This is a genomic window from Streptomyces sp. NPDC087844, from assembly GCF_044742785.1.
Classification (GTDB): domain Bacteria; phylum Actinomycetota; class Actinomycetes; order Streptomycetales; family Streptomycetaceae; genus Streptomyces.
The window spans coordinates 1-115,343 of sequence record NZ_JBIUVD010000004.1 but is presented as its reverse complement, the minus strand read 5'-3'; the positions used below and the strand labels follow the sequence as shown (position 1 = coordinate 115,343).

At 70.6% G+C, this 115,343-nt stretch carries 98 protein-coding genes, 2 tRNA genes, 2 pseudogenes and 1 riboswitch (1 of these 103 running past the window's edge); of the genes and pseudogenes, 84 read left to right on the top strand and 18 right to left on the bottom strand.

The window, feature by feature from the left end:
• Nucleotides 1-195, bottom strand: the 5' end (the start) of a protein-coding gene (locus tag ACIOKD_RS10365) for an SsgA family sporulation/cell division regulator (RefSeq protein ID WP_003959770.1). 219 nt of this gene lie to the left of the window's left edge; 195 of the gene's 414 nt are visible here — the first part of the coding sequence; the start codon lies at nt 193-195; its stop codon lies off the left edge, out of view.
• Nucleotides 196-386: 191 nt separating this feature from the next.
• On the opposite strand from ACIOKD_RS10365, the gene ACIOKD_RS10360 reads away from it, so the two are divergent.
• From ACIOKD_RS10360 to ACIOKD_RS10330, 7 genes are all read left to right on the top strand, one after another.
• Nucleotides 387-821 (top strand): TIGR02611 family protein, encoded by a 435-nt coding sequence (locus tag ACIOKD_RS10360; RefSeq protein WP_402080944.1) that lies wholly within the window; start codon nt 387-389, stop codon nt 819-821.
• A gap of 69 nt (nt 822-890) precedes the next feature.
• A tRNA-Val gene (locus tag ACIOKD_RS10355) sits at nt 891-962 on the top strand.
• Nucleotides 963-1,982: 1,020 nt separating this feature from the next.
• Nucleotides 1,983-3,272, top strand: a complete 1,290-nt coding sequence (locus ACIOKD_RS10350) for an extracellular solute-binding protein (protein ID WP_402080941.1) — start codon at nt 1,983-1,985, stop codon at nt 3,270-3,272.
• Nucleotides 3,272-4,243 carry a carbohydrate ABC transporter permease gene (locus ACIOKD_RS10345; RefSeq protein WP_402080938.1) on the top strand — a complete coding sequence of 324 codons (972 nt, stop codon included), beginning with the start codon at nt 3,272-3,274 and terminating at the stop codon, nt 4,241-4,243. Before ACIOKD_RS10350 ends, ACIOKD_RS10345 begins: the two co-directional genes overlap by 1 nt.
• Complete coding sequence (locus ACIOKD_RS10340; protein WP_402080936.1) at nt 4,240-5,169, top strand: carbohydrate ABC transporter permease; 930 nt, start codon at nt 4,240-4,242, stop codon at nt 5,167-5,169. Before ACIOKD_RS10345 ends, ACIOKD_RS10340 begins: the two co-directional genes overlap by 4 nt.
• A 7-nt stretch (nt 5,170-5,176) precedes the next feature.
• Nucleotides 5,177-5,797 (top strand): hypothetical protein, encoded by a 621-nt coding sequence (locus ACIOKD_RS10335; RefSeq protein ID WP_402080933.1) that lies wholly within the window; start codon nt 5,177-5,179, stop codon nt 5,795-5,797.
• A 147-nt stretch (nt 5,798-5,944) separates the two neighbouring features.
• A complete protein-coding gene (locus ACIOKD_RS10330; protein ID WP_402080930.1) occupies nt 5,945-8,701 on the top strand; it encodes a Tat pathway signal sequence domain protein in 2,757 nt (918 codons plus the stop codon).
• Nucleotides 8,702-8,888: 187 nt separating this feature from the next.
• On the opposite strand, the gene ACIOKD_RS10325 is transcribed toward ACIOKD_RS10330, so the two are convergent.
• Nucleotides 8,889-11,384, bottom strand: coding sequence for an SCO7613 C-terminal domain-containing membrane protein (locus tag ACIOKD_RS10325; protein WP_402080927.1), 2,496 nt, complete (start codon nt 11,382-11,384; stop codon nt 8,889-8,891).
• A gap of 152 nt (nt 11,385-11,536) precedes the next feature.
• On the opposite strand from ACIOKD_RS10325, the gene ACIOKD_RS10320 reads away from it, so the two are divergent.
• Both ACIOKD_RS10320 and ACIOKD_RS10315 read left to right on the top strand, forming a co-directional pair.
• Nucleotides 11,537-11,995 (top strand): SRPBCC family protein, encoded by a 459-nt coding sequence (locus tag ACIOKD_RS10320; RefSeq protein WP_402080925.1) that lies wholly within the window; start codon nt 11,537-11,539, stop codon nt 11,993-11,995.
• A 39-nt stretch (nt 11,996-12,034) separates the two neighbouring features.
• A tRNA-Val gene (locus ACIOKD_RS10315) sits at nt 12,035-12,106 on the top strand.
• A gap of 97 nt (nt 12,107-12,203) precedes the next feature.
• Here the strand turns inward: ACIOKD_RS10315 and ACIOKD_RS10310 are convergent.
• Complete coding sequence (locus ACIOKD_RS10310; RefSeq protein WP_402080922.1) at nt 12,204-12,932, bottom strand: 3'-5' exonuclease; 729 nt, start codon at nt 12,930-12,932, stop codon at nt 12,204-12,206.
• Between the two features lie 168 nt (nt 12,933-13,100).
• Between ACIOKD_RS10310 and ACIOKD_RS10305 the strand changes: the two genes are divergently transcribed.
• From ACIOKD_RS10305 to thrS, 3 genes are all read left to right on the top strand, one after another.
• Nucleotides 13,101-13,664 (top strand): DUF4365 domain-containing protein, encoded by a 564-nt coding sequence (locus ACIOKD_RS10305; protein WP_402080919.1) that lies wholly within the window; start codon nt 13,101-13,103, stop codon nt 13,662-13,664.
• Nucleotides 13,661-14,884, top strand: coding sequence for a hypothetical protein (locus ACIOKD_RS10300; RefSeq protein WP_402080916.1), 1,224 nt, complete (start codon nt 13,661-13,663; stop codon nt 14,882-14,884). The genes ACIOKD_RS10305 and ACIOKD_RS10300 overlap by 4 nt, the downstream gene beginning before the upstream one ends.
• Before the next feature lie 267 nt (nt 14,885-15,151).
• Entirely contained in the window at nt 15,152-17,128 is a 1,977-nt protein-coding gene (thrS, locus tag ACIOKD_RS10295) for a threonine--tRNA ligase (RefSeq protein ID WP_402080914.1), read from the top strand.
• A gap of 43 nt (nt 17,129-17,171) precedes the next feature.
• Here thrS and ACIOKD_RS10290 read toward each other — a convergent pair whose 3' ends face one another.
• Nucleotides 17,172-17,828 carry a potassium channel family protein gene (locus tag ACIOKD_RS10290; RefSeq protein WP_402080911.1) on the bottom strand — a complete coding sequence of 219 codons (657 nt, stop codon included), beginning with the start codon at nt 17,826-17,828 and terminating at the stop codon, nt 17,172-17,174.
• Between the two features lie 67 nt (nt 17,829-17,895).
• On the opposite strand from ACIOKD_RS10290, the gene ACIOKD_RS10285 reads away from it, so the two are divergent.
• The gene (locus ACIOKD_RS10285) at nt 17,896-18,456 is read left to right on the top strand and encodes an HIT family protein (RefSeq protein ID WP_402080908.1); all 561 of its coding nucleotides are present in this window, start codon (nt 17,896-17,898) and stop codon (nt 18,454-18,456) included.
• Between the two features lie 36 nt (nt 18,457-18,492).
• On the opposite strand, the gene ACIOKD_RS10280 is transcribed toward ACIOKD_RS10285, so the two are convergent.
• Both ACIOKD_RS10280 and ACIOKD_RS10275 read right to left on the bottom strand, forming a co-directional pair.
• On the bottom strand, nt 18,493-20,154 hold the full coding sequence (locus ACIOKD_RS10280; protein WP_402080905.1) for a hypothetical protein: 1,662 nt from the start codon (nt 20,152-20,154) through the stop codon (nt 18,493-18,495).
• A gap of 167 nt (nt 20,155-20,321) precedes the next feature.
• Nucleotides 20,322-22,529 carry an elongation factor G-like protein EF-G2 gene (locus ACIOKD_RS10275; RefSeq protein WP_402080902.1) on the bottom strand — a complete coding sequence of 736 codons (2,208 nt, stop codon included), beginning with the start codon at nt 22,527-22,529 and terminating at the stop codon, nt 20,322-20,324.
• 223 nt (nt 22,530-22,752) lie between these two features.
• On the opposite strand from ACIOKD_RS10275, the gene pgsA reads away from it, so the two are divergent.
• The 15 genes from pgsA to ACIOKD_RS10200 all read left to right on the top strand — a co-directional run bounded on the left by pgsA (nt 22,753) and on the right by ACIOKD_RS10200 (nt 38,951).
• Entirely contained in the window at nt 22,753-23,508 is a 756-nt protein-coding gene (gene pgsA / locus ACIOKD_RS10270; protein ID WP_402081700.1) for a phosphatidylinositol phosphate synthase, read from the top strand.
• Entirely contained in the window at nt 23,505-24,560 is a 1,056-nt protein-coding gene (locus ACIOKD_RS10265; RefSeq protein WP_402080899.1) for a phosphatidylinositol mannoside acyltransferase, read from the top strand. Before pgsA ends, ACIOKD_RS10265 begins: the two co-directional genes overlap by 4 nt.
• The gene (locus ACIOKD_RS10260; RefSeq protein ID WP_402080896.1) at nt 24,557-25,729 is read left to right on the top strand and encodes a glycosyltransferase family 4 protein; all 1,173 of its coding nucleotides are present in this window, start codon (nt 24,557-24,559) and stop codon (nt 25,727-25,729) included. The genes ACIOKD_RS10265 and ACIOKD_RS10260 overlap by 4 nt, the downstream gene beginning before the upstream one ends.
• A 340-nt stretch (nt 25,730-26,069) precedes the next feature.
• Nucleotides 26,070-26,615, top strand: a complete 546-nt coding sequence (locus ACIOKD_RS10255; protein ID WP_402080893.1) for a hypothetical protein — start codon at nt 26,070-26,072, stop codon at nt 26,613-26,615.
• A 175-nt stretch (nt 26,616-26,790) separates the two neighbouring features.
• Nucleotides 26,791-27,714 (top strand): pyridoxal 5'-phosphate synthase lyase subunit PdxS, encoded by a 924-nt coding sequence (gene pdxS / locus ACIOKD_RS10250; RefSeq protein ID WP_398288846.1) that lies wholly within the window; start codon nt 26,791-26,793, stop codon nt 27,712-27,714.
• Between the two features lie 100 nt (nt 27,715-27,814).
• Nucleotides 27,815-28,420: a pyridoxal 5'-phosphate synthase glutaminase subunit PdxT gene (gene pdxT / locus ACIOKD_RS10245; protein ID WP_402080890.1), complete on the top strand. Its 606-nt coding sequence runs from the start codon at nt 27,815-27,817 to the stop codon at nt 28,418-28,420.
• A gap of 76 nt (nt 28,421-28,496) precedes the next feature.
• Nucleotides 28,497-29,249 (top strand): YebC/PmpR family DNA-binding transcriptional regulator, encoded by a 753-nt coding sequence (locus ACIOKD_RS10240; protein WP_402080887.1) that lies wholly within the window; start codon nt 28,497-28,499, stop codon nt 29,247-29,249.
• A gap of 219 nt (nt 29,250-29,468) precedes the next feature.
• Nucleotides 29,469-30,014, top strand: a complete 546-nt coding sequence (gene ruvC, locus ACIOKD_RS10235; protein WP_402080885.1) for a crossover junction endodeoxyribonuclease RuvC — start codon at nt 29,469-29,471, stop codon at nt 30,012-30,014.
• Nucleotides 30,011-30,622 (top strand): Holliday junction branch migration protein RuvA, encoded by a 612-nt coding sequence (gene ruvA / locus ACIOKD_RS10230; RefSeq protein WP_402080882.1) that lies wholly within the window; start codon nt 30,011-30,013, stop codon nt 30,620-30,622. Before ruvC ends, ruvA begins: the two co-directional genes overlap by 4 nt.
• A 186-nt stretch (nt 30,623-30,808) precedes the next feature.
• A complete protein-coding gene (ruvB, locus tag ACIOKD_RS10225; RefSeq protein WP_402080880.1) occupies nt 30,809-31,879 on the top strand; it encodes a Holliday junction branch migration DNA helicase RuvB in 1,071 nt (356 codons plus the stop codon).
• Between the two features lie 164 nt (nt 31,880-32,043).
• Nucleotides 32,044-32,589: a preprotein translocase subunit YajC gene (gene yajC, locus ACIOKD_RS10220; protein WP_402080878.1), complete on the top strand. Its 546-nt coding sequence runs from the start codon at nt 32,044-32,046 to the stop codon at nt 32,587-32,589.
• Nucleotides 32,590-32,729: 140 nt separating this feature from the next.
• Nucleotides 32,730-34,481 (top strand): protein translocase subunit SecD, encoded by a 1,752-nt coding sequence (secD, locus tag ACIOKD_RS10215; RefSeq protein WP_402080875.1) that lies wholly within the window; start codon nt 32,730-32,732, stop codon nt 34,479-34,481.
• A gap of 1 nt (nt 34,482) precedes the next feature.
• Complete coding sequence (gene secF / locus ACIOKD_RS10210; protein ID WP_402080873.1) at nt 34,483-35,616, top strand: protein translocase subunit SecF; 1,134 nt, start codon at nt 34,483-34,485, stop codon at nt 35,614-35,616.
• A complete protein-coding gene (locus ACIOKD_RS10205) occupies nt 35,613-36,161 on the top strand; it encodes an adenine phosphoribosyltransferase (protein ID WP_402080871.1) in 549 nt (182 codons plus the stop codon). The genes secF and ACIOKD_RS10205 overlap by 4 nt, the downstream gene beginning before the upstream one ends.
• Before the next feature lie 228 nt (nt 36,162-36,389).
• Nucleotides 36,390-38,951 (top strand): RelA/SpoT family protein, encoded by a 2,562-nt coding sequence (locus ACIOKD_RS10200; RefSeq protein WP_402080869.1) that lies wholly within the window; start codon nt 36,390-36,392, stop codon nt 38,949-38,951.
• A gap of 148 nt (nt 38,952-39,099) precedes the next feature.
• On the opposite strand, the gene ACIOKD_RS10195 is transcribed toward ACIOKD_RS10200, so the two are convergent.
• Both ACIOKD_RS10195 and ACIOKD_RS10190 read right to left on the bottom strand, forming a co-directional pair.
• On the bottom strand, nt 39,100-40,329 hold the full coding sequence (locus tag ACIOKD_RS10195) for a DUF349 domain-containing protein (RefSeq protein WP_402080867.1): 1,230 nt from the start codon (nt 40,327-40,329) through the stop codon (nt 39,100-39,102).
• Nucleotides 40,330-40,464: 135 nt separating this feature from the next.
• Nucleotides 40,465-41,301 carry a peptidylprolyl isomerase gene (locus ACIOKD_RS10190; RefSeq protein WP_402080866.1) on the bottom strand — a complete coding sequence of 279 codons (837 nt, stop codon included), beginning with the start codon at nt 41,299-41,301 and terminating at the stop codon, nt 40,465-40,467.
• A 193-nt stretch (nt 41,302-41,494) separates the two neighbouring features.
• Between ACIOKD_RS10190 and ACIOKD_RS10185 the strand changes: the two genes are divergently transcribed.
• From ACIOKD_RS10185 to rpsD, 5 genes are all read left to right on the top strand, one after another.
• Nucleotides 41,495-42,211 carry an MBL fold metallo-hydrolase gene (locus ACIOKD_RS10185; protein WP_402080865.1) on the top strand — a complete coding sequence of 239 codons (717 nt, stop codon included), beginning with the start codon at nt 41,495-41,497 and terminating at the stop codon, nt 42,209-42,211.
• A 13-nt stretch (nt 42,212-42,224) separates the two neighbouring features.
• Nucleotides 42,225-43,487, top strand: coding sequence for a histidine--tRNA ligase (hisS, locus tag ACIOKD_RS10180; RefSeq protein ID WP_402080862.1), 1,263 nt, complete (start codon nt 42,225-42,227; stop codon nt 43,485-43,487).
• Between the two features lie 376 nt (nt 43,488-43,863).
• A complete protein-coding gene (locus ACIOKD_RS10175) occupies nt 43,864-44,502 on the top strand; it encodes a vitamin K epoxide reductase family protein (RefSeq protein WP_402080859.1) in 639 nt (212 codons plus the stop codon).
• Nucleotides 44,503-44,604: 102 nt separating this feature from the next.
• Nucleotides 44,605-45,960 carry a replication-associated recombination protein A gene (locus tag ACIOKD_RS10170; protein ID WP_402080856.1) on the top strand — a complete coding sequence of 452 codons (1,356 nt, stop codon included), beginning with the start codon at nt 44,605-44,607 and terminating at the stop codon, nt 45,958-45,960.
• 330 nt (nt 45,961-46,290) lie between these two features.
• Nucleotides 46,291-46,905, top strand: coding sequence for a 30S ribosomal protein S4 (rpsD, locus tag ACIOKD_RS10165; protein ID WP_307134464.1), 615 nt, complete (start codon nt 46,291-46,293; stop codon nt 46,903-46,905).
• Nucleotides 46,906-47,089: 184 nt separating this feature from the next.
• Here the strand turns inward: rpsD and ACIOKD_RS10160 are convergent.
• Nucleotides 47,090-47,618, bottom strand: a pseudogene (locus ACIOKD_RS10160) (regulator); the annotation flags it as partial.
• A 159-nt stretch (nt 47,619-47,777) separates the two neighbouring features.
• Here ACIOKD_RS10160 and ACIOKD_RS10155 point away from each other — a divergent pair.
• From ACIOKD_RS10155 to nusB, 14 genes are all read left to right on the top strand, one after another.
• Nucleotides 47,778-48,212 (top strand): DUF948 domain-containing protein, encoded by a 435-nt coding sequence (locus ACIOKD_RS10155; protein WP_107019681.1) that lies wholly within the window; start codon nt 47,778-47,780, stop codon nt 48,210-48,212.
• 7 nt (nt 48,213-48,219) lie between these two features.
• A complete protein-coding gene (locus ACIOKD_RS10150) occupies nt 48,220-48,588 on the top strand; it encodes a DUF6167 family protein (RefSeq protein WP_402080852.1) in 369 nt (122 codons plus the stop codon).
• Nucleotides 48,588-51,260, top strand: a complete 2,673-nt coding sequence (gene alaS / locus ACIOKD_RS10145) for an alanine--tRNA ligase (RefSeq protein WP_402080849.1) — start codon at nt 48,588-48,590, stop codon at nt 51,258-51,260. The genes ACIOKD_RS10150 and alaS overlap by 1 nt, the downstream gene beginning before the upstream one ends.
• 17 nt (nt 51,261-51,277) lie before the next feature.
• Complete coding sequence (ruvX, locus tag ACIOKD_RS10140) at nt 51,278-51,742, top strand: Holliday junction resolvase RuvX (RefSeq protein ID WP_398289213.1); 465 nt, start codon at nt 51,278-51,280, stop codon at nt 51,740-51,742.
• 116 nt (nt 51,743-51,858) lie between these two features.
• The gene (gene mltG / locus ACIOKD_RS10135; RefSeq protein ID WP_402080847.1) at nt 51,859-53,694 is read left to right on the top strand and encodes an endolytic transglycosylase MltG; all 1,836 of its coding nucleotides are present in this window, start codon (nt 51,859-51,861) and stop codon (nt 53,692-53,694) included.
• Nucleotides 53,672-54,535 (top strand): shikimate dehydrogenase, encoded by an 864-nt coding sequence (locus tag ACIOKD_RS10130; RefSeq protein WP_402080844.1) that lies wholly within the window; start codon nt 53,672-53,674, stop codon nt 54,533-54,535. Before mltG ends, ACIOKD_RS10130 begins: the two co-directional genes overlap by 23 nt.
• A 69-nt stretch (nt 54,536-54,604) precedes the next feature.
• Nucleotides 54,605-54,874: a hypothetical protein gene (locus ACIOKD_RS10125; RefSeq protein ID WP_402080841.1), complete on the top strand. Its 270-nt coding sequence runs from the start codon at nt 54,605-54,607 to the stop codon at nt 54,872-54,874.
• Between the two features lie 190 nt (nt 54,875-55,064).
• Nucleotides 55,065-56,249, top strand: coding sequence for a chorismate synthase (aroC, locus tag ACIOKD_RS10120; RefSeq protein WP_402080838.1), 1,185 nt, complete (start codon nt 55,065-55,067; stop codon nt 56,247-56,249).
• Between the two features lie 29 nt (nt 56,250-56,278).
• The gene (locus ACIOKD_RS10115) at nt 56,279-56,815 is read left to right on the top strand and encodes a shikimate kinase (protein WP_402081696.1); all 537 of its coding nucleotides are present in this window, start codon (nt 56,279-56,281) and stop codon (nt 56,813-56,815) included.
• Nucleotides 56,800-57,891, top strand: coding sequence for a 3-dehydroquinate synthase (gene aroB, locus ACIOKD_RS10110; RefSeq protein WP_402080836.1), 1,092 nt, complete (start codon nt 56,800-56,802; stop codon nt 57,889-57,891). Before ACIOKD_RS10115 ends, aroB begins: the two co-directional genes overlap by 16 nt.
• Before the next feature lie 405 nt (nt 57,892-58,296).
• A complete protein-coding gene (locus ACIOKD_RS10105; RefSeq protein ID WP_402080833.1) occupies nt 58,297-59,223 on the top strand; it encodes a Pro-rich N-terminal domain-containing protein in 927 nt (308 codons plus the stop codon).
• 515 nt (nt 59,224-59,738) lie between these two features.
• A complete protein-coding gene (locus ACIOKD_RS10100) occupies nt 59,739-60,860 on the top strand; it encodes an aminopeptidase P family protein (RefSeq protein WP_402080831.1) in 1,122 nt (373 codons plus the stop codon).
• Between the two features lie 105 nt (nt 60,861-60,965).
• Nucleotides 60,966-61,532, top strand: coding sequence for an elongation factor P (efp, locus tag ACIOKD_RS10095; RefSeq protein WP_402080827.1), 567 nt, complete (start codon nt 60,966-60,968; stop codon nt 61,530-61,532).
• A 2-nt stretch (nt 61,533-61,534) separates the two neighbouring features.
• Nucleotides 61,535-61,969 (top strand): transcription antitermination factor NusB, encoded by a 435-nt coding sequence (nusB, locus tag ACIOKD_RS10090; RefSeq protein ID WP_402080825.1) that lies wholly within the window; start codon nt 61,535-61,537, stop codon nt 61,967-61,969.
• A gap of 274 nt (nt 61,970-62,243) precedes the next feature.
• Here the strand turns inward: nusB and bldD are convergent, their stop codons facing one another.
• Nucleotides 62,244-62,744 (bottom strand): transcriptional regulator BldD, encoded by a 501-nt coding sequence (gene bldD / locus ACIOKD_RS10085; RefSeq protein ID WP_067366005.1) that lies wholly within the window; start codon nt 62,742-62,744, stop codon nt 62,244-62,246.
• Between the two features lie 244 nt (nt 62,745-62,988).
• Here bldD and pyrR point away from each other — a divergent pair, with 244 nt between their 5' ends.
• From pyrR to ACIOKD_RS10015, 14 genes are all read left to right on the top strand, one after another.
• Nucleotides 62,989-63,579: a bifunctional pyr operon transcriptional regulator/uracil phosphoribosyltransferase PyrR gene (gene pyrR, locus ACIOKD_RS10080; RefSeq protein ID WP_402080823.1), complete on the top strand. Its 591-nt coding sequence runs from the start codon at nt 62,989-62,991 to the stop codon at nt 63,577-63,579.
• 144 nt (nt 63,580-63,723) lie between these two features.
• Nucleotides 63,724-64,701 carry an aspartate carbamoyltransferase catalytic subunit gene (locus ACIOKD_RS10075; protein WP_402080820.1) on the top strand — a complete coding sequence of 326 codons (978 nt, stop codon included), beginning with the start codon at nt 63,724-63,726 and terminating at the stop codon, nt 64,699-64,701.
• Between the two features lie 5 nt (nt 64,702-64,706).
• Nucleotides 64,707-65,993 (top strand): dihydroorotase, encoded by a 1,287-nt coding sequence (locus ACIOKD_RS10070; protein ID WP_402080818.1) that lies wholly within the window; start codon nt 64,707-64,709, stop codon nt 65,991-65,993.
• Nucleotides 65,990-66,613, top strand: coding sequence for a hypothetical protein (locus ACIOKD_RS10065; RefSeq protein ID WP_402080816.1), 624 nt, complete (start codon nt 65,990-65,992; stop codon nt 66,611-66,613). The genes ACIOKD_RS10070 and ACIOKD_RS10065 overlap by 4 nt, the downstream gene beginning before the upstream one ends.
• On the top strand, nt 66,610-67,782 hold the full coding sequence (gene carA / locus ACIOKD_RS10060) for a glutamine-hydrolyzing carbamoyl-phosphate synthase small subunit (RefSeq protein WP_402080814.1): 1,173 nt from the start codon (nt 66,610-66,612) through the stop codon (nt 67,780-67,782). Before ACIOKD_RS10065 ends, carA begins: the two co-directional genes overlap by 4 nt.
• Nucleotides 67,775-71,083, top strand: coding sequence for a carbamoyl-phosphate synthase large subunit (gene carB, locus ACIOKD_RS10055; RefSeq protein ID WP_402080811.1), 3,309 nt, complete (start codon nt 67,775-67,777; stop codon nt 71,081-71,083). Before carA ends, carB begins: the two co-directional genes overlap by 8 nt.
• A 71-nt stretch (nt 71,084-71,154) precedes the next feature.
• On the top strand, nt 71,155-72,270 hold the full coding sequence (locus ACIOKD_RS10050; RefSeq protein WP_402080808.1) for a quinone-dependent dihydroorotate dehydrogenase: 1,116 nt from the start codon (nt 71,155-71,157) through the stop codon (nt 72,268-72,270).
• The gene (gene pyrF / locus ACIOKD_RS10045) at nt 72,267-73,124 is read left to right on the top strand and encodes an orotidine-5'-phosphate decarboxylase (protein ID WP_402080806.1); all 858 of its coding nucleotides are present in this window, start codon (nt 72,267-72,269) and stop codon (nt 73,122-73,124) included. Before ACIOKD_RS10050 ends, pyrF begins: the two co-directional genes overlap by 4 nt.
• 255 nt (nt 73,125-73,379) lie before the next feature.
• On the top strand, nt 73,380-73,703 hold the full coding sequence (locus tag ACIOKD_RS10040; protein ID WP_005319887.1) for an integration host factor: 324 nt from the start codon (nt 73,380-73,382) through the stop codon (nt 73,701-73,703).
• Nucleotides 73,704-73,741: 38 nt separating this feature from the next.
• On the top strand, nt 73,742-74,335 hold the full coding sequence (gene gmk / locus ACIOKD_RS10035; RefSeq protein ID WP_402080803.1) for a guanylate kinase: 594 nt from the start codon (nt 73,742-73,744) through the stop codon (nt 74,333-74,335).
• Between the two features lie 50 nt (nt 74,336-74,385).
• Nucleotides 74,386-74,658 (top strand): DNA-directed RNA polymerase subunit omega, encoded by a 273-nt coding sequence (gene rpoZ, locus ACIOKD_RS10030; protein WP_005319902.1) that lies wholly within the window; start codon nt 74,386-74,388, stop codon nt 74,656-74,658.
• A 106-nt stretch (nt 74,659-74,764) separates the two neighbouring features.
• Entirely contained in the window at nt 74,765-75,967 is a 1,203-nt protein-coding gene (gene coaBC, locus ACIOKD_RS10025) for a bifunctional phosphopantothenoylcysteine decarboxylase/phosphopantothenate--cysteine ligase CoaBC (protein WP_402080801.1), read from the top strand.
• Between the two features lie 259 nt (nt 75,968-76,226).
• Nucleotides 76,227-77,450 carry a methionine adenosyltransferase gene (gene metK / locus ACIOKD_RS10020; protein ID WP_402080799.1) on the top strand — a complete coding sequence of 408 codons (1,224 nt, stop codon included), beginning with the start codon at nt 76,227-76,229 and terminating at the stop codon, nt 77,448-77,450.
• Nucleotides 77,451-77,772: 322 nt separating this feature from the next.
• Nucleotides 77,773-79,965, top strand: a complete 2,193-nt coding sequence (locus ACIOKD_RS10015) for a primosomal protein N' (RefSeq protein ID WP_402080797.1) — start codon at nt 77,773-77,775, stop codon at nt 79,963-79,965.
• A 134-nt stretch (nt 79,966-80,099) separates the two neighbouring features.
• Here ACIOKD_RS10015 and ACIOKD_RS10010 read toward each other — a convergent pair whose 3' ends face one another.
• The gene (locus tag ACIOKD_RS10010) at nt 80,100-80,663 is read right to left on the bottom strand and encodes a hypothetical protein (protein ID WP_402080795.1); all 564 of its coding nucleotides are present in this window, start codon (nt 80,661-80,663) and stop codon (nt 80,100-80,102) included.
• Nucleotides 80,664-81,050: 387 nt separating this feature from the next.
• Between ACIOKD_RS10010 and fmt the strand changes: the two genes are divergently transcribed.
• Nucleotides 81,051-81,983: a methionyl-tRNA formyltransferase gene (fmt, locus tag ACIOKD_RS10005; protein ID WP_402080793.1), complete on the top strand. Its 933-nt coding sequence runs from the start codon at nt 81,051-81,053 to the stop codon at nt 81,981-81,983.
• Between the two features lie 230 nt (nt 81,984-82,213).
• Nucleotides 82,214-83,638 carry an RsmB/NOP family class I SAM-dependent RNA methyltransferase gene (locus tag ACIOKD_RS10000; protein ID WP_402080791.1) on the top strand — a complete coding sequence of 475 codons (1,425 nt, stop codon included), beginning with the start codon at nt 82,214-82,216 and terminating at the stop codon, nt 83,636-83,638.
• A 119-nt stretch (nt 83,639-83,757) separates the two neighbouring features.
• Here ACIOKD_RS10000 and ACIOKD_RS09995 read toward each other — a convergent pair whose 3' ends face one another.
• Entirely contained in the window at nt 83,758-85,797 is a 2,040-nt protein-coding gene (locus ACIOKD_RS09995; protein WP_402080789.1) for an MMPL family transporter, read from the bottom strand.
• Between the two features lie 320 nt (nt 85,798-86,117).
• Between ACIOKD_RS09995 and rpe the strand changes: the two genes are divergently transcribed.
• The 7 genes from rpe (at nt 86,118) to ACIOKD_RS09960 (ending at nt 92,513) form a co-directional block, all read left to right on the top strand.
• Complete coding sequence (gene rpe / locus ACIOKD_RS09990; protein WP_402080786.1) at nt 86,118-86,804, top strand: ribulose-phosphate 3-epimerase; 687 nt, start codon at nt 86,118-86,120, stop codon at nt 86,802-86,804.
• A 78-nt stretch (nt 86,805-86,882) separates the two neighbouring features.
• The gene (locus tag ACIOKD_RS09985; protein ID WP_402080784.1) at nt 86,883-87,926 is read left to right on the top strand and encodes a sugar-binding transcriptional regulator; all 1,044 of its coding nucleotides are present in this window, start codon (nt 86,883-86,885) and stop codon (nt 87,924-87,926) included.
• Between the two features lie 56 nt (nt 87,927-87,982).
• Nucleotides 87,983-88,108: a hypothetical protein gene (locus ACIOKD_RS09980; RefSeq protein ID WP_402080782.1), complete on the top strand. Its 126-nt coding sequence runs from the start codon at nt 87,983-87,985 to the stop codon at nt 88,106-88,108.
• Complete coding sequence (locus ACIOKD_RS09975; protein ID WP_402080780.1) at nt 88,105-88,443, top strand: barstar family protein; 339 nt, start codon at nt 88,105-88,107, stop codon at nt 88,441-88,443. The genes ACIOKD_RS09980 and ACIOKD_RS09975 overlap by 4 nt, the downstream gene beginning before the upstream one ends.
• A gap of 168 nt (nt 88,444-88,611) precedes the next feature.
• Complete coding sequence (locus tag ACIOKD_RS09970) at nt 88,612-90,054, top strand: GuaB1 family IMP dehydrogenase-related protein (protein WP_402081693.1); 1,443 nt, start codon at nt 88,612-88,614, stop codon at nt 90,052-90,054.
• A 472-nt stretch (nt 90,055-90,526) separates the two neighbouring features.
• The gene (locus tag ACIOKD_RS09965) at nt 90,527-90,979 is read left to right on the top strand and encodes an Lrp/AsnC family transcriptional regulator (RefSeq protein ID WP_402081690.1); all 453 of its coding nucleotides are present in this window, start codon (nt 90,527-90,529) and stop codon (nt 90,977-90,979) included.
• A 334-nt stretch (nt 90,980-91,313) separates the two neighbouring features.
• Nucleotides 91,314-92,513, top strand: coding sequence for an MFS transporter (locus ACIOKD_RS09960; RefSeq protein ID WP_402080778.1), 1,200 nt, complete (start codon nt 91,314-91,316; stop codon nt 92,511-92,513).
• Here the strand turns inward: ACIOKD_RS09960 and ACIOKD_RS09955 are convergent.
• Nucleotides 92,446-93,071, bottom strand: a pseudogene (locus ACIOKD_RS09955) (Repetin). The gene ACIOKD_RS09960 and the pseudogene ACIOKD_RS09955 overlap by 68 nt on opposite strands.
• Before the next feature lie 178 nt (nt 93,072-93,249).
• On the opposite strand from ACIOKD_RS09955, the gene ACIOKD_RS09950 reads away from it, so the two are divergent.
• Together ACIOKD_RS09950 and ACIOKD_RS09945 are read left to right on the top strand one after the other, a co-directional pair.
• Nucleotides 93,250-94,038 (top strand): carbon-nitrogen hydrolase family protein, encoded by a 789-nt coding sequence (locus ACIOKD_RS09950; protein ID WP_402080773.1) that lies wholly within the window; start codon nt 93,250-93,252, stop codon nt 94,036-94,038.
• An 82-nt stretch (nt 94,039-94,120) separates the two neighbouring features.
• Nucleotides 94,121-95,827 (top strand): flavin monoamine oxidase family protein, encoded by a 1,707-nt coding sequence (locus ACIOKD_RS09945; RefSeq protein ID WP_402080771.1) that lies wholly within the window; start codon nt 94,121-94,123, stop codon nt 95,825-95,827.
• Between the two features lie 52 nt (nt 95,828-95,879).
• On the opposite strand, the gene ACIOKD_RS09940 is transcribed toward ACIOKD_RS09945, so the two are convergent.
• Nucleotides 95,880-96,611, bottom strand: a complete 732-nt coding sequence (locus ACIOKD_RS09940) for a DUF5995 family protein (RefSeq protein ID WP_402080768.1) — start codon at nt 96,609-96,611, stop codon at nt 95,880-95,882.
• Between the two features lie 172 nt (nt 96,612-96,783).
• Between ACIOKD_RS09940 and ACIOKD_RS09935 the strand changes: the two genes are divergently transcribed.
• Nucleotides 96,784-97,911, top strand: coding sequence for a glycoside hydrolase family 6 protein (locus tag ACIOKD_RS09935; protein WP_402081688.1), 1,128 nt, complete (start codon nt 96,784-96,786; stop codon nt 97,909-97,911).
• On the opposite strand, the gene ACIOKD_RS09930 is transcribed toward ACIOKD_RS09935, so the two are convergent.
• Both ACIOKD_RS09930 and ACIOKD_RS09925 read right to left on the bottom strand, forming a co-directional pair.
• On the bottom strand, nt 97,893-99,335 hold the full coding sequence (locus ACIOKD_RS09930; RefSeq protein WP_402081685.1) for a uracil-xanthine permease family protein: 1,443 nt from the start codon (nt 99,333-99,335) through the stop codon (nt 97,893-97,895). The genes ACIOKD_RS09935 and ACIOKD_RS09930 overlap by 19 nt on opposite strands.
• 97 nt (nt 99,336-99,432) lie before the next feature.
• Entirely contained in the window at nt 99,433-100,662 is a 1,230-nt protein-coding gene (locus ACIOKD_RS09925) for an MFS transporter (protein WP_402080766.1), read from the bottom strand.
• A 145-nt stretch (nt 100,663-100,807) separates the two neighbouring features.
• On the opposite strand from ACIOKD_RS09925, the gene ACIOKD_RS09920 reads away from it, so the two are divergent.
• The 10 genes from ACIOKD_RS09920 (at nt 100,808) to ACIOKD_RS09875 (ending at nt 110,490) form a co-directional block, all read left to right on the top strand.
• Nucleotides 100,808-102,304: an ROK family transcriptional regulator gene (locus ACIOKD_RS09920; RefSeq protein WP_402080763.1), complete on the top strand. Its 1,497-nt coding sequence runs from the start codon at nt 100,808-100,810 to the stop codon at nt 102,302-102,304.
• 311 nt (nt 102,305-102,615) lie between these two features.
• A riboswitch (FMN riboswitch) is annotated at nt 102,616-102,746 on the top strand.
• A 163-nt stretch (nt 102,747-102,909) separates the two neighbouring features.
• The gene (locus ACIOKD_RS09915) at nt 102,910-103,518 is read left to right on the top strand and encodes a riboflavin synthase (RefSeq protein WP_402080761.1); all 609 of its coding nucleotides are present in this window, start codon (nt 102,910-102,912) and stop codon (nt 103,516-103,518) included.
• Entirely contained in the window at nt 103,515-104,159 is a 645-nt protein-coding gene (locus ACIOKD_RS09910; RefSeq protein ID WP_402080759.1) for a nicotinamide riboside transporter PnuC, read from the top strand. Before ACIOKD_RS09915 ends, ACIOKD_RS09910 begins: the two co-directional genes overlap by 4 nt.
• On the top strand, nt 104,156-105,454 hold the full coding sequence (locus ACIOKD_RS09905; RefSeq protein WP_402080756.1) for a bifunctional 3,4-dihydroxy-2-butanone-4-phosphate synthase/GTP cyclohydrolase II: 1,299 nt from the start codon (nt 104,156-104,158) through the stop codon (nt 105,452-105,454). The genes ACIOKD_RS09910 and ACIOKD_RS09905 overlap by 4 nt, the downstream gene beginning before the upstream one ends.
• 99 nt (nt 105,455-105,553) lie before the next feature.
• Entirely contained in the window at nt 105,554-106,039 is a 486-nt protein-coding gene (gene ribH / locus ACIOKD_RS09900) for a 6,7-dimethyl-8-ribityllumazine synthase (protein ID WP_107019638.1), read from the top strand.
• A 34-nt stretch (nt 106,040-106,073) separates the two neighbouring features.
• Nucleotides 106,074-106,346 (top strand): phosphoribosyl-ATP diphosphatase, encoded by a 273-nt coding sequence (locus ACIOKD_RS09895; protein ID WP_107019637.1) that lies wholly within the window; start codon nt 106,074-106,076, stop codon nt 106,344-106,346.
• A gap of 59 nt (nt 106,347-106,405) precedes the next feature.
• Nucleotides 106,406-107,263, top strand: coding sequence for an ATP phosphoribosyltransferase (gene hisG / locus ACIOKD_RS09890; protein WP_402080751.1), 858 nt, complete (start codon nt 106,406-106,408; stop codon nt 107,261-107,263).
• A gap of 66 nt (nt 107,264-107,329) precedes the next feature.
• Nucleotides 107,330-107,818, top strand: a complete 489-nt coding sequence (locus tag ACIOKD_RS09885) for a PH domain-containing protein (protein ID WP_402080748.1) — start codon at nt 107,330-107,332, stop codon at nt 107,816-107,818.
• 198 nt (nt 107,819-108,016) lie between these two features.
• Nucleotides 108,017-109,393, top strand: a complete 1,377-nt coding sequence (locus ACIOKD_RS09880; protein WP_402080745.1) for a hemolysin family protein — start codon at nt 108,017-108,019, stop codon at nt 109,391-109,393.
• Entirely contained in the window at nt 109,390-110,490 is a 1,101-nt protein-coding gene (locus ACIOKD_RS09875) for a hemolysin family protein (protein ID WP_402080743.1), read from the top strand. The genes ACIOKD_RS09880 and ACIOKD_RS09875 overlap by 4 nt, the downstream gene beginning before the upstream one ends.
• 100 nt (nt 110,491-110,590) lie before the next feature.
• Here the strand turns inward: ACIOKD_RS09875 and ACIOKD_RS09870 are convergent, their stop codons facing one another.
• Nucleotides 110,591-112,450: an AAA family ATPase gene (locus ACIOKD_RS09870; RefSeq protein ID WP_402080740.1), complete on the bottom strand. Its 1,860-nt coding sequence runs from the start codon at nt 112,448-112,450 to the stop codon at nt 110,591-110,593.
• A 433-nt stretch (nt 112,451-112,883) separates the two neighbouring features.
• Nucleotides 112,884-113,510 (bottom strand): uridine kinase, encoded by a 627-nt coding sequence (locus ACIOKD_RS09865; protein WP_402081683.1) that lies wholly within the window; start codon nt 113,508-113,510, stop codon nt 112,884-112,886.
• Nucleotides 113,511-113,822: 312 nt separating this feature from the next.
• Between ACIOKD_RS09865 and ACIOKD_RS09860 the strand changes: the two genes are divergently transcribed.
• Nucleotides 113,823-115,202, top strand: a complete 1,380-nt coding sequence (locus ACIOKD_RS09860) for a peptidase C39 family protein (protein WP_402080737.1) — start codon at nt 113,823-113,825, stop codon at nt 115,200-115,202.
• Nucleotides 115,203-115,343: the final 141 nt, after the last annotated feature.

The window sequence follows — 115,343 nt, the reverse complement described above, 5'->3', positions numbered from 1 at the left end:
GGGCCGGTGCAGGCCCTCGGCGAGAAGGTCGCGGGCGAACACCCACTCGACAGTCTCCTCCGCTCCGGTGTGGAAGGTGGCGTGCACGGCGTAGGGATCGGCCGTGTCGTACCGCAGGCCTGCGGGGACAGGCAGAGAGGACTCGCTCGACACAACGAGGCGCAGGTGCAGCTCGCAGCTGACCGTGGTGTTCATAAGCGCCAGGGCCTTTCGCTCAGTGTGCGCTCGGGGATTCGCACGTCGGCGAAATCGACATGCCACCTACGGTGTCGTTGTAAACCCCTCTGAGTGTTTTGCGTGTCTTTAGGTACCTCATCCGGCCGAGTCCTCGTTCGCGTACTACGGCCATTCCGGTGACTGGTTTCCGTCCGGTAGGGTTTGGCCGTATGAATACGGGGAGTGACCGAACGGGGGAGGCCGTCATGGCGGCCGACGAAACCAAGAGCGAGCCGGCGCTCGGATCCCGTGCGCCGCAATTCATCAAGGCGCGCCGCATGCTGCACCTGAGCTGGCAGGTGGGCGTGTTCGTAGTAGGTCTCGCGGTCGTCGTGGCCGGCGTGATCATGCTGCCCCTGCCCGGCCCGGGCTGGCTGGTGATCTTCGGCGGCATGGCGATCTGGGCGACCGAGTTCGTCTGGGCACAGCTGGTTCTCCGCTGGACGAAACGGAAAGTCACCGAGGCCACACAGAGGGCTCTCGACCCGAAGGTCCGACGCCGCAACATCATCCTGACGACCATCGGGCTGGTGATCATCGCGGTACTGGTCGGGGTGTACGTGTGGAAGTTCGGCATCGAGATGCCGTGGAACATCAAGGAGTAGCGGCGGTTCGCGCGCTCACGGGCCGGTCGGATGCACGCCCTGACATGGGGTAATCTACTTCCTGCGCCCGGGCGATTAGCTCAGCGGGAGAGCGCTTCGTTCACACCGAAGAGGTCACTGGTTCGATCCCAGTATCGCCCACACTGCCGATAGGCGGCTCGGGTCCACCAGTTCCGTGGACCCGAGCCGCCTATCGGCGTTACCGACGACATGACCTCCGACTTCGACCACCGGAAGTTCTCCGCAGCCGCAGCCGCAGCCGCAGCCGCAGCCGCAGCCGATCTCGCGGCGGCTCGCGACCTTGAACGACTCACGACTCACGACTCACGACTCACGACTCGCGACTCGCGACTAACCCCGGCCCCAGCCCTGCCCCCGGCTCTCGGGTGCGTGCGCGGAGAGTGCGTCCCGGGTCGCCCCAAGAGGCCTCCAGTCCCCTGGTCAGCCACTTCGCGTCACAAGGCACGGCGTCGAAGCGTGACCGCGTACCAGCCGCCCGAGATCCGCCGAGGTGGCGGTCCCCGGGAAAGGCGCCCTTTCGGAACCCCCGGAACCCCCGGAACCCCCTCGGCGAGTTGTGCCCGCCGCGGGAGCCGTTTGCACGGAAGTCGCCCCAGAGGTGGGCCCGCCCCGAGGAACGGCGCCTCGTGGAAAGCCGGCCCCGGAGAGCGGTCGAGCGGAGAGGCGCCCCGGTGAGGGCGCCCCCGGTGACGGGGATGCCCGATCACCGCACCCCAGCCGAGGACGCCCGATCAAGGAACCCCGGCCCGACTCACCCCCCACCCCGACCCCCACCCTCGACCCCGCCTCGCCCCACCCCAACCCCCAACCTCACCCCAGCCCCACCCTCCACCGCCAACCTCAAACCCCCCGCCCCCAGCCGCAACCCACCCCCAACCGCCTCCCTTTCAGCCTTCCTCCCCAGAACCGCCCTCCTTCACATTCCCGTTCGACCACCCGACCCACCCCGCCCTACCTGCGAAATCACCCAACTCCGCAGTCAATTCGCCCCAGTTCACGCCGGCGCGTGCGCGATCCGCTTCACATCAATTCCTGTCCGAATCATTGACGCCCGCTGAGGGCCTCCGTACCTTGTGCCAGCAAGCGCTTACTTGAAACGATTCATGGCAGCGGACAACGACGTCGCGAGGAGGCCCGACTGTGGGGGTAAACGGGAGTGTTGAGAGGCGGACGGTCCTCAAGGCGGCCGGGGCGTCGCTTGCGGCGGCGGGGCTGGCCGCGACCACGGGCTGTGGCGGTGACGGCGGCGGGTCGGGTGACGGCACGGTCGAGATCCGCTTCGCCTGGTGGGGTGCCGAGGAACGGGCCAAGCGCATCAACCAGTCCATCAAGCTCTTCGAGAAGAAGTACCCGAAGATCAAGGTGAAGACGGACTTCCAGGATTACGTGGCCTTTTGGGAGAAGTTCCAGACCCAGGCCGCGGGCGGGAATCCGCCGGACGTATTCCAGAACGCGGTCGCATTCCTGCGGAAGTACGACAAGAGAAGTGTTCTGCTCGACCTCAAGTCGCAAGTGGACGCGGGAAATCTGGACCTGACGAACTTCCGCGCCGGAGTGGAGAAGGTCGGCGAGGTCGACGGAAAGCTGCTCGGCGTACCCGTCGGCTCCAACACCATGTCACTCGTCATTGACGAGAAAGTCTTCAAAGCCGCCGGGGTGAAGGCCGAGCAGGGCTGGACCTGGGACGAGTACTTCGCCACGCTCAAGAAGATCCATGACACCCAGAAGGTGGCGGGCGACACCGGCTACTTCGGGATCATGTATCTCTACGACCTCTATCTGCGCCAGAACGGCAAGGCGTTCTTCACCGAGGACGGACTCGGTTTCGAGGAGAGCGACCTGACGGAGTGGTGGCAGGACGGTTACAACCGCGTCAAGGCCGGCATCGTCACCGACCCGAAGAAGGTCGAGCAGCTCAAGCCCAAGTCGGCGCTGGCCTCCGGCGACGCGGCGTCCGAGTTCACCTGGGACAACTTCACCGTGCGCTATGCCACGGAGGGCGACAGCAGCTACGGCCTGGCGCCGATCCCCACGACCGACGGCAAGGAGACCGGTCAGTACCTCGGCTCGCTCATGCTGAGCGGTTTCGCGCGGACCAAGCACCCCAAGGAAGTCGCCCAGTTCATCTCCTTCATGGTGCACGACCCCGAGGTCGGCAAGATCATGGGCTACGACCGCGGTCTCCTCGCCACCACCGAGCAGTTCGACGCGTACAAGCCGACCGACGCACCCAACCAGGCGATCGCGAAGTACGAGGCGGACGTCGCCGAGGCCGGGCTGCTCGGGACCATCACGCCGCACCCGGCGGGCGCCGACACCGTGGAAGCCGCGTTCCTGCGGGTCGCCAGTGACATGTCGACGGGCAAGACCAAGGTCTCCGACGCGGTCAAGCAGTTCTTCTCCGAGGCGAAGACCGCCCTCGCCACCTGATGGGAACAGCAGTGACGACGCTCATCAAGGACTCTCCGCCGGATGCCCCGGAGGAGCGTCCCGGTCGCCCCGTCGCCGTGCGGCGACGGGGCCGCCGGGAGAACCTGGCCGGCTACCTCTTCATGTCCCCCTGGATCGCCGGCTTCCTGCTGCTGACCGCGGGGCCCATGGCCGCATCGCTCTACTTCGCTTTCACCGACTACAACCTCTTCGACTCCCCGAAGTGGATCGGCTTCGACAACTTCACCAGGATGCTCGACGACCCCCGGTGGCAGAAGTCGGTCGAGGTGACGGCGGAGTACGTCGTCATCGGTACCCCGCTGAAACTGCTGCTCGCGCTCGGGGTGGCCCTGCTGCTCGCCCAGAGCCGGCGCGGACAGGCCTTCTACCGGGCCGCGTTCTACGCCCCCTCGCTGATCGGCGCGAGTGTGTCCATCGGCTTCGTGTGGCGCGCGCTGTTCTCCGACGACGCCGCCGTGGACCGTACGCAGTCGTTCTTCGGGTTCGACGTGGGCGGCTGGGTCGGAAACCCGGACTGGGTGCTCTACAGCCTGGTGGCACTCACCGTCTGGCAGTTCGGCGCCCCCATGGTCATCTTCCTCGCCGGCCTGAAGCAGGTGCCGAAGGAGCTGTACGAGGCGGCCGAGGTCGACGGCGCGGGACCGTTCAAACGGTTCTGGAGCATCACCCTGCCGATGATTTCCCCGGTGCTGTTCTTCAACGTGCTGCTGGAGACCATCCACTCGTTCCAGATCTTCGGTTCCGCGTACGTCGTCTCGAACACCACCTGCGGACCGGCCGACTCCACGCTCGTCTACACCTGTTACCTGTACCAGAAGGGCTTCAAGGAGGCCCAGATGGGCTTCGCCTCCGCGATGGCCTGGATGCTGCTGCTCGCCGTGGCGCTCGTGACGGCGGTCCTCTTCTGGTCCCAGAAGCGATGGGTGCACTACGAGGAGGCCTCCCGATGAGCACCACCACCACGACCACCGGCGTATCCACGAGTACGAGCACGGGTACGGGTACGGATGCCACCCCGCCGCGCAGGGCCCTGGCGCTCGGGAGGAGGAGCACCGGTTCGCTCGTCTGGCACATCGGCGCCCTGCTCGTGCTGGCGGTCGTCCTCTACCCCGTCGTCTGGGTCCTCGGCGCCTCGTTCAAGCCCAGCCGGGAGATCATCGGCAGCCTGCAGCTCTTCCCGACCAGCCCCATCCTCCAGAACTTCAAAGGGCTCGCCGACGGCATCGCGGACATCTCGATCGCCACGTTCTTCCAGAACTCGCTCTTCTACGCGCTCGGCTCCGTCGTCGGCATCCTGATCTCGTGCTCGCTGACGGCGTACGCCTTCGCCCGCATCCGGTTCGCCGGGCGCAACCTGATGTTCTCGCTGATGATCGGCACCCTGCTGCTGCCGTACCACGTGCTGCTCATCCCGCAGTACGTGATGTTCCAGAAGATGGAACTGATCAACACGTACGTGCCGCTGCTGGTCGGCAAGTTCCTCGCCACCGAGGCGTTCTTCGTCTTCCTCATGGTGCAGTTCATGCGGAACCTGCCCAAGGAGCTGGACGAGGCGGCGCGGCTCGACGGCTGCGGGCATCTGCGGATCTACTGGTCGATCGTGCTGCCGCTGTGCCGGCCGGCGCTCATCACCAGTGCGATCTTCACCTTCATCAACGCCTGGAACGACTTCATGGGCCCGCTGATCTACCTCAACGAGCCCGCCAAGTACACCGTCTCCCTCGGCATGATGATGTTCCGCGACCAGGAGGGCGTCGCCAACTACGGCGGCATGATCGCCATGTCGCTGGTGGCGCTGCTGCCCGTGCTGGCCTTCTTCCTCGCCTTCCAGCGCTACCTGATCGACGGTATGGCGACCTCAGGTCTGAAGGGCTGAACCGGTCATGACCCAGACGCGCACCAAAGCCCGGGTGAAAGCCCGTACGGCCGCCGGTACCCGGCAGGAGTCCGCCTTCGCCGAGCGGTTCGCGCTCTTCGCCGAGTGTCTGCTCACCGGGGTGTGGATCGCGGTGGCCTCGCTGCCCGTGGTCACCTACCCCGCCGCGTTCGCCGCCGGGTCCCGGCATCTGCGACGGCGTACGGCACACGAGGCGGGCGGCTGGCGGGAGTTCGCCGTGGACTTCCGCACGGCCGTGCGCGGCGGGTGGATCGCCGGGCTCGCAGGATGGGCCGCCGCGCTCGTGGTGTGGGTGGATGTGCAGGCCGTGCGCGCGGGGATCCCCGGCGGCCCGTTCGTCGGGGCCGTGGGGCTGCTCGCGCTGATCGGGCTGGCCGTCGCCGGGTTGCGCGCGGCGGCCGTCTGGGAGCCCGGCGCACGGTGGCGGGAACTGCTCGGCGCCGCCGGACGCCGTACGGTCCTGGACCCCGCCGGGTCCTTCCTGCTCGTCGGCGGACTGGCTGTCGTGGCCCTCTCCGGCTGGTTCGTGCCGCCGCTGGCGATTCCCGTCCTGGGGGCCGTCGCGGCGGCGGCCCTCGCCGTGGAGGAACGCGGCCGGCGCCGCTGACCGCCCGTTCCGGTGGCTTCGACTGCCCTGACCTCGACAGTCCGCACCGCTCCGCACCGCTCCGCACCGCTCCGCACGAGGTCGGCGCCTCGGTGCCGTACCTCTCTCTGTCATGCACCTGACCTCCTTGCAAGGAAAGGAAAGGCCATGTCCCCCATCCCCCGCAGGTCCCTCCTCAAGGCGGCCACCGTCGCCGGAGCCGCCGCCCAGTTCAGCTGGGCCCTGGGCGCGCAGGATGCGCAGGCCGCGCAGACCGCCCCGAGAGCCGAGGCCGCCGACGCGGATCCGGTGACCCTGGACTGGCTGGAGGACGGCGGCCTCGGCGAGGCGCCCGGTTCGACCGTGGGCGTGCCCTGGCCGAAGGGCGCGTACGACAAGGACCAGGCGTTCGCGCTGACCGCCGCCGACGGCAAGGCCGTGCCCGTCCAGTCCTGGCCGATCGGCTACTGGCCCGACGGCTCCCTGAAGTGGACCGCGCACGCGGTCGGACCGGGGGCGGGCAGCGGAGAACTCACCCTCGACGCGGGGTCGCCCGCCGCCCCGGAGAAGAAGGTCACGGTCGACAGGAGCGGCGGCGCCCTCACCGTCTCGACCGGGGTCATCACCGCGAGGATCGGCAGGAGCGGCTCCACCCTCGTCAAGTCCGTCACCCGCGGCTCGACGGAGATCGCCAAGGACGGCCGCCTCGTGGTGCTGCGCCAGCCGGAGATCGAGGACGGCGACCAGGGCGCCGAGAAGTACGAGCGGTTCGAGAGCGTCATCTCACGGACCGAGGTCGAGCAGGACGGCCCGGTCCGCGCCGTGGTCCGTATCGACGGCAAGCACCGCAAGGGCAGCCGGAGCTGGCTGCCCTTCTCGGTCCGGCTCTACTTCTACGCGGGCGGCGAGTCGTTCCGCATGGTGCACACGATCACCTTCGACGGCACCCAGGAGCCCGGGAAGGCGAGCGGCGACTTCATCCGCGGCATCGGCGTGCGCTTCAAGGTGCCGATGCGCGACGCCGCGTACGACCGGCACATCCGTATCGGCGGTGAGGGGACCGGGCTGCTGCGCGAGGCGGTCAAGGGCATCACCGGGCTGCGCCGGGACCCGGGAGCGGCTGTGCGGACGGCCCAGTTCGAGGGGCAGAGACTGCCCGATCCGTCGACCTGGGACCAGCGGGTGACCACCCGGCTGCAGTACATCCCCGAGTGGGGCGACTACACCCTCTCGCAGCTGTCGGCGGACGGTTTCGGCGTGCGCAAGCGCACCAAGAAGGGGCATGGCTGGATCTCCGCGGGCGGTGGCCGGCGGGCCAGCGGCTTCGGGTACGTGGGTGGTGCGAGCGGTGGACTCTCCTTCGGGCTGCGGGACTTCTGGGAGAAGTTCCCCGCCCAGCTCGACATCCGCGACGCCCAGACCGACGAGGCCGAGGTCACCCTGTGGCTCTGGTCGCCCGAGTCACAACCCATGGACCTGCGCTTCTACCACGACGGCATGGGCCAGGACACCTATCCCGAACAGCTCGAAGGCCTCAACATCACCTACGAGGACTACGAGCCCGGCTTCGGCACCCCCTACGGCATCGCGCGCACCAGCGAACTCCTCTTCTGGGCCCACGAGTCGACACCGAGCGCCGAGGCGATGGCGAAGCAGGTGGCCGCCGTACGCACGCCGGCGCAGCTCGCCGCCCCGCCCGAGCAGCTGATCAAGGCCGGTGTCTTCGGCAGGCTGTTCGCCGAGCCGGACCGCTCCACCGCCGCCAAGGCGAAGATCGAGGACCATCTCGACTTCCTCTTCACCTATTACCAGGACCAGGTGGAGATGCGCAGGTGGTACGGGTTCTGGGACTACGGCGACATCATGCACACGTACGACCCGAGCCGTCACCAGTGGTGCTACGACGTCGGCGGCTACGCCTGGGACAACTCCGAGCTCTCGCCCGACCTGTGGCTCTGGTTCGCCTACATGCGCTCCGGGCGCGCCGACATCTTCCGGTTCGCGGAGGCCATGACCCGGCACACCGGCGAGGTCGACGTGTACCACCTGGGCAAGTGGGCCGGTCTCGGCACCCGGCACGGCGTCCAGCACTACGCCGACAGCGCCAAGCAGCAGCGCATCGCCAACACCACCTACCGGCGCTACTACTACTTCCTCACCGGCGACGAACGCGTCGGCGACCTCATGCACGCCAACGTCGACTCCGACGAGACGTTCCTCGTCCTCGACCCGATCCGCAAGATCCGCACCGAGCCCTACGAGCCGGACCGCAACGCCCTCTCGATCGGCTTCGGCACCGACTGGAGCGGGCTCGTGTCGGCCTGGCTCACCGAGTGGGAGCGGCGCGGGCCGAAGTGGGAGAAGGCGAAGGCGCGGGTGCTGTCCACGATGGAGACCATCGCCGCGCAGCCGAACGGGTTCGTCCAGGGCAGCGCGCTGTACGACCTGGACACCGGGAAGTTCGCTGTCGCGGACTCGGCTGTGGTGGGGGTCTCGCACCTGTCCGCGATGTTCGGGCTCGTCGAGTTGAACGCCGAGCTGATCGACCAGATCGACATGCCGGAGTTCAAGGAGGCGTGGCTCGACTACTGCCGGTACTTCAACGCGACCAAGGCCGAGCAGGCCGCTCGTTACGGGTCCAACTTCGGGTCGTTGCTGCTGTTCCAGGGGCACTCGCGGCAGGACGCCTACGCCGCTGTCGAGCTGGGGGACGACGCGCTGGCCGCGCGGGCCTGGCGGCAGTTCTACAACAGTGCCGACACATGGGACTACAAGGAGTCGACCGACTGGTCCACGAAGAAGGTGGCGGGGCCGGTGGGGCTGGTCGGAGGTAGTGAGGCGCCGTGGGTGTCCACGAACACGACGGCGTTGTACGGGTTGGCGGCTATCCAGAACTCGGCGTTGATCGGCGACAAGATGCCGTGACGCTCGCCGCTGCCGCTGCCGCTGCCGCTGCTGCTGCCGTTGGGGGTGTGGGGTACGTGCGGGTGCGCTGTGGCTGGGCGCGCAGTTCCCCGCGCCCCTCGGGAGCGCCCCTGGCGGGGCGACTCCTCGGGGGGCGGCTCCCCGTGGGGCGGCCCGTCATCGGGCGGGCCGCCGCCGTGGGTCCGTGTCAGCGCATCCTGCCCAGCACATCCCTGACCCGGCGGGCGTCCCGCAGGCGTTGTTCGTAGGTGGCGCCCACGGTCAGGAGCAGGAGGCCGGCCAGGGCGGGGGGTGCCCAGCGGGGGACCGCGCCCATGGCTTGCGCCAGGTACGGGGCCAGTTCGTGGAGTGCGACCAGGACCAGGGTGCCGCCGCCGAGGACGAGCGGTGCCCGGAGGCGGTGCCGGACGCCGATGAGGGTGACGGCGAGCGCCGCGGCGCCCAGCAGGAGGGGGCGCAGCCAGTTCGCGTCGCCCCATACGGCCAGGAGGCTCGGCAGCAGCGTCACCGAGAGGCCGGGTCCGTACGCCGTCCAGGACGAGGCCTCCGCGTCACGGCTCCTGCGGGCGTACCCGAGAAGCAGCGCGGGCACGGTCACCGGCAGTGTGTACGCCTCCGGGGAACCGACCTCCCAAGCGGCCAGCCGGACCCAGGCGGCCAGCACGAACAGCGCGGCCGCCGCATGGCCCACCCGCCTGCGGTCCGCGCGTACGGCCGTGCCCGCGGTGATCACGCCGCACAGGGCCAGGACCAGGGCGAGGGTGGGCGGTTCGGCGGTCGACAGGCCGATCGCCAGCAGTCCCGCGACGGCTCCCGTGATCTCGACGGACACCGTCGTCGTGCGATCGCCGAGCCGGGGCGCCAGCACCGCGGCAACGGCCGGCACCACCAGGACGAGCAGCGCGATGTGCTGCGGCCGCCAGTCGAGGGACGCGCCGGTGGCACAGGCGAGCGCCGTGGCGTACGCGAGGGAGGCGGTGGTCGTGACGGCCCTGAGGCGCGTGTGCCTCCGCAGGACGGCGGCCGACGCGAACACCGCGGTCAGGCCTGCGAGCACGGCGAGCGTGGCGGTCTCGGAGGCCAGGGAGAGGGCCACGAGGTGCAGTGAGCCGAGAAGTGCGAGGCAGAGCGCGGTGGTCGGGAGCGGAGATGCGCGTCGGCCTTCGGGCGGAGGGCGGTCGCCGGTGGCGGACGTGTACGCCGCTGCCGTCAGCACGGCCACCGTGGTCGCGCCGTGCGCCGACAGGGCTGCCGGGTAGGGGAGTTCCGCGATGGCGGGTAGGGCGAGGGCGGCGCACCAGGCCAGGAGCAGTGCCCCGCTCAGGGCGAGGGGGCGCAGCCGGCTGCTGCGGAACGACAGGGCCAGCACCGCCGCCACCGCCGCCAGCACGAGCGGAGCGCTCTCCGTGCCGGACGTCCACGGCGCGGAGACCGTCACCGCGTCGCGGGCGTCCGAGGGCGTACCGGACCACACGTGTACGGCCCAGCCGGCCGGCCCGAGAAGGGCCAGGGTGACGAGGGGCAGGGTCCAGACCAAGGCGAGTGCCTGCACCGTCGTGGAGGACCGGAACAGACCACGGCGTACGGCCCCGGGCAGCCAGGAGCCGCGTACCGACAGCAGTGCGATCGCGCAGGCCAGGCAGGCCGGGACCGTCCACACACCGGGCAGGACCGAGCGCAGCACGCCGCCCGCCGCGGCGACGGCGAGCAGACCGCCGACCGACGCCGGACCGAGAGCGGCCCGCATGTCGGGGGCACGCCACGCGGCCCCGAGCGCGATCGCCGCGGCGAGGGCGAGGAGCGCCGCCGCACGGGCGGCGGCGCTCGGACCGTGGGCGTCCCACGTGAGGAGGCCGGCCGCCAGGACACCGAAGGCGCCCGTCCCGTACGCGCCGACGGTGGCGACCACTCGTACGGACCGGAGGGAGGAGCGCACCGGGAGGGAGCGCACCGGGGTGGAAAGAGCCAGTGCCGTGTCCGACGCGGCCGTCACCAGGAGTGCCGCCGTGATCGTGTGGTCACCCGCGCCGGCCGCCACCGCCCAGAGCAGCAGGGGGAGTTGGGCCGCTGCCACGGCTGCCGGGAGCGGCAGCCGCAGGTCGCCGAGAATACGGCCGTACACCGTCCACAGCGCGGCCAGGAGCGCCGCCGCCGCTGCCGCGTAGCCGGTGCCGTCCACCGCGGAGAGGGCGACCTCGTGCAGGGCGTAGGCGTCGAGCACCGTCAGCGCCAGGCCCAGGCCCGCCACCGATTCCGCCGTCGAGCGGAGCCCGCGCTTCAGCAGCGGCACCGGTGCGGCGATCGCGGCCGTGGTGACCGCGCCGAGGACCGCCGCCCGCCCGACGATGCCCATGTCGCCCCAGCTCACCAGCGTGAACGCGATGGCCGCGATGGTCAGCAGGACACCGCCGAGCACGAGCAGCACGTTCTGCACACCGGGGGCCGTGGCCTCCGGGCGGCGGGGCCGGGGCCCGCGCGGCGGCCAGGTGGCCGGGACATGGGCCGGGGCCGCCTGGGGCCCGGCCGACCGGAGCACGTCGAGCAGCCAGATCCGGCGGGCCAGCAACTGGGCCCTGCGGGCGTCCAGTCGCCACAGCTCGTGGTCGAGGATCCGCAACTCCTCGGCCGGCGGCGGAATGTTCGTCATGCCTGGGAGTGTGGTCCGGGTCACGCCCCACGGCATGAGCGCACATACTCAGGGCGTACTCAGTTCCGTCATGGGCAGTCCATGGGCAGTCCATCGCCGGTGTGCTGGGCAGTCCTTGGGCGGTGTCATGTTCAGTCCCTGGGCGTCATGGGCTTGTCGTGGGCGGGCAGACCCGGATCATGAGACCCATGGACTGGACGCACTACCGTTTCCGCAGCCTCTGGACCCTCGCCGCCCCGCCCGACGACGTCTACGGCGCGCTGGCCGACGCCGAGCACTATCCGCGATGGTGGCCGCAGGTGCGCGAGGTGACGCCCGTCGACGAGGTCAGCGGTGTCATCCGGATCCGCTCGGTACTGCCGTACGACCTGGTGTTCACCGCCGGCGAAGTCCGGCGGGACCGGGCGGCCGGAATCCTGGAGATCGCGATGACGGGTGACGTGGACGGCTGGGCACGGTGGACCGTCGCCGCCGACGGGCCGGACACCCGCGCCCGCTACGACCAGGAGGTGCATGTGACCAAGCCGCTGCTGCGACGGTTCGCGGTGCCGGGGCGGCCCGTCTTCCGCGCCAATCACGCGCTGATGATGCGGGCGGGGCGGCGGGGGCTGGCCGCACACCTTCGGGGGAACCGCGAAGCGGTTTGAAGGAAACGCACGGAGACCTGTATTGTTCGGTGCGTTCCCGGGCGATTAGCTCAGTGGGAGAGCGCTTCGTTCACACCGAAGAGGTCACTGGTTCGAACCCAGTATCGCCCACCGGGAAAGGCCGGTCCGTCACAGACGGACCGGCTTTCTGCATGCCTGGCGTCCGGGCCCCGCGCACGGCGTGGTTCCGCCCCGCACCTGGCGTCGCTCAGGCGGCCTCCGCCGGCAGTTCGGGACGCAGGGGCCAGGCCGGATCGACCAGCTCCTCCGAGCCGCTGCCGGCGAACCACGCCTGCAGGCCACGGGCCTGCGCCGCGTGCCAGCCGCCCTGCAGCGTGTGCAGTTCGGCCGGCGAGAGCCGCTCCAAACGGGTCGCGAAACGCCGCCCGATCGCCCGTACGACCTCCAGGGAGGCCAGCGCGTCGGCCGCCGCCTCGTGGGCGCCCTGCAGCTCCACCTCGTAGTGCGCGCACAGGTCCGTGAGCGTGCGACGGCCTTTGCGGTAGCGGTCCAGATACTTGTCGAGGACCCGCGGATCGAGGACGCGCAGCGGCACGGACTCGAACCAGTGGTCCAGCGAGGATGCCCGGTGCCTGCGCAACTCCCGGTCCAGGAGCGTCAGATCGAAGGGCGCGTTCATCACCACGAGCGGGCGTCCCGCCGCGCTCTGTTCGGCCAGCTCCCTGGCTATCTCGTACATGACGGGCGACGGCCAGCGGCCGTTGCGCCGCAGGTGTTCGTCCGTCAGCCCGTGCACCGCCGTGGCGCCCTCGGGCACCGGCACCCCCGGATTCACCAGCCAGCGACGCACGCGCGGGCGGCTGCCGGGAGCGTCCTGCACGACGATGGCCGCCGACACGATCCGGTCGGTTTCCACGTCGACACCGGTCGTCTCCGTGTCGAAAGCGGTCAAAGGCCCTTCGTACCAGCACGTCATACGCACACAACCCCTCGTTCACCTTCGGCAGTTGACGCGCCGTCCCCTGCCCTTTTTGTGATACCCGGGCTGTTTGCGCCGTACGCCGGAAGGAGACAACAGAGGTACGGGTCCTCGCAGTTCAGCGACTCGTCGCGGGGATTCACCGGATTCGGAAGGCTGTTGCACATGGCGCTCGCGCAGCCCGAGCAGGGCGGGTTGCTGCCCCGGCGGACGGCACCGCATCGTGGCTCACTGGCCACCACCGCATGCATGGAGACACTGCAGGTCGGCTATCTGCACGCGGTGGCGGCCGCCTCGGGCTGCTCCCTGTCCCAGCCCTTTCCGGACAACGGCATCGACTGGCACGTCAGCCACAGCGCCTCCGGGCACACGGTCGACGACGAAGTCACCATCAAGGTGCAGCTCAAGTGCACGTACCAGATCCCGCCGAACCCGGGGCCCGCCTTCTCCTTCACGCTCGACAACGCCCACCTGGAGAAGCTGGCCCGGACCCCGGTCTCGGTGCACAAGATACTGGTCGTGATGCTCGTGCCCAGATCACAGGACGACTGGCTGCGTGCCGGCCACGAAAGCCTCGACCTGCGGCACTGCTGCTACTGGATCAACCTCGCCGGACACCGGATCACCGGCCGGCGCAGGACCACCGTGCGGATACCGACCACGCGCGTCTTCGACGACAGGGCGCTCTGCGAGATCATGACGCGGGTCGGTACGGGAGGCATACCGTGACGCACCGCCCCTTCGACGAGCCCCTACGCCCCGTCAGGCCCCACCCCGTCGAGCCGCCGGGGCTGTGCGACCGGCCGCCGCGGCCCGACGAGGTCGACCCGGCCGTGCTGGGGGCGCTGCTGCTCCGGCACGGCTGGCAGCGCCGCGGCGGAGCACCCGGCCGGTACGGCCGCTGGACCCCACCGGGCCCCGGCGGTTCCGGCACCAGTCTGCTCGTGCCGGAGAGCCGGGCGTTCCCGGACAGCGAGGACCTTCTGGGGGAGGCCCTCGTCGCGCTGTCCCGCAGCGGTTCGCCGTCCGCCCGTGACGTCCTGGTCGGCCTCGCCGTGCCCAGCGACGAGATCCACTGGTGGCGCGATGTGCCGGTGGGCCCGGTCGGCACGTCGCCGTGGACGGTCGGGGAACAGATGCGCACGGCGGCACGGCGGATCCTCCTCGCGGGCGCCCTCGCCACCCGCGGGCGGGCCGGTTACCACGGCGCCCGCCACCGCGGGCCCGCCGCGGCCTCCCTGGAGAACGTGCTGGTCGGAGCCGCCCCGGATGGCCGTCGCCTCACCGCGTTCGTACCGGTCGCCACCGGCCGCCCCCTCGCCGCCCGGCTGCACCACGCGCTGTTCGCGGCCCGCGAGGCGATCGACTACCGGCGCGCCACCGGTGGCATGGACGCCTTCGACGGGGCAGTCGAGGCGGGCGTGAGCCATGAGCTCACAGAGGCGCTCGTGGCGTTGGTGCGGGGTACGGAAGGTGCCGGGGTCGCTGTCGAGTGGGCACCCGCCGCCGGAGTCCCCGAGGGGTGCGCGGCGTCCGCGGAACCCGTTGAGTTCTCACCCGGGGACCTGCCCGCGCTGCGTGAGGCGGGGGCCCGCTATCTGCGCGAGGAGCCGTCCGTGCCCGTGCGCGTCACCGGGGCCGTGGTGCGGATGCGCAGGTCAGGGCCGCGCGGCGACGGAACCGTACGGCTGAAGGTCATCGCGGGCGCCGAGGTGCCGCATGTCCGGATGACCCTCGACGAGGAGTCGTACCGGATCGCCGGGCAGGCCCATCTCGTCGGGCTCCCGGTGCGGGTGCACGGCCGGCTGGAGAGCCGCGGCGGATTCAGGCGGCTGACCGGGGCGTCCGGGGTGACGCCGGTCCAGGTGGACGAGGCGGAACGCGACCGCCTGATGAAGTCGCTCCAGGAGAACCTCGACTCCTTCGAGGAGGCGTGCACCGAGGACTGAGGTGGGGGTGGGTCCGGGGCGTGCCGACCGGGGCCGACGCGCGCCCCCCGCGCCGGTAAGCCGGTAAGCCGGTGTGCGGCGCGGGGCAGCGCCCGACAGGGGCCCGCCTCCGGCGCGAGGCGGGCGTGCTCGGTCGCGGGCCGCGGTGCGGAAACGGACGGGCGTGGGGAACAACCGTTTCGCGGTGTGCGCCCCCGGCTCGGTACGATCCCTTCCAAGACGCGCGCAGGAGTCGCCGCGCGCGTTCCCTTCAGGTAGGAGAGTCCGGTGTCAGACGTCCGTGTGATCATCCAACGCGATTCCGAGCGGGAAGAGCGCGTGGTGACGACGGGGACTACGGCGGCCGAGCTCTTCGCCGGTGAGCGCACCGTCGTCGCCGCGCGCGTGGCGGGCGAGCTGAAGGACCTCGCGTACGAGGTGCGGGACGGCGAGACCGTCGAAAGCGTCGAGATCTCCTCCAAGGACGGTCTCGACATCCTGCGTCACTCCACCGCGCACGTGATGGCTCAGGCCGTGCAGGAGCTGTTCCCCGAGGCCAAGCTGGGCATCGGCCCGCCGGTCAAGGACGGCTTCTACTACGACTTCGACGTGGCGCGGCCCTTCACTCCCGAGGACCTCAAGGCCGTCGAGAAGAAGATGCAGGAGATCCAGAAGCGCGGCCAGCGCTTCTCCCGCCGCGTGGTCACCGACGAGGCCGCCCGCGAGGAGCTCGCCGACGAGCCGTACAAGCTGGAGCTCATCGGCCTCAAGGGCGCCGCTTCGAGCGACGACGGCGCGGACGTCGAGGTGGGCGCCGGCGAGCTGACCATCTACGACAACCTCGACGCCAAGACCGGCGACCTGTGCTGGAAGGACCTCTGCCGCGGTCCCCACCTGCCCACCACCCGGAACATCCCGGCGTTCAAGCTGATGCGCAACGCCGCCGCCTACTGGCGCGGCAGCGAGAAGAACCCGATGCTCCAGCGCATCTACGGCACCGCCTGGCCCACCAAGGACGAGCTCAAGGCGCACCTGGAGTTCCTCGCCGAGGCCGAGAAGCGCGACCACCGCAAGCTCGGCAACGAACTGGACCTGTTCTCCATCCCGGAGCAGATCGGCTCGGGCCTCGCGGTCTTCCACCCCAAGGGCGGCACCATCCGCCGTGTCATGGAGGACTACTCGCGGCGCCGCCACGAGGAGGAGGGGTACGAGTTCGTCTACACCCCGCACGCCACCAAGGGGAAGCTCTTCGAGACCTCGGGTCACCTGGACTGGTACGCCGACGGCATGTACCCGCCCATGCAGCTCGACGAGGGCGTGGACTACTACCTCAAGCCCATGAACTGTCCGATGCACAACCTGATCTTCGACGCGCGCGGCCGTTCCTACCGCGAACTGCCGCTGCGACTCTTCGAGTTCGGGACCGTGTACCGGTACGAGAAGTCGGGTGTCGTGCACGGGCTGACCCGGGCCCGCGGCTTCACCCAGGACGACGCGCACATCTACTGCACCCGCGAGCAGATGGCCGAGGAGCTCGACCGGACGCTGACCTTCGTGCTCGGGCTGCTTCGCGACTACGGCCTGACCGACTTCTACCTGGAGCTGTCCACCAAGGACCCGGAGAAGTTCGTCGGCTCGGACGAGGCCTGGGACGAGGCCACCGAGACGCTGCGGCAGGTGGCCGAGAAGCAGGGCCTCCCGCTCGTCCCTGACCCGGGCGGCGCCGCGTTCTACGGGCCGAAGATCTCCGTCCAGTGCAAGGACGCGATCGGCCGGACCTGGCAGATGTCGACCGTGCAGCTCGACTTCAACCTGCCGGAGCGCTTCGACCTGGAGTACACGGGCCCCGACGGCACCAAGCAGCGCCCCGTCATGATCCACCGTGCGCTGTTCGGCTCGATCGAGCGCTTCTTCGCGGTCCTCCTGGAGCACTACGCGGGCGCGTTCCCGGCGTGGCTCGCGCCCGTCCAGGCGGTCGGCATCCCGATCGGCGACGCGCACATCGACTATCTGCAGAAGTTCGCCGCCGAGGCGAAGAAGAAGGGGCTGCGGGTAGAGGTCGACTCGTCCTCCGACCGCATGCAGAAGAAGATCCGCAACGCCCAGAAGCAGAAGGTGCCCTTCATGGTCATCGCGGGCGACGAGGACATGGCCGCCGGTGCCGTCTCCTTCCGTTACCGCGACGGCTCCCAGGAGAACGGCATCCCGCTCGACGAGGCCATCGCGAAGATCGCGAAGGTCGTCGAGGAGCGGGTGCAGATCTGAGGCCCCGCGCGCCGAGGCGCGCGACGAGAAGCCCCCGGACGGCTCAGCCGTCCGGGGGCTTCTCGTTCTCCTCGCTGGAGAAGACCTGGAGCAGCCAGGACGAGAACGACCCCGTCACGGCGCCGAGCAGGGCGAGCCCGCAGGCCATGAGCCCCACCGCGATCACCCGTCCCGCGGCCGTAACGGGAGCCACATCGCCGTACCCCACGGTCGCCATCGTCGCGCAGGTCCACCACACCGCGTCGCCGAAGGTACGGATCGTCGCGCCCGGCGCCGTGCGCTCCTGCTGGTACACGGCGAGCGCGCCCGCGAAGCCGAGGAGGGACACGGCCAGACCCGCGTACGTGATCACGCGGGCGTGCAGGGCCAGCCGGGGCCGCCCGCGTCGGCGCTGCACGGCCTCGTAGACCTTCACCACGCGCAGCGGGCGCAGCAGGGGCAGCACCAGGACGACCGTGTCCAGCCAGTGCTTCCGTACGAAGCGGGGCCCCTGGCCGCTCAGCCGCCAGCGCACGGCGTAGTCGACGGCGAACACCGCCCAGGCTCCCAGCATCACCGCGAGACAGGCGCCCGGCCACGGCCGCGGCAGCCCGTGGCCCAGGACCCGGACCGCGTACGAGGTGAAGAAGAGCACCGAGGCGACGACGAGCGGCAGCTCGGTGCGGCGCTCCCAGCGGGTCGTGCGGGTGTCGTCGTCCATCACCTCAGCTTGGCGGCGGGCCCTCTCGCGCGGTACCCGGCGACACGCCGCGAACGGGCGAAGCCATATGCTTCACCACATGACGAGTGAGCCGGAGCAGCAGATCGGAGTCGGCACACAGGACGCGTTCCAGCGCCTGTGGACGCCCCACCGGATGGCATACATCCAGGGCGAGAACAAGCCGACCGGTCCCGGGGCCGGCGACGGCTGTCCCTTCTGCTCGATTCCGGCGAAATCCGACGAGGACGGGCTCGTCATCAAGCGCGGCGAGCAGGTCTACGCGGTGCTCAACCTGTACCCGTACAACGGTGGCCACCTGATGGTCGTGCCCTACCGGCACGTCGCGGACTACACCGATCTGAGCGTCCCGGAGACCGCCGAGCTCGGCGAGCTGACCAAGCAGGCGATGACGGCGCTGCGGACCGCGTCCGGTGCGCACGGCTTCAACATCGGGATGAACCAGGGTTCGGTTGCGGGGGCCGGTATCGCCGCGCACCTCCACCAGCACATCGTGCCCCGCTGGGGCGGGGACACGAACTTCATGCCGGTGGTCGGGCACACCCGGGTGCTGCCGCAACTCCTCGCGGACACCCGGAAGATGCTCGCGGAGGCCTGGCCGTCGGTCTGAGGCCCGGCCTCCCGGAGGTCCACCCCGGGTAGACGCCTACGCGTCGTACAGATCCGCCTTCCTCGGTGAGGCTTCCTGGACGGCGCCGCTGAGGGCGGACGAGCGGTTGCCGAACTTCGTCGTGTCCACGCCGTTGTCGTTCAGCACCCTGATCGCCGCCGCGTGCACGACCCGCAGCACGGGGGTCGCGGCGCGCAGGGCGTCGTCCGCCATGAAGCGGTGCCGCCAGGGCTTGGCCGCCCAGGCGTGGCGCAGGCCGAAGGGCTCCGGCAGGGTCAGCTTGCCGCCGAGGTGGTCGAGGATCGGCGGATACCAGGTGAAGGGCGCGCGCACCGCGAGCCGTACGACCTCGTCGGCGTCGACCAGCGGCAGCTTCTGCGTCTTGGTCTCCCAGAACCTGACGGTCTTCGGGACCGTCTTCGTCTTGGCGGCGGGCCCGCTGGTGAACAGCGAGTGCACGGGCCCCAGGGCGTGACCGGTGACCTCGATGCGAAGCGTCTCGTGCAGCACGGTCACGGTGATCAGCATCGTGATGATCAACTGGCCGTCCCAGAGGGTCCACTGGACCCCGAGGTAGTGGCGGTCACCGCTGCCGAACTGCTGCTTGTTGCAGATTTCCTGTATTTTGTGCGTCTTGACCTGGTACGCGTCCACGTCGGTGCCGCCCGGGCGGGAGACCGAGCCGGCGTTCTCGTTGATCGGTGTGACCACCCAGTGCTTTATCGAAGGCGCCGGGAAACCACCCGTGTTGAGCGGGCCGCGCTCCAGCATCCGCAACTGGTCGTGGATCGACCGGATGACGTCCCAGCTGCGGAAGGGATGGATCTCCTTGGTGGAGTCGGCCGACACCAGCTCCTCGGCGAGCTGCCAGGTGCCCCAGCGCGTACCCATCCCCAGTATTCCCTTGGGGCCCGCGTAGAAGACCGAGTTCGACTGCTGCTCGGCGCTCAGGCGTGCCAGGCCCTGGCGCAGCCGCTCGGCCGACGTCTCGCCGGGGCTGCCGGGCACCGCCTCGGGAATCTTGGCGCCGATGCCGCCGCCCGCCAGCAGGCTGCTCCAGCGCTCCCGCAGATCGTGGGCCGTGCGCTCGCAGATCTGCTTCGCCCAGACCCAGCCGAGGACGGGCGCGACGATCGCCGCGCGTGCGTACCAGGCCCAGAAGCCGCTGAACGGCATCTTGAGCAGGAAGAGGACCGCCAGGCCGCCCACCCCGATCAGGATCGTGGTGGCGAGGACCCCGGCCCGCTTGTCCTCGGCCTTGGCGACCGAGCGGCGGATCTGGAAGACCAGCAGCCAGATGAACAGACCGGGCAGGAAGATCAGGCCGGTCAGCGCCATCACCGCGGTGAGCCAGCTGTCCCGCTCCTTGCGGATGCGGTTCGCCGCCAGGCAGTGCTCGACGACCACCTGCGGTTCCGTGCCGAAGGACTGGATGAGCGGGCTGCGGCCGCCGCCCAGCATCCGGACCTGCACGGCCCGGGCGAAGGCCTCGCCCAGGTTCGGCTTGAAGATCGACGCCCACTTGCGGCCCGGCGAGACCTTCGACTGGTGCCACTCGCTGTTGGCGTCGAGGATCGCTTCGACGGGACTGTCACGGTAGGCCGCGGAGGCGAGGGCGAACGTCGCCGCCGTCTGTCCCGCGGAACCCGAGAGCGGAACCTGTGCCCCGGGCCTGAAATCGAATGCGTCGTCCGCCATTACCGCCCCCATCGCCGCCTTGCCCCGCTGCTGCGGCATTCCCGACTTCCGTGCTTCGCACACCTGTTGATCAGGTCATCGTCTTGATCAGGTTCTCAGGGTATCGCCAGGGACCGACATTCGTCGGCGGACGGCCGCAGCCGTCCGCCGGTCGAAGGGGGAATCAACTAGTGCGCGCCCTGAGCCTGTTCGCGGACCCGGTCGGTCAACTGCGGCGGCATGGGCTCGTGCCGGGCGTAGGTGCGGTCGAAACGCGCGGTGCCGTGCGAGAGGGAGCGCAGATCGACCGCGTACCGCCCGATCTCGATCTCCGGGACCTCGGCCCGTACGAGGGTCCGGCCGCCCGGCGCCTGCTCGGTGCCGACGACCCGCCCGCGCCGGCCCGACAGATCGCTCATCACGGCCCCCACGTACTCGTCGCCCACCAGGACCGTCACCTCGGAGACCGGCTCCAGGAGATGGATCCGCGCGTCGGTCGCGGCCTCCCGCAGGGCGAGCGCGCCTGCGGTCTGGAACGCCGCGTCCGACGAATCCACGGAGTGCGCCTTGCCGTCGGTCAGCGTGATCCGCACGTCGATGAGCGGATAGCCCGCGGTCACGCCCCTGGCGGCCTGGGCGCGCACCCCCTTCTCCACGGACGGGATGAACTGCCGGGGCACGGCACCGCCCACCACCTTGTCGACGAACTCGATGCCCGAGCCGCCCGGCAGCGGCTCCACCTCGATCTCGCAGATCGCGTACTGCCCGTGCCCGCCGGACTGCTTCACATGACGGCCGCGCCCCGCGGACCTGGCGGCGAACGTCTCCCGCAGGGACACCTTGTGCGGTACGACGTCGACCTGGACGCCGTACCGGTTGCGCAGCCGTTCCAGGGCGACGTCCGCGTGGGCCTCGCCCATGCACCACAGGACGACCTGGTGGGTGTTCTGGTTCTGTTCCAGGCGCATCGTCGGGTCCTCGGCGACCAGCCGGCCCAGGCCCTGCGAGAGCTTGTCCTCGTCCGCCTTGCTGTGCGCCTGGATGGCGAGCGGCAGCAGGGGGTCGGGCATCTCCCAGGGCTCCATCAGGAGCGGGTCGTCCTTGGCCGAAAGTGTGTCACCGGTCTCGGCGCGGTTCAGCTTGGCCACACAGGCCAGATCGCCCGCGATCGCGTGCTTGAGGGCGCGCTGCTGCTTGCCGAAGGGCGCGGACAGGGCGCCGATGCGTTCGTCCGCCTCGTGGAGGGCACGGCCCTCGTGGCCGCGGTCGGCGAGGCCGTGCCCGGACACGTGCACCGTCTCGTCGGGGCGCAGTGTCCCGGAGAACACCCGCACCATCGAGACCCGGCCGACGTACGGGTCGGAGGCGGTCTTCACGACCTCCGCGACCAGCGGCCCGTCCGGATCGCAGGCCTTGACCCGGCGGGCCCGGCCGTCCGGGGTGGTGACCGTCGGGGCCTCGCGCTCCAGCGGCGTCGGGAAGCCGCCCGTGATCAGTTCGAGCAGTTCCACCGTGCCCAGCCCCTGCCGGGCTCCCTCGGCGGCGGGCGCGGCGGCCAGCACCGGATGGAAGACCCCACGCGCGACGGCCCGCTCCAGGTCCTGCACGAGTGTCCTGAAATCGATCTCCTCACCGCCGAGATAGCGGTCCATGAGGGTCTCGTCCTCACTCTCCGAGATGATCCCCTCGATCAGCCGGTTGCGGGCCGTCTCGATGAGCGGCATCTGCTCGGGACCGGGCTCGGACTCCTTGCGCTCCCCGGACGAGTAGTCGAACAGTTGCTGCGAGAGCAGCCCGATCAGCCCCGTCACCGGCACGTGCCCGTCGCCTCCCTGAGAGCCGTGCAACGGCAGGTACAGCGGCAGTACGGCGTCGGGGTCGTCCGCGCCGAAGGCGTCCGCGCAGATCCGGGTCATCTCGTCGAAGTCGGCCCGCGCCGACTCCAGGTGCGTCACCACGATGGCTCTCGGCATGCCGACCGCCGCGCACTCCTCCCACAGCATGCGCGTCGAGCCGTCCACCCCGTCCGAGGCCGAGACGACGAAAAGGGCCGCGTCCGCGGCTCGCAGACCGGCCCTCAGCTCGCCGACGAAATCGGCGTAACCCGGAGTGTCCAGCACGTTGATCTTGTATCCGTCCCAGTCGACCGGGACCAGGGAGAGCTGCACCGAGCGCTGCTGCCGGTGCTCGATCTCGTCGTAGTCGGAGACGGTGCCGCCGTCCTCCACACGGCCCGCCCTGTTCACCGCTCCCGCGGTCAGCGCGAGAGCCTCCACCAGAGTCGTCTTGCCCGAACCGCTGTGGCCGACCAGCACCACATTCCGTACGGACGCGGGGTGGTCGGCCGCCGTAGCCCTGCCGGCGGCTCCGGAGTGTGCGTTCGCCTTGTCGCCCATGGAATTGCCTCCCGTGCACGGTGAGGTCACTGTGGGCGCGGGCCGGCGGATCCGCGAATGGCGGCTCCGATGACGCCCGCGGTGCCATCGAGCTTCGCACTCGTGTCACGGTGCGTCCATACGACGGACGCGATCGCGCGGCCCCCGCCGAGCCCCGGATGTCACCAGGACGTGACACGGGGCGCGGGTGCCCGACCGTCGCACACGCGCACGCGTGGCTACGATGGGCCAGCCGGTGGCCAGCAGGGGCCGCCCGGCCACACCGACCGTCGGGAAGGCCATGCTGAACAAGTACGCGCGTGCATTCTTCACGCGTGTCCTCACACCGTTCGCCGCGTTTCTCATCCGCCGGGGGGTGAGCCCCGACACGGTCACCATCCTCGGCACGGCCGGAGTGATCGCGGGAGCGCTGGTCTTCTACCCCCGGGGAGAACTCTTCTGGGGCACGATCGTCATCACCCTCTTCGTGTTCTCGGACATGGTCGACGGCAACATGGCACGCCAGCTGGGCCGCTCCAGTCGCTGGGGCGCCTTCCTCGACTCGACGCTCGACCGGGTCGCCGACAGCGCGATCTTCGGCGGCTTCGCGCTCTGGTACGCGGGCGGCGGTGACAACAACGTCCTGTGCGCCGTGTCGATCTTCTGTCTGGCCAGCGGTCAGGTGGTGTCGTACACCAAGGCCCGGGGCGAGTCGATCGGCCTGCCCGTCGCCGTCAACGGCCTCGTCGAGCGCGCCGAACGCCTGGTGATCTCGCTGGTCGCGGCCGGTCTGGCGGGCTTCCACAAGACCTTCGGCGTACCGGGCATCGACGTACTGCTGCCGATCGCGCTGTGGATCGTCGCCGTGGGCAGTGTCGTCACGCTGATCCAGCGCGTCGTCACGGTGCGCCGGGAGGCCGCCGAGGCCGACGCGGCGGTCGCCGCCCCGCCGGCAAGCTCACCGGAGAACACCTCGCACAACAGCGAGGCCACCTCGTGAGCGGTCTGCGGGATCAGCTGACCTACGGCGCCTACGCCGCGGGCTGGGGAGCCGTCAAGAAGCTCCCCGAGCCGGTGGCCGTGCGCCTCGGCCGGACCATCGCCGACATCGCCTGGAAGCGGCGCGGCAAGGGCGTACTGCGTCTGGAAGCGAACTACGCGCGCGTGCGGCCCGACGCGACCCCGGAGCAGTTGTCGGAACTCTCCCGCGCGGGTATGCGCTCGTACCTGCGTTACTGGATGGAGTCGTTCCGGCTGCCCGTCTGGAGCGAGGAGCGCATCAGGAACGGCTTCGCACCGGAAGGCCAGGAGCATCTGCGCGAGGCGCTCGCCTCGGGCAGGGGGGTCGTCGTCGCGCTGCCGCACCTGGGGAACTGGGACCTGGCGGGCGCCTGGGCCACCACCGCGCTGCGGACACCGTTCACGACGGTCGCCGAGCGTCTCAAGCCGGAGAAGCTGTTCGACCGGTTCGTGGCGTACCGCGAAGGCCTCGGCATGGAGGTGCTGCCGCACACGGGCGGCACCGCGTTCGGCACGCTGGCCAGGCGGCTGCGTGACGGCGGCCTGGTCTGTCTGGTCGCCGAGCGCGACCTGTCCGCCTCCGGGGTCGAGGTCTCCTTCTTCGGGGACACCACCCGGATGCCCGCGGGCCCGGCGCTGCTCGCCCAGCAGACCGGCGCGCTGCTGCTGCCGGTGACGCTGTGGTACGACGACTCGCCCGTGATGCGCGGCCGGATCCACCCCCCCGTCGAGATGCCCGAGTCAGGTACGCGGGCCGAGAAGACGTCTGTCATGACGCAGGCGCTGGCCGATGCCTTCGCCACGGGGATCGCCGACCATCCGGAGGACTGGCACATGCTGCAACGCCTGTGGCTCGCCGACCTGGAGCCCCGCCCCGGCGAGGAGCCCTCGTCCGGAGCACGGGACGACCGGGCCGGACACGTCGGGGCCGGGCACGACCGGGCCGGACACAACGGGGCCGGACACGACCGGGCCGGACACAACAACGGGGTCCGGCACGACGAGCAGGTCCGGCCGGGGGAGCGGCCATGAGGATCGGCATCGTCTGCCCGTACTCCTGGGACGTCCCCGGGGGAGTCCAGTTCCACATCCGCGACCTGGCCGACCACCTCATCGCGCTCGGGCACCATGTGTCCGTCCTCGCGCCCGCCGACGACGAGACACCGCTCCCGCCGTACGTCGTCTCGGCGGGCCGCGCCGTGCCGGTGCCGTACAACGGCTCGGTCGCGCGCCTCAACTTCGGGTTCCTGTCCGCCGCCCGGGTCCGCCGCTGGCTGCACGACGGCACGTTCGACGTGATCCACATCCACGAGCCGGCCTCGCCCTCCCTCGGCCTGCTGGCCTGCTGGGCGGCCCAGGGACCCATCGTCGCCACCTTCCACACGTCGAACCCGCGGTCCCGCGCGATGATCGCCGCGTACCCGATCCTGCAGCCCGCCCTGGAGAAGATCAGCGCGCGGATCGCGGTGAGCGAGTACGCGCGGCGCACGCTCGTCGAGCACCTGGGCGGCGACGCCGTGGTCATCCCGAACGGCGTCGACGTGGACCACTTCGCGAAGGCCGAGCCCAACCCCGAGTGGCAGGGCGGGACGATCGGCTTCGTCGGCCGTATCGACGAGCCCCGCAAGGGCCTGCCGGTCCTGATGAAGGCGCTGCCGAAGATCCTCGCCGAGCGGCCGCGGACCCGGCTGCTGGTCGCCGGACGCGGCGACGAGAAGGAAGCGGTCGAGAAGCTTCCGGCGGAGCTGCGTTCGCGCGTCGAGTTCCTCGGCATGGTCAGCGACGAGGACAAGGCGCGGTTCCTGCGCAGCGTCGACCTGTACATCGCGCCCAACACCGGCGGCGAGAGCTTCGGCATCATCCTGGTCGAGGCCATGTCCGCGGGCGCGCCCGTGCTCGCCTCCGACCTCGACGCGTTCGCCCAGGTCCTCGACCAGGGCGCGGCGGGCGAACTGTTCACCAACGAGGACGCGGACGCGCTGGCCGTGTCGGCGGTACGGCTCCTCGGCGATCCGGCGCGACGCGCGGAACTGCGCGAGCGGGGCAGCGCGCATGTGCGGCGCTTCGACTGGTCGACGGTCGGGGCGGACATCCTGTCCGTGTACGAGACGGTCACGGACGGCGCGGCGGCGGTGGCGGCGGCGGACGAACCGGCGGAGCCGGGCGGGCTCCTGGCCCGCTTCGGCCTGGCGCGAGACTGAGAGGCGCCGTCCCCCGGGGGCTGCGCCCCCAGACCCCCTGTCGGCCTGAACGGCCTCGTCCTCGAACGCGGGACGGGCTGCAGGACCCAGGGCTTCGTCCTCAAGCGCCGGACGGGCTGCAAGACCCAAGGGCGCGGCGTCGCTCGCCGGTCGGGCGAGACGAAAAGCGTGGCGAAGCCGGCTGCTCAGGGGCGCGGGGCTGTGGCATAGGCGGCTCCGCCGCGGGGCGCGACCAGTCCCCACCGGGCCCGCACCCGGAAACGGAGAGGCGCCGCAGGCGCCATCGCGGGGGCGCCTGCGGCGCAAGGCGCCTCCACCCCCACCGGTAGCGTGTGCCCCCGTGACCTCCACACTGATCTGGATCGTGGTCGCCCTCGTGGCGATCGGCCTCTACCTGAGCTGGACGGCAGGCCGTCTCGACCGCCTGCACTCACGCATCGACGCGGCCCGCGCAGCCCTCGACGCCACGCTCCTGCGCCGCGCCTCGGTCGCACAGGAACTGGCCACCGCCGGCGTGCTCGATCCGGCCGCGTCGATGGTGCTCTACGAGGCAGCGCACGCCGCCCGGCAGGCCGAGGAGGACCACCGGGAGGTCGCCGAGAGCGACCTCAGCCAGGCACTGCGGGCCGTCTTCGGAGCGACCGAGCAGGTCGAGGCGGTCCGGGCGGCCCGCGGCGGCGAGGACGCGGCCCTCGAACTCGCCCGGTCGGTCCGCCGCGTACCGATGGCCCGGCGCTTCCACAACGACGCCGTACGGGCGGCCCGCGCCCTGCGCCGCCACCGCACGGTGCGCTGGTTCCGGCTGGCCGGACACGCCCCGTTTCCCCTGGCCTTCGAAATGGACGACGAGCCGCCGACGGCGCTGGCGGACCGCCCCGGGACGTAGTCCACGCGCGCGTGGACTACGCACGAGCCCCTTGTGCAGGGCGCTGATCAGGGGAAACGCCTTCCAGTGCGCGGAAAATGAGCCACCGCCTACCCATTGGCCCTTGCTGTGGCCTGGTCCCCGGGCGTTTCCTCGGTGTTCGCAGAAGCTCTCTTTCACCGAGTGAGGTCCACCCGTGTCCAGCACGCTCTCCCACCCCGCCCAGCCCACCGACACCCCGGCCACCGGCACCGCGCGCGTGAAGCGCGGCATGGCCGAGCAGCTCAAGGGCGGCGTGATCATGGACGTCGTCACGCCCGAGCAGGCGAAGATCGCCGAGGACGCGGGCGCCGTGGCCGTCATGGCCCTGGAGCGGGTCCCGGCCGACATCCGCAAGGACGGCGGCGTGGCACGCATGTCCGACCCGGACATGATCGAGGGCATCATCGAGGCCGTCTCGATCCCGGTGATGGCCAAGTCGCGCATCGGCCACTTCGTGGAGGCCCAGGTCCTGCAGTCCCTCGGCGTCGACTACATCGACGAGTCCGAGGTGCTCACCCCCGCCGACGAGGTCAACCACTCCGACAAGTGGGCCTACACGACCCCCTTCGTCTGTGGCGCGACCAACCTGGGCGAGGCCCTGCGCCGCATAGCCGAGGGCGCCGCCATGATCCGCTCCAAGGGCGAGGCCGGCACCGGCAACGTCGTCGAGGCCGTGCGCCACCTGCGGCAGATCAAGAACGAGATCGCCCGGCTGCGCGGCTACGACAACAACGAGCTGTACGCCGCCGCCAAGGAGCTGCGCGCCCCGTACGAGATCGTCAAGGAGGTCGCCGAGCTCGGCAAGCTCCCGGTCGTGCTGTTCTCCGCGGGTGGCGTGGCCACTCCCGCCGACGCCGCCCTGATGCGCCAGCTCGGCGCCGAGGGTGTCTTCGTCGGCTCCGGCATCTTCAAGTCCGGCGACCCGGCCAAGCGCGCCGCGGCCATCGTGAAGGCCACCACCTTCTACGACGACCCGAAGATCATCGCGGACGCCTCCCGCAACCTGGGCGAGGCCATGGTCGGCATCAACTGCGACACCCTCCCCGAGTCCGAGCGCTACGCGAACCGCGGCTGGTAACCACCTTCCGGACGGTGGGCGTCATCCGGACGGCAGGCGTCGTGCGGACGGTGACCACCCCCTCCAGGGCACCCATTCACACAAGGCAGGCATACCGTAGATGAGCACCACCCCCGTCATAGGCGTCCTGGCACTCCAGGGCGACGTACGGGAGCATCTCATCGCCCTGGCCGCGGCGGACGCCGTGGCAAGGCCGGTGCGGCGCCCCGAGGAACTCGCCGAGGTGGACGGACTGATCGTCCCCGGCGGCGAGTCCACCACCATCTCCAAACTGGCCGTGCTCTTCGGCCTGATGGAGCCCCTACGCGCGCGCGTGCGGGACGGCCTGCCCGTCTACGGCAGCTGCGCGGGCATGATCATGCTCGCCGACAAGATCCTCGACCCCCGCTCGGGCCAGGAGACCATCGGCGGCATCGACATGATCGTGCGCCGCAACGCCTTCGGACGGCAGAACGAGTCCTTCGAGGCGAAGGTCGACGTGACGGGCATCGAGGGCGACGCTGTGGAGGGCCTGTTCATCCGGGCCCCCTGGGTGGAATCGGTGGGCGCGCAGGCCGAGGTACTGGCCGAGTACGGCGGTCACATCGTCGCTGTACGCCAGGGCAACGCGCTCGCCACGTCGTTCCACCCGGAACTGACCGGCGACCACCGCGTGCACGGTCTCTTCGTCGACATGGTGCGCGCGACCCGGACAACGGCGTCCTAGTAGGATCTGGGGGTCCCCCAGGCTCTCGAAGCCTCGGGAGTTCGTACTGGTTGGGTTACGCGAAGGAGACAGGCAGATGTCCGGCCACTCTAAATGGGCCACGACGAAGCACAAGAAGGCCGTGATCGACGCCAAGCGCGGCAAGCTCTTCGCGAAGCTGATCAAGAACATCGAGGTAGCGGCGCGTATGGGCGGCGTGGACCTCGACGGCAATCCGACGCTTTACGACGCCGTGCAGAAGGCCAAGAAGTCCTCGGTTCCGAACAAGAACATCGACTCCGCGGTCAAGCGCGGCGGTGGTCTCGAAGCCGGTGGCGCCGACTACGAGACGATCATGTACGAGGGCTACGGCCCCAACGGTGTCGCGGTGCTCATCGAGTGCCTCACCGACAACCGCAACCGCGCCGCCTCGGACGTACGCGTCGCCATGACCCGCAACGGCGGCAACATGGCCGACCCGGGTTCGGTCTCGTACCTGTTCCACCGCAAGGGCGTCGTCATCGTCCCCAAGGGCGAGCTGGCCGAGGACGACGTCCTGGATGCCGTGCTCGAAGCGGGTGCCGAGGAGGTCAACGACCTCGGTGAGTCCTTCGAGGTCCTCTCCGAGGCCACCGACCTGGTCGCGGTGCGCACCGCGCTCCAGGAGGCCGGCATCGACTACGACTCCGCCGACGCCAACTTCGTGCCGACCATGCATGTCGAGCTGGACGAGGAGGGCGCCCGGAAGATCTTCAAGCTCATCGACGCCCTTGAGGACAGCGACGACGTGCAGAACGTCTTCGCCAACTTCGACGTGAGCGACGAGGTCATGGAGAAGGTCGACGCGTAACGTCGACGCGTACACCGCACTCCGCGCGTCGCCCTGCCGCGGGCGGTACGGACTCAACGGGCCGACGGGACACACCCCGTCGGCCCGTTCCGTTGCCGGCCCGTCCCCTCGTCGGGCGTCGCTGGCGGGCGTTGTCGGTGGCACCCGATAACCTGCACGAATCGGGGGCAGCCCCCGGTGGTGGCCGGGTGGGGCCGAGGGACCGAAGGAGGGGACCGGGTGCGGGTACTGGGCGTTGACCCCGGATTGACCCGGTGCGGTGTCGGTGTCGTCGAGGGCGTGGCGGGCCGGCCGCTCACCATGATCGCCGTCGGAGTCGTCCGCACCCCCGCCGACGCGGACTTGGGACAGCGTCTCGTCGCCATCGAGCAGGGCATCGAGCAGTGGCTCGACGAGCACCGGCCCGAATGCGTCGCCGTGGAGCGGGTGTTCAGCCAGCACAACGTCCGTACGGTGATGGGCACGGCCCAGGCCAGCGCGGTCGCGATGCTCTGCGCGGCCCGGCGCGGCATCCCCGTCGCCCTGCACACCCCCAGCGAGGTCAAGGCCGCCGTCACCGGCAACGGCCGCGCCGACAAGGCCCAGGTCGGCGCCATGGTCACCCGGCTGCTCCGGCTCGACGCGCCTCCCAGGCCCGCCGACGCCGCGGACGCCCTCGCCCTCGCCATCTGTCACATCTGGCGTGCCCCGGCCGTGAACCGCCTCCAGCAGGCGCAGGCCGCGCACCGCCGGGCCCAGCTCTCCAGCCGGAAGGTCACCCGATGATCGCCTTCGTCAGCGGCAAGGTCGCCGCCCTCGCCCCCGACTCCGCGGTGGTCGAGGTGGGCGGTATCGGTATCGCCGTGCAGTGCACCCCCCACACGCTCTCCGGGCTGCGCATGGGCAAGGAGGCCACGCTGGCCACCTCCCTGGTCGTCCGCGAGGACTCGCTCACGCTGTACGGCTTCGTGGACGACGACGAGCGCCAGACCTTCGTGCTGCTGCAGAGCGCGAGCGGGGTGGGTCCGCGCCTGGCCCAGGCGATGCTCGCCGTGCACGGCCCCGACGCCCTGCGCCGCGCGGTGTCCACCGGGGACGAGAAGGCGCTCACCGCCGTCCCCGGCATCGGCAAGAAGGGTGCCCAGAAGCTGCTCCTTGAGTTGAAGGACCGCCTCGGGGAACCGCTCGGTACGGGTGGCGCGGCGATCGGGCGGCCCGTCGCCGCCGGATGGCGGGAGCAGTTGCATGCCGCGCTGATCGGTCTGGGGTACGCGACCCGGGAGGCCGACGAAGCGGTTTCCGCGGTTGCGCCGCAGGCGGAGGCCTCCGGCGAGGCACCGCAGGTCGGGCAGTTGTTGAAGGCGGCGCTCCAGAGCCTCAACAGGACTCGCTGAGCCGCGGGGGAGGGGCCGTGATCGACCTGCGGGTGCGCTGTGGTCCCCCAGCCTTCGGCCGGGAGGTGCCCCCAGGTCGCGCAGTTCCCCGCGCCCCTTCGGGGGCGCGCCCTTGCGGGTCGCGCCCCCGTAAAAAAGATCTCCACCCGTACGACCCGGAACCCCTAATACCGCGAGGCACACCGAATGAACTGGGACGAGACGACCGACGACGACACCGCCGAGCGGCTTGTCGGTGCGTCCGGCGATCGTGAGGAGCAGGCCGTCGAGGCCGCTCTGCGGCCCAAGGACCTCGGTGAGTTCATCGGTCAGGAGAAGGTGCGCGAGCAGCTCGACCTCGTCCTGCGCGCCGCACGCGCGCGGGGCGCCACCGCCGACCACGTACTGCTCTCCGGCGCCCCCGGCCTGGGTAAGACCACCCTCTCGATGATCATCGCAGCCGAGATGGAAGCCCCCATCCGCATCACCAGCGGCCCCGCCATCCAGCACGCGGGCGACCTCGCGGCGATCCTCTCCTCCCTCCAGGAGGGTGAGGTCTTCTTCCTCGACGAGATCCACCGCATGTCGCGGCCCGCCGAGGAGATGCTCTACATGGCGATGGAGGACTTCCGCGTCGACGTCATCGTCGGCAAGGGCCCCGGTGCCACCGCCATCCCCCTCGAACTGCCGCCCTTCACGCTCGTCGGCGCCACCACGCGCGCGGGCCTGCTGCCGCCCCCGCTGCGCGACCGCTTCGGCTTCACCGCCCACATGGAGTTCTACGAGCCCGCCGAGCTGGAACGGGTCATCCACCGCTCCGCACACCTGCTGGACGTGCAGATCGACACGGCCGGGGCAGCCGAGATCGCCGGCCGCTCCCGGGGCACACCCCGTATCGCCAACCGTCTGCTGCGCCGGGTCCGTGACTACGCCCAGGTCAAGGCCGACGGCGTCATCGACCAGGACATCGCCAGGGCCGCCCTCGCGGTGTACGAAGTGGACAGCCGCGGCCTCGACCGCCTCGACCGGGGCGTCCTCGAAGCCCTGCTCAAGCTCTTCGGCGGCGGGCCCGTCGGCCTCTCCACGCTCGCCGTGGCCGTGGGGGAGGAGCGCGAGACCGTCGAAGAGGTGGCCGAGCCCTTCCTCGTTCGCGAGGGGCTGCTGGCCCGTACGCCCCGTGGACGCGTCGCCACACCGGCCGCGTGGGCTCACCTGGGCCTCACGCCGCCCCGGTCGTCAACCGGTGGAAACGGACAAGGGGACCTGTTCGGGGCGTGACGGCGAGGGGGCTCGCGAGGTCAGGAACCCCGGTGCCATGCTGAGCGTTGTTCCTTGACGGCGGACTCGCTTAGACTCCGCCGATGCCGCCCTTGTCGACGGCGTACATACCCCCATCCATCAGGCCGCTCACCATCGCGGTCGAATGAAGGAAGTTCCGTCCCGTGAGTCTCGTGACCCTCCTCCCGTTCATCGTGCTCATCGGGGCCATGTTCCTGATGACCCGGTCGGCCAAGAAGAAGCAGAATGCGGCTGCGCAGATGCGCAACGACATGCAGCCCGGCACCGGCGTCCGCACGATCGGTGGCATGTACGCGACGGTGAAGGAGGTCAACGAGGAGACGGTCCTCCTTGACGCAGCCCCGGGCGTCGACCTGCTCTTCGCGAAGAACTCCATCGGCGCGGTCCTCGGCGACGACGAGTACAACCGCATCGTCCACGGCATCGAGCACGACCTGAAGTCCGACGAGTCGGTCGTGCCGGACGACGCCTCCTCCCTCACCGAGACGGACGAGTCCGCCGACGTCTCCGACGACAAGCACATCGACCTCGGCAAGAAGGACGCGGCCGACGAGCCGGTCGCCGAGCCGACCGTGGAGCCCGTCGCCGAGCCCGTCGCCGAGCCCGCCGACGAGTCCGCCGTCGCGGAGCCGAAGAAGACCGACGCCGCAGAGCTGAAGAAGTCCGACGGCGAGTCCGACACGAAGTAGCCGCGACCGGGGACCGCCGAGTGCGCCGCTCGCGCGCCGTGGTCCCCGGACGTCCGGCTTCGCGCGGAACCTCCACACCATTTGATGCCCGTCCGCGAAGGTACCGAGAGACCGGGCGGACGAAGAGGGAGAACGAGAAGGTGGCAGCACCTAAGAAGGGCCGACAGGGCACCCAGGGCAGGCCGGGGCGCACCTTGGCCCTGATCCTGATCGCCATCGTGGCGCTCACCGGCGGCATGTTCGCCTCCGGGCACACGACACCGCGACTGGGCATCGACCTCGCCGGCGGTACGAGCATCACGCTCCAGGCGAAGAACGAACCCGGTCAGAAGAACGCGATCAACAAGACCAACATGGACACCGCGGTCGACATCATGAACCGCCGTGTCAACGGTCTGGGCGTCAGCGAAGCGGAGGTGCAGACCCAGGGCGAGAGCAACATCATCGTCAACATCCCCAAGGGTACGAACTCCGAGCAGGCCCGGGAACAGGTCGGCACCACCGCCAAGCTCTACTTCCGTCCCGTGCTGGTCACCGAGGTCTCCGGCGCCGACGCCGCGACCCCGTCCCCGAGCGCGTCCGGCAGCTCCTCCGCGAGCCCTTCCGCCTCGGCGAAGGAGAGCGAGAAGGTCACCTCGTCCTCGTCGCCCTCCGCCTCCGCCACCTCGCAGGGCCGGGCGGTCACCGACGCGCTGAAGGCCGACCCCACTCCCTCCGCGAGCGTCACGGGGAGCGCTTCCACCGCGGCCAGTCCCTCGGCGTCCGCGAGCACCGACCCGGCGACCGCGAAGCTCCAGGCGCAGTACACCGCGCTGGACTGCAGCAAGAAGACGGTCCGCGCCAAGGCCGGTGACGGCGTCAAGGCCGGCGACCCGACCGTGGCCTGCGGCCAGAACTCGCAGGGCCAGTGGCAGAAGTACATCCTCGGCCCGGCCGAGGTCGAGGGCACGGACGTCGACAAGGCCTCGGCCGTGTTCGACACCCAGGGTGCCGCGGGCTGGAAAGTCACCATGGACTTCACCAGCAAGGGCGGCAAGAAGTTCGCGGACATCACGGGCAAGCTGGCCCAGAACCAGTCCCCGCAGAACCAGTTCGCCATCGTCCTCGACGGTGAGGTCGTCTCCGACCCGTACGTCAGCCAGGCGCTGACCGGCGGCACCGCGGAGATCTCGGGCAGCTTCGACCAGCAGGAGGCCCAGGACCTGTCCAACATGCTGTCGTACGGCGCGCTGCCGCTCACCTTCACCGAGGCGAGCGTCACCACCGTCACCGCCGCGCTCGGCGGCGAGCAGTTGGAGGCCGGCCTGATCGCCGGCGCCATCGGCCTGGCCCTGGTCATCATCTACCTGGTGCTCTACTACCGGGGTCTGTCGCTCATCGCCATCGCCTCGCTGCTGGTCTCCGCGGTCATGACCTACGTGATCATGGCGCTGCTCGGCCCGACCATCGGCTTCGCGCTGAACCTGCCCGCGGTCTGCGGCGCCATCGTGGCCATCGGCATCACGGCGGACTCGTTCATCGTGTTCTTCGAACGCATCCGTGACGAGATCCGCGAAGGCCGAAGGATGCGCCCCGCGGTCGAGCGTGCCTGGCCGCGCGCCCGGCGCACCATCCTGGTCTCCGACTTCGTGTCGTTCCTCGCCGCCGCCGTGCTCTTCGTCGTCACCGTCGGCAAGGTCCAGGGCTTCGCCTTCACCCTGGGGTTGACCACCCTGCTCGACGTGGTGGTCGTCTTCTTCTTCACCAAGCCGCTGATGTCGCTCCTGGCCCGCAGGAAGTTCTTCGCGGAGGGCCACAGCTGGTCCGGCCTCGACCCGAAGCGACTGGGCGTGCAGCCGCCGCTGCGCCGCACCCGTCGTGCGTCCGCCCCCGTCGACACGAAGGAGGCGTGAGATGTCGAAACTCGGCACCCTCGGCGCCCGGCTCCACCGCGGTGAGATCGGCTACGACTTCGTCGGCAAGCGCAAGATCTGGTACGCCGTCTCCATCCTGATCACCATCACGGCGATCCTGGGCCTCGCGGTGCGCGGTCTGAACATGGGCATCGAGTTCCAGGGCGGCGCCGTCTTCACCACCGAGCGCACCAGCATCTCGGTGAGCCAGGCCGAGACGTACGCGGAAGAGGCCTCCGGCCACGACGCGATCGTCCAGAAGCTCGGCAACGGCGGACTGCGCATCCAGGTCGCCGGCGTCGACACCAGCAAGTCCGACCAGATCAAGCAGCAGCTCGCCAAGGACCTGAAGGTCGACTCGGAGAAGATCGCCGCCGACCTGGTCGGCCCCAGCTGGGGTGATCAGGTCGCCAACAAGGCCTGGCAGGGCCTGGCGATCTTCATGGTCCTTGTCGTGATCTATCTGGCGATCGCCTTCGAGTGGCGTATGGCAGCTGCCGCGCTCGTGGCGCTCATCCACGACATCACCATCACGGTCGGCGTCTACGCGCTCGTCGGGTTCGAAGTCACACCGGGCACCGTGATCGGTCTGCTCACGATCCTCGGTTACTCGCTGTACGACACGGTGGTCGTCTTCGACAGCCTCAAGGAACAGACGAAGGACATCACCAAACAGACGCGCTACACCTACAGCGAGATCGCCGACCGCTCGATCAACGGCACCCTGGTGCGTTCCATCAACACCACGGTCGTCGCGCTGCTCCCGGTGGCGGGCCTGCTGTTCATCGGTGGCGGTGTCCTCGGCGCGGGCATGCTCAACGACATCTCGCTGTCGCTGTTCGTCGGCCTCGCCGCCGGCGCGTACTCCTCGATCTTCATCGCCACGCCGCTCGTCGCCGACCTCAAGGAGCGCGAGCCGCAGATAAAGGCACTGAGGAAGCGCATCCGGGCCAAGCGGGCCGCCGCCGCGGCGAAGGGCGAGTCCCTGGAGGCCCCGGTCGTCGAGCGCTCGTACGACGACGAGGAGCCGGATGACGACGACGCGACCCCCGCGGTCGTCGGACCCCGTGCCCAGCGCGCCCAGCCGTCGTCCCGGGGCAGGGGCCGCGGCCGTCCCTCGGGCAAGCGCCGATGACCGGACTCGCAGACACCACGGCGCTGCTGCTCAGCCGGATCCGTGACGTGCCGGACTACCCGGAGCCGGGCGTGGTGTTCAAGGACATCACCCCGCTCCTGGCGGACCCGGCCGCGTTCACGGCGCTCACCGAGGCCCTGGCCGAGATCAGTGTCCGCAACGGCGCCACGAAGATCGTCGGCTTGGAGGCCCGCGGCTTCATCCTGGGCGCCCCCGTCGCGGTCCGCGCGGGACTGGGCTTCATCCCCGTACGCAAGGCCGGCAAGCTCCCCGGAGCGACCCTCAGCCAGGCGTACGACCTGGAGTACGGCTCCGCCGAGATCGAGGTGCACGCCGAGGACCTCACGCCGGGCGACCGCGTCATGGTCGTCGACGACGTCCTCGCCACCGGTGGCACCGCCGAGGCCTCGCTCCGGCTGATCCGCAGGGCGGGCGCCGAGGTCGCCGGGGTCGCCGTCCTCATGGAGCTGGGCTTCCTGGGCGGTCGCGCCCGTCTGGAGCCCGCTCTGGACGGCGTCCCGCTGGAGGCACTGCTCACGGTCTGAGCGACCGGACGACCAGCCGCCCGGCAACCGGGCGGCCACCCGTTCGACACCGCTCAGCACCCCGCAGGACACGGCGCAGGCGGGTCCCGGAGGAATCCGGGACCCGCCTCTCGTGTTTCTCCCGTGGAAGGCCGTCCCACCGGCCGAAGGCGAGACCCGAGCCCAGGATCGCTACCATGGGGTTTCCGGAGCCTGACCGGGGACCCGGATCGCGCACGAGGAGCCCTCTTGCCAGACGAGGCCCAGCCACTCGCCCCCAGGGCCGACCGCCCGGGGGTACCACCGGCCGCCAGGCCCGACCAGTCCGCGGCGCCCGCGGGCACGCCCGCCGCGCCCGCACCCGCGAAGAACGGGTCGGCCGCCCCGGCCAAGGCGGCGGATCAGCCACGTCCCGAGCCGGCGGCCCCCGAGCGGCAGGCCTCGGCGCCGGCGGCCCGCCCCGCGTCCGCCGCCCGGCCCGCCTCCGGCCAGCCCGCCCGCTCCGGCGGCTCCTCCAACCGCGTACGGGCCCGGCTCGCCCGTCTCGGCGTCCAGCGCTCGAACCCGTACAACCCGGTCCTGGAGCCGCTGCTGCGGATAGTGCGCAGCAACGACCCGAAGATCGAGACGGCCACGCTGCGCCAGGTCGAGCGCGCCTACCAGGTCGCCGAGCGCTGGCACCGCGGCCAGAAGCGCAAGAGCGGCGACCCGTACATCACGCACCCGCTCGCGGTGACGACGATCCTCGCCGAGCTGGGCATGGACCCGGCCACGCTGATGGCGGGCCTCCTGCACGACACGGTCGAGGACACCGAGTACGGGCTCGACACCCTCCGCAAGGACTTCGGCGACCAGGTCGCCCTCCTCGTCGACGGCGTCACCAAGCTCGACAAGGTCAAGTTCGGCGAGGCCGCGCAGGCCGAGACCGTCCGCAAGATGGTCGTCGCCATGGCCAGGGACCCGCGCGTCCTGGTCATCAAGCTCGCCGACCGCCTGCACAACATGCGCACCATGCGCTACCTCAAGCGCGAGAAGCAGGAGAAGAAGGCGCGCGAGACCCTGGAGATCTACGCGCCGCTCGCCCACCGCCTGGGCATGAACACCATCAAGTGGGAGCTGGAGGACCTCGCCTTCGCGATCCTCTACCCCAAGATGTACGACGAGATCGTGCGCCTGGTCGCCGAGCGCGCCCCCAAGAGGGACGAATACCTCGCCATAGTGACCGACGAGGTCCAGTCCGACCTGCGCGCGGCCCGCATCAAGGCGACCGTCACCGGCCGTCCGAAGCACTACTACAGCGTCTACCAGAAGATGATCGTCCGCGGCCGTGACTTCGCGGAGATCTACGACCTGGTCGGCATCCGCGTCCTCGTCGACACGGTCCGCGACTGCTACGCGGCACTGGGCACCGTCCACGCCCGCTGGAACCCGGTTCCGGGGCGGTTCAAGGACTACATCGCGATGCCCAAGTTCAACATGTACCAGTCGCTGCACACGACGGTCATCGGTCCCAACGGCAAGCCCGTCGAACTCCAGATCCGTACGTTCGACATGCACCGCCGCGCCGAGTACGGCATCGCCGCCCACTGGAAGTACAAGCAGGAGGCCGTCGCGGGCGCCTCCAAGGTGCGCTCCGACCAGCCGAGGACAACCGGCAAGGACGACCACCTCAACGACATGGCGTGGCTGCGCCAGCTCCTCGACTGGCAGAAGGAGACCGAGGACCCGGGGGAGTTCCTGGAGTCCCTGCGCTTCGACCTCTCGCGCAACGAGGTCTTCGTGTTCACGCCGAAGGGCGACGTGATAGCGCTGCCGGCCGGCGCGACACCCGTGGACTTCTCCTACGCGGTGCACACGGAGGTGGGCCACCGCACCATAGGAGCACGTGTCAACGGACGCCTCGTACCGCTGGAGTCGACCCTGGACAACGGCGATCTGGTGGAGGTCTTCACCTCCAAGGCGTCCGGCGCCGGACCGTCGCGGGACTGGCTGGGCTTCGTCAAGTCGCCCCGCGCCCGCAACAAGATCCGCGCCTGGTTCTCCAAGGAGCGCCGCGACGAGGCGATCGAGCAGGGCAAGGACGCCATCGCGCGCGCCATGCGCAAGCAGAACCTGCCGATCCAGCGCATCCTCACCGGCGACTCGCTGGTCACGCTCGCGCACGAGATGCGCTATCCCGACATCTCGTCCCTGTACGCGGCGATCGGCGAGGGCCATGTGGCCGCGCAGGGTGTCGTGCAGAAGCTCGTGCAGGCGCTCGGCGGCGAGGAGGCCGCCTCCGAGGAGATCGACGAGAGCGTCCCGCCCGCCCACGGCCGGGGCCGCAAGCGCCGCTCGAACGCCGACCCGGGTGTCGTCGTCAAGGGCGTCGCCGATGTATGGGTGAAGCTGGCCCGCTGTTGTACGCCCGTTCCCGGCGACCCGATCATGGGCTTCGTGACGCGCGGCAGCGGAGTGTCGGTCCACCGCACGGACTGCGTCAACGTCGACTCGCTGTCCCGCGAGCCCGAGCGCATCCTCGAAGTCGAGTGGGCCCCCACCCAGTCCTCGGTCTTCCTGGTCGCCATCCAGGTCGAGGCACTGGACCGCTCGCGGCTGCTGTCGGACGTCACGAGGATCCTGTCCGACCAGCACGTCAACATCCTGTCCGCGGCCGTCCAGACGTCGCGCGACCGGGTGGCCACCTCCCGCTTCACCTTCGAGATGGGCGACCCCAAACACCTGGGCCACGTCCTGAAGGCGGTCAGGGGAGTGGAGGGCGTGTACGACGTGTACCGCGTGACATCGGCCCGCAGGCCCTCGGAGGCCTGACGGCCGGACACGACACAGGAGGGGCTCCCGTACAGGTTCGTACGGGAGCCCCTCCTGTGTCGGTCGGGCAGCGCTCCCGAAGGGGCGCGCGGAACTGCGCGGCCGGCCACGACGTACCCGCAGACGAAACCGGGCCCTCCAGCGGACGTTACCCGCCGAACTCGTGCAGCCCCTTGAGCGCCTGCTCCAAAAGGGCCTGACGCCCGTCGAGCTCCCGCTGGAGCTTGTCGGCCCTCGCCCCGTTCCCCGCGGAGCGAGCCGTCTCGATCTGCCCCTGGAGCTTGTCCACGGCCGCCTGCAGCTGCCCGGTCAGACCCTCCGCACGCGCGCGTGCCTCCGGGTTCGTCCGGCGCCACTCGGTCTCCTCGGAGTCCTGAAGAGCCCGCTCCACCGCGTGCATCCGCCCCTCGACCTTCGGGCGGGCGTCCCGCGGCACATGGCCGATGGCCTCCCAGCGCTCGTTGAGCGAGCGGAAAGCGGCCCTGGCCGCCTTCAAATCCTGCACCGGGACGAGCTTCTCGGCCTCCTCGGCCAGCTCCTCCTTGAGCTTCAGGTTCTCCGTCTGCTCCGCGTCCCGCTCGGCGAAGACCGAACTGCGCGCCGCGAAGAACACGTCCTGGGCGCCGCGGAAGCGGTTCCACAGGTCGTCCTCGTGCTCGCGCTGGGCGCGGCCCGCGGCCTTCCAGTCCGCCATCAGCTCGCGGTAACGGGCCGCCGTCGGACCCCAGTCGGCCGAGGCAGACAGCGACTCGGCCTCCGCGACCAGCTTCTCCTTGGTCTTGCGGGCGTCCTCGCGCTGCGCGTCCAGCGACGCGAAGTGCGCCTTGCGTCGCTTGGAGAACGCCGAGCGCGCGTGCGAGAAGCGGTGCCACAGCTCGTCGTCGGACTTCCGGTCGAGCCTCGGCAGGCCCTTCCAGGTGTCCACGAGCGCGCGCAGCCGCTCACCGGCGGCCCGCCACTGGTCGGACTGGGCCAGCTCCTCCGCCTCGACGACCAGCGCCTCCTTGGAGTGCCGGGCCTCGTCGGACTGCTTCGCCCGCTGCGCCTTGCGCTCCTCACGACGGGCGTCGACCGTCTCGACGAGCTTGTTCAACCGGACCTTCAGCGCGTCCAGATCCCCGACCGCGTGGTGGGCGTCCACCTGATCGCGGATGTGGGCGATGGCGACCTGGGCGTCCTTCGAGGACAGGTCGGTCGTTTTCACTCGTCGTTCGAGGAGGCCGATCTCCACGACCAGTCCCTCGTACTTGCGCTCGAAGTAGGCCAGTGCCTCGTCGGGAGTACCGGCCTGCCAGGAACCGACGACCTGCTCGCCGTCAGTGGTACGCACGTACACGGTGCCCGTCTCGTCGACGCGGCCCCACGGGTCGCTGCTCACAGCGCCTCCTCCACATGATGCCTGCGTGGGGCAGCTTTGCCCCCGGACATCGTCCACAGTTTCGTCACGGCCAACATAGGCGACCGGCGGGGCGGCTGTCCGCATCCCGCGCGACCGAACTTTCCCTGCTGGAGGTCAGGATTTCGTCACGGTCGCCTTGTCGATCACGACGGTCGCGTTGGGGGTGCCGTCGCCCTGGCCGGTGCTCTCACCGGCGGCCGCGATTTTCTTCAGCACCTTCATGCCCGATTCGGAAATCGTGCCGAACGGTGTGTAGTTGGCAGGCAACTGACTGTCCTGGAAGACGAGGAAGAACTGGCTGCCGCCGCTGTCGCGGCCTTCCTTCGTCTGCGCGTTGTACTGGTTGGCCATCGCCACCGTGCCCGCCGGATACACATCGCCCTTGAGGCGCTTGTCCTTGAGGTTCTCGTCGGGAATGGTGTAGCCGGGACCGCCCGTGCCGGTGCCCTGCGGGTCGCCGCACTGGAGCACGTAGATGCCGTTCGTCGTCAGACGGTGGCACTTGGTGTGGTCCAGGTAGCCCTTGCCCGCGAGGAAGCTGAACGAGTTCACGGTGTGCGGGGCCTTCGAGGCCGGCATGTCGATATCTATCGCGCCGCAGGTCGTCTGCAGCTTCATCGTGTAGTCCGCCGACTTGTCGATGGTGATCGCCGGTTCCTTCTTGTAGGTCAGCGACTTCACCTTGCCCGCGGCGGCCTTGTCACAGGGATCCGGGGCCTTGCTGGGGGAGGCGCTCGGGGTGGCCTCCGCGGCGGCGTTCGACTTGTCGTCGTCCTTCTTGAAGACCCCGGTCGCGTAGGACACCACGCTGCCGACGACGATCACGCCGAGGACCGACGCGATCACCGCGTTACGAGCATGGGCCTTGCGCCGAGCGGACGTACGCCGCTGCTGTTGCCGCAAGAACTTCTCCCGGGCGAGCTGGCGCCGCCGCTGTTCCTGGGTGACCACCGGGTTATCTCCTCATGCGTCTCGTACGTCAGGTGGGACGCGTGGGTCTTGTGAGCCGACCGCCTGCGTGTGCCCCGTACCGTATATGGGTTCGCTGTGGTTCCGGCAGCGCCGGTAGGCTCTGAACCGCAGCGAAGCCATTCCGACGTACGACATCACGTACGGCACACCGACGACATACCGAAGGACGATCGTGCTCATTGCCGGGTTCCCCGCCGGGGCCTGGGGCACCAACTGTTATCTGGTCGCCCCCGCCGCCGGTGAGGAGTGCGTGATCATCGACCCGGGCCACCAGGCCGCCCAGGGAGTCGAGGAAGCGCTCGCCAAGCATCGGCTCAAGCCCGTCGCCGTCGTCCTCACGCACGGCCACATCGACCATGTCGCCTCGGTGGTCCCGGTGTGCGGCGCGCACGACGTACCGGCGTGGATCCACCCCGAGGACCGGTACATGATGAGCGATCCGGAGCGGGCACTCGGCCGCTCGATCGGCATGCCGCTGATGGGCGAGCTGACGATCGGCGAACCGGACGACGTCCGGGAACTGACGGACGGCGCCGCGCTCAAGCTCGCAGGCCTCGACTTCTCCGTCGCGCACGCGCCCGGCCATACGAAGGGGTCGGTGACGTTCCGGATGCCCGAGAACACGGAGGTCCCGTCCGTGTTCTTCTCCGGGGATCTGCTCTTCGCCGGCTCCATCGGACGTACCGACCTGCCCGGTGGCGACATGGACGAGATGCTCGGCTCGCTGGCACGTGTGTGCCTGCCGCTCGACGACTCGACCGTGGTGCTGTCCGGCCACGGCGCCCAGACGACCATCGGCCAGGAGCGCGCCACCAACCCGTATCTGCGGCAGGTGGCGGCGGCCGGCCAGGGAGCGGACCCGAAATCCGCCCCGCGACGAGGAATGTGACGAGAGAATTCCCGTGAGCACCTTCAAGGCCCCCAAGGGCACGTACGACCTGATCCCGCCGGACAGCGCGAAGTACCTCGCGGTGCGCGAGGCGATCGCCGCTCCGCTGCGCAACTCCGGTTACGGATACATCGAGACGCCCGGTTTCGAGAGCGTCGAGCTGTTCGCGCGCGGGGTCGGTGAGTCCACCGACATCGTGACCAAGGAGATGTACGCCTTCGAGACCAAGGGCGGAGACCAGTTGGCGCTGCGCCCCGAGGGCACGGCGTCCGTGCTGCGCGCCGCCCTGGAGGCCAACCTCCACAAGCTCGGCAACCTCCCCGTCAAGCTCTGGTACTCGGGCTCCTACTACCGCTACGAGCGCCCTCAGAAGGGTCGGTACAGGCACTTCTCCCAGGTCGGTGCGGAAGCCATCGGCGCGGAGGACCCGGCCCTGGACGCCGAGCTGATCATCCTGGCCGACCAGGCGTACCGCTCGCTCGGGCTGCGCGAGTTCCGGATCCTGCTCAACTCGCTGGGCGACAAGGAGTGCCGACCCGTCTACCGCGCCGCGCTCCAGGACTTCCTGCGAGGGCTCGACCTGGACGAGGAGACCCTGCGCCGCGCCGACATCAACCCGCTGCGGGTCCTCGACGACAAGCGGGACGACGTCCAGAAGCAGCTGGTCGGGGCACCGCTCCTGCGGGACTACCTCTGCGACGCGTGCAAGGCGTACCACGAGGAGGTGCGCGAGCTGATCACGGCCGCGGGCGTCTCCTACGAGGACGACGCGAAGCTGGTCCGGGGGCTCGACTACTACACGCGGACGACGTTCGAGTTCGTGCACGACGGTCTGGGATCGCAGTCCGCGGTGGGTGGTGGCGGGCGTTACGACGGCCTCTCCGAGATGATCGGCGGGCCCGCGCTGCCGTCCGTCGGCTGGGCACTGGGCGTCGACCGCACGGTCCTCGCGCTTGAGGCCGAGGGTGTCACGCTGCAACTCCCCTCCTCCACCAGCGTGTTCGCCGTCCCGCTCGGGGACGAGGCGCGGCGGGTGCTCTTCGGTGTGGTGACCGAGCTGCGTCGCAACGGGGTCGCTGCGGACTTCTCGTACGGGGGGAAGGGCTTGAAGGGCGCCATGAAGAACGCCAACCGCAGTGGCGCCCGTTACACCGTCGTCGCCGGTGAGCGGGACCTCTCCGAGGGGGTGGTTCAGCTGAAGGACATGGAGTCCGGGGAGCAGGTGGCGGTCGGGGTCAACGAGATCGTTGCGGAACTCGAATCCCGCCTGAGCTAGGGCTTTCCTGCGCCCCCTTGCCCCCGCTATCGCGCTGCGCGCTCGTCCTCAAACGCCGGACGGGCTGGATTTCCAGCCCGTCCGGCGTTTGAGGACCGGGGGTTCGGGGGCAGCGCCCCCGAGTACGTGACGGTGGCGGACCGTTTCGCCCACCGGCAACTCGGCGGGCGCGCATTCGTCCCGCCGGACGATGCCGACCCGCTACATCGGCCGCGCGTTCGTTCGTGCGTGCTGTCATGCGAACGAGCGTCCGCCGAAGCGAGCGTTCCAGGACGACCGCACGTACTTCCTTATGTCCATCGAACGGTGGACACACGCGCGTGTGCGGCACAATGACCGTGCCCGGAAGGTCCTCTCAAGCTACGGAAACGGCGTGATGAGCAAGACGACAGTCAGGGAAGGCGTCTCCACCGGCCAGGAAGCCGCCGGAGCCCCACGGACCGTGGGCGGCGGGCGTTTCCTCGCCCTTCTGCTGGTGATCACGGGCGCGGCCGGGCTGCTGGCCTCCTGGGTCATCACCATCGACAAGTTCAAGCTGCTTGAGGACCCGGGCTTCACGCCGGGCTGCAGCCTGAACCCGGTCGTCTCCTGCGGCAACATCATGAAGAGCGACCAGGCCTCCGTCTTCGGGTTCCCCAACCCGATGATGGGCCTCGTGGCCTACGGCATCGTGATCGCCGTCGGCGTGAGCCTGCTCGGGCGGGTGACCTACCCGCGCTGGTACTGGCTGACCTTCAACGCGGGCACGTTGTTCGGCGTCGGGTTCGTGACCTGGCTGCAGTACCAGTCGCTGTACAACATCAACTCGCTGTGCCTGTGGTGCTGCCTCGCCTGGGTCGCGACCATCGTGATGTTCTGGTCCGTGACCGCGCACAACGTCCGGCACGACTTCCTGCCCGCGCCCGGCTGGCTCAAGGGGTTCTTCGGCGAGTTCGCCTGGGTGCTGCCGGTCCTGCACATCGGGATCATCGGCATGCTGATCCTGACGCGCTGGTGGGACTTCTGGACCAGCTGACGCCACCGGCGGAGCCCCGCGGAGCCCCGCAGAGCCCTGCCGGGCCCCTTGCGGGGCAAGGGCCCGGCCGCTCTGTCAGTGGCGTGACATAGGGTTCCGAACGTGGAGCCCGACCTGTTTACCGCCGCAGCCGAAGAACGCCAGGAGAAGGACCCCTCCAGCAGTCCCCTGGCCGTCCGGATGCGCCCGCGCACCCTCGACGAGGTCGAGGGCCAGCAGCATCTGCTGAAGCCAGGCTCACCCCTGCGCAGACTCGTCGGCGAGGGTGGCGGCGGCCCGGCCGGACCCTCCTCGGTGATCCTCTGGGGCCCGCCCGGCACCGGCAAGACGACCCTGGCGTACGTGGTCTCCAAGGCGACGAACAAGCGCTTCGTGGAGCTCTCCGCGATCACCGCGGGAGTCAAGGAGGTCCGCGCGGTCATCGAGAGCGCCCGCCGGGCGACCGGAGGCTTCGGCAAGGAGACCGTCCTCTTCCTCGACGAGATCCACCGTTTCAGCAAGGCCCAGCAGGACTCCCTGCTCCCGGCCGTGGAGAACCGCTGGGTGACCCTGATCGCGGCAACCACGGAGAACCCGTACTTCTCCATCATTTCTCCCCTGCTGTCCCGCTCGCTGCTCCTCACCCTCGAACCGCTCACGGACGACGACCTGCGCGGGCTGCTGCGCCGGGCGCTCACCGACGAGCGTGGCCTCAAGGGCGCCCTCACCCTCCCCGAGGACAGCGAGGAGCACCTTCTGCGGATCGCCGACGGCGACGCCCGGCGTGCCCTCACCGCCCTGGAGGCCGCCGCCGGGGCGGCACTCGACAAGAAGGACGCCGGGATCACCCTCCAGACCCTGGAGGAGACCGTCGACCGGGCCGCGGTGAAGTACGACCGCGACGGCGACCAGCACTACGACGTGGCCAGCGCCCTGATCAAGTCGATCAGGGGCTCGGACGTCGACGCGGCGCTGCACTACCTGGCCCGGATGATCGAAGCCGGCGAGGACCCCCGGTTCATCGCCCGCCGGCTGATGATCTCCGCCAGCGAGGACATCGGCCTCGCCGATCCGAACGCCCTGCCGACGGCGGTCGCGGCGGCCCAGGCCGTCGCCATGATCGGCTTCCCCGAGGCCGCGCTCACCCTCAGCCACGCCACCATCGCCCTCGCCCTGGCCCCGAAGTCGAACGCCGCGACGACGGCGATCGGCGCCGCCATGGAGGACGTACGCAAGGGCCACGCGGGTCCCGTGCCCATGCATCTGCGGGACGGGCACTACAAGGGCGCGGCCAAGCTCGGCCACGCGCAGGGGTACGTGTATCCGCACGACCTGCCCGAGGGCATCGCCGCCCAGCAGTACGCGCCCGAGGAGCTCAAGGACCGGGAGTACTACACACCGACCCGGCACGGCGCCGAGGCGCGCTACGCGGACGCGGTGGAGTGGACGAGGAAACACCTCGGTCGTGGGCGGTCCTGATCACCCTGTAGACTCTCCGAAGCGCTGCGTCCCGTGTCCGGCCCCGGTCGGCACCACCAGAACGGGACATCCAGCCGGAGCCCCCACCCCCGGGTGAGGAATCCAGGAGCGTCGCGCACCGTCGAAGGTGTCGCGGGCAGCCCATCACCCTCTCGGAGTTCTCCGGGAACCGGTCGGTGGGCCACTCGCGTGCTGCACATGTGCCCAGCTCAGGGAGCGGCTGCCCAACAGGTCCGTGAAGGACCCGAAGGGTTTCCCTGGTTGCGGATGCGACCTCCCTTAACCACTGGTGAAGCCGTATTCACATCGAAAACACGAGGTGTTTGGTTCATGCCGAACCAGTCCCGCCCCAAGGTCAAGAAGTCGCGTGCCCTCGGCATCGCGCTGACCCCGAAGGCCGTCAAGTACTTCGAGGCCCGCCCCTACCCGCCCGGCGAGCACGGCCGTGGCCGCAAGCAGAACTCGGACTACAAGGTCCGTCTGCTGGAGAAGCAGCGTCTGCGTGCGCAGTACGACGTGTCCGAGCGTCAGCTCGTCCGCGCCTACGAGCGTGCCGCGAAGACGCAGGGCAAGACCGGTGAGGCCCTGGTCATCGAGCTGGAGCGCCGTCTCGACGCGCTGGTCCTTCGTTCGGGCATCGCCCGCACGATCTACCAGGCCCGCCAGATGGTCGTCCACGGCCACATCGAGGTCAACGGCGGCAAGGTCGACAAGCCGTCCTTCCGCGTCAAGCCCGACGACGTCGTGATGGTGCGCGAGCGCAGCCGCAGCAAGACGCTGTTCGAGGTCTCCCGCGCCGGTGGGTTCGCCCCCGACGGTGAGACCCCGCGCTACCTCCAGGTGAACCTCGGCGCCTTGGCGTTCCGCCTGGACCGCGAGCCGAACCGCAAGGAGATCCCGGTGATCTGCGACGAGCAGCTCGTCGTCGAGTACTACGCCCGCTGATCAGGCGTACACAGCACCACCGGCCTCGCGCCTGCTCTCAGAGCATCAGCCCGTCGTCTCTCCACCCTTGCGGGTGGGCGAGGCGGCGGGTTCTCGCATGTCAGGGGAGACCGGGACGCCACACGGCGCGGCCGACGTGCCCAGTGGCTCCGGCCGGTGTGTCCCAGCGCCCGGCCCACCGCCGCGCCTCCGGCTCGGGCAGCGGCGCCGGCGGGAGCACCCGCTCGCCCTCCACCGAGAGCGGCCTGCGCCCCAGGGCGAGCACCCGCAGGTCCGCCGCGCGCCGCGGCAGCTCACCGACCAGCGACGCGCACGCGTCGACCAGCTGCTCGAACCCGTCGAGCACGAGCAGGAGTCGCCGTTCCCCGAAATGGTCGAGCAGGACCTGGCGCGGCGGTCGTGAGGTGTGATCCGTCAGTCCCAGCGCCTCCACGACCGCGTACTCGACGAGTTCCGGCTCGCGCACCTCGGCCGGCTCCACCCGCCACACGCCGTCGTCCGGCCGGAGCCGGGCCGCCGCGCGCCGCCAGCCGCGACGTGCCGACCCCGCCCGGGCCCGTCACCGTCACCAGCCGCGCGGCGACGAGGGCCGCGTCCAGTCGCGTCAGTTCGGCCGCGCGACCCCCGAACGCGTTGAGCTCCAGGGGCGGATTGCCGGCCCGGCGACCGCCCGCCCCCGCACAGGAGGGCCGAGAACCCTGAGAGGACCGCACGGGCGACGGGCGTACTCATCCATGAGCACTCCGTACAATCACTTCGCGCGACTTCGGCAGTGGCGGGCGGTAATCCGGTACGGAGCCGCGGCCCCGGCGCGATAAGGTCGCAGGACGACTTTTCGATGGTGAGGCACGAGTTCAGGGAGCGGGTGCGCAGTGTCCGGTGGTGAGGTGGCCGGGATCCTGGTGGCCGTCTTCTGGGCGATCCTGGTCTCCTTCCTCGCGGTGGCACTCGCGAGGCTGGCCCAGACGCTCAGGGCGACCACCAAGCTCGTCGCGGACGTGACCGAACAGACGGTCCCGCTCCTCGCGGACGCCTCCGCGGCCGTGCGCTCGGCGCAGACCCAGATCGAGCGGGTCGACGCCATCGCCGCGGACGTCCAGGAGGTCACGTCGAACGCCTCGGCACTCTCCTCGACCGTCGCCTCGACCTTCGGCGGCCCGCTGGTGAAGGTGGCGGCGTTCGGCTACGGCGTACGCCGGGCCATGGGCGGCCGCCGCGAGGACGAGCCCGCCAAGCCCACGCGACGCACCGTGATCGTGGGCCGCACCGTCCCGTCGGCGCGACGGGGTAAGCGGAAGAAGGACTGACGCAGCGATGTTCCGCCGTACGTTCTGGTTCACCGCGGGCGCAGCCGCCGGTGTGTGGGCCACCACCAAGGTCAACCGCAAGATCAAGCAGCTGACGCCCGAGAGCCTGGCGGCCAGAGCAGCCGACAAGGCGATCGAGGCGGGCCACCGCGTCAAGGACTTCGCACTCGACGTCCGGGACGGAATGGTCCAGCGCGAGGCGGAACTCGGTGAGGCGCTCGGACTGAACGCCGACCCCGATCCGGCCTCCCCGCGCCGCCTCGCCGCCCTGGACAGCGGCGACGACCCGCAGCGCGGCGGGAACCAGAAGTACAGCAAGAACCCGACGTACGTCGAGAGGTCGACGTACTCGCACAACCGGAATGAGGACCACTGATGGAGTCGGCCGAGATTCGTCGCCGCTGGTTGAGCTTCTTCGAGGAGCGCGGGCACACCGTCGTCCCTTCGGCGTCGCTCATCGCGGACGACCCGACTCTGCTCCTGGTCCCGGCCGGCATGGTCCCCTTCAAGCCGTACTTCCTCGGTGAGGTCAAGCCTCCCTTCGCCCGCGCCACCAGCGTCCAGAAGTGCGTCCGTACGCCGGACATCGAAGAGGTCGGCAAAACCACCCGGCACGGCACGTTCTTCCAGATGTGCGGCAACTTCTCCTTCGGCGACTACTTCAAGGAAGGCGCCATCAAGTACGCCTGGGAGCTGCTGACCAGCCCCCAGGACAAGGGTGGTTACGGCCTGGAGCCGGAGAAGCTCTGGATCACCGTGTACCTGGAGGACGACGAGGCCGAGCGCATCTGGCACGAGGTCGTCGGCGTCCCCAAGGAGCGCATCCAGCGCCTGGGCAAGAAGGACAACTACTGGTCCATGGGCGTTCCGGGCCCCTGCGGTCCGTGTTCCGAGATCAACTACGACCGAGGCCCCGAGTTCGGCGCCGAGGGCGGCCCCGCCGTCAACGACGAGCGGTACGTGGAGATCTGGAACCTCGTCTTCATGCAGTACGAGCGCGGCGAGGGCACCTCGAAGGAGGACTTCGAGATCCTCGGCGACCTGCCGAGCCAGAACATCGACACCGGCCTCGGCCTCGAACGCCTCGCCATGATCCTGCAGGGCGTGCAGAACCTGTACGAGATCGACACCTCCATGGCCGTCATCAGGAAGGCCACCGAGCTGACCGGTGTCGAGTACGGCGTCGCCCACGGCTCCGACGTCTCCCTGCGCGTGGTCACCGACCACATGCGGACGTCCGTGATGCTCATCGGCGACGGCGTCTCCCCGGGCAACGAGGGCCGCGGTTATGTGCTGCGCCGGATCATGCGCCGCGCCATCCGCAACATGCGGCTGCTCGGCGCCACCGGCCCGGTCGTCCAGGACCTCGTCGACGTCGTCATCGAGATGATGGGCCGGCAGTACCCGGAGCTCGTCTCCGACCGCAAGCGCATCGAGACCGTCGCTCTCGCCGAGGAGGCCGCCTTCCTCAAGGCGCTGAAGGGCGGCACCAACATTCTCGACACCGCCGTGACGGAGACCAGGGCCTCCGGTGGCACGGTCCTCTCCGGCGACAAGGCCTTCCTGCTCCACGACACCTGGGGCTTCCCGATCGACCTCACCCTGGAGATGGCCTCCGAGCAGGGCCTGTCCGTGGACGAGAACGGCTTCCGGCGCCTGATGAAGGAACAGCGGGAGCGCGCCAAGGCCGACGCCAGGGCCAAGAAGACCGGTCACGCCGACATGGGCGCCTACCGCGAGATCGCCGACGCCGCCGGCGAGACCGACTTCATCGGCTACACGAGCACCGAGGGCGAGTCCACGGTCGTCGGCATCCTTGTCGACGGTGCCTCCTCGCCCGCCGCCACCGAGGGCGACGAGGTCGAGATCGTCCTCGACCGCACCCCGTTCTACGCCGAGGGCGGCGGCCAGATCGGCGACACCGGCCGCATCAGGATCGACACCGGTGCCGTGATCGAGGTCCGCGACTGCCAGAAGCCCGTCCCCGGGGTGTACGTCCACAAGGGCGTCGTCCAGGTCGGCGAGGTGACCGTCGGCGCCAAGGCCCAGGCCGTCATCGACGTGCGCCGTCGCACGGCCATCGCCCGCGCCCACTCGGCCACCCACCTCACGCACCAGGCCCTGCGTGACGCCCTCGGCCCGACGGCCGCCCAGGCCGGTTCCGAGAACCAGCCCGGACGCTTCCGCTTCGACTTCGGCTCCCCGTCCGCCGTGCCCACGGCCGTGATGACGGACGTGGAGCAGAAGATCAACGAGGTGCTCACCCGCGACCTCGACGTGCACGCCGAGATCCTGAGCATCGACGAGGCCAAGAAGCAGGGCGCCATCGCCGAGTTCGGCGAGAAGTACGGCGAGCGCGTGCGCGTCGTGACCATCGGCGACTTCTCCAAGGAACTGTGCGGCGGTACACATGTGCACAACACCGCCCAGCTCGGCCTGGTCAAGCTGCTCGGCGAGTCGTCGATCGGTTCGGGCGTGCGCCGTATCGAGGCCCTGGTGGGAGTGGACGCCTACAACTTCCTCGCCCGTGAGCACACGGTGGTCGCCCAGCTCCAGGAGCTGATCAAGGGCCGTCCGGAGGAGCTTCCGGAGAAGGTCTCGGCCATGCTCGGCAAGCTGAAGGACGCCGAGAAGGAGATCGAGAAGTTCCGCGCGGAGAAGGTCCTCCAGGCCGCCGCCGGTCTCGCCGGGTCCGCCAAGGACGTGCAGGGCATCGCCCTTGTCACCGGCCAGGTCCCGGACGGCACGAGCGCCGACGACCTGCGCAAGCTGGTCCTCGACGTACGCGGCCGTATCCAGGGCGGACGGGCCGTCGTGGTCGCCCTGTTCACCACCGCCAACGGCAGGCCGCTGACGGTCATCGCCACCAACGAGGCCGCCCGCGAGCGCGGCCTCAAGGCCGGTGACCTGGTGCGCACGGCCGCCAAGACCCTCGGCGGCGGCGGTGGCGGCAAGCCCGACGTGGCCCAGGGCGGCGGCCAGAACCCGGCCGCCATCGGTGAGGCCGCCGACGCCGTCGAGCGGCTCGTGGCCGAGACCGCCAAGTGAGCGACGGCGAGCGGGTCATGCGCCGCGGCCGCCGGCTCGCCATCGATGTCGGGGACGCCCGGATCGGGGTCGCCTCGTGCGACCCCGACGGGATCCTCGCCACGCCGGTGGAGACCGTGCCGGGACGTGACGTCCCGGCCGCCCACCGGCGGCTGCGGCAACTCGTCGAGGAGTATGAGCCGATCGAGGTCGTCGTCGGTCTTCCCCGCTCCCTCAAGGGAGGCGAGGGCCCGGCCGCTGTCAAGGTCCGCGCGTTCGCACAGGAGCTCGCACGCGGGATCGCGCCCGTGTCGGTGCGCCTCGTGGACGAGAGGATGACCACGGTGACGGCCAGTCAGGGACTGCGCGCCTCGGGCGTGAAGTCCAAGAAGGGCAGATCGGTCATCGACCAGGTGGCGGCCGTGATCATTCTCCAGCAGGCACTGGAGTCCGAACGGGTGTCAGGTACATCTCCGGGCGAGGGCGTCGAAGTGGTCATCTGATCGCGGTACGGTAACGTTCCGCGCGATGCGGTGGTGTTCGAATAGCCTCCGCACAGGAGAGAGGCGACGGACGCCCAGCCACCGCGCGACCACCGCCTCGCGGCTCTAGGGGATCGATGACTGAGTATGGCCGGGGCCCAGGCTCCGAACCGTGGCATCCCGAGGACCCGTTGTACGGGGACAACGGATGGGGAGGACAGGAGGCCCAGGCGGCCCAGTCCCCCTACGGCGGCCAGCCGCAGCACTATCCGGAGCAGCCGCAGCAGCCGCAGTACGGCGACTGGGGCACGGGCCAGCAGGCCGACTACGACCAGGGACAGCAGCAGCAGTACGTCCAGGGACAGCAGCAGTACGCCCAGGAGCAGCAGCAGTACGGCGGTCATTCTCCGCAGCAGTACAACGGTCAGGGTGGCCAGGGCTACCCCGACCAGGGTGGCGGGCAGTACGACCAGAACGGTCAGCAGTACGACCAGAACGGTCAGCAGTACGACCAGAACGGCCGGCCGTACAACGGCGGCGGCTGGGACCCGGGCCAGCAGTACCAGCCGCAGCAGCAGGTCCCGTACGGCGCTGATCCGAACGATGCCTACGGCGGCCAGGCCCAGGCGTACAACGGTCAGCAGCCCGACTACTACGGGACCCCCGACGCCTATCCGCCGCCCGAGCCGCCGAGCCGACGCCGCGCCGAACCGGAGCCCGAAGCGGAACCGGAAGCGCAGCGCACCGACTGGGACCCGGGCGCGGACCAGGGAGAGCACGCGTTCTTCGCGGGCGCTGACGACGACGAGGACGACACCGACGACGACCCGCAGAACCGCCGGCGTGGCAAAGCCGGCAAAGGCGGTAAGGGGAGCAAGGGCAAAGGCGAGAAGAAAAGCCGGAACGGCTGTGCCTGCCTGGTGGTCTCCCTCGTTCTCCTCTCGGTGGGTGGTGGCGTCACCTATTTCGGCTACCAGTTCTATCAGAGTCGTTTCGGCTCGGCTCCGGACTACGCGGGCGACGGGATCGGCGGTCAGGTGACCGTCGTGATTCCCAAGGGCGCCTTCGGATCGGTGATCGGCCAGAAACTGAAGGCGGCCGGTGTCGTCAAGAGCGTGGACGCCTTCGTGGCGGCCCAGGCGCAGAACGAGAACGGCGACAAGATCCAGGCGGGTTCCTATCTGCTGAAGAAGCAGATGTCCGCGGAAAGCGCTGTCGCGCTGATGCTCGATCCCAAGAGCCAGAACAATCTGGTCGTCAGGGAAGGGCAGCGCAATGTCACGGTGTACGAGGCGATCGACAAACAACTCGATCTCTCCAAGGGCACCACCGCGGACATTGCCAAGAAGAAGTACAAGAGCCTCGGGCTGCCGGACTGGGCGAACGACGACAGCGACATCAAGGACCCGCTGGAAGGATTCCTCTATCCGGCGACCTATCCCGCCGACAAGAACATGAAGCCCGAGACCGTCCTGAAGGACATGGTCGCGCAGGCCAACAAGGAGTACGCCAAGTACGACCTGGAGGCGAAGGCCGCGGACCTCGGTCTTGAGGACCCGCTGCAGGTCGTCACGGTCGCGAGCCTCGTACAGGCCGAGGGCATCACGCACGACGACTTCAAGAAGATGGCGTCCGTCGTCTACAACCGGCTGAAGCCGACGAACGACGTCACCAACCAGAAGCTTGAGTTCGACTCGACGTACAACTACCTCAAGGGTCAGAGTAAGATCGATATCTCGGTCGCCGAGATTCGCAACTACGACGACCCGTACAACACGTACTTCTACAAGGGTCTTCCGCCCGGGCCGATCGGGAATCCCGGCGACGAGGCGCTGAGGGCGGCACTGAAGCCCGACGGCGGTGCGTGGATGTTCTTCATCTCCATCGACGGCAAGAAGACGGACTTCACCAAGACCCTGGCCGAGCACGAGAAGTTGGTTCAGAAATTCAATGAGCGGCGCAACAAGGACTGACGGAGACCGGCGGTGTCGAGCCGCCGTTCTCGGTTCCCCGATCGGCCATTCCCTTTCCCCGGTGCTGCACCGCGCCGCGTACGAGGAACTCGGTCTGCAGCACTGGTCGTACGGCCAGTTCGAGGTCGACGAGGCGGCGCTGCCCGAATTCATCGGGAAGCTCGGTTCCGAATGGGCCGGACTCTCGCTGACGATGCCGCTCAAGCGGGCGGTCATTCCGCTGCTCGACGAGATCAGTGAGACGGCGGCCTCCGTCGAGGCCGTGAACACGGTGGTGTGCGCCGAGGACGGCCGCCGCGTCGGCGACAACACCGACATCCCCGGGATCGTCGCCGCCCTGCGGGAGCGGGGCATCGAACAAGTGGAATCCGCGGCGATCCTCGGCGCGGGCGCCACCGCCTCCTCCGCGCTGGCCGCGCTCGCCCGTGTCTGCACGGGTGAGGTCGTCGCGTACGTCCGCAGCGCGGCGCGTGCCGCCGAGATGCGGCAGTGGGGCGAGCGGCTCGACATCGAGGTGCGTACGGCGGACTGGGCGGACGCCGAACAGGCGCTGCGCGCGCCCCTGGTGATCGCGACCACCCCGGCGGGCGCCACCGACGCTCTCGCCCCGTCCGTCCCCGAGCGGCCCGCCACCCTCTTCGACGTCCTGTACGACCCCTGGCCCACCGACCTCGCGGCCCGCTGGTCCGCCTACGGAGGCGCCGTCGTCAGCGGGCTCGACCTGCTCGTACACCAAGCGGTGCTCCAGGTCGAGCAGATGACGGGCCTCGCTCCGGGCCCGGTCGACACCATGCGGACGGCGGGGGAGAAGTCCCTCGCGGCCCGCCAGGACGGCCGCTAGGATCCGGTTTCCGATGCCGCGGGGGCGGGGTCGGGGTCGGGGGGGCCGGGACAATCGGGGGACAGATCCATGTACGTGACACAGGCATCCTGGAAGTCGGAGATCTTCCAGTCGGTGGTGGGCTTCCTGCCGGACTGGGCGCAGGGCACCGCGCTGGGGGTGTTCGTGCTCGCCGTCCTGGCGGCCTGGGCCGTGAAGCTGAAGCGCAAGCTCGCGTACCACCGGGCGGTGCGCACGGGGCAGCCGATCCCCGAGGCGGCACGGGGCGCACAGGGCCGCGGCGCCGACCACCTGGGCTCGTACGCCCCACGGCCCCGGCAGGACGACACCACCGCGTGACGCGGGAGGACGCCAGGGAGTGACCCGGGCTCGTCCGCCAGATGGACCTGGGGCCGGGCGCAGGGCGCGGACGTGGGAGGATCGGAGGCGGCGGGCCAGGGCCGCGCACCCGGTCGCGCCGTCGCCGTACGCGAGGACGCGCGTACGCAGAGCAGGACGCAGTACCAGGGCGCGAGCATGAGGAGCACCGTTGAGCAGGTTGCGCTGGCTGACCGCCGGGGAGTCCCACGGTCCGGCACTTGTGGCGACGCTGGAGGGTCTTCCCGCCGGCGTGCCGATCACCACGGAGATGGTGGCGGACCACCTGGCCCGGCGGCGCCTTGGCTATGGGCGCGGCGCCCGGATGAAGTTCGAGCGCGACGAGGTCACCTTCCTGGGCGGCGTCCGGCACGGACTGACCCTCGGCTCGCCGATCGCCGTGATGGTCGGCAACACCGAGTGGCCCAAGTGGGAACAGGTCATGGCGGCCGATCCGGTCGACCCGCAGATCCTCGCGGAGCTGGCCCGCAACGCCCCGCTGACCAGGCCGCGGCCCGGCCACGCGGACCTCGCCGGTATGCAGAAGTACGGCTTCGACGAGGCGCGGCCGATCCTGGAGCGGGCCTCCGCACGGGAGACCGCGGCCCGTGTGGCGCTCGGCGCGGTGGCGCGTTCGTACCTGAAGGAGACCGCAGGCATCGAGGTCGTCTCGCACGTGGTGGAACTGGCGGCGGCGAAGGCCCCCTACGGCCTCTACCCCACTCCGAACGACGTCGAGAAGCTGGACGCGGACCCGGTGCGCTGCCTGGACGCGGACGCCTCGAAGGCGATGGTCGCGGAGATCGACCAGGCCCACAAGGACGGCGACACGCTCGGCGGAGTGGTCGAGGTCCTGGCGTACGGAGTGCCGGTGGGTCTCGGCTCGCACGTGCACTGGGACCGGCGCCTCGACGCCCGGCTGGCGGCGGCGCTGATGGGCATCCAGGCGATCAAGGGCGTGGAGGTCGGGGACGGCTTCGACCTCGCGCGTGTGCCCGGTTCCAAGGCGCACGACGAGATCGTCCAGACCGACGAGGGCATCCGGCGCACCTCGGGCCGCTCCGGTGGTACCGAGGGCGGTCTGACGACCGGTGAACTGCTGCGCGTAAGGGCGGCGATGAAGCCCATCGCCACGGTGCCGCGGGCGCTGGCGACCATCGACGTGGCGACCGGCGAGGCGACCAAGGCGCATCACCAGCGCTCGGACGTGTGCGCGGTGCCCGCGGCCGGGATCGTCGCCGAGGCCATGGTCGCGCTGATCCTGGCGGACGCGGTGGCGGAGAAGTTCGGCGGCGACAGCGTGCCGGAGACCCGGCGCAACGTGCAGTCCTACCTGAAGAACCTGGTCGTGCGGTGACCGGTCCCAGGATCGTGCTGGTCGGCCCCATGGGCGTCGGCAAGTCCACGGTCGGCGCGCTGCTCGCGGAGCGGATCGGCTGCCGCTTCCGGGACACCGACGAGGACATCGTGGCCGAACAGGGCCGCACCATCGCGGACATCTTCGTGGACGAGGGCGAACCGGTCTTCCGCGCCGTCGAGAAACGGGCCGTGCGGCGGGCCCTCGCGGAACACGACGGCGTCCTGGCGCTGGGCGGCGGCTCCATCCTCGACGCGGACACCCGGGCCCTGCTGGCCGGACAGCCCGTCGTGTACCTCTCGATGGACGTAGAGGAAGCCGTACAGCGCACCGGCCTGAACGCGGCCCGGCCGCTGCTCGCGATCAACCCGCGCCGGCAGTGGCGCGAACTCATGGACGCCCGCCGCCCGTTGTACGCGGGGGTCGCGAGCGCCGTGGTGGCCACCGACGGCCGCACCCCCGAAGAGGTCACCCGAGCGGTTCTCGACGCACTGGAGTCGAAGGCCGCATCTTCCGGGGGACAACCCCCGGACCCCCGGCAGGAGGACACATGGCGGACCAGGTGACAAGGATCCACGTCGGCGGCACGGCGGGCAGCGAGCCGTACGAGGTCCTGGTCGGCCGCCAACTGCTCGGCGAGCTGGGCCAGTTGATCGGCACCAGGGCCAAGCGGGTCGCGGTCATCCACCCGGAGGCGCTCGCCGAGACCGGTGACGCGCTGCGCGCCGACCTCGCCGGGCAGGGCTTCGAGGCCGTCGCCATCCAGGTGCCCAACGCGGAGGAGGCCAAGACCGCGGAGGTCGCCGCGTACTGCTGGAAGGCGCTCGGGCAGTCCGGCTTCACCCGCACGGATGTGATCGTCGGCGTCGGCGGCGGGTCCACCACCGACCTGGCGGGGTTCGTCGCGGCGACCTGGCTGCGCGGGGTGCGCTGGATCGCCATCCCCACCACCGTGCTGGCCATGGTGGACGCGGCGGTCGGCGGCAAGACCGGCATCAACACCGCCGAGGGCAAGAACCTCGTCGGCGCCTTCCACCCGCCCGTCGGCGTGCTGTGCGACCTCGCCGCGCTCGACTCGCTGCCGGTCCACGACTTCGTGTCGGGGCTGGCCGAGATCATCAAGGCCGGCTTCATCGCCGACCCGGAGATCCTCGGCCTCATCGAGGCCGACCCGCAGGGGGCCCGTACGCCCGCCGGACCGCACACCGCCGAGCTGATCGAGCGCTCCATCAAGGTCAAGGCCGAGGTCGTCTCGTCCGACCTCAAGGAGTCCGGGCTGCGCGAGATCCTCAACTACGGGCACACCCTCGCCCACGCCATCGAGAAGAACGAGCGCTACGAGTGGCGGCACGGCGCCGCGGTCTCGGTCGGTATGCACTTCGCCGCCGAACTGGGCCGTCTCGCGGGCCGTCTCGACGACGTGACCGCGGACCGGCACCGCGCGATCCTGGAGTCCGTCGGGCTGCCGCTGACCTACCGCTACGACCAGTGGCCGAAGCTCCTGGAGAACATGAAGGTCGACAAGAAGTCCCGCGGGGACCTCCTGCGCTTCATCGTCCTCGACGGACTGGCCAAGCCGACCGTCCTGGAGGGCCCCGACCCGGCGGTGCTCCTCGCCGCCTACGGCGAAGTGGGCGTATAGCTCCCACAGGCGGCACAGGCGGCACAGGCGGCAGGCGGCGCAGGCGGCGCAGGCGGTACCGAGGGCCTGGGCCATGTCTCCGACCGGGCGCGCGGCGCCCGGCACGCACGCCCTCGCGGGGCCCAGCGGCGTTGCCCGAACGCCCAGGTGGCTTTGCCACAAGGGCACTGCGGCGCCCCCCGCTCGAATGACCTCGCGCGGGGGGACCCCCCACACGGCCGCGTGCTGGTGCGGCCAGGGACATGACACAGGCTCCTACGCCGATCCGCCTTGCGCGGACGGGCACTTCGGGCCGTTCCCGGCCGTTCACCAAACGGCGGCCGGGGGCGGTACCGTTCGGTAGGCGAGCGGGGCAGGTGCCCCGCTGTCAGCGCCCATTGCCTGTACGAGACGGAGTGGCACCGGATGCAGCACGCAGTGGGGCCTCCGCTGCCGCCGCCCCATCAGCCGGGGCACGGACCGGCCGCCGGCTGGTCGGGGGCCGCACCACACCCGGGACCGCACCACCCCGGCACACACGTCGGCGTTCCTCCGGGACCGGCGCCGGCGCACCGGCCCGCGGGTCCGCCGCCGGGCTTCGCCGGAGCGCAGACGGGGCCCGCGGCCCCGCACCCGGGTCCTCCGCATCCGCCGGGGCACCCGCCGCACCACGCCGTCCCGCACCACGCTCCCGTACCGCCGACGCCGGACACCACGGGCCATGTCCAGCTGCCGCCGGGCGGCCCCGTCCCGATGCCGAGCGCGCCGCCCGCGACCGGCACCCCCGATCCGACGTCCACGACGCTCGCCGTGCTGCTCATCGGACCCGCGGGCGCGGGCAAGACCAGCGTCGCCAAGTACTGGGCGGACCACCGCAGGGTGCCCACGGCGCACATCAGCCTGGACGACGTCCGCGAGTGGGTGCGCTCGGGCTTCGCCGACCCGCAGTCGGGGTGGAACGACATGTCGGAGGCGCAGTACCGGCTCGCCCGCCGCACCTGCGGCTTCGCGGCCCGCAACTTCCTGGCCAACAACATCTCCTGCATCCTCGACGACGCCGTGTTCCCCGACCGGCCCGTGGTGGGCCTCGGCGGCTGGAAGCGGCACGTCGGGCCCGGGCTGCTCCCGGTCGTCCTCCTGCCGGGCCTGGAGATAGTCCTGGAGCGCAACGCGGAGCGCTCCGGAAACCGCCGCCTCACCGACGAGGAAGTGGCCCGCATCCACGGCCGGATGGCCGGCTGGTACGGCTCGGGCCTCCCCATCATCGACAACTCCCAACTGGACGTCCCCCAGACGGCCCGAGTCCTGGACGAGGTCCTGGCCCGCTCCATCGCAAGCCCACCCCAGTGGTGACCTGAGCACCGCCAAGGGGCGCGAGGACTGTGTGCTCAGCCCCCACCGGCCCGCAGACCGGCCCGCAGACCGGCCCGCATGGGAGCCTTCCGGGGGTGCCAGGACCAGCGCGCTCTTCAAGGGCGCGGGGAACGGCGCGCTCAGCCCGCAGACCGGCCCGCAGACCTGCTCGCATGGCGGCCTTCCGGGGGTGCGAGGACCAGCGCGCTTTTCAGGGGCGCGGGGAACGGCGCGCTCAGCCCCCACCGGCCCGCAGACCTGCTCGCACGGGAGCCTTTCGGGGGTGCCAGGACCAGCCCGCCTTTCAGGGGCGCGGGGAACTGCGCGACCAGCCCCCACGGACCCGCACCCGTCACACAACCTCCAGCCGCGCCCCCCGTCCCCCGCACCCCCGTCGTCCGCGCCCCCCCGTCCTCCGCGCCCCCCGTCCTCCGCGCCCCGCGCCCCCGAGGGGGCCCCGCCCACTCGGCCCCCTCGAACCGGCACGATCCGAGCGAAGCTCATACGCTCAAACCATGCCAGAGGTGTATGAGACCCGCCGAGCCCGGCTACGAGACCGCGTCAACGCCGGCGGCAGCGCCTCCGCGCTGGTCACCCGCCCGGCCAACGTCCGCTACCTCACAGGCGTGGCCCCACCCGGCGCGGTCCTCCTGCTGGGCAGGACCGAGGACCTGCTCGTGCACGGCACCGCATCCGGCACCACCCCCGGCACCCCGGCCGCCGCGGACGGCCGCCCGGACGAAACCCTGCGCGTCCACACGCTGCCGAGCCCCGGAGGCGACCCCGCCGTGGCCGCCGCGGACCTCGCCGCGGCCCAGGGCGCCGACTCCCTCGCCGTCGAGGAGCACCACCTCACCGTGGGCCGCCACCGGGCGATCGGTTCCGTGGCGCCCGCCCTGCGCCTCGCGGACGTCGGCGGAGCCGTCGAACAGCTGCGGGTGATCAAGGACGAGGAGGAGATCTCCTGTCTGCGCACCGGCGCGGAGATCGCCGACCAGGCCCTGGGCGAACTCCTGGAGTCGATCCTCGTCGGCCGCACCGAACGGCACCTCGCGCTGGAACTGGAACGCCGTCTCGTCGACCACGGCGCCGACGGACCGGCCTTCAGGACGTCCGTCGGCACGGGCCCGCACTCCGGGCGGCGGGGGCACCGGCCGACCGACCGCCGGGTCGAGGAAGGAGATTTCCTCTCGGTCTGCCTCGGGGCGACCTACCACGGATACCGCTGCGAGATCGGCCGCACGTTCGTCATCGGCACCTCTCCCGCGGACTGGCAGATCGAGCTGTACGACCTCGTCTTCGCATCCCAGAGGGCCGGCCGCGAGGCACTGGTGCCCGGGGCGGCCTACCGTGACGTCGACCGCGCGGCCCGCCAGGTGCTGGACTCCGCCGGGCACACGGAGGGCCTTCCCGAGTCGACCGGACACGGTGTGGGGCTCGAAATCGACGAGGAGCCGCAGTTGGCCCCCGCGGCCATGGGTAAACTGGACGCTTGCGTGCCGGTCACCGTCGAACCGGGGGTCCACCTCCCGGGCCGGGGCGGTGTCAGGATCGATGACACGCTCGTCGTGCGCCCTGAGGCGGACGGCGGACCCGAGCTACTCACCATCACGACCAAGGAACTGCTCGCGCTCTAGTCTCGCAAGCCGCACAAGCACTCGACCGTGTCGAGTGCTTCGACCGCTTCGAGCCGTGCGCGTGTTACCGGGGTCGTCCACGTCAGTCCAGGAGATTCCGCAACCGTGGCTTCCACGAACGACCTCAAGAACGGCCTGGTGCTCAAGCTCGACGGGGGCCACCTCTGGTCCGTCGTCGAGTTCCAGCATGTCAAGCCCGGCAAGGGCCCCGCCTTCGTGCGCACCAAGCTGAAGAACGTGCTTTCCGGCAAGGTCGTCGACAAGACGTTCAACGCCGGCGTCAAGGTCGAGACGGCCACTGTCGACAAGCGCGACATGCAGTTCTCGTACATGGACGGCGAGTACTTCGTCTTCATGGACATGCAGACCTACGACCAGCTCATGGTCGACCGCAAGGCCGTCGGCGACGCCGCCAACTTCCTGATCGAGGGCTTCACGGCCACCGTGGCGCAGCACGAGGGCGAGGTGCTCTTCGTCGAGCTGCCGGCCGCCGTCGAGCTCGTCGTCCAGGAGACCGAGCCGGGTGTCCAGGGCGACCGTTCCACGGGCGGCACCAAGCCCGCCACCCTGGAGACCGGTCACCAGATCAACGTCCCGCTCTTCATCACCACCGGTGAGAAGATCAAGGTCGACACCCGCACGAGCGACTACCTCGGCCGGGTGAACAGCTAACCGTGGCTGCCCGCAATACGGCCCGCAAGCGCGCCTTCCAGATCCTCTTCGAGGGTGACCAGCGAGACGTCGACGTCCAGACGGTCCTCGCGGACTGGATCCGGCACTCCAGGACCGACACCCGGCAGCCGCCGGTGAGCGAGTTCACGATGCAGCTGGTCGAGGGCTACGCGAACCACGTACGGCGCATCGACGAGCTGATCTCGCAGTACGCCGTCGACTGGACGCTCGACAGGATGCCGGTCGTCGACCGCAACATCCTGCGTCTCGGCGCGTACGAACTGATCTGGGTGGACGAGACCCCGGACGCGGTCGTGCTCGACGAGGCGGTGCAGCTCGCCAAGGAGTTCTCCACGGACGACTCACCCGCCTTCGTGAACGGGCTCCTCGGCCGGTTCAAGGAGCTCAAGTCCTCGCTGCGGCGCGACGAGGTCTGAGGGATCCGCTCCGCGCACGGTTCGACGTCGTGTGCGGGCCGGTGGGGCTGGTCGCGCCCACGCGGCGCAGCCGCCCAGTGTCACGGCTCCGCGCCCTGTAGTACGCCGGAGGGCCCCCAGCATCACGCTGAGGGCCCTCCGGCGTAGCTGCACCGCCTCGGGGCCGTACGGGCCGTAGAAACGCCGTACGAGCCGTGGAAACGCCCTCGGGGTGGCCCGAACCATATGGTTCGGGCCACCCCGAGGGCACGTTTCTTCTCAGTGCTGGTGGCGGTCAGCCCTCGTCGTGGGAGACCGCGCGGCGCGCGTCCGCGTCCAGGACGCCCCAGCTGATCAGCTGCTCGGTGAGGACCGAGGGCGACTGGTCGTAGATGACGGCGAGAGTGCGCAGGTCGTCCTGGCGGATCGACAGCACCTTGCCGTTGTAGTCGCCGCGCTGGGACTGGATCGTCGCGGCGTACCGCTGGAGGGGGCCCGCCTTCTCGGCCGGTACGTGGGCCAGTCGCTCCAGGTCGAGGACCAGCTTCGGCGGCGGCTCGGCGGCCCCGCCCGGCGTGGTGCCCGGCAGCAGCTCCTGCACGGGAACGCCGTAGAAGTCCGCCAGCTCGGCAAGACGCTGTACGGTCACGGCGCGGTCGCCGCGCTCGTACGAACCGACCACGACCGCCTTCCAGCGGCCCTGGGACTTCTCCTCGACGCCGTGGAGGGAAAGGCCCTGCTGGGTACGGATGGCGCGGAGCTTGGCCCCGAGCTGTTTGGCGTATTCGCTGGACATATAGCTCCCCGGACACTGTGTCGACGTGCGGCTCGGCCGCGCGGCTGGTGACTCACTGTGAGGTTACGCAGCGTGACTCTGGCTCGTCAAGCCGGATGGTCCGGACCGGTCCCCCCGGGACAGCGGAGCACGGCCGGGACGAGGGGGGTGATCAGGGGCATTGCCGGGCTGGTACCGTTGATGGCGCAATTCCGACGTCCTTTAATGATCCGTCCCGAGAGGCGGAGAAGGAGGTCCGTTTCGTATGGACACCGAACAGCAGAAGCAGCAGTACGAGTCCGACGCTCGGCCCGTTCTTGAGGCGCCCGACATCGCGCGGGTGCTGACCCGCATCGCCCACGAGATCGTCGAGCGCGCCAAGGGCGCCGAGGACGTGGTGCTCCTGGGCGTTCCGACCCGGGGCGTCCACCTGGCCCAGCGGCTCGCCGTCAAGCTCCAGGAGATCACCGACCGCCGGATCCCGGTCGGCTCCCTCGACATCACCATGTACCGCGACGACCTGCGCATGCACCCGCCGCGAGCGCTGGCCCGTACCGACATCCCCAGTGACGGCATCGACGGCAGACTGGTCGTCCTCGTGGACGACGTGCTCTTCTCCGGCCGCACCATCCGCGCCGCCCTCGACGCGCTGAACGACATCGGCCGCCCGCGTGCCGTGCAGCTCGCGGTCCTCGTCGACCGCGGCCACCGCGAACTCCCGATCCGCGCCGACTACGTCGGCAAGAACCTCCCCACGTCGTTGCGGGAGACGGTCAAGGTCCAGCTCGCCGAGGAGGACGGTCGGGACACCGTGCTGCTCGGTGTGAAGCGGACCTCCCAGGGCGGGCAGCCGTAGCTCTCCGGCGTACGGCCGTCGCCGTGCGCCGGGTTCACGCGTGCCCCGCCCGTCCCGGCCGTGCCTTCCGGCACCTCCGGACGCCCGCTTCCCGACCCGAACCGTCTTCCGCTGAACTGACTTCTGCCTTACGGAGCCTGAAAGATGCAGCGTCATCTCATCTCGGCCGCCGACCTCACCCGCGACGACGCCGTCCTGATCCTCGACACCGCCGAGGAGATGGCCCGGGTCGCCGACCGGCCGATCAAGAAGCTGCCGACCCTGCGCGGCCGCACCGTCGTCAACCTCTTCTTCGAGGACTCCACCCGGACCAGGATCTCCTTCGAGGCCGCCGAGAAGCGGCTGTCCGCGGACGTCATCAACTTCACCGCCAAGGGCTCCAGCGTCTCCAAGGGCGAGTCCCTCAAGGACACCGCCCAGACCCTGGAGGCGATGGGCGTCGACGCCGTCGTCATCCGGCACGGCGCTTCCGGAGCCCCGTACCGCCTCGCGACCTCCGGCTGGATCGACGCCGCCGTCATCAACGCGGGCGACGGCACCCACCAGCACCCCACCCAGGCCCTGCTCGACGCCTTCACCATGCGGCGCCGGCTCGTCGGCCGGGACACGGGCCTCGGCCAGGACCTTTCCGGCAAGCGCATCACGCTCGTCGGTGACATCCTGCACAGCCGCGTCGCCCGCTCGAACGTCGACCTGCTGCACACCCTCGGCGCCGAGGTCACCCTCGTCGCCCCGCCCACGCTGGTGCCGGTCGGAGTCGAGTCCTGGCCCTGCGAGGTCTCGTACGACCTCGACCGGACGCTGTCCAAGTCCGACGCCGTGATGCTGCTGCGTGTGCAGCGCGAGCGGATGAACGCGGCGTTCTTCCCGACCGAGCGCGAGTACTCGCGGCGCTACGGCCTCGACGGCGACCGCATGGCGAAGATGCCCGGGCACGCCATCGTGATGCACCCCGGGCCGATGGTCCGCGGCATGGAGATCACCGCCGAGGTCGCCGACTCGGAGCGCTGCACCGCGATCGAGCAGGTGACGAACGGGGTCTCGATCCGGATGGCCGTCCTGTACCTGCTGCTCGGTGGCAACGAACCCGCCGCCACCCACCCCCGTACCGAGGAGAAGTAAGCCACATGAGCAAGATCCTTATCCGTGGTGCGAAGGTGCTCGGCGGCGAGCCGCAGGACGTGCTTGTCGACGGCGAGACGATCGCCGAGGTCGGCACGGGGCTCTCGGCACAGGGCGCGGAGGTCGTCGAGGCCGACGGCAAGGTGCTCCTGCCGGGACTCGTCGACCTGCACACCCATCTGCGCGAGCCCGGCCGCGAGGACTCCGAGACGGTCCTGACCGGCACCCGCGCCGCAGCGAGCGGCGGCTACACCGCCGTGTTCGCCATGGCCAACACCTTCCCCGTGGCCGACACCGCCGGTGTCGTCGAGCAGGTCTACCGGCTCGGCCGGGAGCACGGCTACTGCGACGTACAGCCCATCGGGGCCGTCACCGTCGGCCTGGAGGGAAAGAAGCTCGCCGAGCTGGGCGCCATGTACGAGTCCGCCGCGGGCGTCACCGTCTTCTCGGACGACGGCAAGTGCGTCGACGACGCCGTGATCATGCGCCGCGCCCTGGAGTACGTGAAGGCCTTCGGCGGTGTCGTCGCCCAGCACGCCCAGGAGCCCCGCCTCACCGAGGGCGCCCAGATGAACGAGGGCGTCGTCTCCGCGGAGCTGGGACTCGGCGGCTGGCCCGCGGTCGCCGAGGAGTCGATCATCGCCCGGGACGTCCTGCTCGCCGAGCACGTCGGCTCCCGCGTCCACATCTGCCACCTCTCGACCGCCGGCTCCGTCGAGATCGTCCGCTGGGCCAAGTCCCGCGGCATCGACGTGACCGCCGAGGTCACCCCGCACCACCTGCTTCTCACCGACGAGCTGGTCCGCTCGTACAACCCGGTCTACAAGGTCAACCCGCCGCTGCGCACCGAGCGCGATGTGCTGGCCCTGCGCGAGGCGCTCGCCGACGGCACGATCGACATCGTCGCCACCGACCACGCCCCGCACCCGCACGAGGACAAGGACTGCGAGTGGGCCGCCGCCGCCATGGGCATGGTGGGCCTCGAAACCGCGCTCTCGGTCGTCCAGCAGACGATGGTCGAGACGGGGCTGCTCGACTGGGCCGGCGTCGCCGACCGCATGTCCCTCAAGCCCGCCGAGATCGGCCGGGCGCAGGGCCACGGCCGCCCCGTCTCGGCAGGTGAGCCCGCCAACCTCACGCTCGTCGACACCGCATACCGTGGTGAGGTGGACCCCGCGGGCTTCGCCTCGCGCAGCCGCAACACTCCGTACGAGGGTCGTGAGCTGCCGGGCCGTGTCACGCACACGTGGCTGCGGGGCAGGGCCACGCTCGTCGACGGGAAGCTCGCGTGACATCACTCACCCCCCTTGCAGCGCAGATCGCCACGGACCTCGGTACGGGCCTCGCGTCGGAACAGAAGTCCGCGGAAGTGACCGACTGGGCAGCCAGGGTCGGCTGGCTCGTCGGCCTCGCCCTGTTCATCGCGCTCGTCTACTGGCTGATGCGCGAGGGCTGGAAATGGCGCGGCACCCTCCAGGGCGACCTGCCCGAGCTGCCCGTCGTGCCGAGTGAGCCCGGTGCGGCCAGACTGACCATGAGCGGTCGCTACCACGGCTCGACGACGGCCGGGCAGTGGCTCGACCGCATCGTGGCGCACGGTCTGGGCACCCGCAGCAGGGTCGAGCTGACCCTGACGGACGCGGGCCTGGACGTCGTACGCCCCGGCGCGGCCGACTTCTTCGTCCCCCGCGAGCGACTGCGCGAGGCCCGGCTCGACAAGGGCATCGCGGGCAAGGTCCTCTCCGAGGGCGGCCTGCTCGTCGTCACCTGGGAGCACGGCGACAAGCTGATCGACTCCGGGTTCCGCTCCGACCACGCGGCGGAGCACAACGAATGGGTCGACACCCTGAACCACCTGACCGACAAGAGCAGCGACATCGACCAGAGCAGCGACACGGAAGGCGCACGATGACCACCTCCGACCAGGGAACCGCCTTGCAGCGGCAGAAGGCGGCTCCCGCCGTACTCGTTCTGGAGGACGGCCGGACCTTCCGCGGCCGTGCCTACGGGGCCGTGGGGGTGACCTTCGGCGAAGCGGTGTTCTCCACCGGCATGACCGGCTACCAGGAGACCCTCACCGACCCGTCCTACCACCGCCAGGTCGTCGTGATGACCTCCCCGCACATCGGCAACACCGGCATCAACGACGAGGACATGGAGTCCAAGAAGATCTGGGTCTCCGGTTACGTCGTACGCGACCCCGCGCGCGTGTCCTCCAACTGGCGCTCCCGGCGCACGCTGGACGAGGAGCTCGACGCGCAGGGTGTCGTGGGCATCAGCGGCATCGACACGCGCGCGCTCACCCGCCATCTGCGCGAACGCGGCGCGATGCGCGTCGGCATCTTCTCCGGCAGCGCGCTGTCCGACGAGGGCACCATGCTGGACAAGGTGCGCGAGGCCCCAGAGATGAAGGGCGCCAGCCTCTACGAGGAAGTGGCCACCAAGGAGTCGTACGTCGTCCCGGCCGTCGGTGAGAAGAAGTTCACCGTGGCCGCCGTGGACCTCGGCATCAAGGGCATGACCCCGCACCGCATGGCCGAGCGCGGCATCGAGGTGCACGTGCTGCCCGCCACCGCGACCGTGGAGGAGATCTACGCGGTCGCCCCCGACGGCGTGTTCTTCTCGAACGGCCCCGGCGACCCGGAGCAGGCCGACCACCCGGTCGCCCTGATGCGTGCCGTGCTGGAACGCGGGACGCCGCTGTTCGGCATCTGCTTCGGCAACCAGATCCTCGGCCGCGCCCTCGGCTTCGGCACCTACAAGCTCAAGTACGGGCACCGGGGCATCAACCAGCCCGTGCAGGACCGTACGACCGGCAAGGTCGAGGTCACCGCGCACAACCACGGCTTCGCCGTCGACGCGCCGCTCGACAAGGTCTCCGAGACCCCCTACGGGCGGGCCGAGGTCAGCCACGTCTGCCTGAACGACCAGGTCGTAGAGGGCCTCCAACTGCTCGACCAGCCCGCTTTCAGCGTCCAGTACCACCCGGAAGCGGCTGCGGGCCCGCACGACGCCGCCTACCTGTTCGACCGCTTCACGTCTTTGATGAACACAGTCCAGATGGAGGGCCAGCGTGCCTAAGCGCTCCGATATCCAGTCCGTCCTGGTCATCGGCTCCGGCCCGATCGTCATCGGCCAGGCCGCCGAGTTCGACTACTCCGGCACCCAGGCCTGCCGCGTCCTCAAGGCCGAGGGCCTGCGCGTCATCCTGGTCAACTCCAACCCGGCGACGATCATGACCGACCCGGAGATCGCCGACGCCACGTACGTCGAGCCGATCACCCCGGAGTTCGTCGAGAAGATCATCGCCAAGGAGCGGCCCGACACGCTGCTGCCGACGCTGGGCGGCCAGACGGCCCTCAACACCGCGATCTCCATGCACGAGCAGGGGGTGCTGGAGAAGTACGGCGTCGAGCTGATCGGCGCCAACGTCGAGGCGATCAACAAGGGCGAGGACCGCGAACTCTTCAAGGGCGTCGTCGAGGCCGTCCGCGCGAAGATCGGACACGGTGAGTCCGCCCGCTCGGTCATCTGCCACTCCATGGACGACGTGCTGGGCGGTGTCGACACGCTCGGCGGCTACCCCGTCGTCGTGCGCCCCTCCTTCACCATGGGCGGCGCCGGCTCCGGCTTCGCCCACGACGAGGAGGAGCTGCGCCGCATCGCCGGACAGGGCCTCATGCTCTCCCCGACCACCGAGGTGCTCCTGGAGGAGTCCATCCTCGGCTGGAAGGAGTACGAGCTGGAGCTGATGCGCGACAGGAACGACAACGTCGTGGTCGTCTGCTCCATCGAGAACTTCGACCCGATGGGCGTCCACACCGGCGACTCGATCACCGTCGCGCCCTCGATGACACTGACCGACCGCGAGTACCAGCGCCTGCGGGACATCGGCATCGCGATCATCCGTGAGGTCGGCGTCGACACCGGCGGCTGCAACATCCAGTTCGCGGTCAACCCCGACGACGGCCGCATCATCGTCATCGAGATGAACCCGCGCGTCTCGCGCTCCTCGGCCCTCGCGTCGAAGGCCACCGGCTTCCCGATCGCCAAGATCGCCGCCAAGCTGGCCGTCGGCTACACGCTCGACGAGATCCCGAACGACATCACCGAGAAGACCCCGGCGTCCTTCGAGCCGACCCTCGACTACGTGGTCGTCAAGGCACCCCGGTTCGCCTTCGAGAAGTTCCCGTCCGCCGACTCCACGCTGACCACGACCATGAAGTCGGTCGGCGAGGCCATGGCGATCGGCCGGAACTTCACCGAGGCGCTCCAGAAGGCGCTGCGGTCCCTGGAGAAGAAGGGCAGCCAGTTCACGTTCGTCGGCGAGCCCGGCGACAAGGCTCTTCTTCTGGAAGAGGCCGCCCGGCCCACCGACGGGCGCATCAACACCGTCATGCAGGCCATCCGTGCGGGCGCCACGCCCGAGGAGGTCTTCGACGCGACCAGGATCGACCCCTGGTTCGTGGACCAGCTGTTCCTGATCAAGGAGATCGCGGACGAGCTGGCCGCCGCCGACAAGCTGGAGCCCTCGCTGCTCGCCGAGGCCAAGCGGCACGGCTTCTCCGACGTCCAGATCGGTGAGATCCGCGGGCTGCGCGAGGACGTGGTGCGCGAGGTGCGGCACGCGCTGGGCGTGCGCCCGGTCTACAAGACGGTCGACACCTGCGCCGCCGAGTTCGCCGCGAAGACGCCGTACTTCTACTCCTCGTACGACGAGGAGACCGAGGTCGCCCCGCGCGAGAAGGCCGCGGTGATCATCCTCGGCTCCGGTCCGAACCGCATCGGCCAGGGCATCGAGTTCGACTACTCCTGTGTCCACGCCTCCTTCGCGCTGAGCGACGCCGGCTACGAGACCGTGATGGTCAACTGCAACCCCGAGACCGTCTCCACGGACTACGACACCTCCGACCGGCTGTATTTCGAGCCGCTCACGCTGGAGGACGTACTGGAGATCGTCCACGCCGAGACGCTGGCCGGACCGGTCGCGGGCGTGATCGTCCAGCTCGGCGGCCAGACCCCGCTCGGCCTGTCGCAGGCGCTCAAGGACAACGGCGTCCCGATCGTGGGCACCCCGCCCGAGGCCATCCACGCCGCCGAGGACCGCGGCGCCTTCGGCCGGGTGCTCGCGGAGGCCGGACTGCCCGCACCGAAGCACGGCACCGCCACCACCTTCACCGGCGCCAAGGCCATCGCGGACGAGATCGGCTACCCCGTCCTCGTCCGGCCGTCGTACGTCCTCGGCGGACGCGGCATGGAGATCGTGTACGACGAGACGCGGCTGGCCTCGTACATCGAGGAGTCCACCGAGATCAGCCCCTCCCGGCCGGTCCTGGTCGACCGCTTCCTGGACGACGCGATCGAGATCGACGTGGACGCCCTCTACGACGGCCACGAGCTGTACCTCGGCGGCGTCATGGAGCACATCGAGGAGGCCGGCATCCACTCCGGCGACTCGGCGTGCGCCCTGCCCCCGATCACGCTCGGCGGTTTCGACATCAAGCGGCTGCGCGCCTCGACCGAGGCCATCGCCAAGGGCGTCGGCGTACGCGGACTGATCAACATCCAGTTCGCGCTGGCCGGCGACATCCTGTACGTCCTGGAGGCCAATCCGCGCGCGTCGCGCACGGTCCCCTTCACCTCGAAGGCGACCGCGGTGCCGCTCGCCAAGGCCGCCGCCCGGATCTCGCTGGGCGCGACCGTCGCCGAACTGCGCGCCGAGGGGCTGCTGCCGGCCGTCGGCGACGGCGGTGAACTGCCGCTGGACGCGCCGATCTCCGTCAAGGAGGCCGTCATGCCGTGGTCGCGCTTCCGCGACATCCACGGCCGCGGTGTCGACACCATCCTCGGCCCGGAGATGCGCTCCACCGGCGAGGTCATGGGCATCGACTCGATGTTCGGCACGGCGTACGCGAAGTCCCAGGCGGGCGCGTACGGTCCGCTGCCGACCAAGGGCCGCGCCTTCATCTCCGTCGCCAACCGCGACAAGCGCTCGATGATCTTCCCGGCGCGTGAACTCGTCGCCCACGGCTTCGAACTGCTCGCCACGTCCGGCACGGCCGAGGTGCTCAGGCGCAACGGCATCAACGCCACGGTCGTGCGCAAGCAGTCCGAGGGCGAGGGCCCGAACGGCGAGAAGACGATCGTCCAGCTCATCCACGAGGGCGGGGTCGACCTCATCGTCAACACGCCGTACGGCACCGGGGGCCGCCTCGACGGCTACGACATCCGTACGGCCGCCGTGGCCCGTTCCGTGCCCTGTCTGACGACCGTCCAGGCGCTCGCCGCGGCCGTCCAGGGCATCGACGCGCTCACCCGCGGAGACGTGGGCGTGCGGTCCCTGCAGGAACACGCGGAGCATCTGACCGCGGCCCGCGACTAGCAGTTGGGAGAGAGGGGGACACCGGAAACGGTGTCCCCCTCTTCACGAGGTTCTCGATGAGGAAACCCACCATGTACAAGCTCTTCTTCCGGCTCGCGTTCCAGCGCATGGACCCCGAGCAGGCCCATCACCTCGCCTTCCGCTGGATCCGGGCGGCCGTCCGCGTTCCCGTCCTGCGGACCTTCGTCGCCGCCGTGCTCGCGCCCCGGTACGAGGAGCTGCGGACCGAGGCGTTCGGGCTGCGGATGCACGGCCCGTTCGGGCTCGCGGCGGGCTTCGACAAGAACGCGGTCGCGATCGACGGCCTGTCGATGCTCGGCTTCGACCACGTCGAGATCGGCACGGTCACGGGGGAGGCGCAGACCGGCAACCCCAGGAAGCGGCTGTTCCGCCTCGTGCCGGACCGCGCGCTCATCAACCGCATGGGATTCAACAACGAGGGTTCCACGGCCGTGGCGGAGCGTCTGAGGGCCCGTACGCCCGTCTTCAGGACCGTTGTGGGCGTCAACATCGGCAAGACCAAGGTCGTCCCCGAGGAGGAGGCCGCCGCCGACTACGTGAAGTCCGCCGAGCGGCTGGCCCCGTACGCCGACTACCTCGTGGTCAACGTCAGCTCGCCGAACACGCCCGGACTGCGCAACCTCCAGGCGACCGAGTCGCTGCGCCCCCTGCTCACCGCCGTCCGCGAGGCCGCCGACCGGATCGTCACCGCGCGCCGCGTGCCGCTGCTCGTGAAGATCGCGCCGGACCTCGCCGACGAGGACATCGACGCCGTCGCCGACCTCGCGGTCGAGCTGGGCCTGGACGGGATCATCGCCACCAACACCACCGTCGCGCGCGAGGAACTGGGACTGCGGTCCGACGCCTCCCTCGTCGCGGAGACCGGCGGGCTCTCCGGCGCACCGCTCAAGGCACGCTCCCTGGAGGTGCTGCGCCGCCTCTACGCGCGCGTGGGGGACCGGATCACCCTCGTGGGCGTCGGCGGCGTGGAGAACGCCGAGGACGCCTGGCAGCGCGTCCTGGCGGGCGCCACGCTGGTCCAGGGCTACAGCGCCTTCGTCTACGAGGGCCCCTTCTGGGCCCGCGGCATCCACAAGGGCCTCGCCGCACGCCTCCGCACGAGCCCGTACGCCACCCTCGCCGACGCGGTCGGCGCCGACGTGAGGAACACGAGGAGCACGGTATGAGCCTGGAACCCTTCGGTGCCCGACTGCGGCGCGCCATGGACGAGCGGGGCCCTCTGTGCGTCGGCATCGACCCGCACGCCTCCCTGCTCGCCGACTGGGGCCTGAACGACGACATCGGGGGCCTGGAGCGCTTCAGCCGCACCGTCGTCGAGGCGCTGGCGGGCCGGGTCGCCGTACTGAAGCCGCAGAGCGCGTTCTTCGAGCGCTTCGGGTCGCGCGGCGTCGCCGTCCTGGAGAAGTCCGTCGAGGAGGCGCGTGCGGCCGGGGCGCTGGTCGTCATGGACGCCAAGCGCGGTGACATCGGCTCGACCATGGCGGCGTACGCCTCCGCCTTCCTGGAGAAGGGCTCACCGCTGTTCTCCGACGCGCTGACGGTCTCGCCCTACCTCGGCTACGGGTCGCTGAAGCCGGCGGTCGAACTCGCCCGGGAGAGCGGCTCGGGGCTGTTCGTGCTCGCCCTGACCTCCAACCCGGAGGGCGCCGAGGTGCAGCACGCGGTACGGCCCAGCCGTAGCCCCACGGCCCTGCGGAACGTGGGGGCGACCATGCTGGCGCACCTCGCCGAGGAGAACGCGGGACAGACCCCGATGGGCTCCTTCGGGGCGGTCGTCGGCGCCACGCTCGGCGATCTCTCCTCGTACGACCTCGCCATCAACGGCCCGCTCCTCGCCCCCGGCATCGGCGCCCAGGGCGCGACCCCGGCCGATCTTCCGCGGGTCTTCGGAGCGGCGGTGCGCCAGGTGGTGCCGAACGTCAGCCGGGGTGTTCTGCGTCACGGACCCGACATCGGCGCGCTACGCGCGTCGTCGGACCGCTTCGCGGAGGAGATCAGGGCGGCGCTGGAGGCGGCTTGAGGGCTTCGGCGCGCGTCTTCCGGACGTCCCGCGTCTGAATTCATGCTCAAATCCGGGGAGTTTTGTCGTAAATGTCGGACTCGATAGAGGCTGACCAGGACTTTTCCTCTGTTCTCGCTGACTCCGGCGGACTTGCCCGCTAGTCTCCGACCAGAGTCAACGGGCAGAAGTGTTGCTCGTTGCTCGCCAGGTGTGGGGCGACCAGGCCCCTCACCGGTCCGTATCCGACAGTTCGACATCCGAGGTGACGTAGGCGTGGCTCTTCCGCCCCTTACCCCTGAACAGCGCGCAGCCGCGCTCGAAAAGGCCGCCGCGGCTCGCCGGGAGCGGGCCGAGGTCAAGAATCGACTCAAGCACTCCGGCGCCTCGCTCCACGAGGTCATCAAGCAGGGTCAGGAGAACGACGTCATCGGAAAGATGAAGGTCTCCGCTCTCCTTGAGTCCCTGCCGGGCGTGGGCAAGGTCCGCGCCAAGCAGATCATGGAACGGCTCGGGATCTCCGAGAGCCGCCGTGTGCGAGGTCTTGGCTCCAATCAGATCGCCTCCTTGGAGCGCGAGTTCGGCGGCGGTGCGGCCTGACGTTCTCAGGCACCCCTGAGAACCTGGATAATCACCGCATGGCTGCAACACCCCGGGGGACGACCCCCGTACCCCCGGACGTACGTCCGCGGCTGACCGTGCTCTCCGGCCCCTCAGGGGTCGGCAAGAGCACGGTCGTCGCTCATATGCGCAAGAAACACCCCGAGGTCTGGCTCTCGGTGTCGGCGACGACCCGCAGGCCGCGCCCCGGCGAGAAGCACGGTGTCCACTACTTCTTCGTCAGTGACGAGGAGATGGACAAGCTGATCGCCAACGGCGAGCTCCTCGAATGGGCGGAGTTCGCGGGCAACCGCTACGGGACGCCCCGCGATGCCGTGCTCGAACGCCTGGAGTCGGGTGAGTCGGTCCTCCTGGAGATCGATCTCCAGGGTGCCCGGCAGGTCCGCGAGTCCATGTCCGACGCCCTGCTGGTGTTCCTGGCTCCTCCTTCCTGGGAGGAGCTGGTGCGCCGGCTCACCGGGCGGGGGACCGAGCCGCCCGAAGTGATCGAGCGCCGGCTGGCCGCCGCCAAGACCGAGCTGGCGGCCGAGCCGGAGTTCGATACGACCCTGGTCAACACCTCCGTCGAGGATGTGGCGCGCGAGCTGCTAGCCTTGGTGGAAGTTGTTTGATCTTTCAGGATCACCTGCAAGGTCGATTTCCACCTTTCGGAAGGCAGAGCGTGTCCTCTTCCATCACCGCGCCCGAGGGCATCATCAACCCTCCGATCGACGAGCTCCTTGAGGCAACCGACTCGAAGTACAGCCTGGTGATCTACGCGGCCAAGCGTGCCCGCCAGATCAACGCGTACTACTCGCAGCTCGGCGAGGGCCTCCTTGAGTACGTCGGTCCCCTCGTGGACACCCACGTCCACGAGAAGCCGCTGTCGATCGCCCTCCGGGAGATCAACGCGGGTCTGCTGACGTCGGAAGCCATCGAGGGCCCGGCTCAGTAGTATTTTCTGCTTGCAGTTCGTTTATCCACAGGCCCGGCAGCGCCCCTGCCGGGCCTGTGGTGTGTGATGGGGACGTACGTACGTTTTCCGAGGTCCGGGGAGAGACGTGGACAAGCCGAAGGTCGTGCTGGGGGTCAGTGGTGGCATCGCCGCCTACAAGGCGTGCGAGCTGCTGCGCCGACTGACCGAGTCGGGACACGACGTGCGCGTCGTGCCGACCGGGTCCGCGCTGCACTTCGTCGGCGCCGCGACCTGGTCCGCCCTGTCCGGACACCCCGTCTCGACCGAGGTCTGGTCGGACGTCCACGAGGTGCCGCACGTGCGGATCGGCCAGGGGGCCGACCTGGTCGTCGTCGCCCCCGCCACCGCGGACCTGCTGGCGAGGGCGGCGCACGGCCTGGCCGACGACCTCCTCACGAACACCCTGCTCACCGCCCGCTGTCCGGTCGTCTTCGCGCCCGCCATGCACACCGAGATGTGGGAACACCCGGCCACCCAGGAGAACGTGGCGACTTTGCGCCGCCGGGGTGCCGTCGTCATCGAACCCGCCGTGGGCCGGCTGACCGGCGTCGACACCGGCAAGGGGCGGCTGCCCGACCCCACCGAGATCTTCGAGACCTGCCGCCGGGTGCTCGCCCGGGGAGCGGCAGGACCCGACCTCGCCGGCCGGCACGTCCTCGTCAGCGCGGGCGGCACGCGCGAGCCGCTCGACCCGGTCCGCTTCCTCGGCAACCGTTCCTCCGGGAAGCAGGGGTACGCCCTCGCGCGCACCGCCGCCGCCCGGGGCGCCCGGGTCACCCTGATCGCCGCGAACACCGCGATGCCGGACCCGGCGGGCGTCGACGTCATCCAGGTCGGGACGGCCGTGCAGCTCCGCGAGGCCGTGCTCAAGGCCGCGCCGGACGCCGACGCCGTGGTGATGGCGGCGGCGGTGGCGGACTTCCGGCCCGCGGCATACGCGTCGGGAAAAATCAAGAAGAAGGACGGCCAGGAACCGGAGCCGATCGTTCTCGTTCGTAATCCGGACATCCTCGCGGAGATCTCGGCTGACCGTGCCCGGCCGGGTCAGGTCGTCGTCGGTTTCGCCGCCGAGACGGACGACGTGCTGGCCAACGGCCGGACGAAGCTCCTGCGCAAGGGTTGTGACCTCCTCGTCGTCAACGAGGTCGGAGAGCGCAAGACCTTCGGCTCCGAGGAGAACGAGGCGGTCGTGCTGGGCGCCGACGGAAGCGAGACCCCCGTGCCGTACGGGCCCAAGGAAGCACTGGCCGAGACTGTGTGGGATCTCGTGGCGCGCCGACTGGTGTGAACGCCCCAACCGCTCCACAACACCCCGTCCGTCGCACCCGGACACTACTTTTCACCGGCGCACAAGGGTGTGGGAACCTGGCGGAGACGGTCGTTCGTGACGCAGAATGCCCGTGCCGCAGGTCACAGCGCTTCCGAGAGGCGAGACAGTGGCCCCGCGACGGAGTGCGACCGATAAACTGTTCTCGGACGATGCCGGGCGCAGCTCCCGGCCGTCCGCCAATGATCAGCCAGCAGCCGCTGCAACCACAGGGAGCGTTGTGTCCCGTCGCCTGTTCACCTCGGAGTCCGTGACCGAGGGTCACCCCGACAAGATCGCTGACCAGATCAGCGACACCATCCTCGATGCGCTTCTGCGTGAGGACCCGCTGTCCCGGGTCGCCGTCGAGACGCTGATCACGACCGGCCTCGTACATGTGGCCGGCGAGGTCACGACCAAGGCCTATGCGCCGATCGCGCAGCTCGTGCGCGACAAGATCCTCGAAATCGGCTACGACTCCTCGAAGAAGGGCTTCGACGGCGCGTCCTGTGGCGTGTCCGTGTCGATCGGCTCCCAGTCCCCGGACATCGCGCAGGGCGTCGACACCGCGTACGAGAAGCGGGTCGCGGGTACCGCGGCGGGTGACGAAGAGGACGAGCTCGACAAGCAGGGCGCCGGCGACCAGGGGCTGATGTTCGGCTACGCGACGGACGAGACCCCGGAGCTCATGCCGCTCCCGATCCACCTCGCGCACCGCCTCGCGCGCCGCCTCTCCGAGGTCCGCAAGAACGGCACGATCCCGTACCTGCGCCCCGACGGCAAGACCCAGGTCACCATCGAGTACGACGGCGACAAGGCGGTCCGCCTGGACACGGTCGTCGTCTCCTCGCAGCACGCGTCGGACATCGACCTGGACTCGCTGCTCGCGCCCGACATCCGCGAGTTCGTGGTGGAGCCCGAGCTGAAGGCGCTCCTGGACGACGGCATCAAGCTGGAGACCGAGGGCTACCGGCTGCTGGTCAACCCGACCGGCCGCTTCGAGATCGGCGGCCCGATGGGTGACGCCGGCCTGACCGGCCGCAAGATCATCATCGACACCTACGGCGGTATGGCCCGCCACGGTGGCGGCGCGTTCTCCGGCAAGGACCCGTCCAAGGTCGACCGCTCCGCCGCGTACGCCATGCGGTGGGTCGCCAAGAACGTCGTCGCGGCGGGCCTCGCCTCCCGCTGCGAGGTACAGGTCGCCTACGCGATCGGCAAGGCCGAGCCCGTCGGCCTCTTCGTCGAGACCTTCGGCACCGCCAAGGTCGACGCGGAGAAGATCGAGACGGCCATCTCCGAGGTCTTCGACCTCCGCCCGGCCGCGATCATCCGCGATCTCGACCTGCTGCGGCCGATCTACGCGCAGACCGCCGCGTACGGCCACTTCGGGCGCGCGCTGCCCGAGTTCACCTGGGAGAGGACGGACCGGGTGGACGCACTGCGGAAGGCGGCGGGGCTCTAGCCTCCTGCTCTGGCGCTCTCGTGCCCTCGTGCTCTCGGCGGAGGTCCAGCCCCTCTGCTGACGAGTTCACACCTAGCCCGGCACCCCCGCCTTGGGGTGCCGGGCCTCGGTGTTTCACGGCTCGGGCTCTGCCGGTGGTTCCTCCGGGGAGCGCGTGGCGTCACTGGCCCCCTCGTCGTCCGTGACCGGTTGCACCGGGCCGAAGCTTGAGCGATGTGTCGAGAAAGCGATATCGGCCATCGCTTCGGCGGTGATCGTGATCCGTGGCCGGGCCGGTCCCGGGCGGGCGGTGGTGTCAGTGCGGTCTGGTAGGAATGCTGCTGTGAGCAGCGACGACGGGCAGACGGGTGGCGGGGCCGACGGGGCGCCGCCCGAGCAGCTCGCGTTGATCCGGGATGCCGTGCGCAAGGCGCCGCGGGCCAAGCCGCGGACCTGGCGGGGGGCCGCGGTCGCCGGGCACCTGCCCGTCGCGCGGGTGCTCGTGGACAAGGGCGTGCTGCATCTCGACCGCTACTTCGACTACGCCGTACCCGAGGAACTGGACGCCGACGCCCAGCCCGGGGTGCGGGTGCGCGTGCGGTTCGGGGCCGGACGGCACCGGGTGCGGGAGGGGCGGCGCGAGGGCGGCGGGCTGATCGACGGATTTCTCGTCGAGCGGCTCGCCGAGTCCGACTACTCGGGGCCCCTGGCGGCCCTCGCCCAAGTCGTGTCGCCCGAGATCGTGTTGAGCGAGGAGTCGCTCGGCCTCGCGCGCGCCGTCGCCGACCGGTACGCCGGAAGCCTGGCCGATGTACTGCAACTGGCGATCCCGCCACGCAACGCCCGTGCCGAGGGGAAGCCGTCGCCCGAGCCGCTGCCCGTGCCGGGGGTACCGGCGGTGGGGTCCTGGGCCAGGTACCCGAGAGGGTCCGCCTTCATCGAGTCGCTCGCGGGCGGCGGGACGCCCCGGGCCGTGTGGAACGCGCTGCCGGGGCCCGGCTGGGCCGAGGAGCTGGCGCGGGCCGTGGCGGCGACGCTCGCCTCGGGGCGCGGCGCGCTCGTCGTCGTGCCCGACGGCCGGGCCGTCAGCCGGGTGGACGCGGCGCTCGCCGCGGTGCTGGGGGAGGGGCGGCACGCCGTGCTCACCGCCGAGGCCGGCCCCGAGAAGCGGTACCGGCAGTGGCTGGCCGTGCGGCGCGGGTCCGTACGGGCCGTGGTGGGGACCAGGGCCGCCATGTTCGCCCCCGTCCGGGACCTGGGGCTGGTGGCCGTCTGGGACGACGGGGACGGCAGCCACAGCGAACCGCACGCCCCGCAGCCGCATGCCCGCGAGGTGCTGCTGCTGCGGGCCGCCCACGACAAGTGCGCTTTTCTGCTGGGGAGTTGGAGCTGCACCGTCGAGGCCGCACAGCTCGTCGAGACCGGCTGGGCGACTCCGATCGTCGCCGAGCGGAAACAGGTACGCGCGGCGGCTCCGCTCGTACGGACGGTCGGGGACCAGGACCTCGCGCGTGACGAGGCGGCACGGGCCGCGCGGTTGCCGACCCTCGCCTGGCAGGCGGTCCGGGAAGGGCTGAGGACGGGACCCGTACTGGTACAGGTTCCGCGCCGGGGCTACGTACCCCGTATGGCCTGTGCGCGGTGCCGGGCGCCCGCGCGGTGCCGGCACTGTGCCGGGCCGTTGGAGGGCCAGGACGCCGGAGGCCTGCAGTGCGGGTGGTGCGGCCGGGAGGAAGGCGGTTGGCACTGTCCCGAGTGCGGCGGGTTCCGGCTGCGGGCGCAGGTCGTGGGGGCGCGGCGGACCGCCGAGGAGCTGGGGCGCGCGTTCCCGGCCGTCCCCGTGCGGACCTCCGGCCGGGAACAGGTGCTGGACACGGTGCCGGGGTCGCCCGCGCTCGTCGTCAGTACGCCGGGCGCGGAGCCGGTGGCCGAGGGCGGCTACGCGGCGGCGCTGCTGCTCGACGGCTGGGCGATGCTCGGGCGGCCGGATCTGCGGGCCGGCGAGGAGGCGCTGCGGCGGTGGATCGACGCGGCGGCGCTGGTTCGGGGGCAGCCGGACGGCGGGACCGTGGTGGTCGTGGCCGAGCCGACGCTGCGGCCCGTGCAGGCGCTGGTGCGCTGGGATCCGGTCGGGCACGCGGTGCGTGAGCTGGCCGAGCGGTCCGAGCTGGGGTTCCCGCCGGTGTCGCGGATGGCGTCCGTGTCCGGGACCGCGGAGGCGCTGGCCGCTTTCCTCGCCACGGTCGAACTGCCCGGCGAGGCCGAGCTGCTGGGACCTGTGCCGGTCGCTCCGACGGACCCGGGGCGGCCGCGCCGGGTGGGGGCGCCGCCCACGGGCGAGCAGTGGGAGCGGGCGCTGATCCGGGTGCCGCCGGGGAAGGGAGCGGCCCTGGCGTCCGCGCTGAAGCATGCGCAGGCTGCCCGGATGGCTCGTGGGGGGAGTGCTCGGGGAGGGAGCGGAGGCGGCGGGGGCAGCCGGGGCGGCGGCGGGAGCGAAGCGGTGTGGATCAGGATCGATCCGCTTGATATCGGGTGACCTGCGCAAAGGCGGGGATGACAAGGGCAGCGGGGATAGCGGGGACGGGCGGATACGCGTCTGCCCCCGAAGTATTTCGGGGGCAGACTTCGGAAGCGGGCAGGGGACCGCTTCGGGGGCGGCCGGTGAGGGCGTCAGCCGTTGCGCGGGCCGGGGAACGCGTTCGGCCTGACCTCCTCGCGGAGGGTGGGGCTGCCTGCCGTCGGCTGGGTCGGCATGGGCATCGGCATGGGTACGGGCATCGGCATGGAACGGGCGGCCGGGACCGTGGGGATGCCGGTGTTCACGCCGACCGTGCGGGCTCCCGACGACTCGGTCGCGCGCTCGGCCTCCGCGGCGGCCTGGGCCGTCGCTCGGCGGGCGCCGTAACGGCGGTGCACCGCCTGTTTGGTGACTCCGAGAGCCGAGCCCACCGCGTCCCACGAGAAACCCAGCGAGCGGTCGAAGTCCACGGCGGCCGTGACCAGGGTCTCGACGCTGTCCCGCAGCTCCTGGGCGAGGCGGACGGTCGGAGCGGGAGCGCGTCCGTAGACGACGAAGCCCGTGGAGGGGCCGGAGCGGCGCGGACGGTAGACGTTGCCCAGCTGGGCTGTCAGCGTGCGCAGTGCGTCCACCTGCCGGCGGACCCGCTCGATGTCCCGCACCAGCAAGTGCAGGCTGGCCCGAGCCTGGGCGTCGTGGGTTGCGTGGTCGGCCATGAACAAGCCTCTCGAACCGGCGTTGAAAAGGACCGGGCCGCGATTGCGGCCCGTTTTGGTCAACTCTTTCTTGACCAACGCGTTTCCAGGTGAGTGGTCACGCATCAGGGGCGTGGAGACATATGCGTACGCCCCCGGCGGTCGGGTGAGCGCTGGCGTCGTCGCGGGCTGGGAGAGCTTCGGCTGCGGGGCCGGCAAGGGCTTGTCGCGCAAGTTCCCCCGCGCCCCTGAAAGCGAGGGCTGCGCCCCTTCAGGGGCGCGGGGAACCGCGCACCGGGGGTCCGGGGAGCGGAGCCCCGGGTCTGTGATGCGAGCGGTCCCGGGACCGCTCGCCATAGACTGGTGCGCTGCCCGTTGTGAATTCGCCCGAGAGGCCGACTGCCACCCATGAAGCTCGTCTTCGCCGGTACCCCCGAGGTCGCCGTTCCCGCTCTGGACGCCCTGATCGCCTCCGGGCGGCACGAGGTCGCCGCCGTCGTCACGCGGCCCGACGCGCCGGCCGGACGGGGGCGCAGGCTTGTCGCGAGTCCCGTCGCCCAGCGCGCCGAGGAGGCCGGGATCGAGGTGCTCAAGCCGGTCCGGCCCCGGGACGAGGACTTCCTGGCGCGGCTGAGGGAGATCGCTCCCGACTGCTGCCCCGTCGTGGCCTACGGCGCGCTGCTGCCCCGGGTCGCGCTCGACATCCCCGCCCACGGCTGGGTCAACCTGCACTTCTCGCTGCTGCCCGCCTGGCGTGGGGCGGCGCCCGTGCAGCACGCCGTCATGGCCGGTGACGAGATCACCGGGGCGTCCACCTTCCTCATCGAGGAAGGACTCGACTCCGGGCCGGTGTACGGGACCGTCACCGAGGAGGTGCGGCCCACCGACACGAGCGGTGATCTGCTGACGCGGCTCGCCTTCGCCGGGTCCGGGCTGCTCGCGGCGACCATGGACGGAATCGAGGACGGCACCCTGAAGGCCGTGCCGCAGCCTGCCGACGGTGTCACCCTGGCTCCGAAGATCAGCGTCGAGGACGCGCATGTGGACTGGGCCGCGCCCGCGCTCCGGGTCGACCGGGTCGTACGGGGCTGCACGCCCTCGCCCGGTTCGTGGACCGTCTTCCGCGGGGAGCGGCTGAAGCTGATCCAGGTCGTGCCGGTTCCCGAGCGGACGGATCTGGCGCCGGGGGCGTTGGCGGTCGGGAAGAACAACGTGTACGTGGGTACGGGGTCGTACGCAGTCGAGTTGTTGTGGGTGCAGGCGCAGGGCAAGAAGCCGATGCGGGCGGCGGACTGGGCCCGGGGGGTTCGGATCGCCTCCGGCGAGGTGGTGGGGCGCTAGCCGCGCGTGCCTGGGGGTGTGGGGCTCTGCTGCTGTGGGAGTCGCGCAGTTCCCCGCGCCCCTGAGGGAGGTGCCGGAACCCGTGTCTGTGGGTGCGGCCCCGCTCGTCCGCGCGTCGCGCAGTCCCCCGTGCCCCCGAGAAGGCCTGGAGGTGTGCGGTTCTCCGTGCCCCTGAAGGGGCGGCGTACGCTGTGGGGGTATCTCTTCCACTGAGCCGGAGCACCTTTTTCGTGAGTGAGCAGACTCGTCGGCCCCGTCAGCAGGGCAAGCCCTATCGCCGTCCTAAGAAGGACCCCGTGCGGATGCTTGCCTTCGATGCTCTGCGGGCGGTGGACGAGAGGGACGCGTATGCGAATCTCGTGCTGCCGCCCCTCCTGCGGAAGGCGCGGGAGCAGGGCGACTTCGACGGGCGGGACGCGGCACTGGCGACGGAGCTGGTGTACGGGACACTGCGCAGGCAGGGGACGTACGACGCCGTCATCGCCGCGTGCGTCGACCGGCCGCTGCGCGAGGTCGACCCGCCGGTCCTGGACGTGCTGAACCTGGGCGCGCATCAATTGCTCGGGACGCGTATCCCGACGCATGCCGCCGTGTCCGCGACCGTCGACCTCGCGCGGATCGTGCTCGGCGACGGGCGGGCGAAGTTCGTCAACGCCGTGCTCCGCAAGATCTCCCGGCAGGAGCTGGACGCCTGGATCGAGCAGGTCGCACCGCCCTACGAGGAGGACGCCGAGGACCATCTCGCGGTCGTGCACTCGCATCCGCGGTGGATCGTCTCGGCCCTGTGGGACTCGCTGGGCGGCGGGCGCGCAGGTATCGAGGATCTGCTGGAGGCCGACAACGAACGGCCCGAGGTCACCCTGGTCGCCAGGCCCGGCCGCGCGACCGCCGCCGACATCCTCGGCGAGCTCGACGAGGAGACCGCGCTGCCGGGGCGCTGGTCGCCGTACGCGGTGCGGCTGTCCGAGGGCGGGGAGCCGGGCGCCATCGACGCCGTACGCGAAGGACGGGCCGGCGTCCAGGACGAGGGCAGCCAGCTTGTGGCGATCGCTCTCGCGAACGCGCCCCTCGACGGACCCGACAGGGCATGGCTCGACGGATGCGCGGGACCGGGCGGCAAGGCGGCCATGCTCGCCGGGCTCGCCGCCGAGCGAGGGGCCGTGCTGCTCGCCTCCGAGAAGCAGCCGCACCGGGCCAAACTGGTCGCGAAGGCACTCGCCGGAAACCCCGGGCCGTACCAGGTCGTCGCCGCGGACGGGACCCGCCCGCCGTGGCGCCCGGGGACCTTCGACCGCGTACTGATGGACGTGCCCTGCACGGGGCTCGGCGCCCTGCGGCGGCGGCCCGAGGCCCGCTGGCGGCGCCGGCCCGCGGACCTGGACGGGTTCGCGCCGCTGCAGCGTGGGCTGTTGCGCACCGCTCTGGACTCGGTGCGGATCGGCGGTGTCGTCGGGTACGCCACCTGCTCGCCGCACCTCGCCGAGACCCGGGCCGTGGTCAACGACGTACTCAAGGAGAAGGACGCCGAGCTCATCGACGCCCGCCCGCTCTTCCCGGACGTCCCGGCCCTGGGTGAGGGCCCGGACGTCCAGCTGTGGCCGCATGTGCACGGGACGGACGCCATGTATCTGGCGTTGATCCGCCGCACCGGCTGACCCGGACCGGCTGGCCCGGACCGGCTGGCCCGGACCGGCTGACCCGGACCGGCTGGCCCGGACCGGCGGCCCACTCCCGCCGGACCGGCCTCCACCGAGGCTGCTCCGGGCCGGTTCGGTCACTCCGACGGGCCGCCCGGCCGGCTCGGCCACCAGATCTTCGGTCCCACGTCCAGGAACAGGGACGTCACGAGGACGGAGCGCACGATGAACGTGTCGAGCAGTACGCCGAGGGCGACCGTGAAACCGATCTCGGCGAAGGCGACCATCGGCAGCGTCCCCAGGGCGGCGAACGTGCCCGCCAGGACCAGGCCCGCCGACGTGATGACCGCGCCGGTGGCGGCGAGGCCCGTGACCACGCCGGGGCGTGTGCCCTGGCGGGCGGCCTCCTCGCGGATGCGGGTGGTCAGGAAGATGTTGTAGTCGATGCCCAGCGCCACCAGGAAGACGAAGACGAACAGCGGGAAGTCCGTCGACTCGCCCGCGTAGGCGAAGAAGTGCCGGAACGCGAGCGCGCTGATCCCCAGCGCGGCGGCGAAGGACAGCACCACCGTGCCGATCAGGAGCAGGGGGGCGATCAAAGCGCGGAGCAGGGCGCAGAGGATCAGCAGAACCACGAGCAGCACCAGCGGGATGATCAGGATGTTGTCGTGGCTCGTCGCCCGGTCCATGTCCAGCAGAGCCGCCGTACCGCCGCCCACCCGGGCGTCCGCGTCCGGTACCGCGTGCACGGCGTCCCGTACCCGCTCCACCGTCTGTTTCGCGGCCTCGCTGTCCGCCGGGGCGGTCATGGTCGCCTCCAACAGGACCTTGCCCTCGAACTCCGCCTTCGTGCCGGGCGGCAGGCCCAGTGACTCCGGTACGACACCGCGGGTGTCCGCGACCGCCCGCCCGACCACCTCGGCCTGTTCGCGGTCGCTGATGACGACGAGCGGATCGCCGCTGCCCGCCGGGAAGTAGCGCGCGGACACCTCCTGGCCGACGATGGAGTCGGGTTTGTCGGTGAAGGAGTCGGCGTTGCTGATGCCCTCCGCGCGCAGCTGGACGAGGCCGAGCGACAGCAGCGCGAGCGCCGCCGCCGTGATGACCCAAACCAGCCGCGGGCGGTGTGAGAAGCGGTTGCCCATCCGTGCCCAGACACCGCGCTCGGTCGGGTCCTCGGAGCCGAAGTGCGGGACCACCGGCCAGAAGATCCAGCGGCCGCAGATCACCAGCAGGGCCGGGAAGAGCGTCAGCATCGCGACCAGTGCCACGGCGACGCCGACGGCGGCGACCGGGCCCAGACCGCGCGTCGAGTTCATCTCGGCGGCGAGCAGCACCAGCATGCTCAGGACGACGGTGGCGCCCGACGCGACGACGGCCGGACCCGCCCGGTGCAGGGCCAGCGCCATGGCCTCGTGGCGGTCCTCGTGGCGGCGCAGCTCCTCCCGGTAGCGGGCCACCAGGAGCAGGGCGTAGTCCGTCCCCGCGCCGAAGACGAGCACCGTGAGGATGCCCGCGCTCTGCCCGTTCACGGTCAGTCCCGCGTGCTCCGCGAGCAGATAGACCAGCGCCTGCGCGGTGAACAGCGCGGCGACCACACCGATCAGCGGGACCAGCAGCAGGGTCGGGCTGCGGTAGGTGAGCAGCAGCATCACGATGACGACGCCCATCGCCGAGAACAGCAACGTGGAGTCGATGCCCTCGAAGGCCTCGGAGAAGTCGGCGGACGTACCGCCCGGGCCCGTGATGTGCACGGCGAGTCCGTCCCCGCCCCTGCCGACGTCCGCACGGATGGCGTCGACCGCGGGCACGATACGCTCCCAGCCCTTCTCGTCCATCGTGATCGGCACGGAGACCTGGGCCGCCCGCGGTGCCGTCTTCCGGTCGAACACGGGGCCACGGGTCTCCGCGCCCCGGAGGCCGTGCGCGCGCAGTTCCCCGAGTTCTCGTACGTCCTCGTCGATCCGTGCCCGGTCCTGGGCGGTGAGGCCGTCGGCGCGGGCGTACACGACGATCGCGGGGAGCTGTTCCGGCCGGAAGTCCTCGGATGCCTGGAGGACTTGGGTGGACTCGGCGGAACCGGGCAGCCAGGAGGCCGCGTCGTTGTCCTGGGCGTCGGAGAGTTTCTGGGCGAACGGTGCCGTGAGCACGAGCAGCACCAGCCACAGTCCCACCACGAGCCACTTGGACCGCCGACCGCAGACCAGCCGGCCGATACCCCGCCGCTGTTTTCCCCGAGACCCCTGCGACCCCTGCGACCCCTGCGACCCCTGCGAGTTTTGAGACCCCTGAGAGTTCTGAGGTCCCTGAGGTTCCCGTGTTCCCTGCGCGTCCGTCATGGCCCTCCCCGTAGCCGCTCGTGGAGCCGGTGGGCCGACAAGGATGGCATGGGCTGTCCGGCCGGTGCAGCCCCCCGGCCGGAACGAGTTGGTACATACCGACCGGTCCGGGTCGGGACCGGGGAGGCAACCGGCTCCGGGCATGGCAGGCTTGTGGCATGGCCGCGCAGATCAGTCCCAGCATCCTCTCCGCCGACTTCGCCCGCCTTGCCGAGGAGGCAAAGGCGGTGGAAGGGGCCGACTGGCTGCATGTCGACGTGATGGACAACCATTTCGTCCCCAACCTCACGCTCGGCGTTCCGGTCGTAGAGTCACTGGCACGTGCGACGGACACCCCGCTGGACTGCCATCTGATGATCGAGGACGCCGATCGGTGGGCGCCCCAGTACGTAGAAGCGGGTGCCGGTTCCGTCACCTTCCACGTCGAGGCCGCCGCGGCACCCGTGCGGCTGGCCCGCGAGATCCGCGCCAAGGGCGCCCGTGCCTCCATGGCGCTGAGGCCCGCGACTCCCATCGAGCCGTACGAGGATCTGCTGCCCGAGCTCGACATGCTGCTGATCATGACCGTCGAGCCGGGCTTCGGGGGCCAGGCGTTTCTCGACATCATGCTTCCGAAGATCCGCCGTACCCGCGAGTTGATCAACAAGCACGGTCTCGAACTGTGGCTGCAGGTCGACGGCGGGGTCTCCGCCTCCACCATCGAGCGCTGCGCCGAGGCGGGAGCCGACGTCTTCGTCGCCGGCTCGGCCGTCTACGGGGCAGCCGACCCCGCCCAGGCGGTACGTGCACTGCGCACGCAGGCCGAGGAGGCGACGGCCCAGGCAGCATGGGCATGCGGCCACTGAGCCAAGGGAACGTGAACGCCGCCCCTCAGGGCTGATCGAGTACGCCGGATCTGCAAGGATGAACGGCGAATCCAGAGTGTGAACAGCAGTGAGGAGATCGCCGTGTCGGGTATGTCGGCGGGCCGGTCAGCCATGCGGATGGGACCCGCTGAGCTGGTGCAGGCGGCGGCCATGGCCCGCCGCTTCTACCTAGAGGGCAAGTCCAAGATCCAGATCGCCGAGGAGTTCGGCGTCAGCCGCTTCAAGGTGGCCCGGGTCCTGGAAACCGCCCTCGAACGGGATCTCGTGAGGATCGAGATCCGTGTCCCCGCGGAGCTGGACGCGGAGCGCTCCGACGCGCTGCGCGCCCGCTACGGTCTGCGGCATGCCGTGGTCGTGGAGTCCCCGGCCGAGGCCGTGGAGTCGCCCGATCCGGAGAACCTCGGCGAGGTGGCCGCCGACCTGCTCGGTGAGCTGGTCGCCGAGGGCGATGTGCTCGGTCTCGCCTGGGGCCGCTCCACCATCCACATGGCGGCGGCGCTCGACCGGCTGCCGCCGTGCACGGTGGTGCAGTTGACGGGTGTCTACGACGCCGGAACGGCCGAGCGCGGCTCGGTCGAGGCCGTCCGCCGGGCCGCCCAGGTCTCCGGCGGCGACGCCCACCCCATCTACGCGCCCATGCTCCTGCCGGACGTGGCCACCGCGGCGGCGCTGCGCAGCCAGACGGGGATCGCGCGGGCCTTCGAGTACTTCGACAAGGTCACCGTGGCCTGTGTGTCCATCGGGTCCTGGGAGGCCGGGATCTCGACGGTGCACGACATGCTCACCGAGGAGGAGCGCTCCCACTACGCGTCCCTCGGGGTCGAGGCCGAGATGTCCGCGCACCTCTTCGACGTCGAGGGCCGCCGAGTCGGGCGGGACCTGGGGGAGCGGTGCATCACCGTCGAGGCCGACCGGCTGCGGCGGATCCCCGAGGTCGTCGCGATCGCCGGCGGACAGCGCAAGTCGGGTGCCATCGACGCGGTGCTGCGGTCCGGCCTCGTCACCAGCCTGGTGACGGACACGGCGGCCGCGGACGCCCTGATGACGACGGGTCCGACACCGCGTCCGGCCCTGGACCGGGCGGACCCCGACGGGCTCTGAGCCGGCTCGGTACACCGGGATCCGCCCAGGCTCACCGCGGTACACCGGGATCCGTCGTGATCCACCTGCTGTCCGGCAGCGCGCCGGCTGGGGACGGCCGTGGCAGCATCGACGACATGCTGCTCCGGTCCGTCCCCTACACCGATGATCACTACAACTCGTTCAGGGCGGTGCTGAGATGACGCACGACGAGCCGGGACGCGATCTGCCGGGCCGCCACGTGGTCACCCTGGACCTCGACGGGGTCGGGGACAAGGCGGGCCTGATGGAGCGCTGCGTACGCGCTCTGGAGCTGCCGGAGTGGTTCGGCCGGAACTGGGACGCGCTCGCCGACAGCCTCGCCGATCCGTCCGTGTGGCCCGCGACCGTCGGCGAACGGCGACTGCTGGTCGTCGTCACCGGCTGGCGGGCGTACGCGCGCACGCGGCCCGACGAGTGGCAGATCGCCGAGGACGTCTTCGCCCAGGCGGCCGACCGCACCCCGGCGCTCACCGTGGCGCTGGCCCTGGGGACCTAGGGGGCCGGGGCCACCAGGGTCTGGGAGGATCCCACCAATGGGCCCCTGACCAGCCTGGATGATCGACCCAGGGCGTGCATGGCTCCCCACATGGGACAATGAAGTACGTGCTCTCCCTCGGGCTGACCTGTCCGGGGGCCGCCTCTGATCGACTGGGATGTGCAGCACGTGCGTTTCCTCAACGACATCCAGCCCGCGTACGACCTGACGTACGACGACGTCTTCATGGTGCCGAGCCGTTCCGCGGTCGGCTCGCGGCAGGGCGTCGACCTGGCTTCGCCGGACGGCACCGGCACCACGATTCCCCTGGTGGTCGCCAACATGACCGCGATCGCGGGTCGCCGGATGGCCGAGACCGTGGCCCGCCGCGGCGGCCTCGTCGTCATCCCGCAGGACATCCCGATCGAGGTCGTCACCGAGGTCGTCTCCTGGGTCAAGAGCCGGCACCTCGTGCTGGACACCCCGATCATCCTCGCCCCGCACCAGACCGTCGCCGACGCGCTGTCCCTGCTGCCCAAGCGCGCGCACAACGCCGGTGTCGTGGTGGACGGCGAGGGCAGGCCCGTCGGCGTGGTCACCGACGCCGACCTGAACGGCGTCGACCGCTTCACCCAGCTGTCCGAGGTGATGTCCCGTGACCTGCTGCTGCTCGACGCGGACATCGAGCCGGGGAAGGCGTTCGACAAGCTCGACCACGCCAACCGCCGTTACGCCCCCGCCGTGGACAAGGACGGCCGGCTCGCCGGCATCATCACCCGCAAGGGCGCCCTGCGCGCCACGCTCTACACGCCCGCCACCGACGCGGACGGCAGGCTGCGCATCGCCGCCGCCGTCGGTATCAACGGCGATGTCGCGGGCAAGGCCAAGCAGCTGCTCGCCGCAGGCGTCGACACGCTCGTCGTGGACACCGCGCACGGCCACCAGGAGTCGATGCTCTCCGCGGTGCGGGCCGTCCGCGGACTCGACCCCCAGGTGCCGATCGTCGCGGGCAACATCGTCGCCGCCGAGGGCGTACGCGATCTGATCGAGGCCGGCGCGGACATCATCAAGGTCGGTGTCGGACCGGGCGCCATGTGCACCACGCGCATGATGACCGGCGTGGGCCGCCCGCAGTTCTCGGCCGTCCTGGAGTGTGCGGCCGAGGCGAGGAAGCACGGCAAGCACGTATGGGCCGACGGCGGTGTGCGGCACCCGCGCGATGTCGCCATGGCCCTGGCAGCGGGCGCGTCGAACGTGATGGTCGGCTCGTGGTTCGCCGGTACGTACGAGTCGCCGGGCGACCTCCAGCAGGACGCCGACGGACGTCTGTACAAGGAGTCGTTCGGCATGGCGTCCGCGCGCGCGGTGCGCAACCGTACGTCGGAGGAGTCGGCGTACGACCGGGCCCGCAAGGCGCTGTTCGAGGAGGGCATCTCGACGTCCCGGATGTTCCTCGACCCGTCCCGGCCGGGGGTCGAGGACCTGGTCGACTCGATCATCGCGGGCGTGCGGTCCTCGTGCACGTATGCCGGTGCCAACTCTCTTGCGGAGTTCGCGGAGCGGGCTGTTGTCGGTGTGCAGAGTGCCGCGGGGTATGCGGAGGGTCAGCCTCTGCACGCCAGCTGGAGCTGAGGGCTCCGCCGGCGGGGCTGGGTGGCTACGGGCGGCGTGACCGTGGCTGGTCGCGCCGTTCCCCGCGCCCCTGAAAGGCAGAAGGTCGCGCCGTTCCCCGCGCCCCTGAAAGGCAAAAGGTTGCGCCGTTCCCCGCGCCCCCGGAAGTACGCAACGATCTTGCGGACACGCGCATGGTTGCCGCATCACGGGAGTCGTGCGCTGGTTCTGCGGTGTCCTGGCCGCCGCGATCCCGCTCGGACAGCTCGCCGACGCGACCAGCATCGGCACGTTCTTCGCCTCCGCGCTGGTGAACGTGGCCGTCGTGGTGCTCCGGCGTACGCAGCCCGGGATGCCCGTCTTCGGAGTCTGGATGGCCGTCGGGGTCGTGTTCTACTTCAGTTACGGCTACCGGCGGTCGCTCTCGCGACCGGAGCGACTGGTGCGACCAGTGCGGCCGGTGCGAACAGCGAAGAGAAGTGAACCGCCCGCAGTGCTGAACGACCTCGACGAACGTATCGTGCACGCCCTCGCCGAGGACGCTCGGCGCTCCTACGCCGACATCGGGCAGGAGGTCGGGCTGTCCGCGCCCGCCGTGAAGCGGCGGGTGGACCGGCTGCGGTCCAGCGGGGCCATCACCGGGTTCACCGTGCGGGTGGACCCTGCGGCGCTCGGTTGGAAGACCGAGGGGTTCGTCGAGATCTACTGCCGCCGGAACACCTCGCCGGAGACGATTCAGCGAGGGCTTGAGCGGTATCAGGAGGTGGTGGCCGCTTCCACCGTCACGGGGGAGGCGGATGCGGTGGTGCAGGTGTTCGCCTCTGACATGCGGCATTTCGAGCGGGTGCTGGAGCGGATCGCGGGGGAGTCGTTCGTTGAGCGGACGAAGTCCGTGCTCGTGCTTTCGCCGTTGTTGCGGAGGTTTTCTTCTGGGGTGCCGACGTAGCGCTCCGCGGTGGGCGGGGGGTGTTCGGCCGCGGGGCCGGTGGGGCTTGTCGCGCCGTTCCCCGCCCCTGAGAAGCGAAAGATTGCGCCGTTCCCCGCGCCCCCAAAGGCAGAAGATTGCGCCGTTCCCCGCGCCCCTGAGAAGCGAAAGACTGCGCCGTTCTCCGCGCCCCCAGAGGCGAAAGATTGCGCTGTTCCCCGCGCCCCTGGAAGCTGGCGGGGTAGCATTGGGGTGTGATTTGGCGACATTGAGTTAGACGTTGTGCCTCCCGAGGGCCGCCTCGGATGCCGTGGTTTCGGTGTCCGAACTTTCGCGGTTCTTTCGGGAAGGCCCCATGACACTCTCTTCCGCGCGGCGGCTGACGGCCACGCTGTACGGCTACGCGTTCCTCGACGACTTCGTCCTGCTCTATCCGGTGTACGCGCTGCTGTTCGCCGACAGCGGGCTCACGGTCTGGCAGATCTCCTCGCTCTTCGCCCTCTGGTCCTTCACCGGCGTCGTGCTGGAGATACCGTCCGGCGCCTGGGCCGACGCCGTCTCACGGCGGTTGCTCCTGTGGGTCGGGCCGCTGCTCACCGCCGCCGGATTCACGCTCTGGGTGCTCGTGCCCTCGTACTGGGCGTTCGCCCTCGGGTTTGTGCTCTGGGGTGTCAAAGGGGCGCTCGGTTCCGGCGCGCTGGAGGCGCTGGTGTACGAGGAGCTCGACCGGCTCGATGCGGCCGACCGCTACGGACATGTCATGGGCCGGGCCCGTGCGGCGGGGCTGGTGGGCGTGATGGCGGCGATGGGCCTGGCCGGACCGGTCTTCGCGTTCGGTGGCTATCCGGTCGTCGGTGCCGCCAGTGTGCTGGCCTGTCTGCTGACGGCCGCCGTCGCGACACGGTTCCCCGAGCACCGGGCAGCGGACCCCGGGGCCAAGTCCGGCGAGGGGTGGGTCGGGCCGCTGCGGGCCGGGCTCGCCGAGGCCCGGGGGGACCGGTCCGTACGCGCCGCCCTGCTGCTCGTACCGGCCGTCACCGCGGTGTGGGGCGCGCTCGACGAGTACACGCCACTGCTCGTCCGGGACACGGGGGTGGCCGAGAACGCCGTGTCGCACTGGCTGTTGCTGATCTGGGCGGGAGCGACGGTCGGCGGGCTGCTGGCCGGTCCGGCACAGCGGCTGGGCAGGGGCGGGTTCGCCGGGATCCTGGCGGGCTCCGCGCTGGGGCTCGCGGTGGGCGCGGGGGCGCGGACCCCGGCCGGGATCGGCCTGGTCGCCCTCGCCTTCTGCGGGTTCCAGCTGGCGAGCGTCCTGGCCGACGCCCGGCTCCAGGAGAGCATCGAAGGAACCGGCCGGGCCACCCTGACCTCCGTCGCCGGGGTGGGCACCGACCTGGCCACCGTCGCCGTGTTCGGCGCCTACGCGGTGGTCGGGTCTGCGACCTCGCACGCCACCGCCTTCGCGCTGTCGGCGGTCTCCTACCTCCTCACGGCGCTGATCGTCGCCGTCGGGAGGAACGCGGCCAGAACGGTGGAAGCCACGGCACGACCGTGAAGTCGCCCGTGCCCCTCTTCACCTTCCGAAGGGCGCGGAGCCCACGCACCTGGGCAGCCTCTCGGTCTCGACGGGGCTGCCCGTGGCGGCCCAGCTGTAGCCGAGCCGGTAGTGCCGTCCGGTGTCGTGGACGGTGATGCCGACCCGTTTGCCCTTCGCACCCGGCAGGTCGGAGTCGGTGACCATACCGGAGACGACCGCCACCCGGCCGCCGGTGAGCAGGCAGTCCACCTCGGCCTGCCCCCAGGCGCCGTCGCCGTCGGCGTAGTGGCTCCATCGGAAGGTGCCTGTCGCCCTCAGCGGGTCGTCGTTGTCCTTCGCCGCCAGATGCGCGTCGAAGGAGAACGTGATGTCGTCACCGGCGGACCGGTACAGCTTCGCGCTGCCGGTGAGGGAGGCGGCCTCGCGCGCGGTCCCGCCGGACGCAGCCCCGGAGGGAGTTCTGGGGGCCGGCCTGTCTCCCGGGCCGGACGCCGGGGCGAACGCGGTGGCGGATCCGGCGAGTCCGGCGGTGAGGAGCAGGGCCGCGCCCAGCACGGCGGTCCTCCTGCCACCCACAGGATGAGAGCTTTCCGGGCCGGAGCACGCAATGAATCGCCGCCGGAGTGCCGATGGACGCAACGATTCGCGCACCAGCGCGCAACGGCTCCTCCTTGTCCCCGCGAACCCCCGCCCGTACCGTCGATCTGGCCGCCAGTCCGGCCCCCACACCCCTTCCGTCCGGTGAGGAACACGCATGCGCACCGCCCTGCTCCAGAGCTCCGGCCGCCCCGGATCCGTCGTCGGGAACCTCAGGGTCCTCGACGAGGCCGCCGGCCGTGCCGCCGACGCGGGTGCCGGGCTGCTGATCACCCCGGAGCTGTTCCTCACCGGCTACGCGATCGGCGCCGATGCGCACCGGCTCGCCGAGCCCGCCGACGGGGACTCCGCGGACGAGATCGCCGAGATCGCCGGCCGACACGGTGTGGCCGTCGTCTACGGTTACCCGGAGCGCGCTTCGGACCTCGTCTTCAACTCGGCCCAGCTGATCGCCCCCGACGGCACGCGCCTCGCGAACTACCGCAAGACACACCTCTTCGGCTGCTTCGAGCAGGAGTGGTTCACCCCCGGAGACGAGCCGGTCGTCCAGGCCGAGCTGGACGGTCTCCGCGTCGGGCTCATGATCTGCTACGACGTGGAGTTCCCGGAGAACGTCCGCGCGCACGCCCTCGCCGGCACCGATCTGCTCGCGGTTCCCACGGCGCAGATGCACCCGTTCCAGTTCGTCGCCGAGTCCGTCGTGCCCGTGCGGGCCTTCGAGAACCAGATGTACGTCGCGTACGTCAACAGGGTCGGCACGGAAGGGGAGTTCGAGTTCGTCGGGCTCTCCACCCTGGCAGGGCCCGACGGCGGCGCCCGGGCCAGGGCGGGCCGCACCGAGGAACTGGTCCTCGGCGACGTGGACCCCGCGTTCCTCGCCGCCTCACGCGCAGCCAACCCGTACCTGAAGGACCGCCGCCCCGGCCTCTACGGCTCCCTCGTCTGACACCCCCGCCGAACGAGAACCGCCAGCCCCACCAGCCTCGCCCCAAGCGTTCGCGAGCATTCGCGCAAGGAGTCCGTACCCCATGACGTCCACGGTGCCCCCCGCCGTCCCGCACACCGACGCGCAGCCGCCGATCACCATGTTCGGCCCGGACTTCCCGTACGCGTACGACGACTTCCTTGCGCACCCCGCGGGCCTCGGCCGGATACCCGCGACCGAGCTCGGCGCCGAGGTGGCGGTCATCGGCGGCGGCCTCTCCGGCATCGTGGCCGCGTACGAGCTGATGAAGATGGGCCTCAAGCCCGTCGTGTACGAGGCGGACAGGATCGGCGGGCGGCTGCGGACGGTCGGGTTCGAGGGCTGCGACCCCTCCCTCACCGCCGAGATGGGCGCGATGCGCTTTCCGCCGTCCTCCACGGCGCTCCAGCACTACATCGACCTGGTGGGGCTGCGGACCGAGCCGTTCCCCAACCCGCTCTCCGAGACCACGCCCTCGACCGTCGTCGACCTCAAGGGCGAGTCCCACTACGCCGAGACGCTCGCCGACCTGCCGCAGGTCTACCGGGACGTGGCGGCCGCCTGGAACGCCTGCCTGGAGGAGGGCGCCGACTTCCGCGACATGAACCGGGCGATGCGCGAGCGCGACGTCCCCCGCATCCGGGAGATCTGGGCGAAGCTCGTCGAGAAGCTCGACAACCAGACCTTCTACGGATTCCTCTGCGACTCCGCGGCGTTCAAGTCCTTCCGGCACCGCGAGATCTTCGGGCAGGTCGGCTTCGGCACGGGCGGCTGGGACACCGACTTCCCGAACTCCATCCTGGAGATCCTGCGCGTCGTCTACACCGAGGCCGACGACCACCACCGCGGCATCGTCGGCGGCAGCCAGCAACTCCCGGTGCGCCTGTGGGAGCGTGAGCCCGAGAAGATCGTGCACTGGCCGTACGGGACCTCGCTGGCCACGCTGCACGGCGGGGAGCCCCGGCCGGCCGTGATCCGGCTGAACCGCACCGCGGGCAACCGGATCACCGTGACCGATGCCTCCGGTGACATCCGTACGTACCGGGCGGCGATCTTCACCGCGCAGTCCTGGATGCTGCTCTCCAAGGTGGCCTGCGACGACGCGCTGTTCCCGATCGACCACTGGACGGCGATCGAGCGCACCCACTACATGGAGAGCTCCAAGCTGTTCGTGCCGGTCGACCGGCCGTTCTGGCTCGACAAGGCCGCCGACGACAGGGGACGTCCTACGGGGCGGGACGTCATGTCGATGACGCTCACGGACCGCATGACGCGCGGTACCTACCTTCTCGACAACGGCCCGGACAGGCCGGCCGTCATCTGCCTCTCGTACACCTGGTGCGACGACAGCCTGAAGTGGTTGCCGCTGTCCGCGAACGAGCGGATGGAGGTGATGCTGAAGTCGCTCGGCGAGATCTACCCGAAGGTCGACATCAGGAAGCACGTCATCGGCAACCCGGTCACTGTGTCCTGGGAGAACGAGCCGTACTTCATGGGGGCGTTCAAGGCGAACCTGCCTGGTCACTACCGTTATCAGCGGCGCCTGTTCACGCACTTCATGCAGGATCGGCTGCCTGCGGACAAGCGGGGTATCTTCCTCGCGGGCGACGACATCTCCTGGACGGCCGGGTGGGCGGAGGGCGCGGTGCAGACGGCGCTCAACGCGGTGTGGGGCGTCATGCACCACTTCGGTGGCGAGAGCGACCCGGTGAACCCCGGTCCCGGTGACGTCTACGACGACATAGCCCCGCTGGAACTCCCGGAGGACTGAGGACGCCCCTTACGGGGGTGCGTGGCGCTGCCCGGTCCGGCCCGCACGCGACTTACCGGCCGGGCAGCGCAGCGTGCTGTGGTGTTCCCAGCGGGGTGAGTAGACAGCGGCCCACCAGGCCGACCCCCGCGTCGAGCCGGTCGACGAACTCCCCGGCCAGGTCGGGGAGTTCCCGCAGGGCCCAGACGGCCCGCGCGGCGGACCACGCCGCGTCCCGGGCCCGCTCCAGACTCCACGCCCCCAGCAGGTGCGTCAGCGGATCAGCGATCTGCAGGAGGTCGGGCCCCGGCATCAGATCCTCCCGGATCCGCTCCTCCAGCGCGACCAGGACATCGCCCACCCGGTCGAACTCGTCCTCCAGCTCCGCTGGTCCGCAGCCGAGCGTACGACAGGCGTCCACCACCGCGAGCGCGAGATCGTGCCCGATGTGCGCATTGATACCGGCGAGGGCGAACTGCAGCGGACGTACCCCCGGATGCCCCCGCAACTGGAACAGCGGCTGCCAGCAGGCGGGCGGCCGACGGTCGTCCGCCACCGCCTCGACCGCCCCGAGGTACCGCTCCGCGAACCGCACGTCCAGCGTGATCGCGGCCCGCGCGTCGCTGAAGTGCCCCGCGTCCAGGCGTCTGGACACCTCCTCGGTGACGGCGAGGTACACACGGTTGAAGACCGCGACACCGTCACGCTCCGGCCAGAGCGCGTCGAGCGCACGCATGCGGCGTACCACCGCGTCGAGGCTGTGGACGAGAACCGTGTCTTGCGCGAAGCGTTCCAACCGCACCATGGGGGCAGCGTCCCAGGCCTAGGGTGTGCCGAGGGCCGCCGGGCCGGACGCTTCCCCAGAACGGGGGATTACGCGGGGCCCGGAGGAGGGGGAGCACCACGTGTCAGTCCGACGTGCCGAGCGCCTGGCCGTCCGCCGGGCGGAGCGCCGCCGCGCCGTCCGGCGCGGCGCCATGGTGGCGCTGGCCTCCGCCGTCGTCGCGGCCGGCACGGTGACGGGGATGATGTCCGCGCTGGACGACGGCCGGGGCGGCGACGAGGCGCGCCCCGACGTGTCCGGCACACCGTTCCTGCAGCCGCTGCCCCACCTCCCCACCTCTTCGTCCTCGACGACCTCCGGCTCCCCGTCGCCCTCGCCCTCCGCGTCCGCGTCGAAGGGGAGGCCGAGCCCGCAGCCGTCCGGGTCCGCGTCCACGAAGCCGAGGACCGTGCCCGTGTCCGCGCGGCTGTACCGCCATGGTGACTCCCAGGTCCTGGACTGGGTCCGGGCCAACCCCGACGATCCGCGCCGTCCGGTCATCGAGTCCCGGATAGCCGACCACCCCGCCGCGGTCTGGTTCGCGGACTACACGCCGTCGAACATCACCGCCCGCGTCAGGGCGGTCACCTCGGCCGGAGCCGCGAAGGGCGGCGTGCCCGTCGTCGTCCCGTACGCGGTACCGGACCGCGACTGCGGCGGGGCCTCGCAGGGCGGCGCGCCCGACCTCGGCGCGTACGAGGGGTGGATCGAGAAGTTCGCGGCGGGTCTCGGCACACGTGAGGTCGTGGTGATCCTGGAGCCCGACGCGATCGCCCAGTCGGACTGTCTCTCCGAGGGTGAACGGACGGCCCGCTTCGACGCGTTGGCCCGCGCGGGCCGTGTCCTGAAGGCGGCGAATCCGAAGGCACGGGTCTACTTCGACGCGGGCCACTCGGACTGGAACCCGCCGCGGAAGCAGGCCGGGCTGCTGCGCAGGGCCGGTGCCGCGTCCGCCGCCTCCTCGGACGGGATCTTCAGCAACGTCTCCAACTTCAACCGCACGGACGGGGAGGCCGCGTACGTCCGCCAGACCCTTGACGCGCTCGGCGGCCCCGCGAGCCTGGGCGCCGTCATCGACACCAGCCGCAACGGCAACGGCGCCCCGGCCGACGGAGAGTGGTGCGACCCCGCGGGCCGCAAGCTGGGACAGGCGCCGACCCTGCGGACCGGGGAGGCCCGGATCGACGCCTATCTGTGGGTGAAGCTGCCGGGGGAGTCCGACGGCTGCCGGGGTACGCCGGGGACGTTCACGCCGGACTACGCCTACGACTTGGCGCGCTGACCGTTCGCCGGGCCGCCGCTGGGGTCACCCGCGGAGTCACCTTCGGTCGCACCCTCGGAGGCGTACGAGGACGTGCCCTCGTCCAGCAGCGGTTCCTGTGACTTCAGGTGCGCGGGGGCCATCGCCCGCAGCGCGTGGTAGCCGGTGATGACGACGAGGGTGCCGAGCGCGATACCGCTCAGCGAGAAGGTGTCGGTGAACTTCATCGTGACGTCGCCGACGCCGATGATGATGCCCGCCGCGGCCGGTACCAGGTTCAGCGGATTGCGCAGGTCCACCCCGGCGTTGAGCCAGATCTGCGCGCCGAGCAGGCCGATCATGCCGTACAGGATGACGGTGATCCCGCCGAGCACCCCGCCCGGGACGGCCGCCACGACCGCGCCGAACTTCGGGCAGAGGCCGAAGAGCAGCGCGAAGCCGGCTGCGGCCCAGTAGGCGGCCGTGGAGTAGACGCGGGTCGCGGCCATGACGCCGATGTTCTCGGAGTACGTGGTGTTGGGCGGGCCGCCCACTGCGGTGGAGAGCATGGAGCCGACCCCGTCCGCCGAGATCGCGGTGCCCAGCTCGTCGTCCAGCGAGTCGCCGGTCATCTCGCCGACGGCCTTCACATGGCCCGCGTTCTCGGCGACGAGCGCGATGACCACGGGCAGGGCCACGAGGATCGCCGACCACTCGAAGGACGGGCCGTGGAAGTGCGGCAGCCCGATCCAGTCCGCCGAGCCGACGCCGGAGAGGTCGAGCCGCCAGTGGTCGGTGACCTTGCCGCTCGCGTCGGCCGCGTGGATCCGGCCGAGGACCAGGTCGAAGAGCCACGAGATCCCGTAGCCGAGGACCAGGCCGAGGAAGATCGCGATCCGTGACCAGAAACCGCGCAGGCAGACCACCGCCAGACCGGTGAACAGCATCACGAGCAGCGCCGTCCACTGGTCCTGCGGCCAGTAGGTGGCGGCGGTGACCGGGGCCAGGTTGAAGCCGATCAGCATGACGACCGCGCCCGTGACGACCGGCGGCATCGCGGCATGGATGATCCGCGCCCCGAACCGCCGCACCGCGAGGCCGACCAGGAACAGGGCGACGCCCACGACGAACACGGCGCCGGTCACGGTCGCGCTGGAACCGCCCTGCGCGCGGATCACCGCGGCGACGCCCACGAAGGAGAGCGAACAGCCCAGATAGCTGGGCACCCGGCCGCGGGTCGCGAGCAGGAAGATCACCGTCGAGACGCCCGACATCATGATCGCGAGGTTCGGGTCCAGGCCCATCAGCACCGGCGCGACGAAGGACGCCCCGAACATCGCCACCACATGCTGGGCGCCGAGGCCCGCCGTCCGTGGCCACGAGAGCCGTTCGTCGGGGCGGACGACCGCTCCGGGTGCGGGCGTGCGCCCGTCACCGTGCAGCTTCCAGCGCACGCCGAGGTCCATGGTGGGTATTCGCTTTCTCTGCACCTCAGATGCGTACCTGAGATTCCGTACGTGAAGATCAGCGCCATGGTAGGTCGGAGCCGGGGGAGCGGCCGGTTCAGGGCCGCGAATCCGGAACCTTCACGTCCGCCACCTCGCCGCGCGCGCCCGGGCCCTGGCCGCCCGACGTACGGCCGCTGGTCCGCAGGACACCCGCGAACGCCGCGAGCCCGAAGGCCAGCACGGTCACCAGCACGAAGGACGTCACCAGGCTCGTCGCGTCCGCGACGGTCCCGATGGCGGACGGCGCGATCAGGCCCGAGGTGTACGTGATGGTGGCGACGCCCGCGATGGCCTGGGCCGGGTTGGGGCCGCTGCGGCCCGCCGCGGCGAAGCAGAGCGGTACGACCACGGCGATGCCGAGGCCCAGCAGCGCGAAGCCGGCCATGGCCAGAGCCGCGTTCTGCGCCAGTACGACGAGCAGGGCGCCGGCGGTGGCGAGGAGCCCGCTGACCCGTACGGTGCGCACCGGGCCGAAACGGTCCACCACCGCGTCGCCGGCGAGTCGCGCGACCGCCATGGTGAGGGTGAAGCCCGTCGTGCACGCGGCGGCGAGTCCCGCGGAACTGCCGAGGACGTCCCGCAGGTAGACCGCCGACCAGTCCAGGCTCGCCCCCTCCGCGAAAACCGCGCAGAAGCCGATCGCGCCGATGAGCAGGGCCGACTTGGGCGGCAGCGCGAAACGCGGGGGCGCTTCCTCGTCGTCGGTGGCGCGCAGGTCCAGTACGCCCTGGCAGGCGACCGTGCCGAGCAGGGTGAGCGTCAGCGCGGCGAGCGCGTGGTGCAGCCGGGCGTCCGTGCCCAGGTGCGCGGCGAGCGTTCCGCCGACCGAGCCGACCAGGGCGCCCGCGCTCCACATGCCGTGCAGCCCGGACATGATCGACTTGTCCAGGCGGTTCTCGACCTCCACGCCCAGGGCGTTCATCGCCACGTCGGCCATGCCGGCCGTCGCCCCGTACACGAAGAGGGCCAGGCACAGGGTGAGCAGATTCGGGGCGAGCGCCGGGAGAACGAGGGCGAGCGTCCACAGCGCCATGAGTCCGCGCAGGGCCGGGCGGGCGCCGAAGCGGTGACTGACGCTGCCCGCGAGCGGCATCGCCAGGGAGGCGCCGATGGCGGGGAAGGCGAGTGCCAGGCCGAGTTGGCCCGCGCTTACCGACGCGTGGTCCTGAATCCACGGAACGCGTGTCGCGAACGAGCCGGTGACGGCGCCGTGCACAGCGAACACCGCCGCCACGGCGTACCGGGAGCGCTTCACCTCGCGCCGGTCGTAGACCACTTCGCTCATTTCTCCCGGCCCCTGTCTGTCGACCCCAGCAGTCGTCTGTCGTCTCTCCGCTCTGCCGCCGTAAACTATCAGGCACCCTGCCTGATAGATAGATTGTTTTTCGCGCCCGCCGCAGACCTCCGCCCTGATCTGGAAGGATCCCGGCATGCCCGCATCACCGAGTACCGCCCGGGCCATCAACGACCGGCTCGCCCTGCGGCTGCTGCAGCGGGAAGGTCCTCTGACGGCAGGGCAGTTGAAGAAACTCACCGGACTCTCCCGGCCCTCGGTCGCCGACCTCGTGGAACGCCTCGCGCGGGCCGGGCTGATCGGCGTGGTCGGGGAGTCCGGCGAACAGCGGCGCGGCCCGAACGCCCGGCTGTACGGGATCGTCGCCGACCGGGCGCACCTGGCGGCCCTCGATGTGCGCACCGAGGGGGTGGCCGTGGTCGTCGCGGATCTGCTGGGCTCGGTATTGGCCGAGGCGTCGGCGCCGATCGCCGACGAGACGGACACCGCGCCCGCGGTCGAGCAGGCGATCGCGCTGGTCGAACGCACGGCGAAGGAGGCGGGGGTGGAGCGGCTGCACACCGTCGGCGTCGGGGCTCCCGGTCTGATCGATCCCGCCACCGGTGAACTGCGCGACTCCACCGGCCTGCCCGAATGGCACCGGCGCCTGGCCTCGGCCCTTCAGGAGCGTTTCCAGGCCCGTGTCGTGGTCGAGAACGAGACCAACCTCGCGGCCCTGGCCGAGCAGCGTGACGGGGCCGCGCGCGACCGCGACACCTTCGTGCTGCTCTGGCTCGGGCACGGGATCGGTGCCGCGGTGGTCCTGGACGGGGTGCTGCGCCGGGGTGCCTCCGGCGGTACCGGTGAGATCGGCTTCCTGCCGGTGCCGGGTACGGGCGGTATGCCGTCCGCGACGGGGTGCGAGGGCGGGTTCCACTCGCTCGCGGGCGCGGCGGCGATCGCCGAACTGGCGCACCGGTACGGGGTGGTGGCCCCTGCCGGGGCGCATGAGCCGCATGCGGCGGCGCTGGTGCGGGAGGCGGTGTTGCGCGCTGCGGGGGGCGCGCCGGCCCCCGCGGCGCTGTCCGGGGCCGCGTCCGCCCCCGCGTTGCTGTCCGGGGCCGCGTCCGCCCCCGCGTTGCTGTCCGGGGCCGCGCCGGCTCCGGTTTCCGGGGCCGCGCCGACTCCGGTGGCCGGTTTCGTAGCGGCTCCGGCCGCCGGTTCCGTACTGGTCCCGGTCCCGGTCTCCGGTTCCGTCCCGGTCCCGGTCCCGGTCCCGGAAGCCGGAACCGAAGCCGGAACCGAAGCCGGACCGGCTTCGTCTGCGGGTGGTGAGGGTCGCCCGCGCAGTTCCCCGCGCCCCTTGGGGGGTGGCGCCTCGGGGTTTCTCGACGCGCTCGCCGATCGTGTCGCTCTCGGTGCCGCTTCCGTCATCGCCGTGCTCGACCCGGGGTGTGTGGTTCTGTCCGGGGAGATCGGGCGGGCGGGCGGTGAGGCGCTCGCGGCCCGGGTGCGGGAGCGCCTCGGGCGGATGACGCCGCTGCCCACCGAGGTGCGGGCCGGCACCCTGGGCGGCGGCGCCGTTCTGCGCGGGGCCCTGCTGATGGCCCGGGACGGCGCCCAGGACGAGCTGTTCGCGCCACCGGAGCGGTGACCCGGGCCCGTCGGGGAACGGAGACCCGGCGGCGGGGCAAGGGCCTCCGTCACCGCCGCCGGGTCGATCTGGGGCGGGTCGGCGAACGCGACCCGTAGAGGCGCCGGTGAACGCTGACCCTAGAGAGGACTAGACCAAAGCGTCAATAGGTATGGACCACCAGCGAGACGCCTTGATCACGGAGAAGTTGATCAGAGCCTGACGCCTCACGAGTGTCCCGTGAAGTCCATCGGTACACCTTGTGAGCCACCCCACAGAATTCACCCGCATGGGCGTCGATCAGGCGTGGCACACTGAGTCTGTACCAGAAGCAGCGCACTCCGGGGTCGGTGAAAGTCCGAACCGGCGGTTACAGTCCGCGACCCGGTCGCTTCCAGCGGCCGGTTGACCAGGTGAAATTCCTGGACCGACGGTTAAAGTCCGGATGGGAGGCAGTGCGCGGCGGGCGGGCATTCGTGCGCGCCGCCGTCTGTTTCGACGTGTCCCATGGATACATGGACACGGCGTCCCACGCGGCGTCGCCCCCGGTGTCCCCGCTCGTTTCACATCTGTCGTCATCGACAGGCCCCGGAGTCCGTGCCCTATGAGGCAGGAGGACCCGGGAAGTGTTCACCGGAATCGTTGAAGAGCTGGGTGAAGTCACCGCCGTCGAGAACCTCGGCGACGCCTCACGTTTCCGACTCCGTGGCCCTGTGGTCACCGAAGGCGCACGTCACGGGGACTCCATCGCCGTCAACGGCGTCTGTCTGACGGTCGTCGACCACGAGAACGGCGAGTTCACCGCCGACGTGATGGCGGAGACCCTGGACCGATCCAGCCTCGGCGCCCTCACCGTCGGCTCCCGGGTCAACCTCGAACGGCCCATGGCCGTGGGTGAGCGGCTCGGCGGGCACATCGTGCAGGGCCATGTGGACGGCACGGGCGAGGTCATCGAGCGCAAGCCGTCCGAGAACTGGGAGATCGTGAAGATCTCGCTGCCCGCGGACCTCTCGCGCTACGTCGTGGAGAAGGGCTCCATCACCGTCGACGGCATCAGCCTGACCGTCGTCGAAGCCGGCCCCGACTTCTTCACCGTCAGCCTCATCCCGACCACCCTCGACCTGACCACCCTGGGCCGCAAGCAGCCCGGCGACCCGGTCAACCTTGAGGTCGACGTGATCGCCAAGTACGTCGAGCGGCTGCTCGGCCCGCAGGGACAGGGAGCGACACGGTGAACTGGCTCAACTCCGAGGCGTTCACGCTCTTCGACCAGCACATCAAGTGGGCCGACATGATCGGCAACGTGATCGGGCTGATCGGCCTCGCCCTCGGCTGGCGCCGCTCCATCTGGACCTGGCCCGTCCAGTTCCTGTCCGGCGCCATCCTCCTCGCCGCCTTCGCCACCGCCCACCTCTCGGGCAGCGCGGGCAAGCAACTGGTGGTCATGGCCGTCGCCCTGTGGGGCTACCGGCAGTGGAACCGTGGCAGGAACGGTGCGCAGGACGGCTCCATCGCGGTCCGGTTCGCCACCTGGCGCGAACGGGCGTACCTGGTCGGCGCCGCGGCCGTGGGCACCGTCGCGGTCGCGAGCCTGTTCACCGCGTACCCGTCCCTGTCCTGGGACCCCTGGCCCGACGCGTACATCTTCGTCGGCACGGTCGTCGCGATGTACGCCCAGGCGCGGGGCATGGTCGAGTTCTGGTTCGCCTGGCTGCTCGTCGACCTGGTGGGCGTGCCGCTCAACTTCGCCAACGGCTTCGCGTTCTCCGGATTCGTCTACATCATCTACGGCGCGCTCGTCCTGTGGGGCATGCGCGACTGGTGGCTGCGCTCCCGCAAGGCCGGGCAGCCCGTCCTGGAAGGAGCCCCGGCATGACGACAACGCCGGTTTGGTACAGCACGGGTCACGACGAGGACGCCTCGGACTTCGCCCTCGACCCGGTCGAGAAGGCCGTCGCGGACATCGCGGCGGGCCGCCCGGTCGTGGTCGTCGACGACGAGGACCGCGAGAACGAGGGCGACCTCGTCATCGCCGCCGAGAAGGCGACCCCCGAGATCATCGCCTTCATGATGAGCGAGTGCCGCGGTCTGATCTGCGCACCCATGGAGGGCGACGAACTCGACCGCCTCCAGCTCCCGCAGATGGTCGAGAACAACACCGAGTCGATGCGCACCGCCTTCACGGTCTCCGTCGACGCGGGCCCCGCCTCCGGGGTGACCACCGGCATCTCCGCCGCCGACCGCGCCACCACGCTGCGGCTGCTCGCGGGAGGGCAGGCGGGCGCGGCCGACTTCGTACGCCCCGGCCACATCTTCCCGCTGCGCGCCAAGCCCGGCGGTGTGCTCGTCCGTAACGGCCACACCGAGGCCGCCGTCGACCTCGCCCGGCTCGCGGGCCTGCGGCCGGCCGGCGCCATCGTCGAGATCGCCGGCGAGGACGGGCGGATGCTGCGCCTGCCCGAACTGATCCCGTTCGCCCGCAAGCACGGGCTGACGATCATCTCCATCGAGGACCTGATCGCCTACCGCCGCACCGCCGAGCCCACGGTCCGCCGCGAGGCCAAAACACAACTGCCCACCGCCTTCGGTGAGTTCACGGCCTACGGCTACCGCTCCACCGTCGACGGCGTCGAGCATGTGGCGCTGGTCCACGGCGAGATCGGCGACGGCGACGACGTCGTCGTGCGCCTCCACTCCGAATGCCTCACCGGGGACGTCTTCCACTCCCTGCGCTGCGACTGCGGCCCCCAGCTCGAAGCCTCCCTGCAGCGCATCCAGGCCGAGGGCCGCGGGGTCGTCGTCTACCTCCGCGGCCACGAGGGGCGCGGCATCGGGCTGCTGTCCAAGCTGCGCGCGTACGAGCTCCAGGAGCGCGGCCGGGACACCCTGGACGCCAACCTGGAACTCGGCCTGCCCGCCGACGCCCGCGACTACGCGGCCGGCGCGCAGATCCTGGAGGACCTCGGGGTGCGCAGCCTGCGGCTGATGACCAACAACCCCGACAAGACGGCCGCGCTCGTCCGCCACGGCCTCAAGGTCACCGACCGCGAGCCGATGCCCGTGACCGCGGGCGAGCACAACCTCCGGTACCTGCGCACCAAGCGGGACCGGATGGGGCACGACCTGCCCTGGCTGGACCCGGCCACCGTGTCCGCCTGCGGCAATCAGTGACCCGTAAGCGGTGACCGTGATCCGTGACCCGCGATGAGCAATCAGTAACAGCACAGCACAGCACAGCACAGCACAAGCACTGCACGAGGAGACACAGACGTGAGCGGCAAGGGCGCACCCGAACTGTCCGTACGCAACTGCGGTGACCTGCGGGTCGCCGTCATCGCGGCACAGTGGCACGAGAAGGTCATGGACGGACTCGTCGACGGCGCTCTGCGCGCCCTTCGCGAGCTGGGCATCGACGAGCCGACCCTCCTGCGGGTCCCTGGCAGCTTCGAGCTGCCGGTCGTCGCGAAGGTCCTCGCGGGCCGCGGCTACGACGCGATCGTCGCGCTCGGCGTCGTCATTCGCGGCGGCACCCCGCACTTCGAGTACGTGTGCCAGGGCGTCACCCAGGGCCTCACCCAGGTCTCCGTCGAGACCGGGGTCCCGATCGGCTTCGGCGTGCTGACCGTCGACACCGAGGAGCAGGCCCTGGACCGCGCGGGCATCGAGGGCTCGAACGAGGACAAGGGACACGAGGCGGTGACGGCGGCCGTGGCGACCGCGGCCACCCTGCGCTCGGTATCCGAACCCTGGCGCTGACGTAGGCCCGCGACCGCGTAGGGTGAGGACCACCATGTCCAAGAAGACTTTCGAGGAGCTCTTCACCGAGCTCCAGCACAAGGCAGCCACCGGCGACCCCGCCACCTCCCGCACCGCGGAACTGGTCGGCAAGGGGGTCCATGCCATCGGCAAGAAGGTCGTAGAAGAGGCCGCCGAGGTCTGGATGGCCGCGGAGCACGAGGGCAAGGAAGCAGCCGCCGAGGAGATCTCGCAGCTGCTCTACCACGTCCAGGTGATGATGGTCGCCCGCGGCATCAGCCTGGACGACGTGTACGCCCACCTCTGAGCCGTCGCCCCGCACGTACGTACCCGCACGCATCCGCACGAACAAAGGAAGCCGACCTCATGCTGCGCATCGCCGTCCCCAACAAGGGTTCCCTGTCAGGCCCCGCGGGGGAGATGCTGCATGAGGCCGGCTACCAGCAGCGCCGGGAGGCCAAGGAGCTCAGGATCGTCGACCCGGAGAACGAGGTCGAGTTCTTCTACCTCCGCCCCCGCGACATCGCGATCTACGTCTCCTCCGGCCGCCTCGACATCGGCGTCACCGGCCGCGACCTGCTCATCGACTCCGCGGCCGACGCGGAGGAGATCCTGCCCCTCGGATTCGCCCGCTCCACCTTCCGCTTCGCGAGCAAGCCCGGTACGGCCGGCTCCCTCGACGACCTGGCCGGCAAGACCGTCGCCACCTCGTACGAGGGCATCGTCGGGAAGTACCTCGCCGACAAGGGCGTCGACGCGTCCGTCGTGCACCTCGACGGAGCCGTCGAGACGGCCATCGAGCTCGGCGTCGCCGAGGTCATCGCGGACGTCGTCGAGACCGGCACCTCGCTGCGCAACGCGGGCCTTGAGGTCTTCGGCGACCCGATCATGAAGTCCGAGGCGGTCGTCATCCGCCGTACCGGCGCGGAGACCACCGGCGACGCCGAGCCCAAGGTCCAGCAGTTCCTGCGCCGCCTCCAGGGCGTCCTCGTCGCGCGGACCTACGTGATGATGGACTACGACTGCCGCGTCGAGCAGCTGGAGAAGGCCGTCGCGCTCACCCCGGGCCTGGAGTCGCCGACCGTCTCGCCGCTCCACAACGAGGGCTGGGTCGCCGTACGCGCCATGGTCCCGTCCAAGGAGGCCCAGCGGATCATGGACGACCTGTACGAGATCGGCGCGCGGGCCATCCTGACCACGGCCATCCACGCCTGCCGCCTCTGACTTTCGAGGACTTCAAGGACTTCGCAGACTTCGCAGACTCCAAGGACTTCGAGGAACAGCTTCGCCATGCCGGACACACCCGAGCCGCCCGCTCTCCCCGTGACCTTCAGGCCCGGGCGCACCCGTGCCGTACTGCTGAGCGCCGGCGCCACGATCTTTGTGGTCATCACCACGGTCGCGCTGCTGCTTGAGAAGCTCGGACCGGGGGAGCGCCTCAGCTTCGTCTTCACCGCGGCACTGCTCTTCGGCGTACTCGTACTGCTGGCCCGCCCGAAGGTCGTCGCCGACGAGTCCGGGGTCACCGTCGTCAACATCGCCAGCAGGCGACGGCTGGCCTGGGCGGAGATCCTGCAGGTCAACCTGCGTCCGGGAGACCCCTGGGTCTTCCTGGACCTCAGCGACGGCACCAGTCTGCCCGTGCTCGGCATCCAGCCGGGCATCGCCAAACAGCACGCAATCAGCGACGCCCGTGCGCTGCGCGCCCTCGCCGAGGCCCGCTCCCTCGGCGAGCCGGACGGGCCGTCCGACGGTCAGCACGACGAACATCACGGCTGACTCTCAGCTTCCACCCTGCCGTCCGGGCCCATGTCTTGATTAACCTGTTGGCGGAGGCGTTCTCGTTGCGCCTCCGCCGCTGACTTCCCACCCGGAACTCAGAGGCCCCCTGCTATTCGAGGAGTGACTCCCTCCAGCGATGGACGGATCGTCCTGTAGTACCTGCGCCGCCCCCTCCCGACATATCGAGGCGGCGGCATGACCATCCCCCTGCTGCTCCTCGGGGCGGCGTTCCTGTTGATCCTCGCCAACGGCTTCTTCGTGGCGGCCGAGTTCGGCCTCGTCACGGTGGAGCGCCCCGACGCCGAGAAGGCGGCGGCCGAGGGCGACCGACGGGCCCGTACCGTCGTCGAATCCCTCAAGGAGCTGTCCTTCCAGCTGTCCGGCACCCAGCTCGGCATCACCATCACCTCGCTGGTCGTCGGCATGCTCGCGGAACCGGCGCTCGCCGAACTGCTGCACGGCCCGTTCACCGCCGTCGGCATCCCCGAAGGCGCCGTGTCCGGTGTCGCCGTGGTCGTCGGCATGCTGCTGGCCTCGGCCGTGCAGATGGTGATCGGCGAACTCGTGCCCAAGAACTGGGCGGTGTCCAGGCCCCTGCAGGTCGCGCGGTTCGTCGCGGGCCCGCAGCACGCCTTCTCGACCCTGTTCCGGCCGGTGATCGCCGGGCTGAACTCCGTCGCCAACCGGCTCGTGCGCGCCCTGGGCGTCGAGCCCACCGCGGAGCTGGCCTCCGCGCGCACACCCGGCGAGCTCGTCTCGCTGGCCCGGCACTCGGCGCGGGCCGGCGCGCTGGAGCAGGACACCGCCGACCTGTTCGTGCGCACGCTGTCCCTGGCCGACCTCACCGCGCAGCACGTCATGACCCCGCGGGTGAGGGTCAGCGCCCTCCAGTCCTCCGCGACCGCCGAGGACGTCGTCAACCTCACCCGTGCCACCGGCCTCTCCCGCTTCCCCGTCTACCGGGAGCGGATCGACGAGATCGTCGGCATGGTGCACCTCAAGGACGCCCTCGCGGTGCCCTCGCACGACCGGCTGCGCACCCCGGTCACCCGGATCGCCCAGACCCCGCTGCTCGTCCCCGAGACACTGCCGGTGCAGCCCCTCCTGGAGCGGCTGCGCAACGAGCAGCCCATCGCCGTCGTCGTCGACGAGTACGGCGGCACGGCCGGGGTCGTCACCCTGGAGGACATCGTCGAGGAGCTCGTCGGCGAGGTCCGCGACGAGCACGACGGCCAGGACGTGCCGGAACTCGCCGTCGCGCCGCCCGAGGACGGCCGGCCCGCCTGGGACGCCGACGGCAGCTGCCGCGTCGACATCCTCCGGCGCATCGGCCTGGACGTCCCCGAGGGTCCGTACGAGACGGTCGCCGGCCTCGTCGCCGACCTGCTCGGACGCATCCCCGCCCCCGGCGACCGGGCCGAGCTGCCCGGCTGGCGCCTCTCGGTGCGCCAGGTCGGGCACTACCGCGCGGAGCGGGTCAGACTGGTCAGAACAGCCGGGGCCGGGACCACCCCCGTCTCCACACACGCGTCCGCCCCTGTTTCCGTCTCCGCGGCGGAGGCCGTCCGATGAGCGTGCTCCAACTCCTGTTCGCCGTCCTGCTGGTGCTCGCCAACGGCTTCTTCGTCGGTGCCGAGTTCGCCCTGGTCTCCGTACGGCGCAGCCAGATCGAACCGCTCGGCACGGCACGGGCCCGGCAGGTCATGTACGGCCTGGAGAACCTGCCGCACATGATGGCCGCCGCGCAGTTCGGCATCACCATGTGCTCGCTGACACTGGGCGCGGTCGCCGAGCCCACCGTGGCGCATCTCCTGGAGCCGGTCTTCCACGCCGCGCACCTGCCCGAGGGCATGATCCACCCGCTCGGGTACGTCATAGCCCTCGCCGCGGTCGTCTTCCTCCACCTGGTGGTCGGCGAGATGCTGCCGAAGAACCTGGCGATGGCCGCCCCCGAGAAGACCGCGCTGTGGCTCAGCCCCGGCCTGGTCGCCTTCGCCCGGCTGTGCAAGCCGGTCACCGTGGGCCTCGGTGCCTGCGCCCGCGTCATCCTGAAGCTCTTCGGTGTCGAGCCCAGGGACGAGGTCGAGGCGGTCTTCACCAGCGAGCAGCTCAACCGGCTCGTCGAGGACGCCGGCCAGGCCGGTCTGCTCGACCCAGGGGAGCAGGAGCGTCTGGAGGACGCCCTGGAACTGGGCTCCCGTCCGGTCACGGACGTGCTCCTGGACCGCGAGTCGCTGATCAGCGTGGGCCCCTCGGTCACGCCGGGCCAGGTCGTCGCCCTCACCGCCCGCACCGGCTTCTCGCGTTTCCCGGTGGTCGCGGAGAACGGCGCCTTCATGGGCTATCTGCACGTGAAGGACGTACTCGACCTGGAGGAGTCCGAGCGGGCGGTGCCGCAGCAGGTCTGGCGTCCCATGACGACCCTCAGCGCCGAGCTTCCGCTGGACGACGCCCTGACCGTGATGCGCCGCGCCGCGACGCACCTGGCCCAGGTCGCCGACGCGTCGGGCCGGGTCCTGGGTCTGGTCGCCCTGGAGGACGTTCTCGAACTCCTGGTGGGCGAGGTGCGCGACCCGGCCCACCGCGAGCCTCCCCCGGTACGGGTGACCGAGCCCCGCTCGGGCCACCCCGAACCCGCGGAACCCCCACAACAGGCCCTGGCCAGCTGACCCCACAGCCCCGCGCCCCCGCTGCCCGGGGGCGCGGGGAACGGCTTCAGGGGCGCGGGGAACGGCGCAGTCTTTCGCTTTTGGCCTTCAGGGGCGCGGCTCACACCCCGGAGGGCCCCCGCCCCGAGAGAACCTCCCCGTACGCCTGCATCAGATCGGCCAACCGAAGCGTCGCCAGGTCGTCCCGCGTGAGATGCCCCGGATACCCGGAGAGCCGCAGATCCCGATAGGCGCAACTCTTCTCGTACAACGTACGCAGGAACCGCCCGTTCCCGAGCTCATCGATCCACCCCTGGTCGACGACGTGCCCACTGATGGAGCGCAGCTCGTCGAGCGCCTCCTCATCCCACACGTCCCCGTTCTCCGCGGCCAGCACCTCACCGATCGAGGTGAGCTCAAGGGGCCGGTACGAGGGAAAGTCGACCCGGGTGGTGAACCGGGACGACAGCCCGGGATTGGCGGCCAGCAGCCGGTCCATGCCCTCCGGATACCCCGCGAGGATCACCACCAGATGATCCCGGTTGTCCTCGGCCCGCTTCAGCAGAACCTGCAGCGCCTCGTCCCCGTACGCGTCCCCCTTGCCGTACCCGGAGTTGGACAGCGAATAGGCCTCGTCGACGAAGAGCACCCCACCGATCGCGGAGTCGATCAGCTCGTTGGCCTTCACCGCGGTCTGGCCGAGATACTCGCCCACCAGGTCGGCCCGCTGCGCCTCGACGAGATGGTCGCCGCCGAGCAGCCCGAGCGCGTAGAAGACCCGGCCGAGAATGCGCGCCACGGTGGTCTTGCCGGTGCCGGAGGGGCCGGAGAAGACGAAGTGGCGTTTCGGCGGCTGGACCGGCAGCCCCTGCCCGGCGCGCAGCCGGGCCATGTTCAACTGTGCCGAAAGCGCCTTCACCTGGCGCTTGACCGGTGCGAGGCCGACCATGCCCTCCAGTTCGGCCAGCGCCTCTTCGAGGAGTGCGGGATCCGTCGGCCCGGTCGGCAGATGCGGTGGCAGCACCGGCACGATGGCCTTCTCGCGGACCCGGTCCGACTCGGACGGCAGCGCGCCGGGCGGCGGCAGCTCGGGCTCGGAGAGCTTCAGGTCGCGGCCCTCGGTACCGAACAGCGGATCCACGCCGTCGGGGCCGTCCAGGATGTCCTGCCCGATCCCCGTCAGCGTGATCGCCGCGAGGTCGGCCGTCTCGTCGTACCCGTCGCCCTCGGAGATCGCGGCGAGCCGGGCCGAGGTGTCCATGAACGCGGGGTCGACCCGGTGCACCGCCCGGTACAGGGGGAGGGCCGCCGCCGAGCGGCCCGTGCCCTCGTGCGCCCGCGCCAGCCAGTACCGCAACTCCTTGCGCTGCGGCTGCTCGCTGCGGCAGCGCATCAGGGCGGACGACAGCAGCGGCTCGGCCTGCCCGTACATCTCCAGTCGTACCCGGGCCATCCCGCCGAACAGGCCCGCCTCGATGCCCAGCATCGGATCGTCGATCAGCGGGTCCGTGTGCCGGACCAACTGCTCCCAGTCCTTGACGAGATAGGCCCGGCAGGCGTGCAGGAACCTGACCTGCGGGTCCGCGTCCACCGGGGGCAGGCCCGCCAACGCCCGGTCCAGCTCCGGGACATGACGTCCGTCGAGCCAGTGCGAGGAGTGCGCGAGCAGCAGATCGCGGGGCGACTCCAGCACCGGCTGCACCCACCAGCCCAGCCAGTACCAGGAGTTGAGTGTGCGCCGGTGACGGGTGCGCTGCTCCCCGAAGCGGTCCCGGTGCCGGAACATCCGCAGCAGCGCGGTCGTCGTGTCGATGCGCAGCGCGTGCAGTCCCAGCCAGCCGTCGGCCATCCCCGGATCCATTCGGACCGCGGCGCGGAACTCCTCCTCCGCCTGCGGATAGGCCCCCATGGTGTAGGCGTCCACACCTCGCAGCCAGGCGAGGTCGGCCGGGGCCTCGGGGCCCTGCGTGCCGAAGTCCATCACGTCCCCCACAAACCGTGCCCCCGTTGATCACCGGGCGGGCCGGTGCCCGTCGGCAGTCTTCGTCGAACCGCTGTGCCGCGGACGGGAGTTGCGTGCGGTGCGGAGAGCAGCCGTCCGAAGGTCGCACCAAGAGGCATCGTACCTGCGGGGGAGTGCCGGACCGTAGGGTGCCGCACGACGGGTTCTTCGAGGTGGGAGCGGATGGGACGCACTCAGGACGGTCACTGAGGGTGAACGAATTGCGCCTGGGAGCGTCCGGAAAACGCCTGGGGACAGAACGAAGCCCCCGATCACGGGGGAACAACCGGGGGCTTCGCGTCTGCGGGGCGGCCCCGAAGGCCGCTCCTTGAGAACGTAAGACCTGTACGGCCCCTCGGTCAAGCCGAGTTGGGGCACTCAGGCAACTTCTCGGACAGCGGTCTTCACGAGTTCAGCACACAGACGCAGGGCCGTCACGGTCCGTGACGGAAAGCGTTCTCACCGACGTCTCGGCAGGTCCTGGCAGTACCTCATATCCGTCTGAACACTGCCGTACCAGAAGGTCCGCGAACGGCTCCGAAGGGTCCTCGGCGAAGTGACGGCGCTCCGCGGGAACCCACCCTGCCCAGAAATCGCTCTGCGCCGAACCGTCCCGCAGGCGCCCGCGGGCCCATGCGTCCTCGCGGGGCATCTCCATCCACAGCAGTCCCGCCAGTCGAGGCCGCAGCGCACGACGGCCGGCGCCGACCCCCTCGACGAGGACCACGGGCGAGGGCGGCAGGGCGTGGGCCGGCCCGAATTCCCGCAGCCGCCAGTCGTAGGGGTGGTAGCGCGCGGTCTCGCCTCGGCCCAGTGGTTCGACGACCTCCCGGAGCAGCCGCCCCGTCCACGCGAAGAGCTCCTCATGGGTGGCGATGTCGTCCAGGTGCAGCACGGGGGCGCCGCCCAGTGCCCCGGCCAGGCGCTCCGTGAAGGTGGTCTTGCCGGAGCCCGCGTGCCCGTCGACCCCGACGAGCCGGACGGGTCCGCAGGAGGGCGGCAGCCGACGCAGCCGGTCGGCGAGGGTGGGGAGATGGATGGGGGGTCCCTGGGGGTGTGGAGGGGTGCGGAGCGGTGCGGAGGGCGCGGGAAGGGGCGTACGTATTCCGGAGGAACACTCTACCGAGACCGATATGGGGTGAATCGGGCCCCCTGCTCCTTCAGTGGTCTCGACCAATATTGGTCGGCGCCGCGACGTCCGAAGTGCTGGCACAAGCCGTGATCGCGTTCCATAGTTGGCCCACGCCCGCACACTCGTACTCACCCGTCACTCACCCGTCACCCACCCATCACCCACCCGTCACCCACGCACTGGACCAGCCCGTTCCGGACACCTGGGGGTCTTCCGTCCATGACCAGAGCCGAACAGCCGTCCCGCAGAACCGTCCTCGCCGCGGCGGTGGCAGCGGCCGCCGCCGGAGTGGCGAGCCCGGCAGCCGCCGCGAGCCCGTCGGCCCGCACCGCGAGCACCCGGGCCGCCACTACGTCGAAAGCGCCCTCCGACCTCGTGGACAACCATGCCTGGACCTCGTACGCCGACTGGCGCGGCGGCACCGCGGAAGGGACCCGTGCCGTGCAGGGGGCCCGCCCGGGCCTGGAGATCCGGACCCCCGGGGGCCGCACCGACTACACGGACCCGCACACGGGCACGACCGCCACCTGGGAGTACGCCCGCTGGACCTCGCCGGTCCACCGCCTCGGCGTCCCCTCCACCGAGGTCATCGCCTCCTGGAACGCGCGGACCCCGGCGGGCACCTGGCTGCAGATCGAGTTGAGGGGCACGTACTCGGACGGCACGGACACCCCCTGGTACGTGCTGGGCCGCTGGGCGGCCGGTGACCAGGACATCCGCCGGACCTCGGTCGACGACCAGAGCGACGGGAGGAGCACGGTCTGGACGGACACCTTCGCCATCGACGACGCGGCCTCCGGGCTGCGCCTGGTGGCGTACCGGCTGCGGCTGACCCTCTACCGCAAGCCCGGGACCAAGGCCACGCCGACCGTGTGGCGGCTCGGCGCGATGGGCTCCGACGTGCCCGACCGCTTCACCGTCCCGGCGTCGGTGCCCGGTCTCGCACGGGAACTGCAGGTGCCGCGCTACTCGCAGGAGATCCACGTCGGCCAGTACCCCGAGTACGACAACGGCGGCGAGGCCTGGTGCAGCCCCACCTCCTCCCAGATGATCATCGAGTACTGGGGGCGGAAGCCCACGGCCGAGGACCTGGCCTGGGTCGAGCCCGAGTACGCGGACCCGCAGGTGTGCCACGCGGCGCGGTACACCTTCGACCACCAGTACGACGGCTGCGGCAACTGGCCCTTCAACGCCGCGTACGCCGCCACGTACAAGGATCTGCAGGGTGTGGTGACCCGGCTCCACTCGCTCACCGACCTGGAGACGCTGATCGCGGCCGGTGTGCCGGCCATCACGTCCCAGTCGTTCCTGGCGTCCGAGCTGACCGGCGCGGGGTACGGCACGGCCGGGCACCTGATGACGGTCATCGGCTTCACCGCCGACGGCGACGTGATCGCCAACGACCCGAACTCGCCCGACAACGACGCGGTACGGCGGGTCTACAAGCGGCGCGAGTGGGAGAACATCTGGCTCAGGACGAAGCGGTACAACGCCGCCGGGAACGTCGCCTCCGGCACCGGCGGGGTCTGCTACCTCTACTTCCCGGCCCACCCCACGGACGCCCAGCGCAAGGCACTGGCGGCGGTGGGCGTGCACTGAGCCCGGCGCCCGTACGGCACAGGGGTGGGCCCCCCCCGCGGGGGCCCCCCCCTTGTGGGTGGCCCACCCCTCCGGGGCGCGGGGGCGAGCGCAACCCCCCACAAACCCCCGACCCCAGGCCGGGGGGGGGACCCCGGGGGC

Bases quoted from the DNA above. Each gene is read 5' to 3' on its own strand.
- ACIOKD_RS10260 (WP_402080896.1), top strand. From the start codon at position 24,557: ATGAGGATCGGCATCGTCTGCCCGTACTCCTGGGACGTCCCCGGGGGA.
- ACIOKD_RS09975 (WP_402080780.1), top strand. From the start codon at position 88,105: ATGACGCACGACGAGCCGGGACGCGATCTGCCGGGCCGCCACGTGGTC.
- ACIOKD_RS09925 (WP_402080766.1), bottom strand. From the start codon at position 100,662: ATGAGCGAAGTGGTCTACGACCGGCGCGAGGTGAAGCGCTCCCGGTAC.
- ruvB (WP_402080880.1), top strand. From the start codon at position 30,809: ATGAACTGGGACGAGACGACCGACGACGACACCGCCGAGCGGCTTGTC.
- ACIOKD_RS10345 (WP_402080938.1), top strand. From the start codon at position 3,272: ATGGGAACAGCAGTGACGACGCTCATCAAGGACTCTCCGCCGGATGCC.
- pyrR (WP_402080823.1), top strand. From the start codon at position 62,989: ATGGACACCGAACAGCAGAAGCAGCAGTACGAGTCCGACGCTCGGCCC.
- ACIOKD_RS09945 (WP_402080771.1), top strand. From the start codon at position 94,121: ATGACGTCCACGGTGCCCCCCGCCGTCCCGCACACCGACGCGCAGCCG.
- ACIOKD_RS10010 (WP_402080795.1), bottom strand. From the start codon at position 80,663: ATGGCCGACCACGCAACCCACGACGCCCAGGCTCGGGCCAGCCTGCAC.
- mltG (WP_402080847.1), top strand. From the start codon at position 51,859: ATGACTGAGTATGGCCGGGGCCCAGGCTCCGAACCGTGGCATCCCGAG.
- ACIOKD_RS10150 (WP_402080852.1), top strand. From the start codon at position 48,220: ATGTTCCGCCGTACGTTCTGGTTCACCGCGGGCGCAGCCGCCGGTGTG.
- ACIOKD_RS10335 (WP_402080933.1), top strand. From the start codon at position 5,177: ATGACCCAGACGCGCACCAAAGCCCGGGTGAAAGCCCGTACGGCCGCC.
- ACIOKD_RS10175 (WP_402080859.1), top strand. From the start codon at position 43,864: ATGAGCAAGACGACAGTCAGGGAAGGCGTCTCCACCGGCCAGGAAGCC.
- ACIOKD_RS10070 (WP_402080818.1), top strand. From the start codon at position 64,707: ATGAGCAAGATCCTTATCCGTGGTGCGAAGGTGCTCGGCGGCGAGCCG.
- ACIOKD_RS09895 (WP_107019637.1), top strand. From the start codon at position 106,074: ATGTCCAAGAAGACTTTCGAGGAGCTCTTCACCGAGCTCCAGCACAAG.
- ACIOKD_RS10105 (WP_402080833.1), top strand. From the start codon at position 58,297: ATGCAGCACGCAGTGGGGCCTCCGCTGCCGCCGCCCCATCAGCCGGGG.
- secF (WP_402080873.1), top strand. From the start codon at position 34,483: ATGTCGAAACTCGGCACCCTCGGCGCCCGGCTCCACCGCGGTGAGATC.
- ACIOKD_RS10305 (WP_402080919.1), top strand. From the start codon at position 13,101: ATGGCGCTCGCGCAGCCCGAGCAGGGCGGGTTGCTGCCCCGGCGGACG.
- ruvA (WP_402080882.1), top strand. From the start codon at position 30,011: ATGATCGCCTTCGTCAGCGGCAAGGTCGCCGCCCTCGCCCCCGACTCC.
- ACIOKD_RS10340 (WP_402080936.1), top strand. From the start codon at position 4,240: ATGAGCACCACCACCACGACCACCGGCGTATCCACGAGTACGAGCACG.
- bldD (WP_067366005.1), bottom strand. From the start codon at position 62,744: ATGTCCAGCGAATACGCCAAACAGCTCGGGGCCAAGCTCCGCGCCATC.
- ACIOKD_RS09930 (WP_402081685.1), bottom strand. From the start codon at position 99,335: ATGGACCTCGGCGTGCGCTGGAAGCTGCACGGTGACGGGCGCACGCCC.
- pgsA (WP_402081700.1), top strand. From the start codon at position 22,753: ATGGGCCAGCCGGTGGCCAGCAGGGGCCGCCCGGCCACACCGACCGTC.
- rpsD (WP_307134464.1), top strand. From the start codon at position 46,291: ATGCCGAACCAGTCCCGCCCCAAGGTCAAGAAGTCGCGTGCCCTCGGC.
- ACIOKD_RS09935 (WP_402081688.1), top strand. From the start codon at position 96,784: ATGGTGGCGCTGGCCTCCGCCGTCGTCGCGGCCGGCACGGTGACGGGG.
- ACIOKD_RS10125 (WP_402080841.1), top strand. From the start codon at position 54,605: ATGTACGTGACACAGGCATCCTGGAAGTCGGAGATCTTCCAGTCGGTG.
- ACIOKD_RS09905 (WP_402080756.1), top strand. From the start codon at position 104,156: ATGACGACAACGCCGGTTTGGTACAGCACGGGTCACGACGAGGACGCC.
- ACIOKD_RS09960 (WP_402080778.1), top strand. From the start codon at position 91,314: ATGACACTCTCTTCCGCGCGGCGGCTGACGGCCACGCTGTACGGCTAC.
- pdxT (WP_402080890.1), top strand. From the start codon at position 27,815: ATGAGCACCACCCCCGTCATAGGCGTCCTGGCACTCCAGGGCGACGTA.
- gmk (WP_402080803.1), top strand. From the start codon at position 73,742: ATGGCTGCAACACCCCGGGGGACGACCCCCGTACCCCCGGACGTACGT.
- rpe (WP_402080786.1), top strand. From the start codon at position 86,118: ATGGCCGCGCAGATCAGTCCCAGCATCCTCTCCGCCGACTTCGCCCGC.
- ACIOKD_RS09940 (WP_402080768.1), bottom strand. From the start codon at position 96,611: ATGGTGCGGTTGGAACGCTTCGCGCAAGACACGGTTCTCGTCCACAGC.
- ACIOKD_RS10075 (WP_402080820.1), top strand. From the start codon at position 63,724: ATGCAGCGTCATCTCATCTCGGCCGCCGACCTCACCCGCGACGACGCC.
- hisG (WP_402080751.1), top strand. From the start codon at position 106,406: ATGCTGCGCATCGCCGTCCCCAACAAGGGTTCCCTGTCAGGCCCCGCG.
- ACIOKD_RS10100 (WP_402080831.1), top strand. From the start codon at position 59,739: ATGCCAGAGGTGTATGAGACCCGCCGAGCCCGGCTACGAGACCGCGTC.
- pyrF (WP_402080806.1), top strand. From the start codon at position 72,267: ATGAGCCTGGAACCCTTCGGTGCCCGACTGCGGCGCGCCATGGACGAG.
- ACIOKD_RS10280 (WP_402080905.1), bottom strand. From the start codon at position 20,154: ATGGCGGACGACGCATTCGATTTCAGGCCCGGGGCACAGGTTCCGCTC.
- ACIOKD_RS10285 (WP_402080908.1), top strand. From the start codon at position 17,896: ATGCTTCACCACATGACGAGTGAGCCGGAGCAGCAGATCGGAGTCGGC.
- ACIOKD_RS09885 (WP_402080748.1), top strand. From the start codon at position 107,330: ATGCCGGACACACCCGAGCCGCCCGCTCTCCCCGTGACCTTCAGGCCC.
- ruvX (WP_398289213.1), top strand. From the start codon at position 51,278: ATGCGCCGCGGCCGCCGGCTCGCCATCGATGTCGGGGACGCCCGGATC.
- ACIOKD_RS10275 (WP_402080902.1), bottom strand. From the start codon at position 22,529: ATGGGCGACAAGGCGAACGCACACTCCGGAGCCGCCGGCAGGGCTACG.
- ACIOKD_RS10130 (WP_402080844.1), top strand. From the start codon at position 53,672: ATGAGCGGCGCAACAAGGACTGACGGAGACCGGCGGTGTCGAGCCGCC.
- ACIOKD_RS10360 (WP_402080944.1), top strand. From the start codon at position 387: ATGAATACGGGGAGTGACCGAACGGGGGAGGCCGTCATGGCGGCCGAC.
- alaS (WP_402080849.1), top strand. From the start codon at position 48,588: ATGGAGTCGGCCGAGATTCGTCGCCGCTGGTTGAGCTTCTTCGAGGAG.
- ACIOKD_RS09860 (WP_402080737.1), top strand. From the start codon at position 113,823: ATGACCAGAGCCGAACAGCCGTCCCGCAGAACCGTCCTCGCCGCGGCG.
- ACIOKD_RS09875 (WP_402080743.1), top strand. From the start codon at position 109,390: ATGAGCGTGCTCCAACTCCTGTTCGCCGTCCTGCTGGTGCTCGCCAAC.
- ACIOKD_RS10050 (WP_402080808.1), top strand. From the start codon at position 71,155: ATGTACAAGCTCTTCTTCCGGCTCGCGTTCCAGCGCATGGACCCCGAG.
- ACIOKD_RS10205 (WP_402080871.1), top strand. From the start codon at position 35,613: ATGACCGGACTCGCAGACACCACGGCGCTGCTGCTCAGCCGGATCCGT.
- ACIOKD_RS10330 (WP_402080930.1), top strand. From the start codon at position 5,945: ATGTCCCCCATCCCCCGCAGGTCCCTCCTCAAGGCGGCCACCGTCGCC.
- ACIOKD_RS10290 (WP_402080911.1), bottom strand. From the start codon at position 17,828: ATGGACGACGACACCCGCACGACCCGCTGGGAGCGCCGCACCGAGCTG.
- carA (WP_402080814.1), top strand. From the start codon at position 66,610: ATGACCACCTCCGACCAGGGAACCGCCTTGCAGCGGCAGAAGGCGGCT.
- ACIOKD_RS09870 (WP_402080740.1), bottom strand. From the start codon at position 112,450: ATGGACTTCGGCACGCAGGGCCCCGAGGCCCCGGCCGACCTCGCCTGG.
- ACIOKD_RS10320 (WP_402080925.1), top strand. From the start codon at position 11,537: ATGGACTGGACGCACTACCGTTTCCGCAGCCTCTGGACCCTCGCCGCC.
- aroB (WP_402080836.1), top strand. From the start codon at position 56,800: ATGGCGGACCAGGTGACAAGGATCCACGTCGGCGGCACGGCGGGCAGC.
- ACIOKD_RS09920 (WP_402080763.1), top strand. From the start codon at position 100,808: ATGCCCGCATCACCGAGTACCGCCCGGGCCATCAACGACCGGCTCGCC.
- ACIOKD_RS09880 (WP_402080745.1), top strand. From the start codon at position 108,017: ATGACCATCCCCCTGCTGCTCCTCGGGGCGGCGTTCCTGTTGATCCTC.
- ACIOKD_RS09950 (WP_402080773.1), top strand. From the start codon at position 93,250: ATGCGCACCGCCCTGCTCCAGAGCTCCGGCCGCCCCGGATCCGTCGTC.
- ACIOKD_RS10310 (WP_402080922.1), bottom strand. From the start codon at position 12,932: ATGACGTGCTGGTACGAAGGGCCTTTGACCGCTTTCGACACGGAGACG.
- ACIOKD_RS10240 (WP_402080887.1), top strand. From the start codon at position 28,497: ATGTCCGGCCACTCTAAATGGGCCACGACGAAGCACAAGAAGGCCGTG.
- ACIOKD_RS10325 (WP_402080927.1), bottom strand. From the start codon at position 11,384: ATGCCGTGGGGCGTGACCCGGACCACACTCCCAGGCATGACGAACATT.
- fmt (WP_402080793.1), top strand. From the start codon at position 81,051: ATGAAGCTCGTCTTCGCCGGTACCCCCGAGGTCGCCGTTCCCGCTCTG.
- ACIOKD_RS10115 (WP_402081696.1), top strand. From the start codon at position 56,279: ATGGGCGTCGGCAAGTCCACGGTCGGCGCGCTGCTCGCGGAGCGGATC.